Annotated in this window: 107 protein-coding genes, 1 tRNA gene and 1 riboswitch (2 of these 109 cut by a window edge); of the genes, 45 read left to right on the top strand and 63 right to left on the bottom strand. The window is 50.7% G+C overall.

Annotated features, from left to right (window positions below; all coding sequences use genetic code 11):
- Positions 1 to 436: the 5' portion of a PKD domain-containing protein gene (locus tag PP769_RS11005; protein ID WP_312640104.1), read on the bottom strand. Its footprint begins 251 nt before the window's first position; only the first 436 of its 687 coding nucleotides appear in the window; the start codon lies at positions 434 to 436; its stop codon lies off the left edge, out of view.
- 244 nt (positions 437 to 680) lie between these two features.
- Here PP769_RS11005 and PP769_RS11000 point away from each other — a divergent pair, with 244 nt between their 5' ends.
- Positions 681 to 2,174 carry a glutamate-cysteine ligase family protein gene (locus PP769_RS11000; protein WP_312640103.1) on the top strand — a complete coding sequence of 498 codons (1,494 nt, stop codon included), beginning with the start codon at positions 681 to 683 and terminating at the stop codon, positions 2,172 to 2,174.
- The gene (locus PP769_RS10995) at positions 2,171 to 3,187 is read left to right on the top strand and encodes a M14 family metallopeptidase (RefSeq protein ID WP_312640102.1); all 1,017 of its coding nucleotides are present in this window, start codon (positions 2,171 to 2,173) and stop codon (positions 3,185 to 3,187) included. Before PP769_RS11000 ends, PP769_RS10995 begins: the two co-directional genes overlap by 4 nt.
- A 214-nt stretch (positions 3,188 to 3,401) precedes the next feature.
- Here the strand turns inward: PP769_RS10995 and PP769_RS10990 are convergent, their stop codons facing one another.
- The 3 genes from PP769_RS10990 to ftsH all read right to left on the bottom strand — a co-directional run bounded on the left by PP769_RS10990 (position 3,402) and on the right by ftsH (position 7,700).
- Positions 3,402 to 3,956: a hypothetical protein gene (locus tag PP769_RS10990; RefSeq protein ID WP_312640101.1), complete on the bottom strand. Its 555-nt coding sequence runs from the start codon at positions 3,954 to 3,956 to the stop codon at positions 3,402 to 3,404.
- Between the two features lie 193 nt (positions 3,957 to 4,149).
- The gene (locus PP769_RS10985) at positions 4,150 to 5,529 is read right to left on the bottom strand and encodes a tryptophanase (protein WP_312640100.1); all 1,380 of its coding nucleotides are present in this window, start codon (positions 5,527 to 5,529) and stop codon (positions 4,150 to 4,152) included.
- A gap of 344 nt (positions 5,530 to 5,873) precedes the next feature.
- Complete coding sequence (gene ftsH, locus PP769_RS10980) at positions 5,874 to 7,700, bottom strand: ATP-dependent zinc metalloprotease FtsH (protein WP_312640099.1); 1,827 nt, start codon at positions 7,698 to 7,700, stop codon at positions 5,874 to 5,876.
- 258 nt (positions 7,701 to 7,958) lie between these two features.
- Between ftsH and PP769_RS10975 the strand changes: the two genes are divergently transcribed.
- Positions 7,959 to 9,383 carry a DNA recombination protein RmuC gene (locus tag PP769_RS10975; RefSeq protein WP_312640098.1) on the top strand — a complete coding sequence of 475 codons (1,425 nt, stop codon included), beginning with the start codon at positions 7,959 to 7,961 and terminating at the stop codon, positions 9,381 to 9,383.
- Positions 9,384 to 9,621: 238 nt separating this feature from the next.
- On the top strand, positions 9,622 to 10,182 hold the full coding sequence (locus tag PP769_RS10970; RefSeq protein ID WP_312640097.1) for a carboxypeptidase-like regulatory domain-containing protein: 561 nt from the start codon (positions 9,622 to 9,624) through the stop codon (positions 10,180 to 10,182).
- 794 nt (positions 10,183 to 10,976) lie between these two features.
- On the opposite strand, the gene PP769_RS10965 is transcribed toward PP769_RS10970, so the two are convergent.
- Positions 10,977 to 11,183, bottom strand: a complete 207-nt coding sequence (locus PP769_RS10965; protein WP_312640096.1) for a hypothetical protein — start codon at positions 11,181 to 11,183, stop codon at positions 10,977 to 10,979.
- A 13-nt stretch (positions 11,184 to 11,196) separates the two neighbouring features.
- Here PP769_RS10965 and PP769_RS10960 point away from each other — a divergent pair, with 13 nt between their 5' ends.
- Together PP769_RS10960 and PP769_RS10955 are read left to right on the top strand one after the other, a co-directional pair.
- Positions 11,197 to 11,883 carry a DUF4197 domain-containing protein gene (locus tag PP769_RS10960; RefSeq protein WP_312640095.1) on the top strand — a complete coding sequence of 229 codons (687 nt, stop codon included), beginning with the start codon at positions 11,197 to 11,199 and terminating at the stop codon, positions 11,881 to 11,883.
- A gap of 46 nt (positions 11,884 to 11,929) precedes the next feature.
- A complete protein-coding gene (locus PP769_RS10955) occupies positions 11,930 to 12,121 on the top strand; it encodes a DUF3565 domain-containing protein (protein ID WP_312640094.1) in 192 nt (63 codons plus the stop codon).
- 69 nt (positions 12,122 to 12,190) lie between these two features.
- Here PP769_RS10955 and PP769_RS10950 read toward each other — a convergent pair whose 3' ends face one another.
- Genes PP769_RS10950 through PP769_RS10935 form a run of 4 tightly spaced genes read right to left on the bottom strand, consistent with a single transcriptional unit; the run spans position 12,191 to position 15,593 of the window.
- Complete coding sequence (locus PP769_RS10950) at positions 12,191 to 13,522, bottom strand: response regulator (protein WP_312640093.1); 1,332 nt, start codon at positions 13,520 to 13,522, stop codon at positions 12,191 to 12,193.
- 29 nt (positions 13,523 to 13,551) lie between these two features.
- On the bottom strand, positions 13,552 to 13,941 hold the full coding sequence (locus PP769_RS10945) for a response regulator (protein ID WP_312640092.1): 390 nt from the start codon (positions 13,939 to 13,941) through the stop codon (positions 13,552 to 13,554).
- Between the two features lie 31 nt (positions 13,942 to 13,972).
- The gene (locus PP769_RS10940) at positions 13,973 to 15,148 is read right to left on the bottom strand and encodes a hybrid sensor histidine kinase/response regulator (RefSeq protein WP_312640091.1); all 1,176 of its coding nucleotides are present in this window, start codon (positions 15,146 to 15,148) and stop codon (positions 13,973 to 13,975) included.
- Positions 15,135 to 15,593, bottom strand: coding sequence for a response regulator (locus PP769_RS10935; RefSeq protein WP_312640090.1), 459 nt, complete (start codon positions 15,591 to 15,593; stop codon positions 15,135 to 15,137). The genes PP769_RS10940 and PP769_RS10935 overlap by 14 nt, the downstream gene beginning before the upstream one ends.
- Before the next feature lie 192 nt (positions 15,594 to 15,785).
- Positions 15,786 to 15,877, bottom strand: a riboswitch (cyclic di-GMP riboswitch).
- Positions 15,878 to 16,221: 344 nt separating this feature from the next.
- Here PP769_RS10935 and PP769_RS10930 point away from each other — a divergent pair.
- The 4 genes from PP769_RS10930 to PP769_RS10915 are packed head-to-tail and all read left to right on the top strand — an operon-like array spanning position 16,222 to position 20,988.
- Complete coding sequence (locus PP769_RS10930; RefSeq protein WP_312640089.1) at positions 16,222 to 16,827, top strand: hypothetical protein; 606 nt, start codon at positions 16,222 to 16,224, stop codon at positions 16,825 to 16,827.
- A 45-nt stretch (positions 16,828 to 16,872) separates the two neighbouring features.
- Positions 16,873 to 19,416 (top strand): PAS domain S-box protein, encoded by a 2,544-nt coding sequence (locus PP769_RS10925; protein ID WP_312640088.1) that lies wholly within the window; start codon positions 16,873 to 16,875, stop codon positions 19,414 to 19,416.
- Positions 19,358 to 19,816 carry a response regulator gene (locus PP769_RS10920; protein WP_312640087.1) on the top strand — a complete coding sequence of 153 codons (459 nt, stop codon included), beginning with the start codon at positions 19,358 to 19,360 and terminating at the stop codon, positions 19,814 to 19,816. The genes PP769_RS10925 and PP769_RS10920 overlap by 59 nt, the downstream gene beginning before the upstream one ends.
- Positions 19,813 to 20,988 carry an ATP-binding protein gene (locus PP769_RS10915; protein ID WP_312640086.1) on the top strand — a complete coding sequence of 392 codons (1,176 nt, stop codon included), beginning with the start codon at positions 19,813 to 19,815 and terminating at the stop codon, positions 20,986 to 20,988. Before PP769_RS10920 ends, PP769_RS10915 begins: the two co-directional genes overlap by 4 nt.
- A 126-nt stretch (positions 20,989 to 21,114) precedes the next feature.
- Here PP769_RS10915 and PP769_RS10910 read toward each other — a convergent pair whose 3' ends face one another.
- The 8 genes from PP769_RS10910 to PP769_RS10875 all read right to left on the bottom strand — a co-directional run bounded on the left by PP769_RS10910 (position 21,115) and on the right by PP769_RS10875 (position 29,303).
- Complete coding sequence (locus PP769_RS10910) at positions 21,115 to 21,396, bottom strand: MoaD/ThiS family protein (protein ID WP_312640085.1); 282 nt, start codon at positions 21,394 to 21,396, stop codon at positions 21,115 to 21,117.
- A gap of 85 nt (positions 21,397 to 21,481) precedes the next feature.
- Entirely contained in the window at positions 21,482 to 24,289 is a 2,808-nt protein-coding gene (locus tag PP769_RS10905; protein WP_312640084.1) for an FAD-binding and (Fe-S)-binding domain-containing protein, read from the bottom strand.
- A 106-nt stretch (positions 24,290 to 24,395) separates the two neighbouring features.
- Positions 24,396 to 25,163 carry an SMC-Scp complex subunit ScpB gene (scpB, locus tag PP769_RS10900; protein WP_312640083.1) on the bottom strand — a complete coding sequence of 256 codons (768 nt, stop codon included), beginning with the start codon at positions 25,161 to 25,163 and terminating at the stop codon, positions 24,396 to 24,398.
- Between the two features lie 121 nt (positions 25,164 to 25,284).
- Positions 25,285 to 25,845, bottom strand: coding sequence for a segregation and condensation protein A (locus tag PP769_RS10895; protein ID WP_312640082.1), 561 nt, complete (start codon positions 25,843 to 25,845; stop codon positions 25,285 to 25,287).
- Positions 25,846 to 25,852: 7 nt separating this feature from the next.
- Positions 25,853 to 26,104: a segregation and condensation protein A gene (locus PP769_RS10890; protein WP_312640081.1), complete on the bottom strand. Its 252-nt coding sequence runs from the start codon at positions 26,102 to 26,104 to the stop codon at positions 25,853 to 25,855.
- A 103-nt stretch (positions 26,105 to 26,207) separates the two neighbouring features.
- Positions 26,208 to 27,296, bottom strand: coding sequence for a pentapeptide repeat-containing protein (locus PP769_RS10885; RefSeq protein ID WP_312640080.1), 1,089 nt, complete (start codon positions 27,294 to 27,296; stop codon positions 26,208 to 26,210).
- Positions 27,297 to 27,523: 227 nt separating this feature from the next.
- On the bottom strand, positions 27,524 to 28,288 hold the full coding sequence (locus PP769_RS10880) for a peroxiredoxin (RefSeq protein ID WP_312640079.1): 765 nt from the start codon (positions 28,286 to 28,288) through the stop codon (positions 27,524 to 27,526).
- A gap of 151 nt (positions 28,289 to 28,439) precedes the next feature.
- The gene (locus tag PP769_RS10875) at positions 28,440 to 29,303 is read right to left on the bottom strand and encodes a hypothetical protein (RefSeq protein WP_312640078.1); all 864 of its coding nucleotides are present in this window, start codon (positions 29,301 to 29,303) and stop codon (positions 28,440 to 28,442) included.
- Positions 29,304 to 29,482: 179 nt separating this feature from the next.
- Between PP769_RS10875 and PP769_RS10870 the strand changes: the two genes are divergently transcribed.
- From PP769_RS10870 to PP769_RS10840, 7 genes are all read left to right on the top strand, one after another.
- Positions 29,483 to 32,221, top strand: a complete 2,739-nt coding sequence (locus tag PP769_RS10870) for a CBS domain-containing protein (protein WP_312640077.1) — start codon at positions 29,483 to 29,485, stop codon at positions 32,219 to 32,221.
- Between the two features lie 42 nt (positions 32,222 to 32,263).
- A complete protein-coding gene (locus PP769_RS10865; protein ID WP_312640076.1) occupies positions 32,264 to 33,778 on the top strand; it encodes an MFS transporter in 1,515 nt (504 codons plus the stop codon).
- A 251-nt stretch (positions 33,779 to 34,029) separates the two neighbouring features.
- Positions 34,030 to 35,385, top strand: coding sequence for an SUMF1/EgtB/PvdO family nonheme iron enzyme (locus tag PP769_RS10860; RefSeq protein ID WP_312640075.1), 1,356 nt, complete (start codon positions 34,030 to 34,032; stop codon positions 35,383 to 35,385).
- Positions 35,386 to 35,905: 520 nt separating this feature from the next.
- Positions 35,906 to 36,364: a hypothetical protein gene (locus tag PP769_RS10855; RefSeq protein WP_312640074.1), complete on the top strand. Its 459-nt coding sequence runs from the start codon at positions 35,906 to 35,908 to the stop codon at positions 36,362 to 36,364.
- Positions 36,365 to 36,446: 82 nt separating this feature from the next.
- Entirely contained in the window at positions 36,447 to 37,301 is an 855-nt protein-coding gene (locus PP769_RS10850) for a transglutaminase family protein (protein WP_312640073.1), read from the top strand.
- Between the two features lie 118 nt (positions 37,302 to 37,419).
- Entirely contained in the window at positions 37,420 to 37,887 is a 468-nt protein-coding gene (locus tag PP769_RS10845; RefSeq protein ID WP_312640072.1) for a YaiI/YqxD family protein, read from the top strand.
- Between the two features lie 238 nt (positions 37,888 to 38,125).
- Positions 38,126 to 39,424: a carbohydrate porin gene (locus PP769_RS10840; protein ID WP_312640071.1), complete on the top strand. Its 1,299-nt coding sequence runs from the start codon at positions 38,126 to 38,128 to the stop codon at positions 39,422 to 39,424.
- A 216-nt stretch (positions 39,425 to 39,640) separates the two neighbouring features.
- Here PP769_RS10840 and PP769_RS10835 read toward each other — a convergent pair whose 3' ends face one another.
- Together PP769_RS10835 and PP769_RS10830 are read right to left on the bottom strand one after the other, a co-directional pair.
- Positions 39,641 to 40,117: a DUF4112 domain-containing protein gene (locus tag PP769_RS10835; protein ID WP_312640070.1), complete on the bottom strand. Its 477-nt coding sequence runs from the start codon at positions 40,115 to 40,117 to the stop codon at positions 39,641 to 39,643.
- Positions 40,118 to 40,570: 453 nt separating this feature from the next.
- Positions 40,571 to 42,748: an FG-GAP-like repeat-containing protein gene (locus tag PP769_RS10830; protein WP_312640069.1), complete on the bottom strand. Its 2,178-nt coding sequence runs from the start codon at positions 42,746 to 42,748 to the stop codon at positions 40,571 to 40,573.
- A gap of 827 nt (positions 42,749 to 43,575) precedes the next feature.
- Between PP769_RS10830 and PP769_RS10825 the strand changes: the two genes are divergently transcribed.
- On the top strand, positions 43,576 to 44,064 hold the full coding sequence (locus PP769_RS10825; RefSeq protein ID WP_312640068.1) for a YchJ family protein: 489 nt from the start codon (positions 43,576 to 43,578) through the stop codon (positions 44,062 to 44,064).
- Between the two features lie 133 nt (positions 44,065 to 44,197).
- Here PP769_RS10825 and PP769_RS10820 read toward each other — a convergent pair whose 3' ends face one another.
- A complete protein-coding gene (locus PP769_RS10820) occupies positions 44,198 to 44,590 on the bottom strand; it encodes a hypothetical protein (RefSeq protein WP_312640067.1) in 393 nt (130 codons plus the stop codon).
- Between the two features lie 321 nt (positions 44,591 to 44,911).
- Here PP769_RS10820 and PP769_RS10815 point away from each other — a divergent pair, with 321 nt between their 5' ends.
- The 9 genes from PP769_RS10815 to PP769_RS10775 all read left to right on the top strand — a co-directional run bounded on the left by PP769_RS10815 (position 44,912) and on the right by PP769_RS10775 (position 51,140).
- Positions 44,912 to 45,265, top strand: coding sequence for a YajD family HNH nuclease (locus tag PP769_RS10815; RefSeq protein WP_312640066.1), 354 nt, complete (start codon positions 44,912 to 44,914; stop codon positions 45,263 to 45,265).
- A gap of 80 nt (positions 45,266 to 45,345) precedes the next feature.
- Positions 45,346 to 45,762 carry a hypothetical protein gene (locus PP769_RS10810; protein WP_312640065.1) on the top strand — a complete coding sequence of 139 codons (417 nt, stop codon included), beginning with the start codon at positions 45,346 to 45,348 and terminating at the stop codon, positions 45,760 to 45,762.
- A 271-nt stretch (positions 45,763 to 46,033) separates the two neighbouring features.
- Positions 46,034 to 46,315, top strand: a complete 282-nt coding sequence (locus PP769_RS10805) for a peptidylprolyl isomerase (protein WP_312640064.1) — start codon at positions 46,034 to 46,036, stop codon at positions 46,313 to 46,315.
- 250 nt (positions 46,316 to 46,565) lie between these two features.
- Positions 46,566 to 48,200 carry a phosphoenolpyruvate mutase gene (aepX, locus tag PP769_RS10800; protein WP_312640063.1) on the top strand — a complete coding sequence of 545 codons (1,635 nt, stop codon included), beginning with the start codon at positions 46,566 to 46,568 and terminating at the stop codon, positions 48,198 to 48,200.
- A gap of 209 nt (positions 48,201 to 48,409) precedes the next feature.
- A complete protein-coding gene (locus PP769_RS10795; protein WP_312640062.1) occupies positions 48,410 to 48,613 on the top strand; it encodes a hypothetical protein in 204 nt (67 codons plus the stop codon).
- A 6-nt stretch (positions 48,614 to 48,619) separates the two neighbouring features.
- Positions 48,620 to 48,907 (top strand): type II toxin-antitoxin system RelE family toxin, encoded by a 288-nt coding sequence (locus PP769_RS10790; RefSeq protein ID WP_312640061.1) that lies wholly within the window; start codon positions 48,620 to 48,622, stop codon positions 48,905 to 48,907.
- A complete protein-coding gene (locus tag PP769_RS10785) occupies positions 48,904 to 49,233 on the top strand; it encodes a hypothetical protein (RefSeq protein ID WP_312640060.1) in 330 nt (109 codons plus the stop codon). Before PP769_RS10790 ends, PP769_RS10785 begins: the two co-directional genes overlap by 4 nt.
- Before the next feature lie 193 nt (positions 49,234 to 49,426).
- Positions 49,427 to 50,248, top strand: a complete 822-nt coding sequence (locus PP769_RS10780; RefSeq protein ID WP_312640059.1) for a peptidase MA family metallohydrolase — start codon at positions 49,427 to 49,429, stop codon at positions 50,246 to 50,248.
- A 139-nt stretch (positions 50,249 to 50,387) separates the two neighbouring features.
- Positions 50,388 to 51,140, top strand: coding sequence for an SDR family oxidoreductase (locus tag PP769_RS10775; RefSeq protein ID WP_312640058.1), 753 nt, complete (start codon positions 50,388 to 50,390; stop codon positions 51,138 to 51,140).
- Positions 51,141 to 51,234: 94 nt separating this feature from the next.
- Here the strand turns inward: PP769_RS10775 and PP769_RS10770 are convergent, their stop codons facing one another.
- The 9 genes from PP769_RS10770 to PP769_RS10730 all read right to left on the bottom strand — a co-directional run bounded on the left by PP769_RS10770 (position 51,235) and on the right by PP769_RS10730 (position 61,692).
- Positions 51,235 to 52,386 carry a JmjC domain-containing protein gene (locus PP769_RS10770; protein WP_312640057.1) on the bottom strand — a complete coding sequence of 384 codons (1,152 nt, stop codon included), beginning with the start codon at positions 52,384 to 52,386 and terminating at the stop codon, positions 51,235 to 51,237.
- A gap of 588 nt (positions 52,387 to 52,974) precedes the next feature.
- Positions 52,975 to 53,439 (bottom strand): GNAT family N-acetyltransferase, encoded by a 465-nt coding sequence (locus tag PP769_RS10765; protein ID WP_312640056.1) that lies wholly within the window; start codon positions 53,437 to 53,439, stop codon positions 52,975 to 52,977.
- A 93-nt stretch (positions 53,440 to 53,532) separates the two neighbouring features.
- On the bottom strand, positions 53,533 to 54,780 hold the full coding sequence (locus PP769_RS10760; RefSeq protein WP_312640055.1) for a DUF1015 domain-containing protein: 1,248 nt from the start codon (positions 54,778 to 54,780) through the stop codon (positions 53,533 to 53,535).
- A 181-nt stretch (positions 54,781 to 54,961) separates the two neighbouring features.
- The gene (locus PP769_RS10755) at positions 54,962 to 55,714 is read right to left on the bottom strand and encodes a cytochrome c biogenesis CcdA family protein (RefSeq protein WP_312640054.1); all 753 of its coding nucleotides are present in this window, start codon (positions 55,712 to 55,714) and stop codon (positions 54,962 to 54,964) included.
- Positions 55,715 to 55,760: 46 nt separating this feature from the next.
- Positions 55,761 to 56,354, bottom strand: a complete 594-nt coding sequence (locus PP769_RS10750) for a TlpA family protein disulfide reductase (RefSeq protein WP_312640053.1) — start codon at positions 56,352 to 56,354, stop codon at positions 55,761 to 55,763.
- A 9-nt stretch (positions 56,355 to 56,363) separates the two neighbouring features.
- The gene (locus PP769_RS10745) at positions 56,364 to 56,840 is read right to left on the bottom strand and encodes a DsrE family protein (RefSeq protein ID WP_312640052.1); all 477 of its coding nucleotides are present in this window, start codon (positions 56,838 to 56,840) and stop codon (positions 56,364 to 56,366) included.
- 387 nt (positions 56,841 to 57,227) lie between these two features.
- A complete protein-coding gene (locus tag PP769_RS10740; RefSeq protein ID WP_312640051.1) occupies positions 57,228 to 57,887 on the bottom strand; it encodes a response regulator transcription factor in 660 nt (219 codons plus the stop codon).
- A complete protein-coding gene (locus tag PP769_RS10735; protein ID WP_312640050.1) occupies positions 57,874 to 59,316 on the bottom strand; it encodes a sensor histidine kinase in 1,443 nt (480 codons plus the stop codon). Before PP769_RS10735 ends, PP769_RS10740 begins: the two co-directional genes overlap by 14 nt.
- A gap of 405 nt (positions 59,317 to 59,721) precedes the next feature.
- Positions 59,722 to 61,692: a sigma 54-interacting transcriptional regulator gene (locus PP769_RS10730; protein ID WP_312640049.1), complete on the bottom strand. Its 1,971-nt coding sequence runs from the start codon at positions 61,690 to 61,692 to the stop codon at positions 59,722 to 59,724.
- Between the two features lie 299 nt (positions 61,693 to 61,991).
- Between PP769_RS10730 and PP769_RS10725 the strand changes: the two genes are divergently transcribed.
- Positions 61,992 to 62,969 carry a multicopper oxidase domain-containing protein gene (locus PP769_RS10725; protein WP_312640048.1) on the top strand — a complete coding sequence of 326 codons (978 nt, stop codon included), beginning with the start codon at positions 61,992 to 61,994 and terminating at the stop codon, positions 62,967 to 62,969.
- Positions 62,970 to 63,193: 224 nt separating this feature from the next.
- Here the strand turns inward: PP769_RS10725 and PP769_RS10720 are convergent, their stop codons facing one another.
- Positions 63,194 to 63,553 (bottom strand): hypothetical protein, encoded by a 360-nt coding sequence (locus PP769_RS10720; RefSeq protein WP_312640047.1) that lies wholly within the window; start codon positions 63,551 to 63,553, stop codon positions 63,194 to 63,196.
- 225 nt (positions 63,554 to 63,778) lie between these two features.
- Between PP769_RS10720 and PP769_RS19760 the strand changes: the two genes are divergently transcribed.
- Positions 63,779 to 64,216, top strand: coding sequence for a YbaN family protein (locus PP769_RS19760; RefSeq protein WP_376753383.1), 438 nt, complete (start codon positions 63,779 to 63,781; stop codon positions 64,214 to 64,216).
- Here PP769_RS19760 and elbB read toward each other — a convergent pair.
- On the bottom strand, positions 64,148 to 64,804 hold the full coding sequence (gene elbB, locus PP769_RS10715) for an isoprenoid biosynthesis glyoxalase ElbB (RefSeq protein WP_312640046.1): 657 nt from the start codon (positions 64,802 to 64,804) through the stop codon (positions 64,148 to 64,150). The two genes, PP769_RS19760 and elbB, sit on opposite strands and share 69 nt — an antisense overlap.
- Before the next feature lie 495 nt (positions 64,805 to 65,299).
- Here elbB and PP769_RS10710 point away from each other — a divergent pair, with 495 nt between their 5' ends.
- The 3 genes from PP769_RS10710 (at position 65,300) to PP769_RS10700 (ending at position 67,562) form a co-directional block, all read left to right on the top strand.
- A complete protein-coding gene (locus PP769_RS10710; RefSeq protein WP_312640045.1) occupies positions 65,300 to 65,626 on the top strand; it encodes a DUF898 family protein in 327 nt (108 codons plus the stop codon).
- A gap of 16 nt (positions 65,627 to 65,642) precedes the next feature.
- On the top strand, positions 65,643 to 66,896 hold the full coding sequence (locus tag PP769_RS10705; protein ID WP_312640044.1) for a glycosyltransferase: 1,254 nt from the start codon (positions 65,643 to 65,645) through the stop codon (positions 66,894 to 66,896).
- Between the two features lie 132 nt (positions 66,897 to 67,028).
- Positions 67,029 to 67,562, top strand: a complete 534-nt coding sequence (locus PP769_RS10700) for a peptidylprolyl isomerase (protein ID WP_312640043.1) — start codon at positions 67,029 to 67,031, stop codon at positions 67,560 to 67,562.
- Between the two features lie 224 nt (positions 67,563 to 67,786).
- Here the strand turns inward: PP769_RS10700 and amrB are convergent, their stop codons facing one another.
- The 12 genes from amrB to PP769_RS10640 all read right to left on the bottom strand — a co-directional run bounded on the left by amrB (position 67,787) and on the right by PP769_RS10640 (position 82,429).
- The gene (gene amrB, locus PP769_RS10695; protein WP_312640042.1) at positions 67,787 to 69,055 is read right to left on the bottom strand and encodes an AmmeMemoRadiSam system protein B; all 1,269 of its coding nucleotides are present in this window, start codon (positions 69,053 to 69,055) and stop codon (positions 67,787 to 67,789) included.
- Between the two features lie 447 nt (positions 69,056 to 69,502).
- Positions 69,503 to 71,161 (bottom strand): alpha-keto acid decarboxylase family protein, encoded by a 1,659-nt coding sequence (locus PP769_RS10690; protein ID WP_312640041.1) that lies wholly within the window; start codon positions 71,159 to 71,161, stop codon positions 69,503 to 69,505.
- Positions 71,162 to 71,466: 305 nt separating this feature from the next.
- Positions 71,467 to 71,766, bottom strand: a complete 300-nt coding sequence (locus PP769_RS10685; protein ID WP_312640040.1) for a hypothetical protein — start codon at positions 71,764 to 71,766, stop codon at positions 71,467 to 71,469.
- An 801-nt stretch (positions 71,767 to 72,567) separates the two neighbouring features.
- A complete protein-coding gene (locus tag PP769_RS10680; protein ID WP_312640039.1) occupies positions 72,568 to 73,554 on the bottom strand; it encodes an ABC transporter ATP-binding protein in 987 nt (328 codons plus the stop codon).
- 72 nt (positions 73,555 to 73,626) lie between these two features.
- The gene (locus tag PP769_RS10675) at positions 73,627 to 74,613 is read right to left on the bottom strand and encodes an ABC transporter ATP-binding protein (protein ID WP_312640038.1); all 987 of its coding nucleotides are present in this window, start codon (positions 74,611 to 74,613) and stop codon (positions 73,627 to 73,629) included.
- Positions 74,614 to 75,606, bottom strand: a complete 993-nt coding sequence (locus PP769_RS10670) for an ABC transporter permease (protein ID WP_312640037.1) — start codon at positions 75,604 to 75,606, stop codon at positions 74,614 to 74,616. It lies immediately after the preceding gene.
- A 27-nt stretch (positions 75,607 to 75,633) separates the two neighbouring features.
- Complete coding sequence (locus PP769_RS10665; RefSeq protein ID WP_312640036.1) at positions 75,634 to 76,596, bottom strand: ABC transporter permease; 963 nt, start codon at positions 76,594 to 76,596, stop codon at positions 75,634 to 75,636.
- Positions 76,597 to 76,637: 41 nt separating this feature from the next.
- The gene (locus PP769_RS10660; protein WP_312640035.1) at positions 76,638 to 78,770 is read right to left on the bottom strand and encodes an ABC transporter substrate-binding protein; all 2,133 of its coding nucleotides are present in this window, start codon (positions 78,768 to 78,770) and stop codon (positions 76,638 to 76,640) included.
- 371 nt (positions 78,771 to 79,141) lie between these two features.
- A complete protein-coding gene (locus PP769_RS10655; protein WP_312640034.1) occupies positions 79,142 to 79,450 on the bottom strand; it encodes a Rieske (2Fe-2S) protein in 309 nt (102 codons plus the stop codon).
- 30 nt (positions 79,451 to 79,480) lie between these two features.
- Positions 79,481 to 80,377 (bottom strand): Mrp/NBP35 family ATP-binding protein, encoded by an 897-nt coding sequence (locus PP769_RS10650; RefSeq protein WP_312640033.1) that lies wholly within the window; start codon positions 80,375 to 80,377, stop codon positions 79,481 to 79,483.
- A gap of 204 nt (positions 80,378 to 80,581) precedes the next feature.
- Entirely contained in the window at positions 80,582 to 80,785 is a 204-nt protein-coding gene (locus tag PP769_RS10645; RefSeq protein WP_312640032.1) for a hypothetical protein, read from the bottom strand.
- Between the two features lie 264 nt (positions 80,786 to 81,049).
- A complete protein-coding gene (locus tag PP769_RS10640) occupies positions 81,050 to 82,429 on the bottom strand; it encodes a sigma-54 interaction domain-containing protein (protein ID WP_312640031.1) in 1,380 nt (459 codons plus the stop codon).
- Between the two features lie 340 nt (positions 82,430 to 82,769).
- Between PP769_RS10640 and lgt the strand changes: the two genes are divergently transcribed.
- Complete coding sequence (gene lgt, locus PP769_RS10635; protein WP_376753438.1) at positions 82,770 to 83,585, top strand: prolipoprotein diacylglyceryl transferase; 816 nt, start codon at positions 82,770 to 82,772, stop codon at positions 83,583 to 83,585.
- 55 nt (positions 83,586 to 83,640) lie between these two features.
- Here lgt and PP769_RS10630 read toward each other — a convergent pair whose 3' ends face one another.
- The 9 genes from PP769_RS10630 to rplI all read right to left on the bottom strand — a co-directional run bounded on the left by PP769_RS10630 (position 83,641) and on the right by rplI (position 95,763).
- The gene (locus tag PP769_RS10630) at positions 83,641 to 84,105 is read right to left on the bottom strand and encodes a tetratricopeptide repeat protein (protein WP_312640029.1); all 465 of its coding nucleotides are present in this window, start codon (positions 84,103 to 84,105) and stop codon (positions 83,641 to 83,643) included.
- 20 nt (positions 84,106 to 84,125) lie between these two features.
- Positions 84,126 to 87,569, bottom strand: a complete 3,444-nt coding sequence (locus PP769_RS10625; RefSeq protein WP_312640028.1) for a UvrD-helicase domain-containing protein — start codon at positions 87,567 to 87,569, stop codon at positions 84,126 to 84,128.
- A complete protein-coding gene (locus PP769_RS10620; protein ID WP_312640027.1) occupies positions 87,562 to 90,813 on the bottom strand; it encodes a PD-(D/E)XK nuclease family protein in 3,252 nt (1,083 codons plus the stop codon). The genes PP769_RS10625 and PP769_RS10620 overlap by 8 nt, the downstream gene beginning before the upstream one ends.
- A 309-nt stretch (positions 90,814 to 91,122) precedes the next feature.
- Positions 91,123 to 91,407, bottom strand: coding sequence for a glutaredoxin family protein (locus PP769_RS10615; RefSeq protein ID WP_312640026.1), 285 nt, complete (start codon positions 91,405 to 91,407; stop codon positions 91,123 to 91,125).
- A 146-nt stretch (positions 91,408 to 91,553) separates the two neighbouring features.
- Entirely contained in the window at positions 91,554 to 92,231 is a 678-nt protein-coding gene (locus PP769_RS10610; protein WP_312640025.1) for a response regulator transcription factor, read from the bottom strand.
- Positions 92,215 to 93,351 (bottom strand): histidine kinase, encoded by a 1,137-nt coding sequence (locus tag PP769_RS10605; protein WP_312640024.1) that lies wholly within the window; start codon positions 93,349 to 93,351, stop codon positions 92,215 to 92,217. The genes PP769_RS10610 and PP769_RS10605 overlap by 17 nt, the downstream gene beginning before the upstream one ends.
- A 126-nt stretch (positions 93,352 to 93,477) precedes the next feature.
- The gene (nrdR, locus tag PP769_RS10600; RefSeq protein ID WP_312640023.1) at positions 93,478 to 93,942 is read right to left on the bottom strand and encodes a transcriptional regulator NrdR; all 465 of its coding nucleotides are present in this window, start codon (positions 93,940 to 93,942) and stop codon (positions 93,478 to 93,480) included.
- A gap of 45 nt (positions 93,943 to 93,987) precedes the next feature.
- On the bottom strand, positions 93,988 to 95,250 hold the full coding sequence (glyA, locus tag PP769_RS10595; protein WP_312640022.1) for a serine hydroxymethyltransferase: 1,263 nt from the start codon (positions 95,248 to 95,250) through the stop codon (positions 93,988 to 93,990).
- A gap of 3 nt (positions 95,251 to 95,253) precedes the next feature.
- Positions 95,254 to 95,763 (bottom strand): 50S ribosomal protein L9, encoded by a 510-nt coding sequence (gene rplI, locus PP769_RS10590; protein WP_312640021.1) that lies wholly within the window; start codon positions 95,761 to 95,763, stop codon positions 95,254 to 95,256.
- 341 nt (positions 95,764 to 96,104) lie between these two features.
- On the opposite strand from rplI, the gene PP769_RS10585 reads away from it, so the two are divergent.
- The 5 genes from PP769_RS10585 to PP769_RS10565 all read left to right on the top strand — a co-directional run bounded on the left by PP769_RS10585 (position 96,105) and on the right by PP769_RS10565 (position 99,264).
- Entirely contained in the window at positions 96,105 to 96,614 is a 510-nt protein-coding gene (locus PP769_RS10585; protein ID WP_312640020.1) for a hypothetical protein, read from the top strand.
- Entirely contained in the window at positions 96,560 to 98,131 is a 1,572-nt protein-coding gene (locus PP769_RS10580; RefSeq protein ID WP_312640019.1) for a coiled-coil domain-containing protein, read from the top strand. Before PP769_RS10585 ends, PP769_RS10580 begins: the two co-directional genes overlap by 55 nt.
- 145 nt (positions 98,132 to 98,276) lie before the next feature.
- Positions 98,277 to 98,363: transfer RNA gene (locus PP769_RS10575), tRNA-Leu, on the top strand.
- 134 nt (positions 98,364 to 98,497) lie between these two features.
- On the top strand, positions 98,498 to 98,782 hold the full coding sequence (locus PP769_RS10570; RefSeq protein WP_312640018.1) for a hypothetical protein: 285 nt from the start codon (positions 98,498 to 98,500) through the stop codon (positions 98,780 to 98,782).
- Positions 98,783 to 99,084: 302 nt separating this feature from the next.
- Complete coding sequence (locus PP769_RS10565; RefSeq protein ID WP_312640017.1) at positions 99,085 to 99,264, top strand: hypothetical protein; 180 nt, start codon at positions 99,085 to 99,087, stop codon at positions 99,262 to 99,264.
- A gap of 194 nt (positions 99,265 to 99,458) precedes the next feature.
- Here PP769_RS10565 and PP769_RS10560 read toward each other — a convergent pair whose 3' ends face one another.
- The 5 genes from PP769_RS10560 to PP769_RS10540 form a co-directional block, all read right to left on the bottom strand.
- Positions 99,459 to 101,381: a sodium:solute symporter family protein gene (locus PP769_RS10560; RefSeq protein WP_312640016.1), complete on the bottom strand. Its 1,923-nt coding sequence runs from the start codon at positions 101,379 to 101,381 to the stop codon at positions 99,459 to 99,461.
- Between the two features lie 51 nt (positions 101,382 to 101,432).
- Positions 101,433 to 101,846: a hypothetical protein gene (locus PP769_RS10555; RefSeq protein WP_312640015.1), complete on the bottom strand. Its 414-nt coding sequence runs from the start codon at positions 101,844 to 101,846 to the stop codon at positions 101,433 to 101,435.
- Positions 101,843 to 102,337: a gamma-glutamylcyclotransferase family protein gene (locus PP769_RS10550; RefSeq protein ID WP_312640014.1), complete on the bottom strand. Its 495-nt coding sequence runs from the start codon at positions 102,335 to 102,337 to the stop codon at positions 101,843 to 101,845. Before PP769_RS10550 ends, PP769_RS10555 begins: the two co-directional genes overlap by 4 nt.
- 104 nt (positions 102,338 to 102,441) lie before the next feature.
- Entirely contained in the window at positions 102,442 to 103,746 is a 1,305-nt protein-coding gene (locus PP769_RS10545; protein ID WP_312640013.1) for an NTP/NDP exchange transporter, read from the bottom strand.
- A 300-nt stretch (positions 103,747 to 104,046) separates the two neighbouring features.
- Positions 104,047 to 104,652, bottom strand: a complete 606-nt coding sequence (locus PP769_RS10540; protein WP_312640012.1) for a hypothetical protein — start codon at positions 104,650 to 104,652, stop codon at positions 104,047 to 104,049.
- A gap of 603 nt (positions 104,653 to 105,255) precedes the next feature.
- Here PP769_RS10540 and PP769_RS10535 point away from each other — a divergent pair.
- From PP769_RS10535 to PP769_RS10525, 3 genes are all read left to right on the top strand, one after another.
- Positions 105,256 to 105,852 (top strand): hypothetical protein, encoded by a 597-nt coding sequence (locus PP769_RS10535; protein ID WP_312640011.1) that lies wholly within the window; start codon positions 105,256 to 105,258, stop codon positions 105,850 to 105,852.
- Positions 105,839 to 106,798, top strand: coding sequence for an HTTM domain-containing protein (locus PP769_RS10530; RefSeq protein WP_312640010.1), 960 nt, complete (start codon positions 105,839 to 105,841; stop codon positions 106,796 to 106,798). The genes PP769_RS10535 and PP769_RS10530 overlap by 14 nt, the downstream gene beginning before the upstream one ends.
- Positions 106,799 to 106,911: 113 nt before the next feature.
- The gene (locus tag PP769_RS10525; protein ID WP_312640009.1) at positions 106,912 to 107,346 is read left to right on the top strand and encodes a thiol-disulfide oxidoreductase DCC family protein; all 435 of its coding nucleotides are present in this window, start codon (positions 106,912 to 106,914) and stop codon (positions 107,344 to 107,346) included.
- 58 nt (positions 107,347 to 107,404) lie between these two features.
- Here PP769_RS10525 and PP769_RS10520 read toward each other — a convergent pair whose 3' ends face one another.
- Positions 107,405 to 108,238, bottom strand: a complete 834-nt coding sequence (locus tag PP769_RS10520; protein WP_312640008.1) for a metallophosphoesterase family protein — start codon at positions 108,236 to 108,238, stop codon at positions 107,405 to 107,407.
- 282 nt (positions 108,239 to 108,520) lie between these two features.
- Here PP769_RS10520 and PP769_RS10515 point away from each other — a divergent pair, with 282 nt between their 5' ends.
- Both PP769_RS10515 and msrA read left to right on the top strand, forming a co-directional pair.
- Positions 108,521 to 109,153, top strand: coding sequence for a transglutaminase-like domain-containing protein (locus tag PP769_RS10515; protein WP_312640007.1), 633 nt, complete (start codon positions 108,521 to 108,523; stop codon positions 109,151 to 109,153).
- Positions 109,146 to 109,712 carry a peptide-methionine (S)-S-oxide reductase MsrA gene (gene msrA / locus PP769_RS10510; protein ID WP_312640006.1) on the top strand — a complete coding sequence of 189 codons (567 nt, stop codon included), beginning with the start codon at positions 109,146 to 109,148 and terminating at the stop codon, positions 109,710 to 109,712. The genes PP769_RS10515 and msrA overlap by 8 nt, the downstream gene beginning before the upstream one ends.
- Before the next feature lie 35 nt (positions 109,713 to 109,747).
- Here msrA and PP769_RS10505 read toward each other — a convergent pair whose 3' ends face one another.
- The gene (locus PP769_RS10505) at positions 109,748 to 110,182 is read right to left on the bottom strand and encodes a hypothetical protein (protein WP_312640005.1); all 435 of its coding nucleotides are present in this window, start codon (positions 110,180 to 110,182) and stop codon (positions 109,748 to 109,750) included.
- A gap of 285 nt (positions 110,183 to 110,467) precedes the next feature.
- Between PP769_RS10505 and PP769_RS10500 the strand changes: the two genes are divergently transcribed.
- A complete protein-coding gene (locus PP769_RS10500; protein WP_312640004.1) occupies positions 110,468 to 110,671 on the top strand; it encodes a hypothetical protein in 204 nt (67 codons plus the stop codon).
- Between the two features lie 22 nt (positions 110,672 to 110,693).
- Here the strand turns inward: PP769_RS10500 and PP769_RS10495 are convergent, their stop codons facing one another.
- From PP769_RS10495 to PP769_RS10485, 3 genes are all read right to left on the bottom strand, one after another.
- The gene (locus tag PP769_RS10495) at positions 110,694 to 111,173 is read right to left on the bottom strand and encodes a CDP-archaeol synthase (protein WP_312640003.1); all 480 of its coding nucleotides are present in this window, start codon (positions 111,171 to 111,173) and stop codon (positions 110,694 to 110,696) included.
- Between the two features lie 110 nt (positions 111,174 to 111,283).
- Entirely contained in the window at positions 111,284 to 112,105 is an 822-nt protein-coding gene (ttcA, locus tag PP769_RS10490) for a tRNA 2-thiocytidine(32) synthetase TtcA (protein ID WP_312640002.1), read from the bottom strand.
- 237 nt (positions 112,106 to 112,342) lie between these two features.
- Entirely contained in the window at positions 112,343 to 112,900 is a 558-nt protein-coding gene (locus PP769_RS10485; RefSeq protein WP_312640001.1) for a hypothetical protein, read from the bottom strand.
- Between the two features lie 347 nt (positions 112,901 to 113,247).
- Here PP769_RS10485 and PP769_RS10480 point away from each other — a divergent pair, with 347 nt between their 5' ends.
- Complete coding sequence (locus PP769_RS10480) at positions 113,248 to 113,442, top strand: YgaP family membrane protein (protein ID WP_312640000.1); 195 nt, start codon at positions 113,248 to 113,250, stop codon at positions 113,440 to 113,442.
- Between the two features lie 145 nt (positions 113,443 to 113,587).
- Here PP769_RS10480 and PP769_RS10475 read toward each other — a convergent pair whose 3' ends face one another.
- A protein-coding gene (locus tag PP769_RS10475; RefSeq protein WP_312639999.1) for an OPT family oligopeptide transporter crosses the window boundary here: on the bottom strand, positions 113,588 to 115,343 show its 3' portion. The gene runs 62 nt beyond the window's last position; the window shows 1,756 of its 1,818 coding nt (coding positions 63-1,818); its start codon lies off the right edge, out of view; it ends in the stop codon at positions 113,588 to 113,590.

Here is a 115,343-nt window from a genome sequence, read left to right as displayed (position 1 = left end):
CCACAAACGCGACAGCCCCCTCAATATCCTGCTTCGCCAAGGCTCCCAGCATGCCCCGCCACCGGGCATTGAGGGCAGCCTGGAGATCTTCCGGATTCTCTAATACCACGTCGGTCGTCGCTTCAAAGGTTTGACCCTGTGTATTTGTCACAATCACGCGAGGGGAAAAGTGTCCGGCATGTGAGAAGGTGACGGTCTGAGAATGGAGATGAGGCCCTTCTGCGTCAAATCTTCCATCGCCTTCATAATCCCAGGCTATCAGTTCCACTTCAGGGACCGAATCCGTAGACACTCTCAAGCTCACAGTGCTCGGTGCGACATCCCGTGCCGGGGATGCCCGTATTTTCACCAGAGGCGTCCTGCTGTGATCCATGCCGTAGGAATGCCGATTCCACACATGAGGACGAAGATGGCACCTGCGGATTTCCTCAGCCATAATATCGGCTTCATTTTTCCGTTCTCCTTTTCATTGTTCTGCCGGCCGCTGTTTTCAATACGGACGACTGACAGGCCTCACCAAGCGACTTCACACAATCCTGTCCGCCTCTATTTCGGAACTATTTATTGATTTCATGAATGAAATATTCATGAAAGCCCGCAACCTTCACGTGAACAGGGAACACGGTTCGGGCAGGCGGGATTCTTTACCTTGTCGGGAAAATCAGGTATGAATCACAACTATGGGTTTATGTATTGATCGCGACCAGTTTGACGAAGAGGATTTTACCCGGTTCGGGCAACGGTTGATTCAAAGCTTGAAAGCTCTTAAGCATGTGGTGGAGCAGCCGGGGTTTGGTGTCGGTCCTCTCTCCATCGGGGCGGAACTTGAACTCTCGATTATCAATAGCGAAGGCCGGGCCTATCCCATTAATCGCACCCTTCTGAATTGCGCGCATGATGCACACCTCCAACTCGAGTTAGACCGGTTTAATTTAGAGTATAATTTGTCTCCCGTCGCCTTGGCGGGCCATCCCTTTTCCCATGTCCGGGCGCAGTTAGCGAACGCCATTCAATCATTGGAATATTGTGCGCATAGATTGGGAGGACGCATTGCGCCGATTGGCATCCTGCCGACTCTCTGCGCCGAAGAACTGGATTCGCCGGTGATGTCGGATCTCCCACGCTATCGTGCGCTCTCGGCCGGCCTTCGACGATTACGGGAAGGGCCATTTGCGATACACATCAATGGACCGGAGCCCTTAACGGTGACCTGTCCAGATGTCACGCTGGAAGGGGCCACGACTTCTTTTCAAATTCATCTTCGGGTGAACCCTCAGGATTTCGCTCACGTCTTTAATGCGGCGCAACTGGTCACGCCCGTTGCCTTGGCGCTCGGTGCGAATAGTCCCATTTTTTTGCACCATCGGCTGTGGGAAGAAACGCGCGTGGCCTTGTTCAAGCAAGCAATCGACAGTCGAAAAGCCCAGGAAAGTGATTGGCATCAACCGGCCAGAGTGTCGTTTGGCCATGGGTGGGTCCGCCGAGGGGCGTATGAGTTATTTGCCGAAGCCGTGGCGCTTCATTCCCCCTTGTTGCCGGTCATGAGTCCGGAAGATCCCATGGAATGCCTCAGTCGAGGGCAACTGCCGCAGCTCGAAGAATTACGCCTGCACCAGGGAACCGTCTGGCGGTGGAATCGGGCGATTTATGATGCCAATGCCGGTGGACATTTTCGCGTCGAATTTCGATCTCTACCCTCAGGACCTACGCCGATTGATATGGCGGCCAATGCGGCATTTGTGATAGGGCTGACGTTAGGCATGCGTCAGCAGATCGACCAGCTCCTTCACCAGTTTCCGTTTGAATATGCGCACCGGAATTTCTATCGGTCGGCCGAATATGGGATGGATGCCATGTTAGTATGCCCGGGTCAGCCAGGGCATGGGTTGCGCGAAATTTCCGTGTGTGACCTGGCCGGGGAATTGTTGCCGGTGGCCGAGAAGGGCTTGGAGGAGAGCGGGGTGGAGAAGGAAGAAATCCAAACCATGCTGAATGTGATCCGGGGTCGCTTGGAAACCCGTATGAATGGCGCCCGTTGGCAGATCCATCGGCTGGAACAGTATGAGAGCCGTGGGCATGACCGCCCTACGGCTCTAACGCACATGCTCGAAGATTATCTGCGAGCCTCACATACGGGCGCGCCCGTTTCACAATGGAGTCTGAACCTCGAATGAGCCTCGCACGACCTATACCCAGGTGGGAAGCACCCACACCACAAGACGTGGGACAGACGGTTGAGGATTTCCTGATGAAGCTTGGTGAGCCGACCTTTCTTTGGCTTCCTGGCCTGGATACCACGCGCACGCGGGCCATGTGTACCTTATTGCACGGTAATGAACCCTCAGGGGTGCGCGCCCTTCATCGATGGATCCGGGAAGGACGCCAACCCCAGGTCAATGTGCTCTGTTTTATCGGATCCATCGGAGCGGCCTTGACCAGACCAATGTTTTCTCATCGATACGCACCAGAAGGCACAGATCTCAATCGGTGTTTTCGGTCTCCATTTGAGGGGCCGGAAGGGAATATCGCCCAAGCCATGCTCCACGAACTGCATCAGGTCCAACCTGAAGCCTTGATTGACTTTCATAACACCTCGGGTCGAAGTCCGGCATATGGTGTGACCACCCTGAACCGGGAAACCCATGAAACATTGACGGGAGTCTTTTGTGATCATCTGATTGTGACCGATTTGCGGTTAGGCACATTAATGGAAGCGACGGAATACGACTGGCCGACCGTCACCATTGAAGCAGGCTGGGCACAAGATCCACAGGCCGATGAGCTGGCCTTTCGGGGATTTACACGGTATGCCATGGCCATGAATTTTTCAGATATCTCGTCACCGGTGACCGTGCTCCATCATCCCATTCGAGTGGAACTGCAGGAAGGGGCCACCGTGGCCTATAACGGTGGACCGGTTTCCGAAGTGGATCTCACCCTTCCTTCAGATGTGGATCGATTGAATTTTGGACTGTGGTCCCGGGAGGAAACGCTGGGGTGGGTGGGGAAACGGGGCTTGGATGTCCTGTGGGCCAAGAATGCGATGGGGCAAAACGTCAGCAAAGCGATTTTCTCCGTGCACAACGGCGAACTTCGATTGGCTCATCCCAGTCGGCTCATGATGGTCACGACAAACGCAGAAATCGCCCAAAGCGATTGCCTCTTCTACATCCTCCCTGATTCGTGAACATGGAAATTCAGCGTAATATTTCCACACAAAACTCAGGCGCCCGCCAACATTCCACCCACCCTAACTACCGCGTCTTTTCTCCTCTCTCCACATGCTGACACACTGAAACAATATCTGGAGAGTTATCCGAATTAAAGCACCGACTAGGGGTCGGAGGCGTTTTTATTCCACCGAACCACTGGCAAGCCCACCCTCCGCAAAACTATCCCCCCTAATTTTTGGTGCAGCGGGGGTCTGCTTGTTGAATGGCCGCGATCTTCTGATCATCGAACGGGATTGGGGCGCACCCATGCCCCTTTTCACATACGAAGTCGAACCTGGCCGCCGGCTGATGACAACTTAAGCACGTGACTCCTTGCGAAACATTGACGACGTTGTCTCCCCGATCCGCAATCTTGGTGCCTTCTTTGGAGACTTCCAAAAAGAAAAATTCCCAGCCGTTCGTTTTTGGAAACTTGTCATGCGAATGCTTCACCATGGCTTCATGAGGAACAAGTTGCAGAATGGTTCCAACCGGATACTCCGTCTCCGGCACGCTGTCCCGTAAGATTCGCTTGGCCTCCTTCAATTTTTCCGGATCGTCATGCTTGATGCGAGTATTCCTGACCTTCGGCCAATCGAGAATGCACCCGAACATGCCTTCGGACACCGTAATTTCTTGAGCCGACACGCTGTATACCAGGCAGCAAATCAGTCCCGCAGCAAGAACGCCCCGTTTACACACACACGCCGTAAATTGGGATAAGAGCGAGAGTAAATAACGCATGAGCATGCTCCTTTCTTCTTTCTTTCCGCCCAGCCGGGAGGCCCCTTCCAGTCATTGATCTCTCGGATTCGTCATTATAGGGCTTGGATCTACTTCATCCCTGATCTTGCAGAGCATCATACATCCATACAAAGGAGGAAGGTACAACTGGCACCATGCTTCAACCCCACTTATACAAAGTTCGTTCTCACGATCATTCTGCCATCCCATATCGAGCGGTGAAATGTCGGAGAAAGGGCGCTTGCTCCAGAAATCGAAACGCCTTCAAGCCCTCACGCCGCCGGAACGCTTCTTCCACCACTTCGATAATATAATCCACATGACTTTGGGTGTAGACCCGCCTGGGAATCGCCAACCGAACAAGTTCACGAGGGCCCGGCTCTTCTTTCCCGGTTTCGACATTGCGCTTGCCAAACATCGCGGTGCCGATTTCCACCGCCCGAATGCCTCCCAATACGTATAACTCCACACAGAGCGAAATACCCGGTAGATCGAGCGGTTGGAGATGCGGTGCGAAGCGGGCCGCATCCAGGTAGATGGCATGTCCACCGGGGGGCCGGAGGGTCGGCACACCGGCTTCATGCAAATGGTTCCCCAGATACCCCGTGGAGGTAATGCGATACTGGAGGTAATCTTCCTCCACGCCTTCATGTAATCCTACCGCCATCGCTTCCAAATCCCGACCGGCCAAGCCCCCATAGGTGGGGAACCCCTCGGTTAAGATCAACAGGTTTTGCTCTTGTTGGGCCAACTCGGCGTTGCGTGTGGCGAGAAATCCGCCAATGTTCACAATGGCATCCTTTTTTGCGGACATGGTACAGCCATCGGCCAGATCGCACATTTCACGAACAATGTCGCGGACCATTTTGCCCGCATATCCCGGTTCCCGCAGTTTAATGAAATAGGCATTTTCTGCAATCCGGCAGGCATCCAGGTACAACGGGCGGTCAAAGGCGCGGCAGACCTCGGCCACTTCTCTGATGTTGGCCATCGAGACCGGTTGGCCTCCACCGGAATTATTGGTGACGGTGACCATCACCAACGGAATACGGTCGCGCCCTTCTTTTTGGAAAACTGCGCGAAGACTTTCGACATCCATATTGCCTTTGAAGGGAAACTCACTGGAGAGGTCCGCTAGCTCGGGACAAGGCAAGTCCACCGCTTTGGCTCCGGTAAATTCCACGTTGGCCCTGGTCGTATCGAAGTGCGTATTATTGGGAACCACGTCACCAGCCTTGCAGATGGTGGAAAACAAGATGCGTTCCGCCGCCCTTCCCTGATGGGTGGGAATGACAAGCGGGAATCCCATGAGTTCCTGTACCGCAGCTTCAAACCGGTAAAACGAAGGACTTCCTGCATAACTTTCATCCCCCCGCATTATGGCCGCCCACTGTTTGGCACTCATGGCCCCGGTGCCACTATCGGTCAGGAGATCGATCAGGACATCATCGGAGTGCAGCCGAAATACGTTATACCCGACATTGGCAATTAATTCCCGGCGTTCGGTTTCTGTCGTCATACGGATATGTTCGACCATTTTGATTCGAAAGGGTTCGATGATCGCGTTAAACATATTCGGTCCTCCGGTTCTACTTGTCGCTTGATTTCATAATCCGGGAAAAGACCATGACTCCCGGTCACCGAAATCATAACATCTTCTGGAAACACATCGAAGGATTCATGACTCGACGATCCCCGCCTCTATTTTATGAAACCCTGAGGCTAACCGGCTTTCTTGAAAAATTGGGTGAGATGAATGCCTGATCTGCTCCCGAACAAGACGAGGAGACCGACACTGCGGGATGTTTTGGAATGGTGTTTGTCCAGCCGGGTCTGAATGTCAGACCCGGCAGGATATGATTGGAGATGGCAGGATTAAGGTATTCGGTACCGAAAATCTCATGTTGGCGGATGGAACTAGCCTGGAATAGGTTCTTCTTCCTTAGCGTGGAGAAGCGCCATTAACTCTTCCCCGGTCATGACTTCGGCCTTCAACAAGGCCTCAGCCCCGTTTAACAGCACCGGCCGGAGCCTTGTCAGCAATTCCCGGACGCGATTCCCTTGCTCTTCAATGAGGCGACGCACCTCTTGATCGACCTGCTGAGCGGTGTGCTCGGAATAGGTCGGGGTCGCATGCGACTCCATATTTTTTAAAAACGTCGGCTGCACGGATTCATCTAACGCCACCGTTCCCAATTTATCGCTCATCCCATAATCTTTGACCATCCGTTTGGCGATGGTGGTGGCTTTCTGCAAATCATCAGCCGCTCCTGTGGAGGCTTCTCCAAAGACCAACTCTTCCGCCATACGCCCCCCTAACAAGACGGCGATACGATTTTCTAATTCGGAACGGGTGAGCAAATAACGGTCTTCAACAGGGAGCTGTAGCGTGTAGCCCAAGGCGGCAATGCCACGGGGAATGATCGAGATTTTTTGGACAGGATCACACCCGGGCAAGGACATCGCCACTAACGCGTGACCGACCTCATGATGGGCCACTCGCTTCCGTTCTTCCACACTGAGGACGCGGTTTCTCTTTTCCAGTCCGGCAATCACCCGTTCCACGGCCTCCTCAAAATCCTGGTGTTCGGCCGTCTCCCGACTTCTTCGAATGGCCAATAGGGCAGCTTCATTCACCACATTGGCTAAGTCAGCCCCTACCATCCCCGGAGTCATGGCGGCAATTTTGTCTAAATCGACGTCAGGAGCCAGTTTGATGGACTTAGCATGTATGGCAAGGATAGCGGCTCTTCCAGGTCGATCGGGGCGATCAACCAGCACCTGTCGATCAAAACGGCCTGCACGGAGCAAGGCCTGATCCAGAATTTCAGGACGATTGGTTGCGGCCAGCATGATGACCCCCACACGAGGATCAAACCCATCCATTTCCACCAGCAATTGATTCAGGGTTTGCTCCCGTTCTTCGTGCATCATGGGCCCTGTTCCCCGGGCTTTTCCCAACGCATCCAACTCATCAATGAAAATGATACAGGGCGCTTTAGCCATGGCCTGTTCAAACAAATCTCGCACCCTGGCCGCTCCCACCCCCACAAACATTTCGACAAATTCCGAACCGCTGATGGAAAAAAATGGCACGCCGGCTTCTCCCGCAATAGCTTTCGCCAACATGGTTTTTCCTGTGCCCGGCGGACCCACTAAGAGCACCCCCTTGGGGATCCGGCCTCCAATCCTGGTGAATTTTTCCGGGGTCTTTAAGAACTCGACGACTTCCATGAGTTCCACTTTGGCTTCATCGACTCCGGCCACATCACTCATACGAGTCTTGATATCGCTTTCAATATAGACCTTCGCTTTGGATTTCCCAATTCGCATAAAACCGCCCCCCGCCCCTTGCCCCATTTTCCGCAAAATCCAAAACCAGATCCCGGCAAAGACCAGAATAGGGACGACCCAGGAGGCCACGTCTTTCCAGAGCGTACTGACGATCACTCCGGCATATTCCACATGCCTTTCTTCCAACAGTTTCACTAATTCCGGGTCATCTACGCGCACTGTCTGAAACCACTGGGGGCTTTCCCCGCCTTTTTCAGATTTTAATTTTCCGTGAATGACTTTGTCGGTAATGGAGATCTCCGCCACCTTATCTTCTTGAACCCAGGTTTTAAATTGACTATAAGGCACCTCATCCATATGTTGGGCCGCAAAATACATTTCCTGGAGGATAATGAGTCCCCAGAACGCAATAATGAAATACCAAATAGAGACACGATATTTTTTTTCCATATTTGCTATCCTAACCCCTGTTCCTGCCTGATCCTGAATCGCGCGACGTTAACATAATCTTACTGTACCCAAGAATCAGAAATACGTCTATCGAAATGAAACAAAATTCTTCCCTGACTCATCATTCCTGCCTGACGGCAGACCTGGCCCTCTCCTTCGTTCGAGCATGGGCCAGAAGTTGAAAAACCCCATGATCTCTTGCAAGTCAACATGATGTAAGGAACTTTTATCGTCCGGGTAGGTTCTCTCTTCTCAAGCATGATCGCCTCTTACGACCCTCAGCTATTATGGATTCTCGTGGCCGGCTTGCTGGTCGGAGGGACAATCGCGTGGGGCATCTGTTCCATTCTCTATCGAGGAAGGAGGATCCAGGCCTTACAAGAGACCGCTACCCGATTTGCTTCTGCCCAAGCCCAAACTGGAGAACTTCGGACCCAACTCGCCACCCTTCAGCAGGAACGTGACCGGATTCATCAAGAATTTCGTTTGATGGAAGTGGCCAAAGTATCAGCTGAAACAAACCTTGAAAATACACAACGACACTTAGCCGAACAGCGAGCCTTGCTGGAGGATGCAAAAATGACCTTATCGGATACCTTTCGATCTTTAGCCTCGGAAGCCCTGGCAGGAAACAATAGGGGATTTCTGACCCTGGCCGAGGAAAAGTTTAAAGCCCTGAAGGATGAAGCGACGGCTTCCTTCGACCAACGCCAGACCTCCATTGAATCCTTGTTGCAGCCGCTGACTGAATCCCTACGCACCTATCAAAAAGAATCTCAAGCCTTAGAAGATAAGCGGCTTCGTGAACTCAGTGTCGTGGGAGAACAGTTACGCCAATTGGCTTCCGCCCAGACCACTCTCCAAGCCGAAACAGCCAAATTGGTGAATGCCTTACGATCACCACAAGTTCGAGGACGCTGGGGAGAAATCGCGCTTCGAAGGACGGCTGAATTGGCCGGCATGTCAGAAAACTGCGATTTTTTTGAACAGGAAAGTGTCTCCACCGAAACCGGCCGCTTGCGTCCCGATATGATCGTCAAACTCCCGGCAGGAAGAGATGTGGTGGTCGATTCCAAAGTGCCGCTCAGTGCGTTTTTAGATAGCCTGGAAACGCACACGGACGAAGATCGGGAAGCCGCCCTTAATCGACATCTCGGCCAGGTAAAACGCCATATCAGCCAATTAGCCTCAAAAGAATATTGGGATCAATTTCCAGCCGCTCCTGAATTTGTGGTCTTATTTATCCCCAATGATTCGTTCTTAGCTGCCGCCGCCGAACGCGACCCTTCCCTCGTCGAGTCGGCCTTAACGAAAAAAGTCGTCATCGCCACACCCACCACCTTCATTGCCCTGTTGCGGGCCATTGCCTACGGCTGGCGCCAGGAACAGGTGGCGGAAGGGGCCCAACGCATAAGTATCCTCGGACAAGAACTCGCCGATCGACTGGGCACTCTGGCAGAACATTTTGGAAGAATTGGACAAGCTTTAGGTCGGACCGTCGAATCCTATAATGCGACGGTCACCTCATTGGAGAATCGGATCTGGCCCACGGCCAGGAAATTCAAAACACTTGGAATCAGCGCAAAAAAAGACCTCATGGACCTTAAATCCGTCGAGCACATGCCAAGACCGCCTGGGGAAATGGAACCACCTCCCGAAGACTTTCCACCCGCATCTTCATAAATTGAAAGCACATTTTCTCTCCCGCTTTTTTCGAATGACATCAGTAATCCCTTGCATAAGGATAGTGCTTGATTCGGGGCTGCCCCGTTCTTTCTGCCTGCCCGTATTCCCTGGGGACAAAGTTTGATCAATTCCTATTAGCGCTATTTTTAAGTACCCAAAAATTGTTATTATATATAGTCATTTGAGGGTTTGTTTAAAGAATTAACCTTTGTTTGGAAAGGATGAGGTGTGGCACGTGGGACCAGGAATTACCAGCAGATCGACAACAGATTGGGAAAAAGGCTTAAAAGCAGGAAACAAAGAGTTGTCTGTGACGTTGGGATTGGGTGCATGTATATTGATGATCCTAAGTTTGGCAGCCCTTTCAACCTCATCCTGGGCCGCCGCAGGTGAAGGCTCGAAACCTCTCGCCAAGTTTTTAGAAATTCCACTGAAAGACGGAAGCATCCCGGATAAACTCAGGTTTCCTCTCCATGAGCAGAATTCTGTTCAATATTTCAGCGCCGGATTAGGTAAGGAGGAACGGAGCCTGTCCTACCCACCCTATTCCCTTAAGTTGATCTTTGTGAAAGGCGACCGCTCTTTTTTAGCTGGTGTGGCGGTTGAGGTGATCAACTCAGATCAGACGACTTTGGTATCTATTCCAGGCGAAGAGGTACAAGGTCCTTGGTTATTCCTCAACCTTTCTCCAGGCAAATATGTTGTCAAAGCAACCGATTCAGGAGGGACCACTATTGAAAAAAGCATCACACTATCTGGAGAAAAGACCACTCCTGTTCACTTTCGTTGGCGGTAAGATGGTTTTTCTCCTCCGGAAATTGTCCTGATTTTCGGGTTTTTTGCCCCCAAACCATCAGGCTTTCAATCTGCAACTCTCCCTGTGCCCATCATTCATTAATTTTTTAATTTATTGTAGTTATACTTAAATTTAAAAACTTAGTCATAAGAACTATATTCATATTCAATCTATATGATTATTAAAGGTTTATTCACATTTATGGAAGTTATTGATGTTTCTTATTATACAATTATGAGGATTTTTTAATATTGGATTAATCTTGACTTAAGATCAAAGAGCTATATCTACCAACAAGACGTTTTAACACATATGTTACGATAAACAGTAAAAAGGAGATACATATGGGACATTTCGGAATACAGAAAAAGACCCCAACACTTGGGAAAAGTCCCATTAAGCGAGAAGAAGCTCACTCCGCTCCAAGCACTAAAACGGTGGATCCAAGGCACTCCGACACCTGTACACGATGTGGAGGATTTATGGTTTCCCATTGGTGCATGAATGTGAATTATGATGCCGGTGGAATGGAAATCCTGACCAAACGGTGCCTGCAATGCGGTGAAGTCATTGACCCCGTCATTCTGGAAAATCGCCTCAACCCCCAACGGGAAGCGATGAAAAAGAAAACCCGTCCGCTCCTCTCTAGGCCCCTAGCATCATCAAATAAGGGCAGGGGATCTGGGATGAGTTGTACTCCTATAGCCTAAGTTTGAGGCATCTCACACTCCAGGGTGCTTTTGAACCACCCACGAGGATGAGCTGGATTTTGCCTCCTGAGATTTGAAGACTGCTTATATTTTTAGTCTATCCTCCCCAGGATAATCCCAGGGCGCAAGCGTCCCCCTCTTCCTTGTGGGTCCCATCTCACAGGAAGAGTATGAAATGCATCGCATCTGATGTCCTTTACTCTCCGATTCCCGTTTTTCTCCATTTACCCTCCTAATCCATTCTTCCTTTTCAAAAGAGGAGTGATCAATGATCAAATCTCCCGTCATCATGAGTGTTCTCCTCTTGCTCCTTCCGCAGATCGCCTTCGCACAATTTGGTGACTTTATGAAAGAGATCGACAAATTTTCTCTGCCTGGGGCAAAAACCCTCGGAGATGACAAGATAATCTCTGGACTTAAAGAAGCACTGATCGTCGGAACGGAAAATACCGTGAAACTCACCGGCAACGCAGACGGTTTTTTAAAAAATGACGCTATTAAAATTTTACTACCTGAAAAACTTCAATCTATGGACAAAGCTCTTCGACTGGCCGGATTCGGGCCCCAGGTTGATGAATTGGTAGTTAGTATGAACCGGGCCGCCGAGCAGGCCGCTCCCTTGGCCAAACCCATATTCAAAGATGCGGTCACCAACATGAGTTTTGATGATGCCAAGAAAATTCTCGATGGAGGAAATACCGCCGCAACTGATTATTTCCAGGGTAAAACACGCGATCAACTTGCCACGGCGTTTAAACCTGAAGTGGAGAAGACGATGAGCCAAGTCGGGGTTACCACGCAATACAAGGAATTGGTGGGACAATATACGATGCTACCGTTTGTCACAGTCCCGGCATTTGATCTGGACGATTATGTGGTCGGAAAAAGTTTGGACGGGCTATTTCACACATTAGCCCAGGAAGAGCAAAAAATCAGGACTAACCCTGCAGCGCGCGTTACAGATTTACTCAAGGATGTCTTTGGCAAATAATTCACAAATCCATCATAGTCCCCCATCATAAAAACTTGGGAGAAAAATGAACCAACCCATTATCGGGTTTCATCAAGATGACCTGGATGATTGGGTGGCAGATCTGGCTTGCGGCCATGGGCAGCATGTTCGACATCAGCCTCCCCTTAGTTTTCGCCCATGGGTTCTGACACCAGAGGGACGTCGAGCCCACCTCAAAACCATCCTCAATTGCAAAAAATGTGACGAAAAGAATTAATCATCTATCCACCCATCAGGCGGAGGATATCAAATCTGCTGTTGTGATGGCATGGATTGGAGTTTCTCTTCAAACATGAAAAGGCTTTTTTGCCGGCTGTCCCGGGAGGGCTAGCGTAAAGGTTGATCCGTAACCCTCTCCTTTACTCCATACCGAGAGCGTCCCACCCAGGTTTTTGGCGAAAAGCGCACTACCATGAAGTCCCAATCCTGAACTGGTTTTCTTGTCAGTTTCCTCCTGAGAAAAAATGCGGGTGAAACTTTCGGGATTCAAGCCTTTCCCCGTATCTACCACCTGAATCTGGATCCATCCTTCCTCTAGAGGATGATGATTCAGTTTCAAGGTTAACCGGCGTGATCCGAAAGGGATGTGGCTCATGGAACCCATGGCATTGCGGATGAGAACCGTCAGAATTTGCAAGACCTGATATCTATCCACCACTATTTGCGGAAGTTCGCCAAATTCTCTTACGACCTCAATGTGATGTTTCTCAAATCCGGATTTATTGATCAAAAGGGCACACTCCAAAAGATCTTTCGGAAGGGCGGGCTGCAAAACATCAGTGGTTGCAGCCATCTCCTGCTGGGTGGCAATGATCTGTTTTAAGGCAGCGACGAGGGTTACCACCTTATTTATTTCCTTCTGGGCCGTTTCCAAGCCCTCATTCAAATGAGTTCCCAGCTGATGGAGAAATGCCGGTACACGTTGTCCCTTGGCATCCTGACGAATAAAGGTCTCCAGGTCATCAGAATGATTTTCCAGAAGGCGGGCCACGCGTTGGATATCCTGAAAGGGAAGATGATGCAGCTGATCGCCCACCAGCATTGCGGAAACATTGAGACTATTCAATAAATTTCCTACGTTATGCAGAACATTGGCCGCCACCTCACCCATCCCCGCCAGACGGGAGCGCTCGATCAATTGCTGTGTCAGATGCTCCCGTTCTTCTTCCGCCCGTTTCCGCTCTCTGGCATGTCGAATCACCCGTTCGAGAATTCCCGGATTAGTTTCGCCCTTGACCAGGTAATCCGCCGCACCCGATTGAATGGCTTTCAAATCGATTTGTCGATCAGTGGTGCCTGTCAACATCACAATGGGGATACGGCACCCGTATCGAAGAGCCTCCTGAAGCAAATCCAAGCCACTGCGTTGGCCTAAACAAAAGTCCAACAGACAAATGTCATGTTCGTTTTGCTTTAATCTATTCAGTCCTGCATCAAATGAATATGTCCAATCAACGGCAAAATTCATTCCCTGCAGGCTTGCCAACATCGCTTGCGCAATAACGGCATCATCTTCATTGTCATCGACAAGCAACACCCGCACCGATGCATCAACGTGATGGTCGTCAACGTCATATGCGCGAATTTGCTTATTCGTCACGCTCGGAAGTGCCATCATCGCAATCTATAGTCCCCGCCTTTAGAAGTCTATATTGCTAACCGCACGGTCGGATGTTGAATCACGGCGCGCAAGGCTGCTAGTAAATATTCAAAGTCATACGGCTTTTCAAAAAGTGCCGCACCTCCCACTGCAATCGCTGATCGTCGTAAGTCGGCCTGTTTACTCGCCGTTAAAAAAATGATGGGGATCTTCTGGGTTCGATCGGAGTTTTTTAACCGCTCAGCAAGAGATAACCCGTTTCCTCCCGGCAGGGTAATATCGAGCAGAATCGCCTGAGGCAGAAGTTCTGCCGCCTTCTGCATACCCATAATTGCATCGAAAGCGATGGTCACCCTGAAGCCTCTGGACTGTAAACGGACTTCCAGGGCTTTCGAAATACTTTCATCATCCTCAATAATTAACACCGTCTGTTCCACCTTTGCCTACCTCCCTCGGGTTGTTAATCGATCATTTCCGTTCACATTGGAGCGTAAAACTGAAGACACTCCCTCGACCCGGAATACTGCTTGCCACCATGGTACCTCCGTGTAACTTGATGATTTCCCGACAGATAAATAACCCAAGACCTAGTCCCGGGGAACAGGAGGCGATATCATCTTGTATTTGAAATAATCGATCAAAGATATTTTCGAGCTGATCTTTGGGAATACCGATTCCGTTGTCCTGGACAGCCACCCGGACTCTCTCAGGACAACGGCGATCCGCAGAAGCTGTCACAGTCACCTCTCCTCCCGTGGGAGTAAACTTCAGAGCATTGCCGACTAAATTGAGTAATACTTGTTTAATTCGCTGTGAATCTATCTTCACAGTGGAAAGAGAGGAATCGAAATGAGCGGACAACCGGATATTTTTAGATTTCGCCTTTGGACCGAGACAGGTTACGACATCGGTAATTATCGGCTCCAGGATGCACGGCTGAATATGTATCCGTAACTTTCCCGTCTCTAGACGCGTAATATCATAAAGATCATTAATATTGCGATCTAAATGGGCGCAACATTCCTGGATGACGGTGAGATATTCATTTTGAGATGTATTCAAGGATCCGGGAATCTGTTCTAGAAGAATATTGACGAATTCCCATGCAGCCGTGAGCGGTGTTTTCAACTCATGAGCTAATAGATGATAAAACCGCCGGATCTCGGCATTTCTCTTTTCGAGTTCCCTATTGGATAGTTCAAGCTGGCTCTGCCTTAATTTCAATTCATTGGTCAGTTTGGAATTTTCCAATCCGTGACAAATAGCCCGTTCTAGATTTTCGGTTGAAAGAATATGTTTAGGGATATAGTCTATGGCACCGGACTTAATTGCCTCGACCACCAGCGATTCATTCCCTTGGCCTGTCAGCATAATGATCGGCATATGGCAGCCTTTTGCCTGTATTTCTTTGACTAAATCAATCCCGTTTTTCAATCCGAGGTTGTAATCGATCAACCCGATATGATGCTGTTGCTGTTCGAGGGAGGCGCACCCGGCCTCATACGATGGAGCCCAATCCACTATGAGAGGAGGGCCGGAGCTAAATTGCAGAAGACTGCGCGTGATAATGGCATCATCCTCATCATCCTCCACCAGCAGAATTTTAAGAGGAACATCCCCCTGGACACCCTCAACAGCCCGCATAGACCAGTCTCCCGGGGTTTTTCAAAATAAATTGGCCTAAATGTTTTAGGATCTCCACATATTCGGAAAAACTTTCCGGTTTGGAAATATATTCAAGGGCTCCAATCGTTTCGGACTCGGCCATATCCTTCGGCATCTTGGAATCGGAAAACACGACGACGGGAATACTGCATAAGCGGTGATCTGCACGCAGTTCCAGAAGGACCTGTCGTCCATCCATCCGAGGCATATTCAAATCCAGGATGATCAAATCAGGATTCTGAGTGATCTGGAGATTCCGAAATTTTCGGCGACGGTACAGGAAATCCAACACCTCTCTACCATTGTGAACCAGTCGAATATCACACTTTATTCCACTTTCCTCCCACGCTCGACAGGCGATGACACAATCGTCGATGTTGTCTTCAGCGATCAAAATTACCCCAGGGACCGAATGTTTTACCATTGACAACTATCCTCCTTCGCGATGTTATCCATTCTGAGGGAACGGGCGCTTTTCTGATCATCCGTGAGCGGAACGCACCATCGTTTCCTGTACTCATACCCGGCTCCCGTCAGACTGTGACACAACCATGACAAAAAAAACGCCATCTTCCTGCAAAGATTGGCGCAAATCTACCCAAGCGGATTCGTGTAAAGTGGCAACCGGGCGAACCTTCCTAACTGTCAGAGAGAAAAGGTCCCTAGGCTTTGCGTCCCAACCTCACGGGTGGTTTGCGATTTTCACTTTATCATTCCTTATCGGCCCATGACCCCAAACCTTAACCTCAACATTGGCCTGCGACATAGGAGTTGTGGCGTCATGGAGAGGAGGAGACACGTTCTCAAGTCGCACATAAAGATCGAGGGTCCTTTTGAAAATGAGGCTGAGTTTTCAGCTCGGCAAATTGTGCCTTGTTTTTCACGAGGACATCACCGACGTATTGGAATCGCACTGCACTTACACGTCCGCACCTCCTCTGGCATTAACAATAATCCTGAATTATATTGAAAGAGAAACGGACTCCACAAAACACAACTTCGTTTTTGTCAATCCAATAGATCCACTGGAAAAAATCTGGAGGGCAGCCCGGATGTCGCCATTTCTTGAACCGTTGAACAATTTTATGCCGCATGGGATGTGTTTTCTTTGGGATTCCTCGCTGTTGTGGTTACATGTCATTTCAGACAGTCTCATTGCGCTTTCCTATTGTTCAATTCCCCTGGCACTCTGGTATTTCACAAAGATAGGAGGGAAATTGCCCTTCAAACCTATTATCTTTTTGTTTTGTGCGTTCATCTTAGCCTGTGGCATGACACATATGTTCAACATATGGACCATATGGAAACCCGATTATTATCCGGAAGGATTAGGCAAACTTTTTACTGCCGTCATTTCGGTAATTACGGCGATTGCTTTATGGCCACTGGTTTATAAGGCGAGCAAACTGCCAAATTCGTTTCTTTTACAAGAATCCAATCTTTTAATGAAAAAGGAAATCCAGACACATAAAACCATCGAAGCTGTCACCCGATCTCAAAGCGAACACCTTCAGAAAGCCAACAATCAATTGCGCCGACTTAACCTGCATTTGTGCGATCAAGAACTTCGTATGCTTGAACTGAAAAAGGAAATCAACAGGCTTTCACTCGCCACACACCAGCCGCAACCCTATCCCAACATTTCTTTATTGACCTAAAACTTTTCCTTGTATGACTAAGCTGGCAATACGGGGACCATTTGTATGAATGTCATTAAACATACGTCTCTTTTACTAAATCTCAATCTTCAAATAGTGTTTATCGCCCTAATGGCTTTCGCTTTCTTCTGTTTGGATTCAATGACGCATCTGGGAATTGCCGAGGGTGTGCTCTACGTTCTGGTCGTGCTGGCTACCTTACCGAGCCACCATAAGCTTTTTACTATGGGCTCCATATGGGTGTCGACCGTCTTAATTATTGCGGGGTTTTGGACATCTCCTCCCGGTCTTGAGGAGAATTACGCCCTGGTAAACCGGTTACTATCTATTTTGGGCGTGTGGGTTACCGGGTTCATGGTTTTAAGAAATCTCTCCTCAAGCCAAAAGCTTCGATCATTAAAGGATGATCTGGAAAAGCAATTTGAGACGCAGACAGTGGAGTTAAAACAACAGAATGATGCCATGCTGAACCTGCTCGATGACATGGAACGGGTCAAACTCCAATTGGAAGAAAAACAAGCTCGTTTGAATCTCTTTATTGATGCCTTTCCAAGTGGCATGGTTATGGTTGATGAGCAGGGGCAAATTATATTGATTAATGAGATTATCGTGAATCTTTTTGGCTATACAAAAGACGAAATCCTCGGAAATCACATTGAGCATTTACTTCCGGAACGCTTTCGAAACACCCATGTGGCCCATCGAGGGGAGTTTATGAAAAACCCCCATCCCCGGGCCATAGGAACCGGTCGGGACCTGTATGCCAGACGCAAAGACGGCTCCGAGTTTCCTGTGGAAATAGGTCTGAACCCTTTAAAAAGTGGAGATGTGACTTATATCCTGGCTTCACTGGTCGATATCACTGAACGCAAACTTTCCGAGGCCATGTTAGTCCAGCAGACACGCTTACTGGCCTTCGATGCTGCGCTCAGTCATATCATCATCCAGGGAGGAGACCTTCAGTCCATGCTTCAGGCATGTACTCAAGCAATTTGCGACCACCTAAACGCTGCATTTGCCCGCGTATGGTTATTCAGTCCGAATCAGCAGATCCTCGAGTTACAGGCAAGCGCAGGACACTTTCACCATCCTGAAAATCATCATTTGGGTATCCCCGACGGACCATTTCATGCCGCGGGAATTGCAAATCGCAAAAAACCCGAATTGACCATTGCGGTCATCGGTAATCCCCGTTTTCCCCATCAAGACTGGGCTACACAAGAGGGAATAGTGGCCTATGCGGGATATCCCCTGCTCCGTGGCCAGGACGTGTTGGGAGTCATGGATGTATTTTTCAAAGAGCCTGTGCCCGATTCGACGGCCAATACCCTTAAATTGGGAGGCGATCGAATTGCGATGGCCGTTGACCGTTATCAAATCGGGCGTGCGCATCACCAGCTCTCACAACAGAGTGAACGTATTTTGAATTCTGCCGGTGAGGGGATCTATGAAGTGGACAGGGAAGGGCGAAGCACGTTTATTAATCCTGCCGGCGCCAGAATGTTGGGATATCAGCCGGAAGAACTGATCGGCTTACCGATGCATCTGACGGTGCATCACAGCAAACCCGATGGATCTCCCTATCCCATTGAAGACTGTCTGATTCATGCTGCCTTACGCAACGGTTCTGTCCAGAGGGTCGAAGACGAAATAATGTGGCGCAAAGACGGTACAGCATTTCCCGTGGAATATATTAGTACTCCGATTCGGAATGAAAATAATCAACTTTCTGGTGCAGTCGTCATTTTTAATGATATCACCAACCGTAAACAGGCTGAACACATCATCGCGGCAAGAAACCAGGAATTGGTTCGAAGTAATGAAGAACTTGACCAATTCGCGTATATCGCCTCGCACGATCTGAAAGAGCCAATCCGTGGGATCCATAATTTCGCCAAAATCCTGATTGAAGATTACGGCAAAGATTTCAATCAGGATGCGATGAATAAATGTGAAACGTTGATACGTTTATCGATGAGAATGGAGAATTTAGTGGATTCCCTGTTGTATTTCTCCCGCGCCGGCCGGACGGAAATGGGCATGCGTGACACGGATCTTGACGCGACGATCAAAGACATAATGGATTCTTTGGTCGTGCTGTTAACAGAGGAGAATGCGGTCATCGATATACCCAGACCGTTGCCCACCATTAATTGTGATGCTGTTCGGACAGGAGAGATCCTCCTGAATCTCATCACAAATGCCATAAAATACAATGATAAACCGGAAAAACACGTGGAGATTGGGTACCTACAGAGTGAGGAACGCGTATGGGACTCAAGACAGATTCAGCCGGGAATCCCAGTCTTTTACATCAAGGACAACGGCATCGGGATACGAGCCAAACATTACAAAAGCGTATTTCGTATTTTCAAGCGTCTTCATAGTCAAGATAAATATGGAGGCGGAAGCGGCGTGGGATTAACCATTACGAAAAAGTTAATCGAGCGGCATGGAGGAGATATTTGGATTGAATCGACGGTCGGAGAAGGCACAACATTTTATTTTACTCTTGGAGGGGGGAGTCGCCATGATCAATACGCCCAATCAGCCCATTCTACTTGTGGAGGACAGTCCGGAGGATTATGAAGTAGCCACGCGGAGCTTGCGGGCCGCTGGACTGAAAAATCCTATTCAGCGTTGTTCTGACGGGGATGAAGCATTAGATTACCTATACCGGAGAGGCATTTATCAAGATCCACACACATCCTTACCTCCGGGCATCATTCTTCTGGACCTCAATATGCCCGGTACAGACGGACGTGAAGTTCTCCAGGAAATCAAACAAGACCCTCAGTTAAAACTCATACCGATCATTGTGTTATCGACCTCCGCGGATGAAAGGGACATACAGGATTGTTATGCCATGGGGGCAAATAGTTACGTTCCCAAACCCCTCAACTTCGAAGGATTTCTGCAAGCGATGACTCGTTTGAAAGATTTTTGGTTTGAGGTTGTGATCATTCCAAAGGTGACAGAGGAAGTATGAATTTCAATTCCCTCTCTTTGTTGATCGTCGACGATTGTTCCGAGGACCGTGAGTACCTGAGCCGGCTCCTCTCTCATCATCCTCAAACGGCATTCCATATCATGGAAGCCGATTCGGGCATAGAAGGATTGCAGCTCTGCACCCATCACACATTCCACTGCATTTTAGTTGACTATCAGCTCCCCGACGTTGATGGATTGGAATTTCTTGAATCTTTTGCCGAAAGTCACGATCCCAGATTTTTACCCGTTCTCATGCTGACCGGGCAGGGTAATGAGGAAATCGCTTCTGACGCATTGAAGAACGGAGCCAGCGACTATCTGGTGAAAAACAAAATAACGCCGGAAGGCTTGTACCGGGCCGTCACCCGCGCCACTGAAAAATCAAGCCTTCTGCGAACCAACGAGAAACAACGCGTAGAGATCGAACGGTCGCAGCGCGATCTGGAACAGTTTGCCTATACCGCCGCTCACGATCTCCAAGCGCCGGTCAGACGCATCATCAAATTTCTTGAACTGTTTCAACGTGAACTCTCCGACCCACTGCCAGCTCGCCCCAAGGACTACCTGAGTCGCGCTATGAAAAGCGCCATCTACATGAAACAATTGATACAAGATCTTCTCAATTATTCCTTGGTTGGAGGAGCACGGAATTCATTTACTTCCGTGGATTTAAATAAGGTCATCAAAGAGGTTCTCTCTCAATTAGAAATTAACATTCTTAAAATCGGTGCGTCCATCGAGCAACACCCTCTCCCGACAGTCGTCGGCCATAAATGTTTTCTCCAGGAGTTATTTCAAAATTTGATTGGGAATGCCCTCAAGTTTTACAGCGATCGCCCGCTTATGATCCGGGTATCCGCAGAGGCCAAAGAATCGGAATGGATATTTACCTTCAAGGACAATGGCATCGGCATTCCTCCTGAAGGTATTGAAAAAATATTCAACCTCTTCCAACGAATAGAAACCGGCACACCGGCCGAAGGGACGGGAATCGGATTGGCCTTATGTAAAAAAATCGTAGAGATCCATGGGGGTTCTATTTGGGTGGAATCCACACTCAACCAGGGCACGGCGTTTCATTTCAGCATTCCCTTTCCCACCAACAAATCCTCGATAGGTTCTCCAACCGGAACAGACGTAACAGAGGATCCCCAACCTACTCATCCTTAAGATGTTCGCTTCGGTTTACGAGCCACCAGGATGTGCACCATACCTGCCAATGGTGCAGGATCCGTCACGTGATCGAAAAACGTTGCCACAGGAATTCAATAAGCCATGAGCTGATGAGAAACTGAATCAGGGATTCTGCCACATCGCACCGTCCGCAAGGTTGTCACCTCCCTGGTGAGTTATTTTCAGGATATCCCCATTTTTCACTTTGGCTTCCAAGGTGGAGATTTTCTGATTAATGGTCAACATGAGTTCATTGGCCTGAAGAAAAGGCATTAACCCTTGAAAATGATCGGGGAAATCCTCTAGCAATTGCCTAATGGTGGTGGCGTTTTCTAAGCTAATTTCAACTTCCGGGTCTTCAACCGCTTCACGAAGCGAAAGGCCAAATATCAATACTTTTACCATCCGATGTTCCTCATGCAAAAATGAAAATCCATCCCGATTCCAACTATCACAATGATATCCCGCCAGAGCACCGCATCTTATACCTTTACTTCCTCCCTGGATGCTCCCGCATGACCTGCGCAATATGTTTGACCTCTGCTATCCCACGAAGTCCATTTTTTAACTGAATCATACATGCAGGGCAACTCGTTGCCACCACCTGTGCCCCGCTTTCTTGAATAGCCCGCTTCTTACGTTGGAAAATTTTCTGGGAGGTTTCATAATTTTTGACGATATACGTACCCGCTCCGCCCGCGCATCGATCGGCATCCTGCATTTCGACAAATTCAAGGTCAGCCACAGAGGCTAATAAGTCTCTGGGAGCCTGGGACACACCCGCGGCACGAAGATGGCACGAAGAATGGTACGTCACTTTCTCCAACTTCCCCTCGGCCGATATCCGGGTTGAGTGCGTATTGGCCGACGACATCCCCTGTTCAACAAGATATTCAGAGATATGCTTCACGCGTTTGGATAAATCAATGGCTGCGGCTTCCTCCGGCTCTCCATGAAACAGCGTGACATAATCTTTGAGACTTAACGTGCACGAAGCACAACTGGTGATCACGGTGGCATACGATGCCAAATGAGCCAGATTTTCTCGCGCGCCTTCTTTTACCAAATCCCGTAACCCGTAGGTTTCAATCGGCGTCCCCGAGCATCGTTGAGGAGGAAGAGCGACCTTGACACCGTAGTCAGCTAAAAGTCCGATCACAGCATCCCCCACTCCATCCTCAAAATAGTTGGCCGCACACCCGTGAAAATATGCGATTGAGGCCTGCCGGAGATGTTCAGAATGACATAGTTCAGGATACCGATCACGCAAATGCCGTTTAGCAAACGTCGGCAGAACCATATCTCGGGGAATCTTTGCGGTGGGAGCCAACTTGCGCAATACCGGGCGGGTCAGTTTTTCCAACATGCCTCGAAGAACCGGACGATCCCAAAAAGATTGGGTCCATGCCACGAGCTTCAGCAGGGGATGAAAAATCCATTGACGGGCATGGAGGGCAAAAACCCAACCGGCCAGTTCGTTGGGTTGCTCCGCCCGTCGTTGAAGAATCAGTTCGGACACATCGACCCCGGCCGGACAAATAGTCCGGCAGGATTTGCAATTCAAACAGGCTTCGACCACCCGTTCCGATTGAAGATACGAGTAATCCGAAGCCGTTACAATCTCGAACCATCCGCGCGCACTCATATCTTCAGACTGAAACACATCATATACCGGACACACGGAATTACATTTTGCACAAGTTGCACAGGGTTTGCCCATGCGCTCCACATCAATATGTTCCGTAAAAGAGGTATCACTGATTTTGACCCCAGGATTCATCATCCCCTGTGGATCAAACGCCTGCTTCACTCGAACAAAAATTTGATACACCTCTTCCCCATACATCAAGCGAACGGTCTCGGCGCGAATACGCCCGTCTCCATGCTCTCCACAAATTGAGCCGTCAAACCGGTCTAAGACCGTCTGGTGAATCTCCCGGTGAGCTTCAACCATGGCATCAACATCATGTTGATTGTGCAAATCGAGCAGCGGCACAATATGAGCATTGCCATTTCCCACATGTCCAAAGATGGCGACCGGCACCGATCGTCCTCCAAAGTACTCTTCCAAATACCGGATCAATTCTCCGGTGCGTGAGGCCGGCACGACCACATCATCGACAAAATTGATGGGCTTTTTTCGAGGATCAAAACGATAAAGCATCGGAAACAACGCCTTGCGGGCTTTCCACAACTCCCCCTGTTGGGCTGGATCCGATGCCAGCCTCACCTCTCCGGTGAGCGGAAAACTTTTACACATCTCCATCAAACGATGACGACGATCTGCGCCTCCGCCTTCATCAAATTCAATGAGCAGCGTCGCCGCCGCATCGGATGGAATGCCATAGCGATTTCGCCCGATCAAATCCAACGAATTTCCATCCATCACCTCCAAGGCATTGGGATTCAACTCCAATAAGTGGGGAACTGATTCGCCCATACCTTCCAGATGTCGAAAATGGATGAGACCCGTCACGGTGGCATCAGGGCGTTTAACCAACTTGACTGTTGCTTCACTCATAATGCCAAGCGTTCCCTCGCTCCCGATAAATAATTTTTGAACCTCAAATACGCCCCGTTCCAGTCCATCCACCAAATCAAAGACGTTATAGCCGGAACTGTTCTTACTCACCTTTGGACGCCTGGCGCGGATCAATGCTTGCTCCTCTTGAATCATAGTCCACACCGCCTTGAGGGATGGAAACCCTTTCAACAAGGAGGTATGAGCCGGGCCTCCAATATGAACGGACTGCGCGTCAAGCCAACCCTCCGTAAGCAGCCGAATCCGGAGAGTATGAACATTGTCCTTAACTGATCCATAGCGAAGCGTATGCGGACCAGCCGAATTGTTGCCGAACATGCCTCCTAATTTGCACATATCCCCGCTTGAAGGATCAGGCCCATACATCAATCCCATAGGGGCCAACTGCTTATTGAATTCGGATAACACCAGGCCTGGTTGCACCCGCGCCCACTGCTCGTCTCGATTCACTTCCAGCAAGCGATTCATTCGGGAGATATCCACGATAATGCCGGCTCCGATGGCTGATCCGGTCAGATTCGTTCCGGCAGCCCGTGGAGTCAGAGGCACTCCAACCTTGACGGCATACTCCATCACGGCATGAATGTCTTCTTCTGTTTCAGGAAGCACAACAACCTGGGGCGGAATTTTGTAGATACTGGCATCGACGGAATAGGCTTTCAGCGTGGCCCAATCCCACCGAACCTTATCCTGGCCCAATTTTTTGGCTAAATCGGGCCCCAAGGAAGATTTTTTTTCAGGTAGCAATAATGCCATAGGAATTTATTCTGCTCCCTATGAGGATGGCGCACAACCCTTGTCAGAGAGAAAACAGGAAGGAAAACAAACAGACCACAGCAGGACGCGTGGCCTCACGGTCGATTTAAGCAGAAAGATCGGAAACCCGGGCCTCTCCCTCCTGTTCCTCTGTGGCAAAAGGAAGCTCCATAGGGAATTGTTCCGGGCTACCCAACTCTTTGAGTTCTTTCAGCGGAGGTAAATCTCGTAAGTCCCGCAGACCAAAACGTTGAAGAAACTGTTTGCCGGTTCCATACAAAATCGGTCGGCCCGGGATATCCTGCCGTCCAACGATTCGAATTAACTTCTGATCCAGGAGGGTACGCAACACACCCGAGGTTTCGACGCCTCTAATTCTTTCAATATCTGCTCTGGTTATAGGCTGTTTATAACTCACAATTGCCAGGGCTTCCAGTGCCGACCGGGAAACCTTAGCTGCCGGTTTGGCCTTACTGGTCAATCGTTTGATATATAGACTGTGCTCAGGTCGCGTGACCATGACATATCCGCCGGCCACTTCCAAAATTTGCAAACCACGGCCTGACGTCTCATACTCGGCTTGAAGGTCCTGCATTGCGCTTTTAACGGAAGATTTAGGGACCCCTTCGAGAACCAGCGCCAGCTTCTCAAGACTCAGAGGGTCATGCGAAACAAAGAGCAGGGCCTCAAACGCCGCTTTGAGCTCACCAATGTCCAACGCCGGTTCCTGGTCTACAATCCCGGAATCCTTCACTTCTTCTGCGTCCCGGCTTTCATCTGAGAATTCTGAGGCCTCGCTTACCGTAAGGTCTTCCGTCACCTCGTCGGCATCGGAAGTGTCCGAAGGTTGGTGTCCATTGGAGAGTGCGTCCATGATTATTGAGTCCTCCTCTGCGGACTGAACCCGATCATCTCACCTTGCCCCATGCCTAATTCCCCCAGGCCATTCTTCCATCCCCCCATGCGTCCTCCGATCAATACCCGGCTCATACGTGTCACAATGAATCCACAGGAAAACTTTCACTAGAACCAGTCCCCCCGGCTGGAACAAAACGCCTGGTCACCTGGATGGGACCTAACCATTCTCCTTGAAACAATCGAACCAGGTTCATCCTGACCAGTTCCAACAAAGCCAGAAATGTAGCTATGACCAATGGCTTGGACCAATGGTGTTCAAATAACCTCTCAAAAGGAACGGTCGACTCCGCTTCCAACCGCTCCAAGATGACCTGAATACGGTCCTGAACCGTCCAGGTTTCCCTGGCCAATTCCACGATTTCATTAGTTGGGGCTCGATCCAGAACCTCCTGGAATGCACTCAGAAGATCAAATAATTGGAGATCTTCCGTAGCCATATCCTCCTCGACCGCTGACTCAGTTGGCAAGGGGAGAGGATCACGAGTAAAGGACTCCCGCCAAAGACGTTCGCGAATAACCAGGCTCCCTGCTGCCTCCTTGAACCGCTCATATTCGACCAATTGCCGGACCAATTCCGCACGAGGATCCAGACCTTCCTCATCTTCCGTCTCCGGTTTTTCCTCTTTGGGAAGAAGCATCCGGGATTTAATATATAGCAGGGGTGGCTGCCATGACCAGAAATTCCCCCGCCAGAGACAGGTTCAACGTCTTCATTATGGACAAATATTCCAGATATTGCTGAGCAATCAGCGCCACCGGAATGTCATAAATGTTGATTTGGTGTTTCCGAATCAAATGGAGAAGCAAATCCATGGGGCCGGTAAAGGCCTCAAGTTTGACCTGATACGCATCGTCATCTTCAAGGTCAGAAACAATCAGGGAGGGGACGGATTCCAATCAAGTGCCTTTCGACTGGGTTCCACAGTGCAGATATTTAAATTGGTATACCATCTTTTGTGTAAAGCCGCAATATCCTAACCAAATATAGTGGTTGAGCCCTCTAAACTGTCTTCTTCCTTTTGGAAAGCCAGAGGTAACAAAGCACCAGAATAACCAGCCCCAAAAATATCCCGATCTGGCCATATAGCCTCCGCCCATTTTGAATCGACACCACATCAAGCGGGAGGTTACTCCCGGTTAATTCCGGCATGGTGCGGAACTCGGTTCCGGAAAAATCTTTGGCTCCATCAAACCTGGCGTTTGAAAAATCGACCACGGTATGGAATTGTGATTGGGCAAACGTCACGGACTCTCGAAATTCGGTAAACCGAAAATAGATTTCATGAACGACCGAGATGGCTGAAAAATCGGCAGGGCCTTTAAACAAGGACCCTGAAAAGCCTGTCCCACTGGCAAAAGCCGTTCGGGAGAAATCTGCCGCCTGCTGAAACTCGACTTCCAAAAACTCAGCAACTCCGGTGAAATGAGCATCGGCAAAGGTGACCCGATCACGAAATTGAGCCTGGTGAAACCGGGAATGCGTTCCAAACGTGACGTGAGAAAAATCCACCCCTTGGGCAAATTGAGAACCAATAAAAAACCCCTCAAAATCAACTCGCGCGTCTGAAAACCTCACCGGGCCCACAAACACCGTCTTAGAAAGATCAATTGATTGTTGAAAAACGGTTCCCGTGAAATCTACCGTCCCCAAGATCAGGAGAACCCCTTCAACCAGATTGGTGGCAAGCACTTTTTCAAATCGAGAATGTCGGATGGAAATTGTCTCTGGAATGACGCGAACCGCAGTCATACCTTTCTCGTTCAGGGGTTTTCCCACTGACGGGGGAATGGCGGGATATTCCGAAATGGCCTGTTGGGGCAGAAGATCTAGCATCACCTGATCAACCACCAACACGTGGTCCAGATCAATCCGCTTGCCCTGCACAAGCGCTTCCAGCAGATCAGCACCCTTCACGGCCAAGGCTGCCTCTTCCTCAGGCAAACAGGGTCCCTCAACATGCACCCAGAAAACATTTTCGCTTCCGGGAGGAGACGGCAGGAGACGGCAAGCCTCGGCATTAATAGAAGACAGTCCCAGCAGGACAAACAAGCCGAGCTGCAGAGAATATTTTGCTCCCCAGGGTTTCATGTATGCCCACATCACATGAGCATGGTATGGCAAACAGGTAAACCCACTGCCTCCACTCGGGCGCATACGCAAAGAGACTGTTGAAGATAGGTGATCGTCACGAGGTTGTGTTGGACTGAGTCAAATTATTCGACCGTTCGGGGCGAGCGGAGTTATTGAACAAAAGGATCAGAGAATCTGGCCGAATCCTGCACAATCGTATACGTCCGTCTCATCTCGGACAGCCCCTAGGTGGAAGGGGTATTCTCAGCAGATTGAGCCGGCTCGGGTGGAACTGGCTTGGGAGCCTCGGCTTCCGCAGGTTGAGGCTCCTTCACTTCCGCAGGCTTTGGGGTCGCGACCGGGGACACATTTTTGAGCGCCAAATAGAAATCCCGATGTTCATATTCGGATTTAGCCAAGGCTTGATCAACTTCCTGAACGGTCTTAGGCGGTGGCACCACCACCTTGTCTCCTTCCCGCCAATTGGCAGGCGTCGCACAAGCAAAGCGGTCAGTGGTTTGCAGGGCAGTGACCAACCGTAGGATTTCATCCACATTGCGTCCGGCATTGAGAGGGTAATACAGCAAGGCCCGAATCACCCGCTTCGGGTCAATAACAAACACCGCACGCACCGTCGCGGTGGAACTCGCATTGGCATGGATCATGCCATACAGTTTCGCGACACGCATATCAACATCGGCAATCATAGGAAACGGAATTGTGGCACCCATTTTCTCGTGAATACTGCGAAGCCAGGCTAAATGAGCATGTATACTATCCACACTCAACCCTATGAGCTTCACTCCCCGCTGACGAAATTGCTCACTGGCTAGGGCAAAGGCCATCAATTCCGTCGTACACACCGGAGTAAAATCCGCCGGGTGAGAAAACAATACCACCCAATGCTGCTCCTGCCATACGCTAAAATTAAAATCGGTCTGTTGCGTCGTCACCGCGGAAAAGTCCGGTGCATGATCCCCTATGCGAGGCAACCCTCGTTCTTCCGACATGAAACCTCCTTCAGTTGGCAAAACTATCCCCCTCCACCGTAGGCGAAGGGAGCAATCCCGGCTTGTCTATTAAAACCGGGAATACGAATAAAACTAGTGAGATGGTGAAGTGAATAACCCTGGCACAACCTTGGCCCATAACCGGCCAGAATCACCAGGAGCGAGGAATTTCCTCTTCATCATCCTCATGATTAGATTCAGTATCACGAAAAAACTTATCCGTGCCCAATTCTTCTGATAAGTCTTCCGTCAAATCCAAATCCTCATCGGCATCATCGGTGGAGTCCTCGGAAAACTCATCATCATCAAAATCATCCGCAAGATCATCCACATCCAGGGGATCAGTGACATCATCGAGTTCAGTGGTCAATGAATCCAGAGTGATATCGGTATCGGTTTCCACTTCAATATCCAATTCGGTATCAATGTCGTCGGGCAGGGACGTATCCTCAATATCCGTATCGGGTTCCTGGCTAAGAATCTCCTCCGCATCCGCATCAACGGGGAAGGCGTTCTTTCTTTTTTTGGCATCAAGGCCTTTTTCCACAGGCGATTCTTTTTTTGGCCTTCCCGGTTTCTTTTTGGCCTCAGACGGCGCCGCCTTCTTCACCGATTTGGTGGTGGGAGCAGACTTGGTACGATTCGCCCCGGTTTTCGCCGCAGTTGTCGTTTTCGAAACATTGTCAGATGTAGTCAACTTCTTCTCTTTCCCTTTCACCGCCTTTTTCGGCGTCGCTTTGGATCGTGGTTGCGCTTGAGTCACGGTTTTGGATGTCCCCTTCACTCGAGCCTTCTTACTCCCTTTGGCTTGAGACTTAACGGGTCCCTTGGTCCGAGCCTTGGAGCCGACCTTCGTATTCTTGGACTTCGCTTTGGTAGACGGTGATCGTTGAGGCTTCACAGACTTCTTAGGTTTGGCTTTTGTCTTCGGTTGAGCTTTCGCATGAGTTGTTCGCTTCCCCGCAGGCTTCTGTTTGGGCTTGGCCTTTGACTTGGGCTTAGCCATGGCAGCCATGTGTCACCCTCCTGATTATGTGATCGACAAATGATCCATCTGCGATGGATCGTCTCCTGAGTTGCCCCCATCTAACATGGAGAGACCCTCTCAAGCAACAGAATATTTTTACGAAGGAAATTCTTTGCCTTTTCAAGAAACTTCCGGTCATTCAACATCCCTGTTAGAATCGGGTCTCCATGGAAATTATTACCACGCATCTCGAGGCGGATTTCGATGGCCTCGCCTCAATGGTGGCCGCTCAAAAGCTCTACCCGCAGGCACGCCTCGTCCTCCCGGCTGGAGCCCAATCCAGCGAGCGGGCCTTTCTCGCGGAACACCCCCTTTCCTTCACGGCACTCACGAGTCTGAATTTTCCGGAAGTCACCCGCCTGATCTTAGTGGATGCCCAGCATCAGGACCGGTTAGGTCCGCTCGAAAAAGTTCTTGAAAATCAGCACCTTTCGGTTCACATTTATGATCATCACCCCATGGAGACAACCAATCCCCTGCTTCCGCGGGCAGACTACTGCAAAGTGGAGTCGGTGGGGGCTACCATCACACTCCTCTGCGAAGAACTTCAGGCCAGAGCACTCTCATGGACACCCGAAGAAGCCACTCTCTTTGCCATAGCCCTCTATGAGGAAACCGGTCAATTTAGCTACCGGAATACCACGCCCCGTGATTTCCAGATCGGCGGGGTTCTTGTGCAAACCGGTGCAGATTTAAACCAGGTCACGAAGTACATCGCCCGGCACTGGACACCGCCGCAACTCGAATTATTCCATGCACTGTTGCAATCGGCGCAAACACTGAACCTTGGACATCGAAGGGTTCTGCTCACCGCCCTCACCTGGCCGGATTATGTGCAAGACATGGCCCCGGTGGTTCAACAACTGGCGCAATTACATGGAGCCGATGCCATCATCGCCGCTGTCGCCATGGAAGGCAAGGTACAAATCATCGGACGCAGCCGCCATCCCGACATGGACATGAATTCGATCACCAAGGCCTTTGGCGGAGGAGGGCACACCATGGCTGCCGCCGCCAGCATAAAGGGACTCACTATCGTCGAGGTCGAACAGAAAATCCACGCCCTTTTGCAGGAACAAGCCAAAGCCTGGCTTCCCATCCAACGGCTCATGACCACACCTGTCAGAACGGTGGAAACCAACACCACGATCAAACAGACCGAACGCCTCATGACACAATACGAAGTCAACGCCCTACCCGTTGTGAGTGCTAAAGGCGGTTTCATGGGATTAGCCACCCGGGAAGCCGTACAAAAAGCCCTCTATCACAAACTGGCCACCCACCCCATCGAGCACATCATGCTCAGGGATATCTTTCTGGCCACACCCGACACACCGTTTGACGAGGTCCAACAGCATATGGTCGAACGGAATCAGCGGATCGTCCCGGTGTTGGATCACGACCAAATTGTTGGTATTTTCAGCCGGACCGATTTACTTCGGGCAATGCACCAGGCACTCCCGTTTCAGGAAGGGGACTTCGAGCGCTCTGACAAGCCAGTTTCACTCGCCGCGACGGCCCCTTCGACAACGTTGCGGACTTCCAATCTCCACAAACAATTGGAAACCCGTTTACCTCCGCCACTTCTCACCCTCCTCCAGATCATCGAGAAGCTCGCCGACACCCAGGAGGTCGCCGCCTTCCTCGTTGGCGGATTCGTACGGGATTTTCTGATGAACATCCCCAATTTCGATTTGGACGTGGTGATCGAAGGAGACGGCATTCGTTTTGGCAAAGCGTTAGCACAGGAACTGAAGGCCGAATGGACCATTCATGAACGATTTGGAACAGTCTCGATCGCCATCCCCAAGGCTCTTAACATTCCACAGATGCATCACCTGGACATTGCCACGGCTCGAACGGAATATTATGAATATCCCACCGCGCTACCGACCGTGGAACGCAGTTCAATAAAAAAAGACCTCTACCGGCGGGATTTCACCATCAATGCCCTGGCCATTCGACTAAACAGGACGCCCGGTGAACTCCTGGACTTTTTCGGGGGCCGGCGGGACATTAAGGATAAAATCGTGCGGGTCCTTCATAGCCTCAGCTTCGTGGAAGATCCCACCCGGGTCTTTCGAGCCATTCGCTTCGAACAACGTTTTGGTTTCCAGATCAGTAAGGAAACTCAGCATTTCATTCAACAAGCCCAAACCATGGAACTGTTTCACCGGCTTTCCGGCGTACGATTAGGGAATGAATTGATCCACATATTAGAGGAACCCGAGCCGGCCAAAGGCATTTTGCGATTGAGTCAATTTAAACTCTTTCCCTTTATTCATCCCAAGCTGCAGTGGAAGGAACCGGCTCCGACGCTCTTTGCATCCGGAGAAAAAATACTCGCCTGGCATGAGGTGGAGAGTGCCCGATCAGGAACCGAGCGATGGCTGCTCTATGCCCTGGCCTGGTTCGAATCGTTGGGCAAAACCGAATTGGTCAAAACCTGGAAACGATTGGGATTCCCGCAACGAACCACAGCAACCGTCGGAGAGTTCTTACAGGCCCAGTCCACGTTGATAAGAACCCTCAACAGAAAGCACCTGGCTCCTTCAGAAATCTACGATCTCCTCACGCCATGGCCGAAGGAACTGGTGTTATTCCTCATGGCCAAGGCGCAAAGCAAGCCAACGATTCATGCGGCCATGGAACGGATCCGGGATTATCTCACCACGTTTCAACATGTCGCGATCACCTTAACCGGCCACGACCTGGAGGACATGGGCCTTCCCAAAGGGCCGGCGTATCGCCGGGTGCTCGATCGCATCTTCAAAGCCAAACTGGATAGCCTGGTGACCACACAGGAGGATGAATATCGCCTTGCCAAAACCTTTATTGCACAAGAAACCGCTTCAGGAAGACACGCAAAATCCCCTTCATTGGCAAGGAAAGGCAGCGGAGGATAGCCTTCCGGTTCGTTCTCCCGGCAAGTTTTCTATTCATTCCCCATGCACCAGCTTTCATCCTCCCCCCCACCGACTCGAATTCGCTGGCGAATTCTTCTTCTGCTCCTCCTTATCAGCATCATCACTTATATCGACCGGGTGAATATTTCCGTCACCGCCCGCCAAATGATGCCGGCACTCGGTCTCACCGATCTGCAAATGGGTCAAATCTTTTCGGCCTTTGTCTTTGGTTACGCCCTCTTTCAAATTCCCGGTGGCTGGTTGGGCGATCGCTGGGGACCACGTCGCATATTGACCTTCGCCCTCATCTGGTGGTCGATCTTTACAGCTCTCACGGCCGTCGCTCCCACGCTCCCACTGGCCAACCTGATCGGAATAATGGGCTCACTCATGGTTGTGCGATTCCTCATCGGCATCGGCGAAGCCGCTGCGCTGCCCAATTTCAATCGAGCCGTCGCAAACTGGCATCCCCCGAATGAACGGGGGTTAGGCATTGGCATCACCATCGGAGGGATCGGCCTGGGCTCAGCCCTCACACCACCTCTCACCGCCTGGATCATGGTCAATTATGGCTGGCAAACGGCGTTTTATGTCGCAGGCGGGTTAGGTATTGGCATCGCCCTCTTGTGGTACTGGTACGCAACCGATCATCCCAGGCAACATGCACATGTCAACACCGCGGAGGCCGAACTGATCGAGGGTTCGGAATCTCTTCCCGCCCCTCCTGCTCCCTTGGAAGGACGATCCGGCAAGGCCTGGGGAACGGTCCATGATGTCTCCACCGAATTCGAAACACGTGAAGGACGGCCTCCAGCCTCACAGGCAAAAGGCAACGGGACCGGGGGGAAGAAGGACAACCCCAACTCCACCTCCCCACTACAAACCGGAAAGAAAAACGAACCAGCGCCTGATCAGAAGTCAAAGACGACCACCGTCCCCTGGAAAGCCATCCTCACCACACCCACCGTCTGGTGGCTCACGCTCAGCTACACCTGTCTCGGCTATGTCGCCTATGTTTATATGTCCTGGTTCTATCTCTACCTCGTCAATGTAAGGGGTTTTGCCATCCTTCAAGGTGCTTTCTTCGCCTCGGCGCCGTTTATCGCGATGGCCATCTTCTGCCCATTGGGAGGATGGGTGACCGATCGTCTCACCGAACAATACGGGATCAACCGTGGCCGCGCGAGCGTGGGAGGAGCAGGAATGATTCTGGCCGCGTTTTCTATCATTATCGGCGCCAACATCGAAGCGCCCTATGTCGCAATCGGCTTCCTCTCGCTCGGCGCTGGGTGGCTCTACTTCACGGTTGGCCCATTCTGGTCCTCGACCACGGACTTATCCAAACCCTACGCCGGCACCCTCTCAGGCCTCATGAACACCGGCGCCAACCTGGGTGGAACCCTCTCCCCCACACTGACGCCCTGGCTGGCTGACACCTTCGGCTGGTCGGTCTCTCTCGGCATCGGCGCCGGGATTGCCCTACTCGGCGGACTCTGTTGGATCTTCATTCGACCAGAACATGGGCTCAACATCCCCCGGTCGGGAGACCGAGCGTGAGCGAGTCTAAACGGTTCACAATACAGACGGGCACCGAAATGATTCTATTATTTTTGGATCATGGTAAAGTGAGTTGCGGCCAAAGAAAAAAAAAGCGCAGGTAGCCTAGGCACTCCCGACTAAAGAGAAAATTTTCGGTGAACCCAACGGTTGTCCCAACCATCAGAACAAACAAGAACCAACGAACATCGACAGCCTCCAATAGGGTGCGGGGCCATTCATGGATACGGGTACCTTTTATCGGCCGCATCATGTCTCTCTCTTTCTTTCTGCTCTTTCCCGGTGTTGTTTGTGTCGCGGAGGCCGCGGAGATTGAAGAGTTCAAGAAGGGCGTCGTCAAAATTACTGCGATCGTAAATGGGCAACCCAATGTCGGAACGGGATTTATCGTGAAGCTCGACAGGAACGCCGCCTACATCGTGACTGCCGCACATGTGATTTCCGGAGATAGCAAGCCACAGGTGTGGTTCTTTCCTCTTCCCCATCAATCGTTTGCTTCACAGGTATTAGGCATCGATGGCACCAATGAGAACGGGTTGGCCACGTTGCGTGTTTCCGATACCCTTCCAGATGGACTCGTGGCGCTTCCGCTCGATCAGACAACACAAGCTTCGGGGGGAGAACCCATTACCTTTATCGGATTTCCACCTAATCTCGCTCCCTGGACTGTCTCAACCGGAAATATCAGCGGGAGTAAAGGGCCATACCTGATGTTTCAGGCATTAGTGGAGGAAGGCCATTCGGGTGGCCCCCTTCTGCTAAATGGCAAAGTGATCGGAGTCGTGACAGATGCTCAGGGACGTCTGGGATATGCAGTTTCCACACCGGTTTTGTCGATCGCACTGAAAGGATGGCATGTGGAACCATCGGGGAGCGACTCGTTATCACGAGAAATTTCAGGCGCAGACGGTGCGCCGATGGTTCGGATCCCTGCAGGGCAGTTTGAAACGAATCTAGAATCACGCTCAGGAACCGGGGACATTACCGAAGGGAGTCGATATACCGTCTATGTGGAAGAATTCTTCATCGACAAAAATGAAGTCACCATTGAACGGTATGGGAAATTTCTACAGGTCACCGGTCGAACATCCCCGGAATATTGGGATCATATCAATATGTCCCGGGATGCCAATCGCCCAGTCGTCGGCGTGACATGGCCGGAGGCCAAAGCCTACTGCCATTGGGCCACGAAGCGATTACCGACCGAAGATGAATGGGAGAAAAGCGCACGAGGAACCGACGGACGCATGTATCCATGGGGCAATGAGCCACCGACGAGCCAATACACAAATTTCGCCACATTTGGAGACTTTGACGTGTCAAAACTTTCTCCGGTCGGAACATTCGAAAAGGATAGAAGTCCCTATGGAGTGTATGACTTGGCCGGAAATGTGAGTGAGTGGACGGCAGATACCTGGGATGAATTGCGGAATCCAGACCGGGATGCGAATGAGACCGTCGCGGGTTCCCAAAAAGTTATACGAGGTGGAGCATGGAACGCCAAGGACGAATATCTGAGAGCAGCATTGCGCTCTTCTGCTTTACCAACCCACACGGATGGAGGTCTTGGTTTCCGCTGTGCTCAAAATCCTGGTACACCCCCATGAAAAAAGAAGAGGGGCATGACGAAAGAAAGGATGGTCTAAAAATTGGAAAGCCCGTCGATGGATTGAAAGGGCGTCTAAACGGATCTCTTACCCCAGTATCATGGTAAGCTTAATCGTTGATCCTAAGGATTAGGGAAATAGCCAATCACAGGATCCAAATAAATAGTTCGGAGCACCCTTCACGGAAAGACGGTCAATCTTAGAAAGAAAGGAGGAACACCATGGGAGACAAAGGCGGAAAAAAAGACAAAGACAAAGCGCAAAAGCAAAAAGCCGATCAACAGAAAAAAAAGGACAAAAAGAAATAGGCGAGACACATTCTTCGATCGAAATGGTGGGCTTCGCCTAAGCGAAGCCCACAATTCCTGAGGCACTCCAACTCTGCGAATGGCGGAAAATCTTGAGAAGAAGGCCTAGGCAAGAGCCCCGTGACCTGTCATACGGACAAAAAATCTGCACTCCATATCTTATTCGTTATTCAAACCGGTCTAATTATGGATTACTTGTAAGTGAACCGCGAATGAATCGTGAAGCTATCGACAATAATCTGGTCAACAAGGCTATCAACCTACTCATAGAGAACGAGCCGCAACATCTAGACTTGAATGTCACAGAGCGCGCACTTTCGCATCATCTCGCCCGGTACCTCGGTAAAATGGTAACTGAAGGCTTCAATGTCGACTATGAATACAATCGGCACTTTGATGATCCCAAACGTCTAAACCTAAAACGCCGTCAAACCGAAAATTGTGAGATCCGTGCGACAACGGTGTTTCCAGACTTCATTGTTCATAAACGAGGCTCGGACACGGACAATTTACTTGCACTTGAGATGAAGAAGCCCGGGGAGAGTTGGATTTATGACCATGCCAAACTTCCGGCTATTCGAAATCAGCTAGAATATATCCAGACAGCTCATGTCATCCTCGGTCGACGAAACGACGAACTGGGCAAAGAGGTTCTCTGGGTTGATGGCTAATTTATTACTCAAAAAGACGTGCCTACCGGTAGTCACTTAAACCAGGCCTGGTTGCCGTTGAAAGTAGGGTTTAGGCTAATAGATGCAGCGTTATAAGATTCTTCATCGGACCTATTATAATTTTTCCGGAGCGGTGACGCTCGGACCGCATTACTTGCGTCTGCGTCCGAGGGAAGACTATGACCTGCACATTGAGTCGTTAAACCTGAAGCTCACACCGCCGGCTACCCTGCTGTGGCATCGGGACGTGGAAGGCAATTCGGTGGCCACGGCCACCTTCGAGGTGCCTGCCAACCAGCTCGTGATTGAGAGCGAAGTCTTGATCCAGCAATTCAATGAGGCTCCACTGGACTTTCTCGTCGCCGACTACGCGGTTAATTATCCGTTTGCCTATCAACCCGATGACCGGATCATGCTATTACCCTACATGGCTTTTCCTGAGCCGAACACCAAAACTCAACTGACTGAATGGATAGCCGGGTTCTGGCACTCCACTGAACCGATTCAAACCTACACACTCTTGCAGCGGCTAGGTACCCACATCAACCAAACCCTGTCCTATCGCGTGCGGGAAGAACCTGGCGTTCAAACGGTGGGGCAAACACTGGAATACGGCACCGGCTCATGCCGTGATTTTGCCTTGCTGTTTATGGAAGCCGCACGGTGCTTGGGTCTCGCCGCGCGCTTTGTCAGCGGGTATCTTCACGCCCCACCATCAGCAACCGATTATGGCGCCACCCATGCCTGGGCCGAAGTCTACCTGCCAGGGGCCGGGTGGAAGGGATTTGATCCCACTGGTGGAACCATGGCCGGAACCGATCATATTGCCGTGGCCGTCGCAAGATTGCCCGAATCCGTACCGCCCATCGAGGGATCCTTCGTTGGGCCCCCAGGCTCAAGCCTTCATGTCGGGGTCTGGGTCACAAAGTGTGAGTGAACGTGCACTTCCCGTTCTTATGAAACAACATCGTCCTCATCTTCTTTTAATCCGGATGGACTTTTACAACATCCAAAAAACACGGTTCCTGTTTACTCCTCAACTATAAAGGGCGACCATGCCAATCTGGGTTGATGCCGATGCCTGCCCCAAGGTGATAAAGGAAATTTTATTTCGCGCCGCAGACCGGACGGCGGTCCAGGTGACGCTTGTCGCCAATCGCCTCTTGTATACCCCGACGTCACCCTATATTTCGGCCATCCAAGTCGCCGATGGATTTGATGTGGCGGATTCCGAAATCGTGAAAAGGCTCGAGGCCGGCGACCTGGTGATCACCGCTGACATTCCGCTTGCCGCCGAGGTGATTGCGAAGGGTGGGCATGCGCTTGATCCGCGCGGGGAGATGCATTCACCCGACACGATTCAAGCCCGCCTCATGATGCGGGACTTCATGGAGACCCTCCGGGCCAGCGGTGTCGAAACCGGTGGGCCGTCGGCCCTGAGTCAACGGGACCGGCAATTATTCGCCAAACATCTCGACTACTATTTAACGACCCTGGCCAACCAGAAAGATGAAAAAGCCTAGGGACCGGGAAACGCACATGGGGAATGGTAGCAGGCCACAAACCAGTGCTGCCCCTGCCTGCCTTCACGGGCTGATTTACGGCATCAATAGAATATTTGATTTCACACGCATTAGCCTCATCCACAAAATCTGAAGGTCCAAGCCGGTACGAACCTGATTCACCAGCATGAGACTCTCCCCAACAAGAATGATTCTTACAACCGTGTATGGACTATTCCTTTTGGTATTGTTGATTCCGATGCCAGCCTATTCTGAAGAAAGTCAGGCGGTTGAACAATTGGAAAAGATCATCGAAAAACCAAAGGCTGCCCAAAAAAGTTTAAAGGATCAGGGACTCCTCCTGGAAGTCACCAATACGATGGATATCCTCTCCAATATATCCGGCGGCGTGCATCGAAAAACCACTCTCACCGGCGATCTGGATCTTTTGCTCACCGTCGATATAAAAAAATTAGTTCCTAGCTGGAGGGGTACGGTTTTTCTGTATGGCTTGGGCTTGTATGGGGGCGATCCAAGCAACAATGTCGGTGACATCCAAGGGGTGAGCAACATTGCGGCACCAGATACATGGAAACTGTTCGAAGCCTGGTACCAGCACAATCTTTTTAAACGCGTTTCTCTGCTTGCCGGCCTGTATGATATCACCTCAGAGTTTGATGTCATCGTATCCGCGTCGACACTTTTTCTGAATAGCTCCTTCGGGACTGGAGCGGAACTTGGAGCGGGTGGCAGAAACAACCTGTCCACCTTTCCTGCAACCTCTCTGGGAATCAGGGCGCAAGCCATCCTCACCGATTCTCTCATGGTTCGCGCCGTGGTCGCCGATGGCATTCCGGGGGATCCCAATAATGCTCGGGGTACTCATGTTCGTTTAAAAAAAGATGATGGCCTGTTCGGTTCCATGGAATTGGCATATTACAAATACAACACGGCTGATTTAACACAAACAAAGGAAAAAACGGTCCAAGAGCTCCCTCGTCGTCTGATCTTCCGCCGGATTGGAAGATCCGCTCCTCTCGTGTATGAAGCCAAAGTTGCCCTCGGATTCTGGGGGTACACCACTTCCCTGGATCAACTCAACAAGGTCAATAGTTCGGGAGAACCGGTAAAACAAAATGGCACTTTCGGGATATATGGGTTAGCGGAATATGATGTGTATTATGAAAAGGACGACAAAGATCAAGGATTGACTCTCTTTGGCCGAGCCGGAATGGCTGACCCCAATGTGAACCGCATTTCCCAGTATTATGGCGGCGGGTTCATCTATAAGGGATTAATTCCGGGGCGAAACATTGACCGAACCGCGTTCGGGGTGGCAGCCGCAGTGAATAGCCATGAGTATAAACAGTCTCAACGGCGGGCAGGACAACGGGTTGAAAATACGGAGATCACGCTGGAATGCACGTATTCCATCTTTGTGAATCAAAACCTCGTCATTCAACCGGATTTTCAATACGTCATTAATCCCGGGACGGTTCCCGGCAGGAATAACGCCGTCGTGGTAGGCGCGCGACTTGAAGTCAATCTCAACAATTAATGTATTCCTTCCAATCATCTCGGGAGGGAGTCAACAGGATTGGTTTTTCAAAAATACAGGAATAGTTTAAATGGATGTGGATAGGGACATCGTAAAGGGTAGTCCCATTCTCTATAGCCGTTCGCTCAAGTTTTGCGAGCAGATTTCCCACGATCCCCCATGAACCGTCGCTCCCCCATCATCGCCTTCGCTCTGACGGGGTCATAAATGTAAGTTTTATTGCATGCCTTGCAGGATTTCCCAGATTCGCATAAGAAGCCAGAGGATTCCTACCACCGTTCCGGCAATCACCAAAGCCACGACTAACAATAACCCTATTACGAAAACCCAATCCCCTGTAGTGGAGCTTGGACGATCTCCAACAGCATATCGCTCCAACAACTCTACATTTTTCACATTACTTTTAAACCAGACAGAGAACAAATCACCGAGAATGGGAATGGCCCCGACCACGCTATTAATGGCAATATTGAGACTCATACGGATAAGGACGATTCTAGGAAGTTGGGATTGAGCCGCCACGACTAGAATAACTGATCCAGCCAGACCTGCGAGGGCATCGCCCACACCTGGAATCAGCCCAAGGATCGGATCTAACCCGATACGAATTGAGGTTCCGGGAATCGTAAAACGCCGGTCTAATATTTCCGCCAGGTGTTTGGCCAGTTCAAATTTTCGGGAGTTTCTCACCATAGGGGTTTCGTTCCTTTTAATCCTGCAAGATATGAAATCCGATAATCCTATCAGTAATATTCCAATTAGTTTTCATTTCAACAGATCTGATGCAGAAATGTTATAGACGGATGAGTTCCCAAAATGAAGTAAATATCTAGTCATTGAGCGGTTTCTGCAGAAAACAGGTGGTGTTGCCGCCTCTGGAAAAATGAGTCATTTTGTATTTCCCCATACCAATCCCCACCATTTTGCGATGAACAGTCTGTTTCCTCGGATAGGAGGGTCTTTCATTGTTCGACGAAGGGAGTTGACCTTTGACAAAACCAGTCCCCTGTGATCTTCCACCCCTTTTTACCATTCAGGTAGAGATTCCTTTCCCCTGACCCAGTCAGTTAAGAAAACTTTTCTCCCCAGTCCTTGGCCAGACCTGTAACTCTGTTTTAAATTGAGGGAAAGAGGCCAAAGGCATTGCTATTGTATCTCCCAGCTCGGAGAGGTGGTCCCTGGTGAACCTGTTGAGCCGACCGTGACCCCATTCATCAACCACACCTCGACCTCACCGGTATCGGTATTGAACCAGGTCAAATCTACTTTTCCGCTACCGTCCCGATCACTGACCTGGGCAATGTCCCATTCCAAGGCCTTGCCCGCCAAGGCACCCGTGCTGCCAAGAGTGAGCCCATTCATCAGCCAGAATGCCACCCCACCGGTTCCGGTATTGCGCCAGATCACATCAGCGGTCCCATTCCCATCAACATCCCCCACCCCAGCCACCTCAAAAACCAAGCTGGCACTCCCTGGGACTCCGATCGACAGGACCGAGAGACCGTTCATTAACCATACGGCTACTGCCCCACTGTTGCTATTCCGCCAAATGATATCGGCTTTGCGATCGGCATTGACATCGCCCATTCCGACAATCTTCCACTCACCCGGAACACCACCGAGCGATTTGGATTGGGCAATGGTCGCTCCATTCATCAGCCACACGACAACCACCTTGCTATTAATGTTTCGCCAAACCAGGTCTGCCGTGCCATTTCCGTCCACATCTCCAAGTTGCTCAAGCACCCAACCAGTAGGAACCGTGCCCGGGAATCCTACCGAAGCGATGGTATTCCCGTTCATTAACCACACCGCCACCGTACCACTGGTGCTATTGCGCCAAACCACATCAGCCTTACCATCCGCATTCACATCGCCGATACCGGTAATCTCCCAAGCCGGAGGGACGCCGCCAGGAAAACTCGGGAAAGCAATTGCCGTCCCATTCATAAACCAAATGGCCGTGCTGCCATTATTGATATTGCGCCACACGATGTCAGCCTTGCCATCTCCATCCAAATCAAAATTCACCGTGCGATTATGAATAAAAATATCCCGGATTGCATTCGTATCTCCCGGAACAAGGTTGGTTGAATCCGAGAAAAAACCAACGATCCGACCATCCTGACTGATTGCAGGATTACAACTAAAATCATTGCCTTGCACGCCTCCAGTCGTCACACTCATTCTGGTGGTCGTGTTGGTCTGACGATCATGCACAAACACATCACCCTCTCCATTCGTGTCGCCCGGAACGAGATTGGTAGCAAAAGAAAGAAAAGCCACGAATCGTCCATCCCCGCTGATGGTCCCCTCTGAGCTCTCTCCTCCTCCTTGGAGACCACCACTTGCCACACTCACGCGGGTGGTGGTGTTCGTTTGACGGTCATGGACAAACACATCACCCACTCCATTGGTATCGCCAGCAACGAGATTCGTCGCATCCGATTGAAAGGTGACATAGCGACCATCCGCACTCAATTCGGCATCCACACTCTCACCATTGACCTGCCCTCCGCCTGTGGCCACACTCACACGCGCCGTCACTCTTGTTTGCCGATCATGAATGAACAGATCTCGCACACCATTGGTATCACCCGGGACCAGGTTAGTCGCATCCGATTCAAACGCAACCAAACCACCATTTGCACTGAGAAACCCCGCTCGACTGGTATTATTCCCCTGGATTGCGCCTGTGGCCACACTCACGCGCGTCGTCGTCCCCGTTTGCCGATCATGAACGAACACATCTAACACTCCATTGGTGTCGCCCGGCACCAGGTTGTTCGCAAAGGAGTGGAACGCCACAAATCTGCCGTCAGCACTCAGGACTGGTGAAAAACTATTGTTATTGGACTGTCCCCCACCCGTCGCAACACTGACCCGGCTCGTGATGCCTGTCTGTCGATCATGGACGAACACATCAATGGTGCCATTGGTATCCCCCGGAACCAGGTTCGTGGCAGCCGACCGAAATGCCACATAACGCCCATTGGCGCTTATGGCCGGCTCAAGGCTCTCGCCATTGGCCTGCCCTCCGTTTGTCGCCACGCTCACGCGCGTAGTTTGCTGGGTTTGCCGATCGTACACGAATATATCTCGTACCCCGTTGGTATCACCGGGCACCAGATTGGTCGACAAGGAATAGTAGGTAACAAACCGGCCATTTTCATTAAGGTCCGGAAGAAAACTATTGTTATTGCCCTGCAAATTTCCAGTGCTGACACTGACTCGGGCCGTCTCCGCCCCATAGGTCATGGGTGCAAGCAATACGAGCATGAGGACGATTGTGCCCGTCGTGACCATTTGGTTGATATGTTTCATGTGTGTTCCTCCAGAACCCTGAATGAGTTTTAGGAATAAAGCCATGTATGAAATCATTGCTACTGCGCCTTACCAAATGGAGAACACGTCATGCGTAGACTACTCCCGGTGATGCGAACCCGGGTTCGCATAAAAAGAACGTCTACGGCCTGCTCAAATTCCTGCGCCATTTCATCATTTTGACGCAAAGCTTCTTTCTATCAGAGCGACGCCCGGTCAGATTCGCAAAAAAGCCTAACTCAACTGACGAATAACTTCCACACATTCTTCAATGACCCCATTCGCTCATCAGCCTTCACCCCCAACAACATCCCGGAATCTAGTAAAAATTAGAAATGACTTTTCTGCAGCATAAACCCCATTCCCGATGAAATCATGCATGGGAGTGTTGAATAAAACTGATTTCCAAGGGCATCTTGACCTACAGGCACGTGGTATTTTTGAGGCTTCGGGGCGGTTCAAAAAAGTTCGTTCAGCAAGGCCGCAGTCATTTTTGCGCGCAGAGCGTACTTCCAGTACGTGAGCACGGGAAAATGACGAGAACGGCGCTGGCGGCTTTTTTCAACAGCCCCATGCATGATGCGCAATAGGGGTGCCAAAATCTGAGTACGCGGCATAAAAAAATGTTCTCCGCGCATGGCTTTAGCGACAGAAACGGACCAGCTATTTAAGAGAGGGACGAGCAGAGACAAATGACGGGAAAACTGCCACCGGGACTCACCAATATTTTTCCAGAAAAATGAGATGCCGGACCTTTTGACTTTTCCGTCACTCGCGACGTACAAGAGTCAATCATCATTTGCCTTCACTTAGAAAAGGAGTCGCATATGCAGTGTCCGTGTCAGAGCGGAAAGACCTTCAAGCAATGCTGTGAGCCCCTCATCACCGGAGTGAAACAGGCAGAAACTGCCGAACAACTTATGCGGGCCAGATATTCGGCCTATACGCAAGTCCAGATGGATTTCATCGAAAAGACCCATGACCCGAAAACCAAACACGACATTGACCTTGAGGCCAATCGCAAGTGGGCAGAAACCACCAAATGGACGGGGTTAGAAATTCTGGCGACGAAACGGGGTGGAATAGAAGACGAAGCGGGCCTCGTCGAATTCAAAGCCACATTTGAGACCGAAGAAGGCCCTCAAATCCATCATGAACTAAGCGAGTTTCGGAAACATAAGGGGACCTGGTATTTCACCGACGGAAAAAGTCCTGGAGTTCAGACCGTCGTGCGTAGCGAGGCCAAGATTGGACGGAACGATCCGTGCCCTTGCGGCAGCGGGAAAAAGTATAAAAAATGCTGTGGAAGCGCCTGAATCAGCATGGGATTTCAGATCGCGTCCGTCTCACGCACTCTCGTCCCGGCATGACGTCATCCTCTGTACGCACGCGCCAAACTGACCGACGCCTGGCCAGATGGGTGACGGAGATCTTTCTATTTCGAAAAGCTTACGCAGTCTTCGCTGCCCCCTGCCATAGCATATCGTAGCCGAGTTCTTTCGTCTCAGAACACATGGAAGCCAAAGCCGCGAATGTCTTATTGAACAGTTCATCGGCATGAGATTTTTCGTGATCCTCAAATGAACTCCAATAGGTCACAATCGCGAAATGGTCATCTGCGGTTTTTGATGCACTTAAGGACCCTTCGTCAGATACGAAACCGGAAAACTTGAACACCTGTCCGGCGATGAAGCCCCCTTTGTCTCCCCCATACGTTTCTTTGACGACCATGCACATCTCTCCAACGGCCAGCTCCACCTGATCGAAGGAAACCCCGGGCTTTAATTTGACGGTGTTAAACAACATTTTTGCCCCAAAGGGAAGCGTAATAGGACCGAACATGGCACCCTCCTGGTGAGAGCACCCGTCTCGAAGCGGGTGCCTGTAAAAGGAATCATCAGACTAACCCTATCCGCAGCACTTATTCTCATACTAACACTTACCTCATAGCGCTCGCAGGCCTCACTCCATACGATTCCTCCCCAACCATCGAGAGGCCTCATCCCGCGGTTGCCCCCACATCAGGCATGCTCAACGCGATATCCGTTCAAATCGCATTGACAAAGCCCAGGAAAACTTTGAGAATCCTGGCATTGACATCACGCGGCTATTCATCGCTGGCGCCAAACCACCACGACGCCATCACTTGAAAGGACGCACATCATGGGGAATGCATACCGGGGTCGTCACAAACTGCGACGGCTCCAAAAACCTGCCGTCGACAAACCCATTGACGAAATCCTCAAAGGACTGCGACCCAAGCCTTCGGCCTCGAGCAACAGCTCCTATCGGGAACAGTCACTGAACATTCACGGGCTCATTTGTGCCAAATGCGCCAGAGAATTCGACCTCAAGAACAGACATCTGCTCACGGTACACCATAAGGACGGCAATCACCACAACAATCCACCGGACGGATCGAACTGGGAGAACCTCTGCGTCTACTGCCACGATGATGAACACAGCCGGGGAATCCTAGGTGATTATTTGCGCAAGGCGAAAGAGGACAAGGCATAGGGGATCAGTCTACAATCCCTGAGGGAACGCAGAACACTTGTTATGGGCTTGAACGAATTGACGGAGAGGTCGATCATCCTATGCTGAGGAAAGAATCACTAAGGGGGATACATGGCATCTATGTAGTTGTTGAGGATTTAGGTCCGGAGCTGAGGGGAGTTTTAAACCGAAGTGAGGTGCGCAAACGAGTGGAAGCACAATTGCAAAGGGCGGGGATTCGCCTGGTCAAAGAACTCGAAGCTGCCAAATTACCCGGAGAGCCGTATTTATATGTCAATATGGCGGCTCTTCCCTTGGGCCCAAAGCGTTACGCCTGTCGGATCGACCTCGAAGTCCACCAACTGGTCGCCCTGGTTCATAACTCCTCCACAGGACACGCCATCACCTGGGAACAGGGCGTCGTGACGGCGGGCGGGGTCAAAACCATTTTCAATAATTTTGACGAATTGGTTTTGGATTTTATTTGTGATTACCTGGCGATGAATCCCGACAACTAATCTATCACCTCCATTACCGCCTCTCGTTCTTGCGAATTTCGCGCTCTTCTACCAGGACTCTTTCCCCTTTCACCGGCCTTCAGTCCCACCGGCACAGGACCTCGTCCACCTGACCCGTTCCTGATCACCAAAACATTCGCCCTTTCACAATCATTATGAACAAGAGAATTTCCCTCGCTGCGCTGGCTGATTCTCATGAAATTTGACCTTGACTGGTCAATCATGAGAAAAGGACCATTGTCCAATTTTCTAGCCTAGAAGGAGAATGCTCATGGCGAAAGCGCGCGCCCGTCACATTTTGGTTTCAACAGAAGAAGCATGCAAAAACTTAAAAACACAAATTGAGGGTGGTGGAGATTTTGCTGCCGCCGCGAAGGAACATTCCACCTGTCCATCGGGCAAACAAGGTGGCGATCTGGGCGAGTTCGGCCCGGGTCAAATGGTTAAAGAATTTGATGAGGTTGTGTTCAGCGGGGAACTCGGCAAGGTCCACGGCCCGGTCAAAACCCAGTTTGGTTATCATCTTCTTGAGATTACCAGCCGCACTTCATAAATTGTTCACGGTTCATATGGACAAGGGCATGGTTTCGTGGCCATGCCCTTTTCCTGACCCCATCATTTTCAAAACCTGTCACAAGCCTTGGGGTCAATCATTCTTCCCACTTCTTCATCCGACAGATTCCAGGACCACACGTCTTCCCGGCTCCCCAATCAGATACGGAAAGGTTTGGCAGCAGGATTCCCCTTGATGTAGACTTTAATACTTCATTGAACGATCTGAAACACTGTCACAGTTATTGATTATGCCAAGCGAACCCCAGCCGCCAAAATCCACGCAATTCAAAAAGCTCCTCTTGTCCCCCCAGCTTGAATTTATCTGCGAGGCTCACAATGGGCTTAGCGCCAAGATCGTGGAAGAAGCAGGATTCCATGGCATCTGGGCCAGCGGACTCTCAATTTCGGCTCAATTCGGCGTGCGAGATAACAACGAGGCCAGTTGGACCCAGGTCCTGGACAATCTGGAATTTATGTCTGACGCGGCCCGCATTCCGATTCTCCTCGATGGAGATACGGGATACGGCAACTTCAATAATATGCAACGTCTCATTCGCAAACTCGAACAACGGCATATTGCGGCCGTGTGCATTGAAGACAAGTTGTTTCCGAAGACGAATAGCTTTCTCAAGGGTGACACACAGCCCATGGCCGACATGGAAGAATTTTGTGGAAAAATCAAAGCCGGTAAAGATGCGCAATCCGATCCGGATTTCTGCATCATCGCCCGGGTGGAAGCGTTCATCTGTGGATGGGGACTGGCGGAAGCCTTGCGACGGGCAGAGGCGTATCGCCAGGCCGGGGCGGATGGCATTCTGATTCACAGTGCGCTGGCGGTGCCGGATGAGATTTTGTCGTTTAAGCGGGAATGGAGCAATCGTTCACCCGTGGTGATTGTGCCGACAAAATATTATTCCACTCCCACTGATGTGTTCCGGCAGCATGGCTTTTCCATGGTGATTTGGGCCAATCACATGCTCCGCGCCGCAGTCGCCACCATGCAAACGACCGCCCGAGTTCTGAAGGAACACGAAAATCTTTTATTCATTGAGGATAACATTGTGCCGGTCTCTGAGGTTTTTCGTCTGCAAGGTGCAGATGAACTTATGGAAGCCGAGCAACGGTACCTTCCTAAAAGTGCCGACCGCGCATCGGCTATTGTCCTCGCCGCTTCCCGTGGGGATGAGTTAGGGGACCTCACCGAAGACAAACCAAAAACCATGGTGAATATTCGTGGTGTTCCCCTCCTTGCTCATATCGTTGACGCCTACAACAGTGTGGGCATCAAGGACATTCTTGTGGTCCGGGGGTATAAAAAAGAAGCCGTCAATCTTCCCAATTTGACTTATGTCGATAACGATGCCTTCGCGGAAACGGGAGAATTAAATTCCTTATTGAAAGCGCTTCAATCAAAAGAAGCCCGATTCCACGACACCATCGTGTCCTATGGCGATGTTTTGTTTAACACGTACATTCCTCAGGCATTGCTGCAAACCAAAGATGACTTTGTCATTTTTGTGGATAGCCACTGGCAGGAAAAAACGAGTTACACGAGGCTTGGTGGATTTGCTGAATGTACCGCTCCAAATTCCCGAAAGGCCTTTAACGCCCAGATTCATCTCAAGCAATTAGGCAGGTCAGTGCCTTCGGACATGATTCATGGCGTATGGATGGGGTTTTTTAAAGTCTCGGCTCAAGGTGTCACACAATTGCATGAGATCCTTACCGAACTGCTTGCCGACCCGGATCACAGGAAAGCAGGAATGGCCGTCCTGTTCCAGGAGTTATTACGAAGAAACTATCCGATTCGGGTGCTCTACACCGTCGGACATTGGCTGGACATTAACAGCCTCGATGATGTTGTCGAAGCTGGAAGTTTCTAAACTTCGTTCTCTAAATTTTTCTTGATGGACGAGTTCCCAGGCTCCGATCCGGAAATTGAGAATTTGCCTGATGCGTCTCGAAGAGGACGACTTTTTTGTGGAGGCAAAAGGACCAACATCCAATTACATTTCGTTCAGCCCCATCAAATGAGGTAGAAGAACTATCAAACATGACAGGATCAGGTATTTATCCGAATGGAGGATTTACAATGAAAATCTCCGACCTTTCTCAGAAAGAATTTAAAGAACTGGTTAATAGCATGGTGGATGACCGGTTGTGTGAACTGCTGGGCGACCCCGATCTTGGCCTGGCTCTGGATGACAAGGTGCGCGCGCAATTAAAGCAAGTATTGAATTCCCCGGAGCGGGTGACGGGAGAAACCGTCGCGGAACGACTGGGTCTTAAGTGGTGAGATGACATGGCCTGGTATCGCGTCACCTATCAACCTTCAATCCTGGACGACCTTCAATCAACCGACCAGGGTATGGCCCAGCGCCTGTTGGATAAGACCAAGTGGTTGGCCTCGAATGTCGCCAACCTTCGACATGAACCCCTGCATGAGGATCTTCCCGGTCTCGTCCAATACGCCGTGGGAGACTGGCGCATTCTCTACTCCATCGACCCGGACGAGCATGTCGTCCACATCCATCGAATTGCGACCAGGCGAAAACTGTACGCCAATCGCACCGTACCTCAGGACTCATGAGTCGGTCGGAACAGATCGAACAGGAACTCACCAAAGCCGCCAGGGGACTCCAGAATGGGAACGATGGTTTGGCCAGAGTGTGCGCACGACGGGCCGTCGCACTGGCCTCCCAGCAATGGGCCGAGCAACAAAATCTGGCAACCTGGAAGGGAGATGCCATGCATCACCTTCGGCAGATCCAAGCAGAAACCACGTTTCCACCACCGGTGAGAGCGGCCGCGCAACGACTGCTGACCAAAGTGACGGAACAGACACAATTGCCCATGACCACGGATCCCGTCACCGACGCCCGCATCATCCTTGATCACCTGCATGCAGAGATCTGAAGCCGGGCATTTGGAAATCCATCCAGCCCTTCACGCTTTCCTCAAAAAAACTTCAGTCCTCGACTAGCCAATGCGTTTTTGCAGAATCCAACAAAAATTTCGCAAATCCAAGGGTCATTTTGCAAAGCTTGCAAAAATTAAAATACAACTCCTGTTTCTGACGCTCATTTTGATAATGGCTGGCCCCGGACTAATGATGGGAGCCGCCTCCCCCCAATTCATCATTGAAGCCCCAGAATCCTTGGAACCCTTAGCCGCCCACTTGACGGACAGCAACCCACAAGCTCTTCAGCATATGATGGACTTTATGGGACTTGAACATCCCGGACTTCCCATTCGAGTCATCCTGGCCCCAAAGGAATCGCCCCTTGCACAGGAAGCGCCGGAATGGATATCAGGTTACGCAGTCAGTCAGACTTCCACAATTGTGCTTCTCACTGACCGGAGTTTGACCTATCCGAATGATTCACTCAACGAAGTCTTCCTGCATGAAATCAGCCATATCCTGGCCCATCGGGCGGCAGGAGAACAGCCTTTGCCCCGATGGTTTGATGAGGGATTAGCGATGATGGCCGCCCGAAGGTGGGATTTGGAAGACCGAGCCCGATTAGTCTGGGCAATGGTCTCAGACACGCAAGTCTCCCTGAATGAACTCAATACGCTCTTCAGCAAGGACGAGACCTCTGTCCGACGGGCTTATGTGCTAGCTTACGCCTTTACGCGAGACCTCCTGGAACACACAGGCCAGGATACCCCCAAACGTATTCTGGCAAGAATCCAACAGGGCATGTCCTTTCCTGAAGCCTTTGCACAAACCACCTTCATGACACTCACAGAAGCAGAAGAGCAGTTCTGGGGTCGGCAAACCCTTTGGAATCGCTGGATCCCTGTGGCCACCAGTTCCGGAATGGTTTGGCTCGCGATCACCCTCCTGGCCTTTTGGGCATTTACCAGACAGCGGAAGCGAGCCGCAGCCATCAAGAGAGAATGGGAAGAAGATGACAATGATCTCTGATGGGTTGTCTCATGACAAACACCTCAGAACCATTCAGCAATGTGTTGTTGGAAGAGAGATGAAAATTTCATTCTAAAATGTTTTACTTGAGTGACACACGATCGGAATGCTCTCTATCTACCTTGAAAGGAAAATTTCTATGTCTCAAAGACTCAAAGACAAAGTGGCCGTCATTACGGGTGGCAATAGCGGGATTGGTTTGGCCGCAGCTAAATTATTTCAGGCTGAAGGGGCCAGAGTGATCATTACGGGAAGAAGGAAGGAGGCGGTGGAAGGGGCAGTGAAAGAAATCGGAGGAGCAAGTGCCGGTTTCGTATCAGATACCGGGAATCTCAATGACATCGCGGATTTGTATCAACAAATACACAGGACTGCGGGAAGGATCGATGTTCTCTTCCTCAATGCCGGCATTGCGATCTTTGGCCCATTTGACACCGTAGATGAAGCCACATTCGATAAGATGGTCAATGTCAATTTTAAAGGCCTGTTCTTCAATATTCAAAAAGCCTCGCCGCTTCTGAATGAAGGAGCGTCGATCATTATCAATTCGTCCATCGCGGACCAGAAAGGATTTCCCAATTCCAGTGTCTATGGCGCAACCAAAGCGGCCGTTCGGAATCTGGCCAGAACCCTGTCGACTGAATTTCTTGAGAGAAAAATCCGGGTGAACGCCCTGGCCCCTGGACCAATTGATACACCAATTTTTGAGAAAGTGGGTGTTCCTGCAGAAGAAGTTCCAGGCATGAAAGCAAGCTTTGGTGATCAAAATCCCATGAAACGAATGGGAACCTCACATGAAGTTGCCACAGCCGCGCTCTTTCTCGCATCAGATGATTCATCGTACATTACAGGGATTGACCTCACCGTCGATGGAGGCGCCACACAACTCTAATTTTTCACAGATGATGGCAGCCAACCAGGGGGCCGATTAGTTGCTTTGGCCTGAAAGGGAGCCTCTCTTTCCAGGAAAGGCGGAAAAGTATTTTTCAGGCCGAAAAATAGAGACTGCCATGGCTCAACAAATCGAGAAGTAAGGAATCATGCCCTTCCGACGGGACGTAATGCTCCGAACCGATTTGGCGTTTGGCGCACAAGGTTTTCACCAGATCTGTCATGAGCCCACTGCAGGTATACTGACGTCCATCAACAAATAGCCAGATATTCTGTCCATGTTCATGAAACGCAAAACGTGAGCCTTCATTTCTGACAAGTTTTCCTCCCTCCGAAAGATGGGTACGAACATCTTCCAAACGGTGTTCCTCCGGCGTCGTCTCCTCTTCCTGATATTTCGGAGAGGTCATATAACAACCAAACCATTGAGCCAGTTTCGCATCATCCTCGACATACCGGGTAAAGATCCTCTGAACTTTTCTAACCGCCTCGGATGTAATCTGGCCGGGATTGGCTTGCGGAACCAGATCCGAATCCGCATAGCGAAACTCTTCGCTCAGCGCTTCTCCAACAGACTCGGAATGGTCGAGCAAGATATCCCGATGAGACGGAGCGCGAAATCCCACCGAACAGGTCATGCAATCCTCACCCACGGCTATCCCGTTATGTCCGACACGCGGGGGGATATAAAGCAGATCGCCCGGCTCCAATATCCACCGTTGTTCCGGATTCCATTCGGACAAAATCTTGACCGGAACATCGGTACGACGAGGAGAGGTTTCATCATAGATTCCCCCGACTTCCCATTGGCGGCAGCCACTGACCTGCACCAGAAACACATCATAGTTATCATAATGCGGTCCGACACCACCCTTGTCGCCGGAATAGCTGATCATCAAATCATCAACCCGCCAACTGGGGATAAAATAAAATTGCGCAAGAAAGTCAGCGGCGGCCGGCACCCAATGATCGACAGCCTGAACCAACAAAGTCCAATGGGCGGATGGCAGGGCGGAAAAGGTCGCATCAGTAAACGGACCATGAGAAAGCTCCCATTGGTCGCTTACGGGATCTTGTATGATCAGCCTCGATTCGACTTGTTCTTCGCACGCGAGACCGGCCAATTCATCAGCCGCAATCGGCGGCTTGATCCCGGGCAAGGCCTGCCGAATCAACAACGGCTTCTTCTGCCAATATTCAGCTAAAAATGTTTCAAGCGAGACATCGCCTAGGGGGTTTGTTTTCATTAGCCGGCGCGAGCCATCAGTTTAAACAGCAACCATAAAACTCATCTGTAGTCATCCTCAATATTTTCATCCGAATGCTATCTGGGTCTTGAGGCTCTTCTAACGTTTGTATGGTCACCACATTTAGTAGCGAGTTGGACCACTCAAAGAAAAATCTCCGTCTTTCAGTAGCTTCACCTGGCCTGGTGGTGTGGCCGAGCAGTGCAGCCGACATCGGGAGAAAGGCGCGCATTGTTTGATCCCTTCGGCATGACTCAGGGTAGACTCCGCAGGTATCCGCGACGCCTGCCGTTCGGCCCTATGGGAGGATGCTCTTATTCTTGGCGGGCCTTGTCTGAGCCTGGCGAGTCGGCCCGCGCTCTTCCCTGCATTCGCCCAATCCAATTAGGCCGAACGGGGCGTGAATGGTTTTGGGTCCTTTTGCCGAAACAAAAAACCTCGTCTGCCGGGGCGAAACCCGGCAATATCCCTCATCGGTTGGACATGACCGATAGTAGTTTAGTTGAAATGGACGTCCTGGAAAGTGCCCAAGAACTTTCTGATGCCACACTGAAATGCCTTATAAACCATGACAAACAGTCAGAACATTCAACAAGATTCTTTCACCATATCAACATGAGGGATTCCATCTTCGAGATAGCCATCTGATACCTGAATAAACCCATACTGCGCATAAAATCGGTGTAGGTACGTTTGTGCCGACATTTTTATAGGCGTCTCAGGCCACCAACCGGCTATTTCCTGCAAGGCTGTCTGTAACAGTTGATGCCCGATCCCCTGCTTACGGAAATCAGCCTTCACCACAAACCGCCCCAGATTCACCTCAGGATGACAGAGTCCAGGGGGGAGAATCCGTGCATAAGCAATCAGTTCTCCACCCTCATTGCGGCCAGAAAGATGTTTCGCCTCCGGATGTCGATCATACTCATCCAATTCCCGATAGGCACATTGTTGCTCGACCACAAACACATCCACCCTCAACTGCAATACGTCATACAACCGTTGGACAGTCAAATGCTGAAACGTTGTTACTTCCCACTGGCTATTGGACATGACATGAAGAACGGCAACACGTAAAGTTTCTCGATCCTTACCTCTCCATATTGCTCTGAGACAAATTGGTTTTGGCTTGGGGAAATATGTGCCTTATTTGTCGTGCAGCATGTGGACGAAGAGGCCATCACGGAGCTTGGGTTCAAACCATGTGCTTTTGGGAGGCATGACGCGATCCGCATCCGCCACCGCCATCAATTCCTCAACCGTTGTCGGATACAACCAGAAGGCGACAGCCCAGTCCCCACTGTCCACCAACGCTGCAAGTTGTTGGGTGCCGCGAATACCGCCTACGAAATCTATGCGTGGATCTGACCGTTGGTCTTTGATGCCTAACAACGGATCCAAGACCCGTTCTGTCAATTCTGAAACGGCTAGCGCACGCACCGGATCCTGCTGACTGTTCAACGACGGATCCTTTTTGGGTTTCGCGCGATGCCATTGCCCTTCCAGATACATATCGAAACCGGCAGCAGGTGGATCCCCTGGTCCGGCGGTCACCTGCAAATCAAAGTGCGGAGCTAATTTCTCGAGCAATTCCTTGGGCGTGAATCCATTTAAATCCCGCACAACCCGATTGTAGGGAAGGATTTGTAATTGATCATGTGGAAAGATAACTGCCAAAAAGCCATCTTCATGATTTCCAGCAGGCTGTGCGCCGGCCTGGCCACGAGACGCACGAACCCGACTTGCCGCAGCCGATCGATGATGCCCGTCGGCTATATATAAGGCCGGGAGATCTTGAAAGTTCTTCATGATCTCCTGGATGGCCAGTGAATCTCGCACGCTCCACACGGTGTGCTCGATCTTATCATGAGCGACAAAATGGACATCCGGCTTCGTACTTGTCACCTCTTTCAACCACTGATCAATTTTGGCCGTCTGGCGAAAAAAGAGTAAAACCGGCCCCGATTGCGATTCATGGGTTTCGATAATCCGCACCCGGTCAGCTTCCTTGACCGGTCGGGTATATTCATGTTTTTTGATGATGCCCCGGTCATATTCGTCGACGGATGCCAGTGCCACGATGCCGGTCTGCTCATGCTGGCCCCACTTTTGTCGGTAGACTCCGAAGAGTGGTTGTGGCTCTTGGGCCAAAACCCCGTCATTGATGAGCTTCCGGAGATTATCGGCCCCTCTTTGATAGACCTCAGCGGAATACGGGTCGACTCCATCCCCAAGCTCAAGCTCCGCACGACCAATGCGAAGAAAGCAATAGGGATTTCCATCCGCTAAATCACGTGCCTCTTGCAAAGAGACCACATCATAGGGAGGGGCCGCCACTTGACTGGCTAATTCAGATTTGGGCCTCACAGCTCGAAAGGGCGCAATTGTCGCCATACGGTCATACTCCTTTTTAATTGGATCCTCAAACCTATTAATACACCACTGCGCTGGCCCGCAAAGCGGGACCTTGCGTTCATCTGTCGCAAGGGTAAACGATATTATTGTGGCCGGGCAACGTATTTACGTAAATTGGCAGGAAAGGAATTGAAAACGAGAGACAGCAGCCAAGTAGAATCTATTGGCCGATGTACCATCCAATACCCGAGCGTTCAAAATAGCTCGTCAGGAGAAAGAATGAATTGGTATAGAGGAGACCGCCGACTGCCACCAGTAACAATCCACTCAGGATGGAGAGGGGTCTGATATAGTTCCGGATCTGCCGGAAATGGGTTAAGAACCGATCGAGCCATACAGCAGTGACAAGCAGGGGAAGTCCAAGCCCAATTGAGTAGAACACGAGGAGGGCCAGTCCATCAGCAGCGGTATCCGTGGTGCCGGCATACAAAAAGATAGACGCGAGTATCGGACCCACGCAGGGTGTCCAGCCTGCGGCAAAGGTGCCCCCGATGAGAAACGAGCCCAGATAGCCTACCGGGCGATTCTGGAAATGGAGCCGCCGTTCTTGAGGCACAAATTTAAAGTTGAACAGGCCCAGCACATACAGACCAAACAGGATAAGCAGCCCTCCTCCGAACTCTCTCAGATAGTTCTGGTAGTTGAACAGCCATTGGCCGAACAAACTGGCTGAGAAGCCAAACGCGATGAAGACGACGGAAAAGCCCCCGATCAACCATAACGAATTGAACATAATCGTTTTGCGAATCCTGTGGGGTGCCGATGAATCGCGAAGTTGGTCAATGGAAAGTCCCGTGATATAGGAGAGGTAGGACGGCACCAGAGGAAGCACACAAGGGGAAACCACTGACAAGAGCCCGGCTCCAAACGCCCCCGACAAGGTCACCTGAGAAATGTATATGCCGGACTCCATCGTAAGTGTTCTATACCTGGCGAATCGATTCCTCCCGGCTGAACAGTTATGGGTTCAAACTCTCAAGAAACTTCTGGTACTGAGGATTCTGGTTGATCCCTGCACCACGGTGGGCAAGGATCATTTCCCCTTGTGCGTTCATCACCACGAATGTCGGGGTGACATTGACACCGAAAGCCTGCGCCACCTCATTTTCCTGATCATAGGCGGTGGGAAAGATAAAGGTGTCCGGGTTGGCTGAGACATATTCCTCCACATGGGCCAGACTGTCCGAGAAGGCCACCGTCAAAACCTGGAGTTGGTCCGGTTTGTTTCCCTGATAAAATTTCGCGAGAATCGGCAATTCCATTTGGCAATACCGACACCATGGCGCCCAAAAGACGAGAAGCGTCGGGCGACCTTGCAAGGAAGCTTTACTGTACGGCTCACCAGATAACGTCTGGAGTTGAAATTTCGGAGCCGGAACGGAGGAGGCCGCAGGAGCCGGAAAGGCTCCGAAAAAAAGACTGAGATTGACCATCATGAACCCCGCTACTCCGCATCTGATTGCCGTGAGCCATTGGCCCCGGTGGGAGCCCAGGAGGCTCCCACTGGATGCGGTTCTTTTGTGGGTCGTGGATATATAAAGCTTATTCCGCATATTTTCTCCTTACGGTTTGATATAAACATATCCCGCGCGTTGAAGATCGGCAATCCGCTTGACGGCTACCGGATGCTCGGTGGGTATGAACCCCGCTACTAATTTCTCCAGTGGTGTCCCATACAGTTTCATTGAGACCTGACACATTTCAGCCTTGATCCCTTTGTCAATCACCGCCTTCAATTTATCTTTCAACTCCTGATCGACCGTATCGCTTTCAAACAATTTCAGGGCCGGCCCATGCACAACCAGCACCAGGTCAATCTTGTCCGGTCCGCCTTCGGCCTCGATATGTTTGTTAATCAAGGCCATTGTGTATTTGGCGAGAGCTGGATCGTTACTATTTAGGTGATACAACACTTTCACTGTGTCCTGGCCCGCTATCTTATCTGCCTGAACCGAACCGGGACTTAAAATAAGTCCATACACACAAGTAAACACCAGTGTCGAGAGCATCAGGAATGACTTAGAAATGAAATTCGGCATGACGGCCTCCTTGGATTAAACAGTGGATGAAAACAGGCTCCGTGTCGGAGTCTTCATCGTCTGAGGGTATTGTGTATCAAATAGAGCCCGGGATGGTAGGTGAGAACACCTGGAGGCTAGCGACTATTCTTCCCCTATGCGACTAGGGGTAAATGCCCCTAATGGGGAGTGTTGAAAAATTGCCGCCAGCGGCGTTTTCGCCGCCTGGCCGTGCTCACGTACTCCTCCGTACGCTCCGCCCGCCCAATCGGCTGCAGCCTTCCCTTCGAGAAGCCTCAGGACAAGACTGGACGAGCATTTTTGAACACTCCCTCAATTTCCCCGGTGAAAGTTTCAATCATCCATTTGCTGATGAACAGGCAAAACATTTGAAATATCCAACAGCCCCTAGGGGGAGAACCGGCGGACGAACTCTGCCGCAGCTTGAGAACGGCGGGTCACTTGTAATTTCTGGAAAATATTTTCGAGATAATGACCAACGGTTTTATCGCTCAGGTCGAGTGCGACGGCAATTTCCTTATTGGTTTGACCTTCGGCCACCAGTGTCAGCACCTTCAATTCCTGTGGAGCTAAGGATTCTTTCTTGCCATCGGCGGAAGAGATGGAGAGATGCTGCATTTTGGTGAGGACGCGTTGTGTGATCGCAGGATCGAGAATAGACTGACCGGCAGCCACCGTTTGTACCGCACGGACTAACTCCTCCCCGCTGATTTCTTTCAGCAAAAAGCCTTTGGCTCCTGCCATGATGGTCGCCATGACCGCCTCGTCGTCGGCAAAGGACGTCAAAAATAACACCCGGATATGGGGAGATGCATTCCGAATCTCACGGCAGGCCTCGACACCGCTCCCGTCCGGCAGACGGACATCCATGAGCACCACATCGGGATGAAGCCGGTCGGCTTCGGACACCGCCGCAGCTCTGGTCCCTGCTTCACCCACGACCTGAATGCTCGCTGTTTCAGTAAAGAGCGTTTTCAGGCCCAGGCGAAGCACCTCATGATCATCGACCAATAAGAGACGGATGGTGTTTGTGTTACGCCTGGGCATGGCTCCCTTTCTTGGCAATCTCAAAAAAAACTCGAGTCCCACGATGAGGTTTCGACCACACCTGAAAATGCGCTCCCAGGCGCTTCGCGCGTGCGGCTATATTTTTTAATCCGTGAACTCCCTCATCCGAATTCTCAGGATCAAAGCCCAGACCATCGTCCATAACTTCCAAGCACACGGCCCCCTCACGCACTTGAAGCGACACCGTGCCTGACGTGGCATGTGAATGTCGCACACTGTTGCTAATGGATTCTTTCACCACATACAGCAGATGGGTGGCTTCCTCGGGCGTGAGCAGGTCAGCCGCCTCCTGATCGATCTGCAGATGAAAGGGCAGGTTCTGGGATTTTTCCACGGTCTGCACAAGCGTGCGCATCTCTTCTACCCATTGCTGTCCATTCAGGCATTCTGGTTCAAGACCGCTAATATGACGGCGCAAGTCTTGAATCACGAATTTGAGTTCCATCAAGACATCGCTGATGCCGGTGAGAGCTTCTTGAGGATGCCGTGGAATGAGTTGCTGACACCGTTCCAAATTCAGCTTTAAGGCAAACGTCGATTGAATGACGCCGTCATGAAGGTCCTGGGCCATACGTTCCCGGGCTTCCAAAACTGCCCGGAGCTGTTGTTCACTGCGACGACTGGCCTGGTCAGCCTGTTTGGTCTGAATCAATGATGTCCGTAGATCAGAGACGGTGGCCAGATACCCTCGCCCGACATACCCCAGGACTAAAAAATACGCCATCAACCGCAGGAAATGCCAAAACCACCATCGACTGTCCCAAATCACGGAATAGGTAAACATCAATTCCGCAAATCCGAACATAAGTGCCAATGAGGCAAACAGGATATCTTCCGATCGACCCGAGGTTCGATAATCCAAAAAGAACCGGAGCGATCCGGCAAAGAACAACATGCTCGCAAAACTTTTGGGAGCCACGGCGGTTGGCGTGAATGCCCCTTCCCGAACCATTGCCGGTAAATATTGCGGAAATCCAATCGTCCATAAGCCAAGGGCAAGGGCTCCACCGGCCATCACCCACGGCATCCATTTAATCGTTGTATGATATTTTCCCGTTGCAGAGAGCCACATCAGCCCGAATCCCAAGCCTCCCAACAAGCTTGCAAGGCTCCGCAATAACACGAATCCATTCCCTGGTACCGATATCGCATGAAAAATTTCAAGAATCCCCATCCCGAAAAAGCCACCCGCGAGGGGAAAGAATTTCTGCATGGTAGGGTCAGGGGTTCTTTGAAGTAGGACAATTCCCATGGAAATGGCGGCCAATCCACCGACAGTTTCCAATGTAGAATGGAGGGGCTCATGGGTCCAACCCCACCCCGGCAACACCTCCGGAAGGACGACGCCCATCATCAACGCGGCCATACCGCATCCACCAATGAACAGATAAATCGAGTAGGGTTTCATATGTCCGGTTTCCGCATGTATCTTCCCAGCCACCATTAAGCTTTGTCTAGCCGGGACAGCACAGGCAAATCAGCATTTGTTCGATCTGCGATCAGAGATCAGACACGCGACTCCACATCTCAAATGTGAAGATTGCGCATTGATGTGAGGTAGAGAAATTTGACGATTTTGATGCGGAGGGATCCGACGAAGACTGGGGTGTATTCCTGAGAATAACAGCGCCTGGAGAAGAACAGGCCGTTCCCGCCGAATTCCTTATAGAGCCTGTTGAAAAAAGCTCCCAGCGGCGTTCTCGCCATTTTCCCGTGCTCACGTACTCCGTGTACGCTCCGCGCGCAAAAATGGCTGTGGCCTTGCTGGACGACTTTTTTTGAACCGGCCCGAAGCCTCTGCCATTCCAGATGATCATAGGCGTATTTGCCTATGGGTGACCTTATTATTCAACACTGTCTTAAACTCTCTGTGGGTCCAGTGAAAACGACTCAGAGATGTGAGGGGTAAGGCGTGGCTATCCGCTCCAACGACATTCCGACCTTCACCTTGCGTGTTCATTCTTCCCTTCATAATTCCCATTTTTTTGATGCGGGCAACCAACGTTGTGGGTTTAATACCAAGTCGTTCTGCCGCACCGCCTTTTCCATAAATTCTCCAGTCCGCCTGTTCAAGTGCCGCCAAGGTATTTTCCCGTTCCTGAAGACGCATTTCTCGTTCCGTCATTACACTCCGTGCCATGAGTGAAGCATGGGACTCCTGAGAGTGCAAAGAAGCTCGTCCTCCTCCCGGCTGAGGGATATCGAAGGCTAATCCCTGCCGTTCGGAAAGAATCAGACCCCGCTCTATGACGTTTTGCAACTCCCGAACATTTCCCGGCCAGTTATAACGTTGCAATTGCCCCACAAGGGCTTTCGTCAGTTTCGGTTGCGCACAGTGGAGCTTCTTTGATGTGACCCCGAGAAGATACTCGGCTAAGAGCGGAATATCTTCTTTCCGTTCACGAAGCGGAGCCATTTCAAGTGGAAAAACATTAAGGCGATAATACAGATCCTGCCGGAAACGACCGTTTTCCACTTCCTGTTTTAAATCCTTGTTGGTCGCGGCAATCACTCTGACGTCCACATGACGAGTGCGTTCCTCGCCCACGCGTTCAAATTGCTGCTCCTGCAGCACCCGCAGGAATTTGCTTTGGAGGTCCAGGGGAATTTCGCCGACCTCATCCAAAAACAAGGTTCCCCCATCCGCCGCGCCAAATCGTCCGGCCCGATCTTTGACCGCGCCGGTAAATGCCCCTTTCACGTGGCCGAAAAACTCACTTTCAAACAGGTCCCGCGGAATGGAGGCGCAATTCACGCGGATTAACGGCCGGTCTTTCCGTTGACTGCGTTTATGAATTTCCCTGGCAACCAATTCTTTCCCGGTTCCGGATTCACCGAGAATCAGGACAGTGGCCTCCGTGGGTGCCACGAGAGCGATTTGACGGATCACGTTGTGCAGGGCCGGACTCTGCCCTACGAGATCCCCGAAGGCCCCGGCTTCGAGGACTTCTTCCTGTAGGTACCGGTTTTCCGCTTGCAAGCGGTTTTGCCGTTCCAGGAGGGCTTCCGCCTGTTTACGCCCGCTAATATCGACCAGAAATCCTTGATACCACTGCACTGCTCCTTCCGCGTTGCGGATCACACGGGCATTTTCTGAAATCCAAATTGGTGTTCCGTCCGCCTGATAGACCTGCGACTCAAAATCCGTGATGACGTCCTGGTGCTCGAGCAACCGGCAAAACTCCTCCCGCTTCGTTGGCTCGACATAGAGTTGGGAACCGATATCCTGGACGGTGTCCATCAGCGCTTGAGGGGAGTCGTACCCCAACAAATGACTCAGAGCCGTGTTGGCATTGAGGAAGGCACCGGCAGGTGTCGCCTGGTAGATCCCTTCCACAGCCTGATTAAAGATGGCGCGATACTTTTCTTCCGATCGCTGAAGGGCTTCTTCGGCTTCTTTTCGTTGAGAAATATCCCGAATGATTCCGCTGAAAAAGAGCCGCTCTTCTTCTTTCCAGGCCGAAAGCGTGAGTTCGAGGGGGAATTCTTCTCCAGTTCTTCGCAAACCACTCAGTTCCACGGTCTCTCCGAGAATTCGCGTTTCTCCCCTGGTGCTGTATCGCTCAAGCCCGGCTTGATGCGCCTGTCGGTAGCGATCCGGCATAAGCATGATGAGGGGCTGGCCGACGGTCTCCTCGCTTTCATAGCCGAAGATGTCTTTGGCCCCCTTATTCCAAAACAGGATGGTCCCTGATTGATCCGCGATGATGATGGCATCGTGCGATGACTGGGCTACGGCCCGAAACCGCATCTCTGCCAGATAACTGCCATTGGTATTGCTCATCGGTCTATTGACCCTTTAGGGGTGTTGAAAAATGGAAAAACATGAAGAATTTGATGTTCCTCTCATATTAAACAATATATTGCTGTCATACAGCAAAATATTGGTGTTGAACAAAATATTGCTGTAAACTTCTTTAAATTAATGTAATTTATTACTTAAAAATCAATATCTTACACATTTCAGGCGTCTGGCATGACATCTGCTAAGAACATTAGCAGGATATGTTGCATCCGTTGGCAAATATAGTCAGACATCTCTCGCATTAATCACATTTATATTCGTTTGGAAAGGATGGAAGAATGAAGAATCAACATTCAGGGCGGATAGGGTTGGGAATTGCGCTAGTAGCACTGACCGGAAGTCTTTTCACATTTGCCTCACAAGTCGAGGCTAAAAAGGTGAAGGTGGAACTCACCGCCGTGGAAACGGAAGTCATTATTGACGGTAAAGGCACCACTTATAAAGCATGGACCTTTAATGGTCAGGTTCCTGGTCCCGTCGTCCGCGTGACCGAGGGTGACCAGGTGCATTTCATCCTTAAAAACCATGAAAACAATAGTCGCCCACATTCCATGGACTTTCATGCAGCGGAAACGGATTTTCTCGCGAATTATCGTGACGTCAACCCTGGAGAATCTCTGGAATATGTTTGGGAAGCGAAACGGCCTGGAGTCTTTGCCTATCACTGCGGCGCGTTCCCCATGATTCAACATATTGCCCGCGGCATGTTCGGGGCTGTCATTGTGGATCCCAAAGATGCCAGCGCGATGCCAAAGGCTGACCGGGAATATGTGTTGGTGCAATCGGAGTTATTCACCAAAGATCCTGATGACGTCGCGGCGATGATGGACGCGAAAAATGACCATGTTGTCTTCAACGGCGGGATATTTAAGTATGATCCCGTCCATGCAGCAAAGGGAGGAGAGTTCCTCACCGCCAAGCCGGGGGAGCGAGTACGGTTTTACTTCGTCAACATCGGGCCGAATAATTTTTCCTCACTTCATCCGATTGCAGAAATTTGGGACGATGTCTGGCCCAGCGGAAACCCCGCCAACCGCATGCAAGGGATCCAAACCCAGGTGATCGGCGCGGCGGATGGAGCGATTCTGGATGTCGTCGTGGAACAAAAAGGGGTCTATCCGATCGTAACCCACTCGCTGAAAGATGCGCTCACGGGAGCCATTGCTCTTCTTGAAGTAAGCGATGAAGCCAAGGATCTGGCTCTGATGCCTTCGGTGGCTCCCCAAGCCACGGAAAAAATTGCCCAAAATAAGTAAAAGGCATCTTTCTTGACCCGCCTATCGCTTCGTGGGAGGCATGCTTATCGCCTCCCACGAAGAACCGTGTTCTCCCCCACCCTCCATTCACGATCCTCGAGTATTTCCGCCAGAATGCCCGTGACCTTTTAAGCGATCCTCAAGAACGCTACTCCAAAATAACCCGTACGTTTTCTTTCCAGCTGCCTTTTGGCTCTAGACCCGGAGAGAACTTCTTGCATTTTTCAGTTCTCCATCATCTCGAGCCTGGTATCGAACTCATGCCCGCATTGGACACATCGGATACAATCGGATTCCACCAACGGTTCGTCATCCCGGATACCCATTCCCCCACAATCAGGGCATCGGGCTAAATGGACCTTTTGATCGTCGACGGTTTCGAATTGCGTGCCGTGGAGACAATACACCGGTTGCCCATCAAGAGCCCATGGCTTCCCCGCCTTATCAATAACCGGCAGGACCAGATAATGTTGCGCCACATAGGCCTCCTGCTCGGTTCGTGTCGGAAGACCGTCTTGAACAAGTTTGCCGGTCTTGACCTCGTAAAGTGCACCGTCTTTGGGAATGACTTTTGTAGGTCCCATCTTCACCTCCTTTACATGTGAACACACCGTTTTGAAATCAGGTTGCCACTTGCGACGACAACTCGTGTTGTAGTCGTACAAGCGCAGCAAAGTCATCGTTGACAGACCATCACGTTCATCCCAAATGCATCTGTCAATTTTTCGCGTAATGAGGCCGATAACATTCACAATGAATCACCAAAAAATTTCGCCAGTCATGACTCATTCCCATTAGGATTCATAAGCATGCCAGCCTGGCCCGTACGACTTATTCTGCTGGTTATAGGGTGGGTCAGTCTTGCTCTCGGGATTTTGGGGTTATTTTTTCCACTCCTGCCCACCATGCCATTTGTCCTGCTTGCCGCCTCGTGCTTCTCCAAAAGTTCTCCTCGCATCAATTCATGGCTGCTCAGTCAACCCCTGTTGGGCCCGATGATACAAAATTGGCACCATGAAGGCAGTATCAATCAGAACACGAAAGTCACGGCAACGGTTTTCATGCTTGGACTTTTCGGATGCTCCCTCCTGATTTTTCATTTTTCGGCTTTCTTGACAATTTTTCTGGTCTGCATTGGGAGCGGAGTTTTACTGTTTATCTGGACTCGACCCCTGCCGTCAGGCCATCTTAATCAATTCCGCAATCGCCCCACTGACACCGGCGAAAATCTGGTGGGGCCTGGCTGATCCATACATATAGGCAGGCGTGGTGATGACTTTATTACTGTGATCCACGACATATTGTTCCACCGCGCAATTCTGATGTTTGGCACCGGTTTTTTCTAACTCAGACGCGGTTCCGGCGTCTTCTCCAATGGTCACATTGACGCCTTTTTTTCCCAAAGCCAATGCCATGATAGCCGGCGCGATACAAATGGCCGCGATAGGTTTATGGCTCTCACTAAATTCTTTCACGATTCTGGCCACCTGTGGATCTATGTTCCCACCGCTCCCCTTTTCTCCAAAATCACAAAGATGCAACGCGGCTCCAAAACCACCTGGAAAGGCCAAAGCGTCGAAATCCTTCGCCTTGAGTTGTTCTAATGGCTGAATCTCGCCGCGAGCAATACGTGCGGCCTCCTGCAAGACATTTCGTTTCTGTCCGGTGGGTTTTTGAGTGAGGTGATTCGTTTCCGCAACCTCTTTATTCGGGGCAAACACCTCATAGGCCGCTCCGTTTTGGCCGATGGCAATGAGCGTGCTAATGGCTTCGGTAATTTCCGCTCCATCTAAAAACCCACAACCTGAAAGAATCACAGCTACTTTTTTCATCATTTCCTCCTTTTCCCTGAAGACCAAAAAAAGGACAGTCTTCCCAAACCGGTCTGTCCCAGTATTTCGTCATAGGTGTTACGCTAGTATGACTCCGGGATGAAGGTCAATCTCTTGATTTTTTGAAATTTTATCTGGTTCTGTGGTCTCCCTTCTAGAAATGCTCTCACAACCAATTACGCTTTCTCTCAGCTCTCAGCCCGCCGGAAGAAAAATCTTATGTGGGAGTGTTGAAAATTGCCGCCACCGGCGTTTTCGCCGCTTGGCCGTGCTCACGTACTCCTCCATACGCTCCGCTCGCCCAAGCGGCTGCGGCCTTGCGGGACGCGCCTTTTTGAACACTCCACTATTTTTCTCTGGTGAGCCTCGTTGACTCCTTAGTTGATGAAGCGGCGAAATCTTTACAATATTCCAAAGTCCCAAGGTATATTTTTTTTCACCAACAAACCTTCCCATGGTAGGCTGTGGGGAATTCTCCACACTTTCATGAGGGAGCCCATGAATCATCAGCGCTTTGATTTTCGCGGAACAGGATTCAGTTGTTTATGGTTATTTATCTGGACGTGGGTGTTGACCGTGATCACCTTTGGCTTATTTTTTCCGTGGGCCTATTCCGCTCAGCAGCGGTGGATTTCAGAACACACCTTCATCGGGAATCGCCAACTCGCCTTTCACGGAACGGGATTAGGATTTTTTGGGACCTGGCTCCTGATCATGGTGCTCACGATCATCACCTTCGGACTCTATATGCCTTGGGGCTTTTGCCGGTTGAAACGATGGCAGACGAATAACCTCGCATTCGCAAACGAGGAATTCCAAGGGTAACGTCAGGTCAAACTCAATGACGATTCTTATTCTGGCCGTGGGGAGTTACGGGGATGTCCTGCCCCTGGTGGGGATGTCTAGAGAACTCCAGCAACGCGGGCATAAAGTCACAATCTTCACCAGTGCCCATTTCCAAGAACTGGTTCACAAAGCGGGAGTCGCGTTTATCGCCTTGGGAACGGCCGATGACTATGAGGCGATAGCCAACAATCCTGATTTGTGGCATCCCCACAAAGGCTGGCGGCTCCTCATGAAACAGATCGTCTCGAGCGCCTTGGAAGAAACCTATTCGCTCCTTCAGTCAAAGATCATCCCGGGAAATACCCTGCTGATCAGTTCCACCCTGGGGTTTGCCGCTCGCCTTCTTCAAGAAACCCACCACATCCCCCATGCCACCGTCCATTTTTCACCAGGTGTCTTCCACTCAGCCCACCAAGCTCCAAAAATTCCCGGTCTGACTCTTCCGGATTGGTTGCCCGTTGCATTCAAAAACGGCGTGTGGAAATTTCTTGATCACACGTTCATCGATCCTATAGTAAAACCCGAACTCAATGATTTTCGCCGTCAGCTCGGCCTGCCACCAGTTTCACGGATCTTCCACAACTGGCTGCATTCACCCGATCTGGTCCTGGGTCTGTTTCCTGAGTGGTTTGCTTTCCCTCAACCTGACTGGCCTCCGAAAACCCATGTCACCGGCTTTCCTCTCTATGATGAAGCTCCGGACAGTGTCGTTCCCGCAACCGTACAGAATTTTTTTGAAACACACCCGGAGCCCCTCATCTATACCGTTGGCTCGGCCAATAAACATGGCCGATCTTTTTTCAAGGAGGCGACTGAAGCCAGCCAGCAACTGGGACGCCCGGCGATTTTTCTGACGCGATACCCGGAACAACTTCCTGCATTTCTCCCGAAGGGGATCACGCACTTTTCCTATGTGCCCCTCAGCCAACTCCTCCCACATGCGGCGGCCCTCATCCACCATGGAGGCATCGGCACCTGTTCCCAGGCCTTACGAGCAGGCACCCCGCAAGTGATTCAACCCCTGGCGTTTGATCAATTTGACAATGCCGCTCGGGTTGAAAAATTAGGGGTGGGCAGAATCATTCCGAAACGAAGGTTTAAAGCTTCCAATATTGCCACGGGGCTTCAGGCCCTGTTCAGTTCTTCTGATGTGAAAAGGCAGTGCCAGAGCTTACAGCACTCTTTTCTGGGAGAAGACCACCTTGGTAAAAGTTGTGATCTGCTCGAAACGACATTCCAAATGATGTGACGTTTTCAGAGCCATACCATACCTGAAGTGCGGACATTGTCTCTTGTCAACACATATTTCTGTGTGTCCCCTCTACGCAAATGTCCGTGATGCTTGATGAACTTTGCGATCCCTTGGTAGAGTGCCAGAACTGTGACGACACCATCTCCCTTACAATTCAAAAAGAAAAATCCCAAGGCCATTATCTCCACAAAATTCGGGGATATAGAAATCCGCTTTTTTACGGACGACGCGCCCCGCCATGTGGAAAGTTTCCTCAATCTCGTCAGGCTGAAATTCTACGATGACACGACATTTCACCGGGTCGTGCCTAAATTTCTGATCCAGGGTGGAGACCCATTGAGCAAACATCCTAACCGGGAACTCCATGGTACCGGGGGACCGGGGTTTAGCCTCCCGTCAGAACCGAGTGATCGACCTCACCGTCGCGGGACGGTTGCCATGGCCAAAGTTCCACGAAATCCAGATGCCACCCGGGATATTTCCGATAGCGGATCCCAGTTCTATATCATCGTGGAAGACACCAGCAGTCTTGATCGCATGTATACGGTGTTCGGCAGGGTGGTGAAAGGTATGGAGGTGGTGGATCAGATTGCCGCCTTGCCATGCGATAGCCGGGACAACCCGCTGGAACCGGTACCAATGAAGATCAGAGCAGAAGAATAGCCCTTAAGCGGAGTGTTGAATAATACTAATCTCCGAGGGCAAAACGTCGCACAGTCATACGGCCCCTTGGAAGATTCTGGTCTGTTCCAAAAAGCATGCCCTGAGTTTTCCCGAAGGGTGCGTCCAGCAAGGCCACAGCCATTTTTTCGCACGGAGCGTATGTGCAATACGTGAGCACGGAAAAATGGGGAGAACGCCGCTGACGGCTTTTTTCAACAGACCCGTTAGACAAACACGATACTGGCGTAAGTCACCGTCGAATTAAACTGATCGGTAATACCCCGATCATAGCGTAGCACCTGCCCTTTGAAGTCCTCACCATCACGCTTGAGGAGTTTCATCAAGGAAAAAATGACCCCAAATCCTAAAATGCGCCGCTGATTTCCCTCTTTCAAGATAAATTCTGCAAACCCTTCCGGGTCCGCTTCTTCCACCTTCTTCAACATTTCCAGATCAATCTGCATACATCGGTGAAAGGAAAAATCAGTGGGAGGCGTTTTGTCTCCATACCGAATCCCGATATGCGCCAGATTGGCGCTGCCAATGACACACACCTGTTGCCCGCTGGCCTGGATCGCACGTTTTGTAATCGTGAGAAATTGATCAATGCGGTGAAAGAGCTGTTGATACTCTCCACCTGTCAATGTCTCCGGAGGAAAATCAACGAGAATCGGTAGAATGGAAATCTCCCGCCCTTCACCAAGCGCATGCTTAAGAAACGGCAGTTGCAACTCCAGGCTATGCTCTCGAAGATGGGCAATATCTTCCACAAAAAAAGTTTCACCGGTTTCTTTGCGAATTAAATCGATAATTGCTCGATTAACCGGCACAGTCCCAAACGGCGTTTCGAAATCTTTATCCGTAAAGGCAATTCCCCCTTCGAGGCCGGCATGGCATGTGCCGATCAACACCAACACATCCGGGACCTGGCCTTCCCGTAATTCCTGATAGCCCCACGCGTAGATTGGCCCGGCACCTTTCAATTCAAAATTCGGGGCGACAAGCCCTTTAATCGTCTGACCGGCACATTCCGCTTTCCCTTTTTCCGGACCTTCTTTGGAGGAATAAAACCCATCGATCTGCGCCCGCAGTTTGGCGGGATCGGATTCATATTGCTGCCCGGCGAACGCCATCGGTCTCGAGTCAAGCTTTCGATAGGCCTCAAAGGCTTGCGCCTGCACCTGCTTCAGTCGCTCTCCTTCCAAAAACAATTTCTCGTCCAGATCGCTCACCAATTTTGTGAGGCGATCCGGCATCATAAATTCGCCATACTTCTTGAGATACTCGGCACCAACCTGTTCCAGGGAATGTTCTCCATCAAAAAACTGAAACAGATAGAAAAAATTCAGCGGCAATACGAGCTTTTCAGAAGACAGGCCGGAAGGGTCCCACAACACAATGTATTGCTCCTCTCCCTGCTTCAGCGGGGAATATTGCAAATTCCGGAGAATCGGGTAGTTTTTGGAATCTTTTTCGACGGTCTCGGTACTCATAAGAAGGGTCCTATCCTGGCTGAAAGGAAAAATTTGTCTCAAACCAGACCATTATACGGGCGCATGAATCAAGCCCGCAACCAATCTGGACAAGGGGTTTTGATGCATATCGTGAAGAGTGAAATTGCGGAGTTAAAAGGACTTTTGAAATGAGAGAAGGTCTATAGTCCTTTCAAATAATTTCTGAAATCTTATTGGGGTGGGTGAGATTTCAGCATCCGTTGCTGGCCAACAGGTGGGCGCTGACGGGTGCCTACCGGCTAGGCCCAAAGGCGAACACTCCAATAAAGTGGGGGGACCTGCGGGACGCGACAAGGAATAACTTGGGCTGCCATATTGAAATCCGGCATCTATCGTATATTCACAACATTCTCAGAAAGTAAGAGTGGAGGGAAAAATAGCGGGAGAACAACCAGCTCTCTTCAAAGAACCATTAAAAAAGGAATCTCAGGTCTTTTGTCCCCCCATTCGTTTGGCCAATCGCTGGGCAACACGTTTCATGGCGGTGGATCGGTCACGAGGATCAAGCAGCACATTCAGTACATGGACTTGCTTCGGATCACCAACGGCAAGGCTCAAAGCTTGGACTAAGTCTCCGAACGTGCCCACTCGATGGCCCACGCCTCCGCCCAACACATCACAAATCTTTTCGTATTGCCATTCATGGATGTCGTTGAACGGACCTTCGAGAATTTCCCGCTCCGTCCCATAGCCGCGGTTATTCAGCACCACCACAATGGGGGCCTGCCCATAGCGAATGCAGGTGGACAATTCGGTGCCGGTCATTTGGAATGCGCCGTCACCTACTAACACAAGGGGCCTCAGTCCGGGATCGGCAAACCCCGCACCGAGAGCGGCCGGGACACTAAATCCCATGGAGGTGTAATAGGCCGGAGACAGGAAATCCGCACTTTTTCGTACACGCAGATCTGCAGCGGCAAACAGCGACTCCCCGACATCGGCAATCACCACAGTCTTCTCGTTGAGCAAACCATCCAAATATCCGAACACTTTGCGAAGGGTCACTGCCGCGTCCGGACCAGGTGGGTCAAAACGGACACTATCGCGTGGCGGGAGCGCTCGTGCAGGGAACGACGGCAATGGGGACGCCACCAGGGCTTGAATAAAATCTTCAAAACGGACGTCTTCATATTTATGATGCTTGATAGCAATGGAGTCCGCCGTCGCATGAACGGTCCGGCCTGCCGCCAGGAGCGTGGCATGTGCTTTGACGTCTTCCACATCAGTGAGCAATGTTCCTAAGGTCAGCAGACAGTCGGCATTTTCCACGAACTCCAAAATTTCTTCACGCCCCACCAGTCCGCCATACACCCCGATATTCAATGGATGGTCTTCGCGAAGGACGGACTTCCCCAGCAAGGTCGTGGCGATGGGCACATTCATATGCTCGACCAGTTCGGTCAATTGGTCCTGAAGACCGAATCGATGGATTTCGGCACCGGCCAGAATAACCGGACGTTCGGCACCGGACAGAATACCGCGAACTTCTGCAACGGCTTCTTTGAGTGCCGCCGGATCACTCTGGCAGGCCGTGACTGTCGGTGGTTTGATTGAGGCCACCTGCACGGGAGTCATCACGAGGTCTCGTGGAATCTCCAAATAGATCGGCCGCTTGAATTGCATTAAGGCCTTCAAGGCCCGGTCGATCTCCCTTTCCGCAGTATGAGGGTCATCTAACACGACGGAAGCTACCGTAATCTTTTCAAAGACATCACGCTGGGTCGAGAAATCACGGACCATGTGATGAAGGAAGGGATTATTGACTCGTTCATTCAACCCTGGTGAGCCGGAGATCAACACTACCGGCGACCGCTCGGCATACGCACAGGCAACGGCATTGACCATATTCAAACCACCCACGCAATAGGTCACACAGGCGCCGCCGATCCCATGTATACGCGCATAGGCATCCGCCGCAAAGCCCGCGCAATCTTCCCGCGTCGTTCCGATGTGCCGGATAGGCGATTCTTCAATAAGCTTAAAGAGCGTCAGCACATAATCGCCGGGAATACCAAAAATATGGTGTAGCCCCAGCTTATACAAACGATCCAGCAGAAGAGTGCCAATGGTGTAGGAGTCACTCATTATGTAACCATCCTCCTAGTCATTATATCGGAATAAATCCTAATAAAAAGAAGTGACCCACCAAATGGAATCTAGAGCAAATTTTTGAAAGCTGAGATTTAACACAGTAATTCAACCTTGGAACAGAAAAGTGAAGACTTGGTGGAAAACAAAGATGTCGCCCTGAGCTGGCGGCGAAGGATATGTGCCGAGGTGGAACCAAAGCCTAGCCAGACTCTTCGTTTCACTCAGGGCTTTGGGTCGGCTGAAAGTTCGGCATGGGGAACAGAGACCAGTTTTCAGTGGCAGTGCGTCCAATAGAATGATTAGGGTTCACCCGCCTTCCCGAGCCGTCCGAGGTGGGACTGAAGACGTTCGCTGTTTCGAAAATCGATCGGTTTTACATCATAGACTGATCGATAGGTAACTGGGCACAAGAAGGTTGCAAAAAAATCTGTGTATGCGACGTAGCCCTGATCGGTGGATTTGCCGAGGTCTTTGATTGCCATCTGTGGATTATGTCCTACCAATTGGGCCCAACCGAAGCGAAATACAAAGCTGCGGATTTTTGAAACCTTCATCATCACTTGGTTGAGCGCGCATGTCGCCTGCAGACAGTCTTCCATTGTCACCTCGCCCGATCTGGACAATCGATCGTGCTTGAGTCCGTTATAGGCTCGCCACCAAGGAAGTACACAATCTTCTGAGTCTGCCCATGGTGCGAATGGACTAAGAGGTGATGGCGTTCCCAACAGTAGCAACGATTGAGAACGTGATAGCCCTAGGACCGATTCTAGTTTATTCCTGTAGTCAGTAATATTTGCATCGTCTTTCTAAGTCGTCTTGCCATTTGCGCGTACGAAGCTTTCAGGAAGTTGGTCCCTGAGGAGAGTGTCAACTAGAGAGGCTGCTTCCAGGAGGATAGATGCCAGCCTAGGAGAGTGAACGTCCTTCAGTTGCGCGGCTTCAACAAACGGCAGAACTCGCACAACCTCGCCGAGTCGGCGCTCGATGTCCATATACCACTCGTAGGTTTGATGGACTGAAGATTCAGTGAGGTGGCTCATAAAATCTAACCATTGAGTATACAGACCGCCAAAGCATGCTAACTCGGCCTACCAACTTCTCTCTGATTTTCGTCTTGATTCATAAACTTGTCAACGCTATCCACCGCGCAATGAGGACGTGAGATAGGGTTCCATCCAAAAGAAACTAAGATAGATTCCCGATTACCAATGTCGGGAATGACGAAGAAGATAACTCCGGCCGCTTTACCTGGGCACAGATCCTTCGCTGTGAGCTCAGGATGACAACTTGGGGAGGGCTTCACCAAGTCATTATGTGTTCGTTCAATGTCTGAATAGTAAAGTCAAAAGCTTCACGCATCAGGAGGTTGAAGAGGCCGGAGACGGTTGAGAAGGAGTTTACTAAGAATACAAGTGGCACCAGACTTGGTGGCCTTTTTCGGGAGGACCGATCTGCGTCAACTTTGGTTCTACTGTTTTGCAGACATCCATCACTTCTGGACAGCGGGGATGGAATCGGCAGCCGGCGGGAGGATTTAAGGGCGACGGGACATCGCCGGGAAGGATAATGCGTTTGGGTGGGGCTGTTGGATCGGGAACCGGATTGGCGGAGAGCAGGGCCTGTGTGTAGGGATGTTTGGGTGTGGCAAAGAGATCCTCAGCAGGAGCGACTTCCGCGAACTTGCCCACATACATGACCGCAATCCGGTCTGCGAGATATTGCACCACATTGAGATCATGGGTGATGAACAAATAGGAGAGGTGAAACTCCTGCTGGAGATCGCGAAGCAGGTTCAGGATTTGCGCTTGAATGGACACGTCCAGGGCCGACACGGCTTCATCACAGACAATGAATTTTGGATTGAGCGCGAGAGCACGCGCAATGCCCACACGCTGGCGTTGGCCGCCTGAGAATTCATGCGGGTACCGTGACTGATGCTCCGGCCGCAAACCCACACGAATAAACAACTGATTCACTTGATCCTGCAGGTCCTGGCCTTTGGCGATCTGATGGATCTTGAGCGGCTCCGCTACAATGGCCCCGATGGTCATACGTGGATTGAGTGAGCTATACGGGTCCTGAAAGATGATTTGCATCCGGCGACGCGTCTGCCGTAATTCCTTCGAAGAGAGTGCCAACACATCTTTTCCCTCGAAGGTTACCGTTCCCGCAGTCGGCTCCATAAGCCGGAGAATGCTTCGTCCCACCGTTGTTTTGCCACAACCCGACTCCCCGACCAGGCCCAACGTCTCTCCCTGTTTCAGATGGAAAGTGACATCGTCGACCGCCTGGACCCATGCCGACACACGGGAAAAAAGCCCGCTCCGAACAGGAAAATATTTCTTCAATCCTGTGACTTGGAGTAAGGATGTCGTGGATTCGGTCATCAGTAACAACGAAATCTTAAAGTGGGATAAAGGATTCTTTCACAACAGAATTGGACATGAAGATCTGTCCTATCATGGCTCTTTTTTGTCATACAGCCAGCACACGGTTTCATGGGACTCTCCTACTTGCACCGTGGGCGGAGGCTGTAGAGGACAATGATCCATCACCTCCGGACAGCGTGAGGAAAAATGACAACCTACCGGATACTGTAAAGGGGACGGCACCGTTCCGGGAATCGCTTCCAGCCTGGCCTGACGTTCCCCCGGTCGAGGCAGCGATTTCAAAAGGGCGCTCGTGTAGGGATGACTGGGATTCCGGAATAATTCCTTCACCGTTGCCCGTTCGGCAATTTTACTCGCATACATGACGATGACATCCTGGGCAAATTGTGCAACCACCCCCAAATTATGAGTAATCAGGAGAATCGCCATACCCATATCCTTTTGGAGAGCCGACAGCAAGTCCAGGATTTGCGCTTGTATGGTCACATCCAGGGCTGTAGTTGGTTCGTCGGCGATCAGGAGATCAGGTTGACAGGCCAGGGCCATGGCGATCATCACACGCTGTTTCATCCCGCCCGACATTTCATGAGGGTATTGATCGAGCCGGCGCTCGGGAGCGGAAATGCGGACCTTTTCCAACAAGCTGATCACTTCTTTCCGAATGTCGCGATCCGAAAGGGTCGTATGAATTTTCAACACCTCGCCGATCTGATCGCCGATCGACATCACGGGATTCAGCGATGTCATAGGTTCCTGAAAGACCATGCCGATGGACTTTCCCCGAATCCGGCGCATGTCCTTTTCCGAAAGATCCAACAAATTTTGACCTTTAAACTGAATCGTGCCGCCAATCACACGTCCCGGAGAAGAGATCAGTCGCATAATCGAGAGAGCCGCCACGGACTTTCCACAGCCCGACTCTCCCACTAAGGCCAGCGTCTGCCCGCCTCGAATGGAAAAGCTCACATCATCGACGGCTTTGATTTCTCCTTTGTCGGTGAAGAAGGAGGTCCGGAGGTTGGACACCTGTAAGAGTGGGTGTACGCGAGATTCCATTTACCGGCTTCGCAATTTTGGATTTAAGGCCTCACGCAGGCCTTCTCCAACAAGGTTAAAGGCCAGCACGACGATAAAAATCGCCATACCCGGAATAAAGAACAACCACGGCGCATCAAAAATGAATCCTTTGCCATCCGATAGGATATTGCCCCAAGTGGCATCCGGCGGAGGAACCCCGAAGCCCAAAAAACTTAATCCGGACTCCGTCAAAATCGCGGAGGCCACGCCAATTGTAGCGGATACGAACACCGGTGCCAGGGCATTGGGCACCATATGACGAAAAATAATCCGGCCCTCCGGGATCCCTAAGGCTTTGGCTGCGGTCACATAGTCCTGTTCCCGAATGGACAAAAATTCAGCCCGGACAAACCTGGCCGTCCCCATCCAGCTAAATAATCCGATAATGATCATGATGGTGTAAATGCTGGGCGGGAGAAGGGCTACTGCTGTAAGAATGAGAAAAAATGTGGGAAAACACATCCATGCATCAGTGAATCGCATAATCAGCGTGTCCACTGTGATAAACCACAATTTGACATGCCCGTAAAAACCGGACAGGCCTCCTAACAGGATACCAATTCCCAGGGAAATTCCCACGGCCACAAATCCAATGGACAGGGACACGAAGGAACCTTGAAACATTCGGGCAAATACATCCCGCCCCAATTCGTCTGTGCCCATGAGATAGATTCCACCAAGGGGCCTATCCGTCGGAATACTGTCAGGAGAAGGTGAGGACAGCGGAGGAAGAAATTTGTCGGTGAGCCGGACAACCTCAGGATCGAAGAGTACCCACCACTCGGTAAAGGCTTTCCCGGCCAATGCCGTGAGCAACAGAAGGACGAGTATCCAAAAACCGAAGAGAGCCTGGTAATCTTTTGTGAAAATCCGAAGAAATTCCTCCCACGGCGTCTCCTGCGGGGCCAGTCCCTCTGCATCAAGCGAGACCAAATCAACATTGCGTCGATCACCGACCTTCGGATTATTCATGATTGACCCGGACCTCAACTCTCATAATTAATGTAGACGAATTCTCGGATCTACCACCGCGTAGAGAATATCGGAGATTAAGGTGCCCAATAAGGTCAGGACTGCGGCGATAAAGTTGAGCGTCATGATGATGGGAAAGTCCCGAGAAAGAATGGCTTCATAGGCTAACCGTCCCAACCCCGGCCAGGCAAAAATCTGCTCAAAAATCACCGACCCGCCAATCAACCCCGGGAGCAGAAGACCGAACATGGTCACAAACGGCAGCAGAGCATTCCCCAACGCATGCCCATAAATCACGGTATCTTCCTGAAGACCTTTCGCCCTGGCCGTCCGGACATAATCCTGGCCCAACACTTCCAGCATTTGGGATCGGACATACCGGGACAGAATGGCAATCCCGCCGATCGCCGTCATGATGGACGGAATGACCAAATGCCATACCCGATCCATCCACTGATAGGCGGGTTGGGCATGCTCCATTCCGAATGTTTTGATACTGATAACCGGCACTCCCAACCACCCCACCACCCACATTATGGCTATAAACGACAGAAAAAACCCTGGAACCGAGATAAGCGCATAGGACAAAAACACGGTGGACCGGTCATAGATTCCACCTCGATGCACCGCCCCGTAAATCCCGGTAGGAAACGCCCATGTCCACACCAGAATCGTAGCCAGGATAAATAAAGGCAAGGAATTGAGAAACCGATTCCAAATTTTCGGGAGAACCGGTTGGCTGTCCTTGAAAGATTTCAATTCGCCCGTGGCTAAATCACGAATCCAATACACATATTGCACATACAGCGGATCATCCAGGTGAAAGGCCGCCCGAATCTTGGCGATATCTTCCGGTTTCATACGGGGATTCATCGGATCCACTTCACTGGGTTCCCCGGGAGCCAAATGAATTACCGAATGGGCCAGAAAGGACACGATAATCAGCAGAACCAACCGTTGGGCGATGTTACGAATAATAAAATTCCACATGATCGATCTGCTATACAGTGAAGACCCGTGTTACCGCATTATTAAAAGTCCGGCGTCAACTCCAACTTTCGCCATTTATGGAAATAAAACGTGATGTCCCCGCTTTTGGTGGGATAAATCTTTTTAAACTGCTCTTTCCCATCCGGCCCTTTTTCGACCAGCACGATTTTCTTATCCAAGACACGTGTACTCAACGGCGCGTAGAGAAAGGTATAGGGTTGGTCCTCATGAATCAACCGATGAAGCTCATGCGTCAGTTGTCGTTGTCGATCTCTATTGTATTCCTGGCGAATCCGGACAATAAGTGCGTCGGCCCGCGGGTTATTGTACCCCACAAAATTTAATTGTTGTGGACCCGACTGACTGGAATGCCAAATCTGATAGAGATCGGGGTCAATGCCCATACTCCAGCCCAACACGACCGCATCAAAGTCTCCGGTATTCACAAAATCGTTCAGAAACACGGCCCATTCGAAGACCTGAGTATTCACTTTAACGCCGACTTTTTTCCAGGCATTCTGCGCGATGGTCATCAAGTTTTTTCTGATAGGATTCCCGTTATTTGTAATGAGATTAAACTCAAATATCTTCCCATCTTTTTCGAGCCATCCCTCCCTATTCATTTTCCATCCGGCCTTCTCAAAGATCGCGAGGGCTCCTTGAGGGTCGTAGGGAAGAGGTTGGATTGCCTGATCATACCATTCGGTATTCCGGGGATAGGGTCCGGTCGTCCGTTCACCTTCGCCATACATCAGATAGGTGATGATCTCGTCGACATTAATCGCCATCCCCAGGGCTGTCCTGATCTCCGGATCGGCAAATAACGGTTTTCGGTTGTTATAGCCAATATAGGTATAGGCAAATCCCAGGCTGCTAAACCATTGGTAGGTGGGATCGTTTTTATACCGGTCAACCTGATGAGGTTGCGCGCCATAAAAATCTATCGCGCCGGTCCGAAATTCTACTTCTTGTGTGAACAGTTCGGGAATGATGCGCATATAATACTCATGATATTCAGCCGGACCTTCCCAATAGTCCTCATACCGTCGAAGATGAATAAATTCATCTCCCTGCCATTCGATAAACTCAAAGCGCCCGCTGCCGATCGGGTGTCGATTGAATTGACTCTCTCGCATCCCGAATGTCTTTTGAGCCTCCTCCGATAATCCTCGCCCCTGTTTCTCGCGGGTTAACGCCTCGTCATTGAGAAGATGCTCGGGAAGAATCCCCATCGTCCACGCATTGATGGCCGGGGAATAGAGGCGCTTATAGATAATTTTTATTGTCGACGAATCCACAATCTCCACGGTTTTAATCGGCTCGAAGTCCGGAGTCCGTGGAGACAAATTTTTTGGATTCATAATGGCTTCATAAGTAAACTTCACATCTCCCGCATCGAACACATGCCCGTCCTGAAACTTCACCCCTTGGCGAAGATGGAACAGGATGGTGGGGTTATGCTCGCCCACGGGAAGAATATCGGGGAATTTGGCCCGCAGGGGTTTCTCCAAATCCTTGGGAACCGGTTCTTGAGGATGAATCAGTTCGTCATAAGGAAAGTGCTCAAAATACCGCTCACCAAGAACCGGCTTTAAGCGATCAAATAAATCCTGGTCCACCTCCGAAAGCGTAAATGCCACTCGTTCCGGTACGTCAATGGTCACGGAGAGTTCTTTGAGCTGAGGTTTGCCTTCCGCGTTGGGCAGCAAGAGTGAGATGGGTTCCGATCGTTGGCCGGAAGGTAATAACTCAATGGATTGCACCCTCTCCTGCAACCCCTCAATGGTTCCAGCCTTCCATGCCTGATGAATCTTCTGAAAAAGCTTGCTCCCTGTCACTTCCGTCCCATCCGGAAAACGGTGATGCGGGTTGACCAGGAGGTAGGCTCGTTCCGTAATCTGCCAATCGGTGGCTAATCGGCTCCGAAGCTTCAAGTCTTCGTCTAAATCCAGCAGCCCCTCAAACACGTGGCTCACAATATTGGAGCTGGCCGAATCCGCGTTCAAGATAGGATTGAGAATTTTGGCGTCCCCGCTGGACGCTTCAATATAGGTGACTAAGCGATCCGGGTTACCGGCAGCCTGGTGCTCATAGGTAGGAACCCAAAAATAGGATTGAACCAGAAAAAGGACTAGAGTCAACGGGATGAACAGCAAAAGACGTTTGACAAACATAGAAGTCTAAATCAACCCAACGGTGTAATGACTCAATGTTATCAAGAACCCAAAGGGGATGCTATGCCTGATTGATTGGTATCCAAAAATCATGACACCGGAGGTGAAATAAGCTCTCTGTCATTTAATATGGGGAAGGGGAAGAAACACGAGACGGCGGCCATGACCAGACATGCGGGTTAACTGTCTGATTGGATCTGACTGAGCCAAGAAAACATGATAAAAGATCGTATTGACTCATGCGGGGAATGCCACACAAGACGGAGATGTGGTCGTATGGGCCTTGTTACAACCCGCAAATCTCCCGCCATTTGTGATGTGGGATGGCCGCTCATGGCCACCGTGCCACTACAAGATGGCCTTTTCTATGTTTAGGACAGATCGACTTTCACTTCTCCATCTTCAACAACGGTCGGGTAGGATCTCACATGACTGGAGGGATTAGTCAGACAATGTCCGGTTTTCACATTGTATTCCCACCCATGCCAGGGGCAGGTCACGGTCTCCCCCTCGACATCGCCCTCACCTAAAGGACCGCCTCTATGGAGACAGGTATTATCGATGACATGGAAGGCTCCATCCACGTTAAACACGGCCAGACATTTCTCACCGGCTTCCACCACCATTCCTTTTCCCTCTTCCACTTCATCTATTTTCGCGATACGCACTAACTCCGCCATAGGTTCTCCTCGACATTAATAGGCTTTCATTTAAGATTTCTTCAAAGGATCGGTAATTTTTTTGAGTAAACTGGAAATGGAGGGGGCAGCGTCCCCATTGCCTCTTTCCGCTTGGTCGATATTGGCCGTCAGCGTTTTGGCAATCTGAAGAAAGGCCTGGGCTTGGGGCGACGAGGGATCATTGCTGACAATTGGAGTACCTCTATCTCCCCCCTCCCGGATGGCCGGATCAATCGGAATTCGTCCCAAAAATGGGATCTCAAATTTCTGAGCGGCACGTTCCCCACCGCCTGTGGAAAAAATTTCTGTCCGTTCATGGCAATGGCCACAGACAAAATAACTCATATTTTCAATCACCCCGAGCAACGGGACATTCACTTTTTTGAACATCGTCATGCCTTTTCTCACATCCTGTAGAGCCACTTCCTGCGGAGTGGTCACGGTAATCGCTCCAGTCAACGGCACTAATTGCGACAACGTTAAAGGCACATCTCCCGTCCCGGGCGGTAAATCGATCAGTAAATAATCGAGTTCCCCCCAGACCACATCACGAAAAAATTGCTGGATCGCCGAATGGACCATGGGTCCCCGCCATACCACCGGAGTGTCTTCCGGCACAAAAAATCCCATGGAAATGACTTTCACTCCCTGTCCCTCAGCAGGCAGAATTTTGTCCCCATCCTTTCCCGGCTCTTTTGACACCCCGATCATCAGAGGAATATTCGGTCCATATACATCCGCATCCATTAATCCTACCGCATAGCCTTGCTGCTTTAGCGCGACGGCCAAATTGACGGTGACCGTGGATTTGCCGACTCCGCCTTTACCACTGCTCACCGCGATAATGTGTTTCACGCCCGGCAATGGGTTGCCTTCAGGTTGATTGGGTGGGGTCGCGGGACCGGCGGGGTTTTGTTCAGCAGCCATTCAATAATCTCCTTATGTCACAGACACTCATAATAATTTTCAGATAAGCAACGCGGTCTACCATTGCCTCTTCTCACCATACCATTAGACCATGAATCAAAGAGAACCCGAAACCCTCATGGACTCAAAAGGATTTCGGGTCTCCCACCACACATGCACAATTGACTTTAGGGTTACGAAAAGAAGAACGACGGGCAGCAACACCTACCCTAGTTGCGTGGCAAACTTTTTACGCGATCGACCGATGAGGGGTTCATGATGGTGCCGACGATTTTCAGAAATCACCGGATCCAAAATTTCCCCACAGGTAATACACCGCCAACCCGAAAAATATATGGCCCCGGATTCATCAGCCACATCACCAAACTTATCTTGAATCATTATTCCCTGACAACGCGGACAATCCATATCAAGCACTCCTTCTCACAGGAAAAAAATAATAAAATCAATGCGTATCTGATTGTTTATGAAAAGCAATCCATATGCCGTAAAAAATCACGCACAAGCAACTGATAACTAAAGAATTTATATAAAGCACCCCTCTACAAACGTTTCAGAATGAAACTGACACAAATATATATCATGAATTAAATCTGTATAAGATATTGAAAATATATCATTTTAATGCAAATAGTACAATTAGGTAACAATGTAGCCCAAAATGAAACGTTTTTAAGTTGTTTGAGATATTCCAAATTGTTTGACCTTCCGCCATAAGGTCGATCGACCAATCCCTAACTGTTGAGAAGCTTCCTTCAGCCGCCAACCAGACTTTTCCAACGCCCGGCAAATGGCTTGTCGTTCCAGGGCCTCCAGTGATTCAGAGTCGGTCCATTCCCGATGTTCCCAACAATACCGATGGAGGTCGGCTGGAAGATGCTCAAATTGGATCGTATCCACTTCACAGCACACAAAGGCATGCTCAATCATATTCTGAAGTTCCCTGATATTGCCGGGAAACGGGTACCGACTGAGTGCCGCTAAACATTGCGGAGACAGGCTGACAATATGCTTGCCCATTTCGCGATTAAATTTCTCAAGAAAGTGATTCACGAGCAGGGGAATATCTCCCGGTCGCTCCCGTAGGGGGGGCAGCACAACCGGAATTACTCGTATACGAAAATACAAATCTTCTCGAAACCGTCCCTGCTGAACGGCTTCTTCCAAATTCCGATTCGTGGCCGCAACCACCCTCACATCCACCGAAACCGTATCATTGGACCCAACCCGCTCAAACTGTCCCCGCTCAAGCACTCCCAATAATTTCACTTGGGTGGCGACACTCATCTCCCCGATTTCATCAAGAAAGATCGTCCCACCATTTGCAATTTCAAACCGGCCCGGTTTATCAAAATACGCGTTGGTAAATGCCCCTTTGACATGACCGAATATTTCACTCTCCAGAATTCCCTCAGATAGACTTGAGCAATTCACCACAACGAAAGGGGCATCCTTTCTCGGGCTGTGGGCGTGTAACGCACAAGCAATTAATTCCTTGCCGGTTCCACTTTCTCCGGTGATGAGCACGGAGGATTTGGAAGCGGCGATGATCGGCAATTTCGCCATAATGTCCTGCATGCGTGGACATCGACCCACCATATTATCCAGCTTGGTCTGCTCTCCCAGCCGATGCTTAAGCTCCGACACCTCTTCCACCCTGGCACTCAACTCGCGAACCAGTGAGATATCACGGATAACTTCGATTAACCCGATCAGCTTTCCTTCCTTGTCCAATAAAAAATCAGTATTGATGCTCACCGGAATATGTACGCCATCACGTCGACGAACCATCGCTTCAAAATTCGACACCCGCTCTCCCTGAAGCGCCCGTTCCAGGACACATTCCTTAGTCGAGCAGATGTTGCTTTGGATCAGGACATCACAGGCTAAAAGTGTCCCCGCCGCATCGACGTTGTACCCGAGCATCTTCTGCATCGCCCGATTCAAAAAGGTCACACGTTTCTGCAGGTCGATCGTAATCACTCCGTCACTAATGCAATCCAGAATGATTTCCGCACCATTCGAACGAGACGATGATACCAGTTCACCCATGATGTCCATGCCTCTCGTCAAGATACCGACTTCTGATTACCACCCACACGCCTTTTCTTTCATCCGCATTTATGGTAGGAAGATAATGTGATATCTTCCGAACAATGTGACCGGACCCGTTCCTGTTAGTGTAAGGCAACCCTATTCTGCTCCACAAACCCTTGCCGATAGACATTTTGCCACATTCCAAAAAGAACGAGGTTCTCCCAACAGGCTCGCCCCTGGTGAAGCATGCGGTACGCCATCTTTCCATCTGGCTCCCAACTGAGGGTTCTCCTTTAGAAGAAGCGCAAACGTCTTCCGGGCACCTCGGTCGTAAAGTAAAGCACGTTACCGGATGATGGCCCTCGACCCTGTCTCCATTTTGGCGGACCTTGCGCGGCTCCCCTATCCGGATATCGATCCGGTCTTTTTTCGTATCGGGCCCCTGGCACTTCGATGGTATGGTCTCATGTACCTCCTGGGATTGGCAGGAGCCTATTGGCTGATCAAGTCCAGAGCCGCCACGAGGAATATCTCTCTCCCACCACAACAATTATCCGATCTTATTGTCTATGCCGCCTTTGGCGTCTTTCTCGGAGGGCGCTTGGGATATGTGTTGTTTTATAACCTCCCCTTTTATCTGGACCATCCCCTCAAAATTTTTGCGGTATGGGAAGGGGGAATGTCATTTCACGGCGGGCTGATCGGAACATGTATCGCGATCTGGATCTTTTGCAAAACCCGCGGGTTTCCTGTTTGGCCCATCGCCGACTTAGCCGCAGGAGCGGCTCCAATCGGGTTGGGCTTTGGACGGATGGGGAATTTTATCAACGGAGAATTATTCGGGCGGCCGACCGACGTCGAATGGTGCATGGTGTTCCCTCATGGCGGCCCGGAGTGCCGACACCCCTCGCAACTCTATGAGGCAGGCTTGGAAGGCCTTGCACTCTTTGCTCTTTTATGGGTTATCAACCGCCGGTCAACCCCACCGGGAACCATATTTTGGACCTTCATCTGCGGATATGGAGTCGCTCGATTTTTTGTAGAATTTTTCCGTGAACCGGATAGTCATTTAGGGTTTATCTTCCAGTGGATCACGATGGGTCAGTTACTCTGTATCCCGATGGTTGCCGTTGGCGTCTTCATGATTGTTCGGGGATACAAACAGGCATAACCCTCCCCCACTTCATGCATTCTTATCAGATTCCGAGAAATCCCCCAAAAACAGCTTAAAAACCCCTACCCCCGCCGCCTGGAGTCGCTCCCCCACCGAATCCCGGCATGACCGGAGCCGAAGTAGCTTGCGCAGGGGCATCGGGAACATTGCCATACCGTCGAAGCGGTGGGGAATTCCAAATCACCTTATCACCGGGAGCAAGGTTGGCAGCCTCAATGAAATGTTTCTTTGCTCCGGCTTGATCGCCCATTTTGTCCATGCACAACGCAAGATTATAGTGGGCTTCCGCCAGATCAGCTTGTTGTTGGACAGCAACCTGGAATTGTTGCCGTGCCGCTTCCCACCGGCCTTCGTCAAATAAGCGCTTGCCTTCGGTCATAACCTGCAACACTTGGGTTTCCACATTTGGAGGAGGGGCCAAGGCTGTCAACGGCGCTGGTTTGTCAGATGCGCACCCTCCTGCCGCCATCATAATGAAATAGACCCCAACGCATACCTTCATCCTCCAATTCTTCATCGCTCCCTCCTTCTTGTCATCTATTGTTCATGTTGAAACATATTTCCCTCGGTTCCTACATTCACCGTGACCACTTCACCGAGACGAATAAAAAAGAGTTTACACCCTTTAACCGCAGGACCCAAGCATTGGCGTGCGGCCCGCGCATAGGCCTGCGCTTGTTCCCGGTAAGTCTCCACGCGCTCCGCCACTGTGCGAGAGGATACGTGATCCGTTTTATAATCGCCAACCCACACGTCGCCATCAATTTCATAGACCACATCCATCACTCCCTCCATCACGCAGGTCCGTGGCAAAGAAGACTCATGTTGCCCGACAGGCCATGGCACCGCAAATGGAACCTCCCGACCAAGAATAGTTGCCCTCTGCAATTCCCGATACCCCGGTGAACCGAGAAAGTGATCAAAGAGCATTTCAAGTTCTCTGACTACCTCACTTTTATCCAACCCTGACTGGTCTGGTAACTGGCGTTCACAAAAATCAACGAGCGCACTCTGAACCATTTCATGCTCACGCTGAAAATTCCACCGTTGAAGCACTCGATGCATCAAAATTCCGAGACGCTGACCGGTGCCACGTGAACTTTGCCCCCTCTTTCCCCTCTCCTGGGCTGATTTCGCCTGATGCAGCATGGAGGGATTGACATAAGCCTCCGCCTGATTGGTCTTTTGCCATCTCATTTCACGTGTGTCCCACTGTGGCATCGATATCACCACCTCACCGCTACCTTCAGGATCAGAATGATGCTGTGCGGGCTTCCATGATTTCAACACCGCGGGCGTCACGACGGTGTGAGAGATGGAGAATCCTCCCACCCGCACAATATCCAGGTCTGGATTCCCTAATTCTCCTTCAACAATCCCCTGGATAAGACTCAAAAGGCTCTCCCCACCCACTTTCGGGAGTATGCCCCCTGATAAGATTAAGCGCTCCCTGGCCCTGGTCATTCCCACATATAGCAGACGTCGCTGTTCGGCGGCTTCCCGAATCCGTTGTTTTTCCCACAGAGGCACCTGGCCTGTATTCCAGATAGGAGGCAATGTACAACCGTACAAGCCGCTAATCCAGTCAAATGTAATCTGTGCCCCGCGATCCAGTCCTGTAACTTTCTGATGCAACCCGGGTAACATCACCACGGGGAACTCGAGTCCTTTGGCCTTATGAATCGTTAGGACACGCACCGCGTCTAACGTCTCTTCGGCCAATGGAGCCTCAGGCTCTGCAGGATGGGTCATGAGGGAATGAACCAATCGCTCCACCCAGGCAGAAAACGATAGAGAAGGAATGGCCGCCTGTTCACTCATCAGGTCACGAAGCTTCCAGACATTCACCACCGCCTGCTCACCATGGCTCGAGGCGGCGGCCAATTCCACGAGAGGAAGTTGTTGAAACAGGTGATCAAGCAATTCCGGAAGAGGGAGTCGATTTGCCTGGGCATGAAGCCAGGCCAGCCGCTGGAAAAGGCCCTGAATGACTGCCTGCTGTGAATTTGCCCATGCATCAAGTCTTTGAGCCTGCCGGATATCCAACGGGCCAAGTTTCATCACATCCATAATCTCCCGATCCGTCAGCCCGCCTAACGAAGAACGGAGAATGCCCACAAGGGCCAGAGCATCGGTGGGGTCATCCAGGACGCGAAGCACATTCACCACATCAATCACTTCCTGACGCCGGTAAAAATGCCGCTCACCATCGGCCATGCAAGGAATGTTGTGGCGCTGCAACGCTTCAAGATACACCTGCGCATTGGTAAACTTTCTTAACAACACCGCGACGTGCCCGGGACGTAAGGAGGTTCTCACTCCCTTCTCCATGACCCACTGGCTTCCCGGCAGCAATTGTTCCTCAATCCACCCCGCTAACCATTCGGCTTCCACCCGTGTGGCCCGCTCAGCATCCCATTCGTCCTCCCCTTGAGGATTGGCCATCACACAGACTTCCATTCCTGTCGAGCCGGAGCCCGGCTCTCGCATCCGTCCAACCGCCAGGGGGACATTGGGGGGTTGGACATTGGCTTGTGGAATGAATAACCGGTCAAACACCGCATTGACGGCTTCAAGAATGGCCCCATCACTACGAAAATTGGTCAGAAGAGTACACACGATCCCTCCATCATGCGTCACTTTGTTCACGACCTGATCAAACGCCTCGATATCAGCTCGCCGAAAGGCATAGATCGATTGTTTGGGATCACCAACAATAAACAGCTTCCCCGGCATAAGCCGGATATCCCGCCAAATCCTCCCGCACTCATTTGGGCCTTCACCCAGATAAAGTAAAATTTCATATTGAACCGGATCAGTATCCTGAAACTCATCAACCATTATGGCCGCATAGGTCTTCTTCAATTGCTCTCTGACCATGGGATGATCCCGTAGGAGATCTCTGACCCGGATCAAGAGCCCATCAAATCGAATCCATCCCTTCGCCGAAAAACTTTGGCGAACTCGTTCGGCAAAGGGCCCAAGCACATCAAGGACCTTTCCCAACAGGGCTTCATTGACCTGCAACAGCTGTTGCGCAGCTTGAATCGCCAGCCTGGCATTTTGAAAATCCGACGCATCCCACTCTCCCGGGGCCTTACCAATGGTGGAATCAACCAGGGCTTTCTCTTCACCAGACAAATTGAAGTTCATTGGTGACTCCCCATACCCCACTCGATCAAACACACGTTCAGCAAGAGATAAGAGCTTCTCAATTTTTCGAGGTTTGGCGCGATCGTATTTCGTCAGCAATAATCGGACCTGATGCTGTTTACTCTGTAGCCACTTCCGAAAGGCCGGCGAGAAACCTTCGGCACACACTTGCTGATCCAATTCAGGAATAGAAATCTGATCCTGACAGAGCGAAAAGGCAAAGGATCGAATTTCATGCAAACCCATGTGATTGAGCAAGTCCTGCCACTGGGCATGCGCCGAACCTTGCCCACCTAATTCCTGTTCAAGCCAGGCATCCCACGCATTTTGAAATGTCTCAAGAAATTGAATCCCTTCATCCTCATGGAAATGCGGATCGACCCTGGCTTCTAAGGGATACAGACGAAGGACATGAGCCGCAAAACTATGGAGCGTGGCAATTTGCGATTTCTCCAGATCACGCAAGGCGACTTGAAGTCTCCCTTTCACATGCGCCGTGGACACATGATAGCGTTGTTTGAACTCCTCCAGGTCTGTGCTCTCGGAACCCACACTTCCGGCTTCCGCCTCACAATCAGCCAGCAGCGCATGCAACCGGTCCCGAAGCCGCGCTTTCATTTCATTCGCAGCTTTATTCGTGAAGGTCAGAGCCAACATGTCGGTCAGGCGTAACGGGTGAGGCTCCCTCAGAAGCGCATGAATTAGTCGATTCACCAACAGCGTTGTTTTACCCGTCCCGGCCCCGGCCAGCACAACCACATTACGATCAAACGTGGTTTCCGCCATCAGTCGCGCATCGGCATCGGGAAGACGCTCGAGATTACTCATGGGTGGCCCGTTGCTTTCGCCCTTGCCGAAATTCCTTCGCCAAGGGAATTCCATACGCCCTCACCCACGATGGATGATGCTGAAACCGACAGGCCACCGACCACGAGCAGTCACGACAATAGGAACCAGGTAGAACAAAGAACTGCCCGGTGCGTATGCCTTCGATCCAACGACGAATAGTCCGCAATAATTGATCACCCGTTGGCGTTGCCCAGATCGAACTGTGAAACGATGAGAACGTGAGAGGCGCAGATTGCAATGGACGGATAAACCGGAATTCCACGGAATGCATCGCAGGATGTGGCGACATTATTTCTTTGGAATGCTCTCCGGGATGGCCGGCCAGGCTCAAGGTAGACATCAGTGAATATAAAGGAGGTTGTAACCGTCGACCACGCAAGGCTTCATTGACGAGATCGGGGTGTTCTGTTCGAGTCGCCAAACCACCCGCAAATTTATAATCCACAATACGAGTCCTTGGGCCATCGGACTGCCGGTCCACGCGATCCACTCGTCCATGAATTTTCAGCAAGGTCGAGCCTCCCGGCACCCCGTCGACAATCTCTCCCTCGGCCCCTATCTCACAATCCACCGGCACCATGGCCTGATCGACGTACTCCTCTTGGTCATGCTCGATCATCGCAAATACCACAGCACCTAATTGCGTTTTCATTCTTTCCCACAGGACCACATACCCTTTTCCGTAGTGTGTCGCATATTTATCGCATACCTGATTAATGGTCGAGGCGATCAAGGAAGAGAGATGATCGGACTCTATCGAAGAGACCGGCCATTTATGATCGATGAGATAGCGATAGACGTGTCGAAGAATGGCATGCCCCAACTCTCCCCAAACCCGACTAGGCATTTCCCGCGAAATGGCCTCTCGAACATTCCGTGTATGCAGAGCATGATCCATCCAATACCGGAAAGGACATTGAGCATAGTGTTCCAACGCTGACGGTGACAATCCTCGGGACAAGAGCTCCTGCCAATGAGTCCCTTCGACGGCCATGATCCCATCATACGATCCCGCGCCTGTGGACGTTCTTTCAAGAGCAGCCACCGCTTTGAGTCCATGGCGTAGCAATTTCCACCAGAACGATGGCCCCAAAGAATCTGTTTGGATCGCCCGCCCCTGAAGCAGATACCGCAGGCGCGCTTCCTGTCCGGTCTCTTCACCAGGAGAAAAGTATGGAATTCTCACCCGTTCAGCCACACGCAATGGCACACTGATCTCCGACTCAGAACAGCCCGGGACATTTTTCACGCATTCGTTTAGGAGAGGAGACGGCAACAGCGGACGCCCCTTGTGGTCGGAACGTTGATAGACGAGATACACCCGGTCACGGGCTGAGTGCCGAAGCAACGCAAACAACAAAGACTCTTCATCAAATCCATGCAATTTTTCATCAATTTTATATCCAAGGCTTTCCGCCAACACCCTTCGATCCCCGTCACGCAAAAATGCATCCTCCCGAACCACACGTGGAAAGACCTGATCATTCATTCCGAGAATAAACACAGTTCTAAAGGCATGGCCTCGCGCCGCCATAGCATCGAATACCTGCACGCCTAAGGGGCTTTGTCCCGGGACAGGCATTCTTGTCCCTTCCAAGGCTCCTCGAAACACCTCCACCCATGCCCCCCAGGTCACCTGAGTACCGACCCGATCCAGTTGCTTTAACTGCGTCATGACCTGTTCGAATGCTTGTGCAAGGCCTGCCTGATGGGCCTGATCACGCTCTTCCTTTCGAGATGATGTCTTTTCTTGAAGCAAGGAGAGATGCGTATTCACGAGTGCTTCAAACGCGAGGGTCAGTTCACTAATCGGGCCTGATTCCGGAAGAGCCTGGCAATCGGCGATCAGGCGGCCCACGACGTCCGCGCACTGTTGTATAGCCACAGACGCCTCTTCCAGAGGCAATCCGACCTTCCGCTGCCAGTCACCAATTGCTTCCGGGTCATTCGCGACAGCTGCAAGACGTTCCCAATCGTCCCGACCTTGCATAAGACGCCAATGACGAATGGCCTGGCTCCAGATTGGCTTTTGTTCATGGGTGGAACATCCGTTGACCGACGGGCTTCGATAATAGGGAGAAGTCACGACATTCAGCAGGGCCTGCCAGGGATACCCCTCTTCCCTCAAGCCGGCAAGCTGCCACCAAATCTTAGCGACCGGTTCTTCCAACAGAGGCAAAGTCGCTGTGGTGGAAAAGGGAATTCGATGCTCCTCAAATACCCGCCGCAGAAATAGCCCATATGGATCGAGAGTTCTGGCCACCACCCCAATCTCATGAAAGGTGTGCCCTGTCGTTTCCACCGCATGCAGAATGGCTTTGCAGGTAAAAACCAGTTCCCCTTGGCTCCCAATCACATTTACCACCTGCACGGACGGGGATGATTCCGTCCGATTCGCTGATTCCAACGGTTCGTGCCTAACCTGAAGAGGCTGGTACACCACTCCGGCTTTTAATAAATGTCGATCGAGAAATCGTTGGGCAAATTGATAGGCAGGTTGATCGGTAAGGGGAAAGAACACCTTCACGGAATTCGTACGAGCCACTTCTTCTAACAGCGAAAGCTGAACTTGCGTGATGTCGTAAAAGCCGTAATAGATGACCGTCGAGAGTCTGGCAACAAACGGTGACGCCGCTACCCAGGGAATCACCGAATTGGCCAAATCTTCCGGCAATCCCACCCCTAATTGTCGGCTCACATTCACGATGGCCTCCTGAAGTTTCAGTAAGCCAGCGAGGCGAGTGACCGCAATCTCGTCGAACAGCCCCTCTTCCACCGCACGGAGAGCCAGGCGTGGCTCAACTTGCGCTTCAAGCAAATCCCGAATGCTCCGCCACACGGCCTGTCTGAGACCTGATGAACCTTGCAGATCGGCAAAGGGTCCGACAGTTTGCCCACTCTTTTCCAAAAGTACGGCTAGAAGGTATTCATAGAAAAAGTCGCCGACAAGTTCGAACGAAGACACCTCCGCTTCCAGCGAACCCAATGCCGCTTGCTCGGCATGAAGATGGAGAGCGAACTGATGGAACGTCAGAACATGGAGATTGAAGAGCGCACAGGAATGTTCGGCGCACAATAACCACTGAAGCCTTCTTCGCAATGAATCCGAAGGCACAAGAATGGCCAGCGGCGCGCGGGAATCGGCCGATTTGATCTGCAGGACCGTTTCGACAAGAGCTGATTCGAGGTGAGGAGAGAATGGGCCGCTGACAAGCGTGAACATCCGGACTTTTACATTCGATCGGAGGCAGGCGACAAGACCAATCCGGCCGATTTCTAGCCGGTTTCCGGTCCTATGAGCTCGCCATTACAATCAGGGCAACTCCAATCCCCGTCAATCAGGGACATGGGATCACCACAGAAGGAACATTCCGGTGGAGGTCCGGAAGGAACCCTGGGAAGGACGGGCAACTCAATATCTAATTCTATTTCGTCTTCATCTTCATTGGGCATGTGAGAACCTCGTGTATCCTTCGCGGCGGATATCTCCGCAGAAAATGTATAAGAGAAGCTATGCGAAAAAGTCCTGAGATTATTCCTCAGTTTCCTCTTTTTTAGGTTTTGGCTTCGCCTTCGCTTGCAGCGCCTTCTCCGCACTCTCCCGCGGTGGAACCCCGATAAAGGTCAACCGTCCATTGATCAGGGTTGCGGGAACGGCACGAATAGCATGTCGTTCCGCAAGTTCTTGACCGGCCTCCGATGTAATATCAATCTCTCGGTAACTGAAACTATATTTAACCCGCATGCCCTTCCAGAGCGTTTTCGCATTTGGGCAGGCCGAACAGGATTTGGACACCAACAAGGTCACATTCGCCATTGCATTCACTCCTCCTTGATAAACTTCTTTATGTCATGTTAGCACTGACGAAAATAGGCGGGCAAGGTAAAACGAAGAAACGGCGGATTCACGCGCCACAAAAGGACGACGTAAAAGAAGCCAACAGGATGGACGTGCGGCGCGGTTTACATCTTGCGAGGTTCGAGTTCGATGATGCCTTTACGAATGGCCAGGATGGCCGCCTGGGTTCGATCAAACACATGCAATTTATGAAAGATATTGCGGACGTGATTTTTGACCGTCTTTTCACTGAGATCCAGGACGTTCGCAATTTCCTTATTTGTTTTTCCATCCGCCACTAATTGCAACACGGTGATTTCACGGTCGGTAAGATCGTGTTCCAAAATTCCCCGTTTTTTGCCTTTGCCTTCAGACAACAACGAAAACTCGACCAGAATTTTACTGGCAACCGATGGATGAATAAGAGACTCGCCACGGGCAATAGTCCGAATAGCAGCCACAATTTGCGCCGAATCACTATCTTTAAGTAAATACCCTGTGGCTCCGGCTCGCACCAGATCGAAAATGTATTGCTGTTCTTCGTACATCGTCAGGGCCACCACCCCGATGTGAGGAAATTCCCGCTTAATAATTCGCGTGGCTTCCACCCCCGTCATGCCCGGCATACTGACATCCATGAGAATCACATCCGGCATAAGCAGTCGGGTTTGTTCGACAGCCTCTCCGCCATCTTTCGCTTCCCCCACGACCTGGATATCGTCCTTAGTTTCCAGAATCGCACATAACCCTTCACGGACCACCCGATGATCATCAACAATGAGGACTTTAGTCGTTTTGGGCATAAGGCACCTTTTCCTTTAATACCAGAGGAATGAAAATTTCAACCTTCGTGCCGGTGCCGGGTTTCGACACCCACTGCACGTTTCCGCCTAACATTCTCGCCCGTTCCGTCATACTTCTAACTCCGAAATGATCCCATTTTTCAGGATTCTGCCCCTCTGCCTTGACGTCAAAGCCCTGGCCATTATCAGTAACGGTGGCTTTCAAGACATCTTTCTTAAGCGCGACTTTTACAATCACCTTGGTAGCTCCGGCATGTTTGGCCACATTGCTTAATGCTTCCTGGACCATGCGAAAAACAAAGACTTTCGCCTTCGGATCAAGGTGGGATTCATCCCCACTCCCTTCAAACTCAGTCCGTATCCGGTGCTCCCTTTCATAGGCCTTCAGATAATTTGACAATGCGGGAATAAAGGCTAAATGATCATATTGCCCCGGGCGAAGGTTATAGACCACCTCCCTGGCCTCCTGAATGGCATGCTTCAATTGCACGGTCGTCTGGTTGAGCATCGTCAAACACTTGGGGGGATCCTCTGCCACCAATTCACGGACACGCTCCATCTTCAGGCTCACTCCCACCAGGGTTTGCACTAACCCATCATGGATCTCACAGGCAATGCGCGTCCGCTCCTCATCCACCGCCCCTTCGGCTTCCTCTTTGACATACAAACGAAACAGCGATTGATACCGGGTGAGGGTATTTTCGATTTCGGCAGACGCCCGGATTCGGGCTTCAATCAATTGCCACATAAACTTGGCGCTCGCGCCCCCCACCAACGCCAAGTGTGGGGCATGCGACTCAAGCAGGGTTTTCTCCACATCGGGATCGCCCGTTACGTCAATTACCAGATCCACATCTTTGATCTTGAGCAAATCTTGATAGCGGCGAAGAACAGGAATCCCGATTTTTTTTGCGAGTCGAACGCCCATGGTGTGCGGACGGATTTCACTCAACCCTACCACGGTCACCAAGGGATCCTCCGCAAAAATTTCCATAAGTGCGGTACCACCATGCCCCCCACCAATAATCGCCACCCGGCTGGAGGTCACTTTTGCTTTTGATCGCCGGGGACTACGCTTGGTGAGGCGTGGGGAACGGGCGGAGGGTTTGGGGGATGGCATAGATACCCACTTTCATGATCGGAATAGGTGGAAGATCTTTTCGAAGAGAAAATTCCTACCCTTGTCACGTTATGGTGCGGACAAAACAGGGGGACTCGCTCACCGCCACAGACAAATGAACATGGCTCAGGACACCCTGGTGTCTTGGGTTAAAGCCCGTATGGTATCCATAAATTGATCGATGTCTTTAAATTCACGATACACCGAGGCAAATCGAACATACGCGACGGGATCCAATTCTTTTAAGGCCCGCATGACTTCTTCTCCGACGGTTCGGCTTGGAACTTCTGTTTCTCCAAGGTCCTGAATACGTTTTTCAATCCGATCAACCGCCGCACCTAACGCTCCAATACTGACCGGCCGTTTTTCGCAAGCCTTTTTAAGGCCGGCTAAAATTTTGGCCCGATCAAACGGCTCTCGCCGATTGTCCTTTTTGACCACCATCGGTAAATTTTCTTCGATTCGTTCGTAGGTGGTGAACCGCCGCTTACAGCCTAAACATTCACGACGGCGCCTGATCACTTCTCCTTCACGGGCCGTCCGTGAATCAATGACCTTATCTTCTAATTGGTCGCAAAAAGGACATTTCACGAAAGAGCGGCCCTTACCTTAAGGATGGAAGGCGGTGGAGGAAGGTTAGTATGGATGAAAGATCGGAAATCGTGAGCACAGGTCTTTGACATCACGCAGAATCCGTTTATGAAGGGACGCTTCCTGCGAATGTTGGATGACCTCATCCATCCAGGAGAGAATCTGCTCCATCTCGGGTTTCTGCATGCCACGAGTTGAAACGGTCGGCGTGCCAATACGAATGCCGCTTGCGACAGCCGGTGGTTTTTCATCAAACGGTACCGCATTTTTATTGACCACAATGCCGGAGGCATTTAGAGCGGCTTCGGCTTCTTTTCCTGTCACGCCTTTGGATGTCAGATTTAAGAGGAACAAATGATTCTCGGTCCCACCAGACACCACCCGATATCCGCGCTTCAAAAAGCCCTCAGCCAACTCCTTGGCGTTCGCCAGCACTTGTTGTTGATAGGTTTTAAATCCAGGAGACAGGGCTTCTTTAAAAGCCACCGCTTTGGCTGCAATGACATGCATGAGCGGCCCACCCTGGGTTCCAGGAAACACCATTTTGTCAACAGCTTTGGCATGCTCTTCTTTGCACATAATCATGCCGGAGCGTGGGCCACGCAATGTTTTATGGGTCGTGGTGGTGACAAAGTCAGCATAGGGAACCGGGCTTGGATGCAACCCGACCGCAATCAAACCTGCAATGTGGGCAATATCAACAAGAAGGTACGCACCAACCGATTTCGCTATAGCCTGAAAACGAGGGAAGTCAATAATTTTGGAATACGCGCTGGCACCGACAACAATCATACGAGGGCGGACTTCCTGAGCCTGCCGCTCTACCACATCATAATTGATCTCCTCAGTTTCCCGATCGACTCCATAGGAAAACGCCTGAAACAGTTTTCCTGAAAAACTTACACGGCTGCCGTGGGTAAGATGCCCACCATGGGCCAGATCCATCCCTAAGATGGTATCTCCTGTTTTTAGGACCGAAAGATACGCCGCCATATTGGCTTGGGAACCCGAGTGGGGCTGAACATTGACATGCTCACACCCGAAAATTTCTTTGGCTCTCGCAATGGCTAAATCCTCGACCGTATCCACATGTTGGCATCCGCCGTAATATCGCCGGCCGGAATACCCCTCTGCGTATTTGTTGGTCATCAAACAACCTTGGGCACCGAGGACTGCGGGACTGGCGTAATTTTCTGATGCGATAAGAACTAAGTTTTCCCGCTGTCTTTTTTCTTCAGCCCGGATAGCCGCATACACCTCATAATCAGTGTCACGGATCGCTTTGAGTGTTCCGACGGAATGTCTCATCGCTTACTCGTCGACCGCTTCATCGGCCTGATCTTTATCTGATCCCCCTTCAGGAGCAGCTTCTTCTGCCGCTTTCTTCACAAGGGTCACATTAATCTTGGGAACCACATCCCGATGAAGCTTGATGGCAACCGAAAAGGTCCCCAACTCCTTGAGAGGCTGTGGCAAGTGAATTTTCCTTCGGTCCACCTCCACGCCTTGAGCAGCCAATCGTTCGGCCACATCTTTGGATGTCACAGATCCGAACAGCTTATCGTCCTTTCCGGTCTGCACTTCAAACGTCAGGGAGATTTTTGACAGATTCTTCCCAGACTCGCCTAAGGACTCCAATTCTTTTTTGGCCTTTTGGTCGATCTGCCGCTTGATATGCTGCAACAGTTTGACCTGTCGCTCTTCAGCTACGACCGCTTTTTTCCTCGGGAGTAAATAGTTCCGTGCATACCCTTTTGCCACCGTCAACACATCTCCCAAATACCCTAAACCTTCTACATTTTCCTGCAAAATAACCTTCATAAAACACGTCTCCTTAGCCTAGCGAATAAGGGAAACATCTTAAGACTGGGTGTAGAAAAAGTCAATGTAATTGCCGAATATATCATAGAATATGCTTCTCCTTCATATTCGAAGGTTAACCCACAGACGTGCTTACGATAACCAGACAATTCCATAGAGAATTTTGAAACAACCCTTTCGAATATATGCTATGCTCCTCCATACTTACTACACATTAACACTTAAGCATTACCCAGATTGCCCAGGCTCAAAACTGAGAGACCATCGACACATCACAGCCAAGGTACACGATCAGGTTGCTTTTTCATTTGCCATACTCTCTGGGTCGGAATAGTGAGATTATGAACCACCTCAACCCCTGTCAGTTTCAAACCAACACACTTTTCAATCTTCTCCTTCTCACCCTATTTGCCCTTGGTCTTTTAGTTTTTCCTCAATTAACCATTGCCGAGGAAGGAATGAAGGACGAAGAAGGACTCGCACTCCAACCCTTCTCGGACCTCAACCTTCGCTTTTCCAATCGCCCGCTCACCCCACCGGACTCACTCATTGTCCAAACCATTCCACTCACCGGACTCTCTGTTGCCCGCCCCTTTGTCGCTCCAAACCCACAAGCGGTAATTTTTGAGGATGATCACCGACAACGGGTCGCCGTCCTCTCAACCGAGAACTCCGGGGCACTCATACTCTATTTACTTGAGCCTCTCCCTCTTGATCCCAAGCTACCCGCCCTGTTTGAATGTGCACACAATCGAGGGTGTGAGGCTGATCGAACTCCACTCACCGGAGGATTGGGATGTCTCGCCCTCTGTATCAAGGAACTATTGGAACTGTCAGCACTGAATCAATAATTTTCATGAAACTCTACGATCTTCTCAATTTAGCCACAATCCAACTCAATAGCGAACGGGAAGTCGCCATGAGCCGTGGATTAGACGCACCTTTGGAGATTGCCCAAGCCCGACACCTCCGCACGATCGGCTCCCTTCACCTCTATAGTTGTGATGTTCCTCCGGGAAGTACATTCCTACCCGACATCCCGATGACATTGTTGCCGGGCAACGATATGGAACCGACCGAAGGCTATCTTCTGGGGTGGCAAAATGGATCGCTCATACTCCAAACATTTGATCACGTCGGCCAAACCCTCAGTCGGTGCACCCTCATTCCCGACACATCGGGTTTCCTCGAAACCGGGGCCACACGGTTGGCCGACATGGCCAGCAAACCTGATTCCTTTACACTTGGGCCTGCCGAACGATTAGTGCCCTGGCTGGACCCTGAACCGCACTCCAATCAAACAATAGCAAGAGACAGCATTCCGACTACAGTGCTGACGACTATCTGGGGAGACACCCGGCAAACACGCTGGACAAAGCTAACAAGTTTAATCGTTGATCAGGTTCGGAAAAATAAACGAATTCTCCTGGTGGCTCCCGATCATCACACAGTTGATGGATTAACTGGTGCGGTCGCACACGCCTTAAAAATGGCGGCCTTGCCCTACCGAAGCTTGCTCTGTCGGTATGAACTACCCTTAGCAAAAGATGCGGGAGGGATGCTTCTCCAGGACTTTGGCTTTGAAGCACAAATGTCTCATTTTTTTGCCAAGGCCAACGCCAAAAAAGTCTCACTACGAAAAAAATATGACCGGTTCAGGGAACTGACTCCAATTCTGGCCCACAAACGCGACAAGCAAAAAGATCTGAACGAAGTGAAATTGTTGGAATGGCGATTACTCACACAGCTCAGTGACTGGCAAGGGAAAGTCAAAAATATCGATAAAACTCTCCGGGACTATGAGGCCCTTCCCATTTGGACACGGATGAGTATGCAGGTGGCGGGCAAGAACATCGAGACCCTGGCCGAATACCGGGAAATTTACCAAGGCAAAATCCTTGGACTCATGAAAGAAGTCGAAGTAGCACAAACGCGAATTAAAGAATTAATCCCCGAAGCAACCGTTCCTAAAAACCTGCGGCCGGAATACGACGAATTAAAAGAAGAAATCAAACGATTGGGCGGCACAAAAAAAATTCGGGAAATGCTGTCCGCTGGAGAAGGCACCAACCGCCAAGCTTTCGCACAAAACAAACGTATCATGACCTGCACCCCGGGCCGCATCCTTACCGACCCGCTCTTCCGAAAAGTCCCGTTTGATTTACTGGTTATTGATGATGCCCCACGCATCCCTGCACCACTTTTGCTTGCTGCCACTGGTACCATTCGTGAGCGAATCATTCTCAGTGGTGACACCTCCGACCTGTTACCTGGAGAACCTGGGACGACATCTTCTCCTGGCCGCTGGCCACAAGCCTTTTTGGAAACTCTTCTGGGCCCTTCTCCTCAGCCTACCAGCGTAGGATAACTTTACGAAAAGTTCCCTCATTCTTGTAACGCCGATATCTCATCCAGGAAGAATGGCTCGAATGGGATGCGTACAAGAGAACCTCAACAACAGAATAACGACAACTTGACCGCATTTCTATAAAAGATGATAATCGCACTCACGTGCCGAAGTGGCGGAACTGGCAGACGCACTAGATTCAGGGTCTAGCGCCCTCCGGGGTGTGCGGGTTCAAATCCCGCCTTCGGCACCATCTCTTATATCGTTGGTTTTTTTGGATGTCTTCTAAAAGTAATCCTTCATTAATACGTTGCTTGATATGTGCAAACTCAGGGAGATATGAGAGTTGCGGGAGAAAAGAATTCCTTTATACATAGGAGGAAAAGTATGAAATCAGGAATCCTTTCAACATTTTTTGGGCTAATTCTTTTCCCTGTATGTGCTCTTGCCCAGGGTGGTGAAAACATGGAGCCGAAGTGCCAAAAATTAGCGCATGAATTTGCAGAAAATCCAGAATCTCTCAATGAAATGCAACTCAGGCAGCTACAATTCTGCGTGACTCACACCATCGACCAGCGCTATAAAACCGATCCTCCGGATCTACTCAGGGGGACAATCATTGAGCCTCCCGTTTCTACAGAAAACCCGGACATTAAACCTCCTACGCCATAAAAACATCCAAATGACCAATAATTAAAAAGGCACTTCCTCCCCTTTTAAAGAGACCACCAGAAAGCCCCACGTTGCAAAAAACAAAAGTCCGATTTCGCTCCTAAATAGGACATCCCTCCCTTTCCTGCCGTCCGTTGCATGAAATCCTTTAACGTCGCTGGACATCCTTTCCAAGTAGATGCCGTTATTCACCAGGTTAGACTAAGCCATCTAGAATTATTTGACACGACTTTTGAGGAATGGAACGCATCCCTCCGCCTTAGTAATCTGGCAGATAACAAAAATTAAACCGGGAGGAAGTGATGTGGATAGATGAAATGGACACGTTTCAAACCTGGGTGAATGGCGAAGAAATTATCCTCAAAAAAATTGGCAGAGAATATTCGTACCGTCCAGCAAATGAAACCGGAGATTGGTTGAAGGGACTTCCAGAAGGGATGGTGTGGGCAGATGCTCAAACTCTCTTTGAAGACTCCCTATAACCATTTTTTTCTTCGCTTCGTCCGGCCAGAGATCCCCTTTTCTCTGGTACAATCAACCCCTTCTCCATCTTAACCGGCATAGCTGATCCCTCAGAACACGAGTTGTCCTCCATCTGCAACTCACCGGAATACGGACTACCCTCTTTATGTCATGGCGTTCGAAGCCACAACCTTGGATTGATCCTCTGCATTCTCTATTGGGGCTGCCTCACAGAATCAGATTGACGAAAACCAACGGTGATCCAAATGGGAATTAAGAGGATTCCCACCAGCAAGAGTCCAGCAATCCACGCCTCACGCCAGGGCATCCATCCAGGGGCAGGACTTCCCACCAGCCAGGTTCCGATACCGGTGAGCAAACAGAAGATGGACAATGCCGTAAGCCCCATGGCCATAATCGCCCGCCAAAATCGCCGCACTCCATTCCGCTGCTCAGATTGAACCCGCAGTTCGATGGGCCCCCAAAATCCCGGAGGACGTGCACGCCGGTAAAAAGTCTCCAAACGATTGAGATCTTCCGGTCCGGTGAACCAGGACACGGCGACACCAATCGCACCGGCTCCTAGGCCCATGATCAACAACCGCATTTCCTCTTGCTGGCCTGGAAGTGCCCACAGTAACAGGGGCGCCATCAGCACAGAAGCCGCAATACAGGCCAATTCGCCCCATGCCGTAATTCGCCACCAAATCCACCGGAGCACCAACACCACGCCCATTCCCGCTCCCAGCAACAAACTGATCTGCCAGGCAGTTTGAATCGATGACAACCACGGAAGAATGCAAAGGGCAATCAAGAGAATCAGCAGGTTACTCGCACGTGCGACCCAAACCAGTGCACGTTGCGATGGTTCGCGCTTGAGCCAACCCTCACAAATAAACCGGCGATAAATATCATTAGTCCAATAAGACGCACCCCAATTCAAATGCGTATCGACCGTGGAGGCCAAGGCCGCCAACATTCCGACGACCATCAACCCTTTAATTCCTGGCGGTAACAGTTCATGAATGCCTTGCACGAAGGTAAATTCGCGATCCGCAATGAACTGAGGGCCCATCATTTCCGGTGGGGGTGGAAAGATCACAAGTAACCCCAGGGCCAAGGGCAACCAGATCAAACTCCGAAGCACAATTTGGGCCACGGTAAACACCACCGCAGCGACTCGCGCATCGTGATCGCTACGGCATGCCATGGACCGTTGAGCCAAATATCCTGTCCCATCCGAATTCATTTGTAAGAGCCATTGAAATCCATAGACCAACAACACCATCATGGTCGCATCCCTGGCACCGAAGGGAGTAAAAGCCAGAATCTCATTCCCGGTCAGTGGATACCCATCCGCCACCGAAAACTGTTTCTGAATGTGTTGAGTCAAGGACGCCAGGCCTCCCACCTGGTCCACCACCACCCAGGCAAATGCTCCGCTGGCAACGATCCCGATTCCAAATTGCACCAGATCCGTGGCAACGACGCTTCGTAGCCCCCCGGTGGTGGAATACAACACCGTCACAGACACAATGGCCCCTATCGACAAAAGATTATTGGCCGAACGCACCCACACATTGTCCGCCTCCAATCCGCCAACGGTAAAAGGGACCCCTCCCCATTTCACCATGTGAACGAACACATCAAAAAAGCCGGCAGGAAGCCATTGATCCCAAAGAAGAAAGGGTTCAGCGAGGCGAGTGGCTGCCAACAGCACCATCGCGAGCACCGTGCAATTGACGATGGTACCGAAATAAATGGCTTTGATGCCCCGGAGCGCCGACGCCGCACCGTGGCCATATCGTACCTCCGTCAGCTCGGCATCGGTGAGCACCCCTACCCTCCGCCAGCTCGGAGCCAGGAGAAACCCCATTAGGAGAAAGGCCAGGGCAAAAATCCACAAGCGCCACAACGCGAAAATGCCAGCCGTAGCCACCAACCCAGTGACAAGGAGTGGAGTGTCAGCCGCAAACTGCGTGGCCGCCATGCTTAACCCGGCCTTCCATCCCGAAAGACTGCGTCCTGCAAGAAAATATTCTTCCAGATTTTGGGATGCCACCGCTCGCTCTCGAAACCCCGCTTGCAGGGCATAGAGTATAAAAACGGCAAGAATCGCCCAATCCCATCCAGTCATAATTTTTGGCTCATCATGATTGGGTGTACTGTCAGATAAGATGTATTCAGTCTATTGAACAATGTTCCCGAATTTCCAACCAACCACCGGCAACAGTAATCCACATACCACAAGAACAAATCCAAGCCCCGTCACACCCCATCCGACCAGCGTGGCCCGATCCCCTAACATGACGGGCAACTCTGCCCCAAATCCCATTCCCGGTGGAGGCCACTGCTGAGTGAGACGAATTCGAGCCCCAAGGTACATGACATAGGCGCCCATTCCCACTGCAGGCATTCCTGCCAATATGGTCACGACCAATAGCAACATCCTGATTTGGTGACCCGTGGATTCCGTCAGTGGAATACCAGGCTGGGTAACCTGTGAGAGATATTCCATGGTGAAATAGACCAAGGCACCGCCAAAAACAAGCAACGTCACTAGCAGCACCAGCAGGAACGGTCGATTGGAAGACTTCATCATGCCTGAGAGATCTGCGGAGAATCCGTTAACTTCCACAACGTTTGCTTGTAGCTTTCCGGTAAGCCATGGGAAGTCATCGCTTCATAAAATACGCGACACCGACTCACATATCCATCCAAATGCACATGGCTGAACCAATCCATCTGCCACCGATCTGAAGAAAGCAGATGTTGCTGTGCGACGGGTAAGACATAAGCATGGGCCGTTATGGTTGAGCCATCCGGCCGGTAGACCTCAAGTAATTCCCTGCGATAGACCGGATCTTCAAACCGGTCCAGGAGCTCCCAAGTTTGATGACTCATTAAGGTATACACACGACCCTGCGTCAGAGCGCCTTCCCGTTTCACCATTCCCGGATAAATGCGGTCCCTAAACCGAAACTGCGCGAACCCCGGCGCTTCTGCTTCCACCCATGGCAACGCCAGGCCGGTCACCGCTTCGATCACTTCGGGAAATTGCAACGTCCCATAAGTAAACAAGGCATCACTCATTTCATAACTCCAATCGAATGATCCCTACTGCTCAAGCTCATGAAAGGCTTTCTCTTGCAGGGAACATACTAAGCTCCATGATGGACTTCACTCGGTAACAAAGCTCATCGTCGCCGGATCGTTTCGTGTCGTCGCCCAAGCCACAGACCCGTGGCGAGCCATAGACCCGCAATGGGCAGTGCCGCAAATGCCATGTGAGACAAGGTCATTCCCCAGGTATGAAAGACGGAGACAATCCCGGTCCCCGTCATATCGGCACCTCGATGAACGACCGTATCAATCACATTTTTCGCCTGATATTTTTCTTCACGGGAAACGACCGTAAACAGGGTTTCCCGCGTCGGCTTGGTGATGGAAAATTCTCCCGCACGCCGTAGGACACCAAATCCGATCAAGACCGGCAGAACGGTCACCAAACCAAACACCCCAAATCCAATCAATGATACCAGGGGCATGACAGCCAACATGATCACGACGCCAAAACGGGTCAACAGCCAGCCTGTTGCGAAAAACTGGAGCGTGAACGCGAACACATTGATCCCAAGATCCACCGATGCGAACAATTGCATGCGATCTTCCGAACTCGGCATGACTTGCGGAATTAATATGGTTTGCTGCGAATACAGGAAGGTTGACAGAATTGAATAACACATAAGATAGAGGGCAATGCCTTTCAAATACGGCGAGCGAACAATGCACACCACTCCTACCCATAAGCTGGGAGGAGTGGCTTCAGAATTCCTGAGTGAAGAAAGGTGTCGGTTTCCCAGATCAACCCCGTGATGGCCGTGATACCATTTCAACAACGCCATAATGCATCCCACCGCGATCAATAAGAAGATCGCTGACACTAAGAGTAACCCGGAAACCCCGACCCCTTTTACCGCCATTGCGGTGATAAACGGCCCTGTCATGGCGCCAAGACTGCCTCCTGCGGAAATACAACCAAAGAGTCGCCGAGCCGCATCAGTGCGAAACACATCGGCCATAAAACTCCAAAACACCGACACGACGAATAAATTAAACACACTCAACCAAACAAAAAAGATGGGCCCAAAGACTTGCAACCCGACTCCACTTTGCAAAGCCACAAAAAATGCCAAAAGATTCAGAATGAAAAACACATAGACCGTTGGCAATAATCGACGAATCGGAAAATGCCCCGCGACCGAGCCAAACACCGGGATCACGGCTAGCATCGTGATGAACACAACTGAGAACAACCACGGGAGATTATGAGCCCCCGAGAGCACTCCCATTTCATCGCGAACCGGTCGCAGGATGTAGTAGGCCGCCAGCACACAAAAAAAATAGACAAACGACCAGATGAGGGCAGGAAGTTCATCACGGTCAACCGGCACCACCCGGCTGATCGACCAATGAAGAAATTGTTTAGAAGATTTCGCCATCTATAGAAATTCGTCTTGGACACTATAACTGAGGCACATTGATGGGTACATTATGACCGATGCGGACCTTAGTGTCTTCAGGCATCGCACCTCATATCGCCAACCATACGTTTTGATACCTTTCAATAGATTTCAAGGAAAAGAAAAATGGGACTTAACATGGAGAGGAACCGCAGGGATCGCCATCAATGGGAAAAGCTCCAAAAGGACCTTTCACAATACTCTTCAGGATTTTCTGAAACCAGCACACAATGCTCGGGAGGTGGAAGACCAGGGCTTGAAAGAAACCGAAGATTACAGTTAGTGGGAAGGGGAGAAGGAAAGGAGGTGGGTGACTTTAGGATGATCCAGGATGGCTTGCACATGGGCCAAAAGCTCCTCCTGGTCTTGGGATTGATCAACTCGTTGCTGAATGACGCTTGCCACCGTATTCAACGCGGCGTGCAGCGTTTGGGAAGATGCGGCAGATGGAAAAGAGCCGAGGTGGCCCAACGAGCCGAAGGAAGGCTGAGAGTTGGTACCCGAATTATCCGGCCATTCCTTCTGTGCGCCAAGAAGAGACTGACGAGGCCGTTTTTGTAGCTCAGCCAACATGTGCTCAAGATCACTCAGAATAAGGTCAAGATGCTCTGCCTGACATTCTTCAGAAAACGCACGAACATAAATATCCTCTCGACCCCTGGAATCTAAATGAATACGGTAGCGACCCCTGCTAAAAGCCCCTACAGACTCATCTATGAAATGAAACTGCCGGCAAAGGGTATCCCGTAAGGCATTTGACTGTGATGAGTCCAACCCAACCGGGCCGTTGCGGGTCAGCCCCTGATCCGGCCCGGATATCTCCCTATACCGGAGAACTCCCTTTCGAAATTCTTCGAGACGATCAATGAGCACACCTACCGTCATTAAGTCTCACTCCTTACCTATTTGTGAATTTTGACCGCACATGTGGACGCTCTGAGGGCACAGCCCCATGTCAATCCACAAGTTGGGTCAATGGCCAACCTAAGGTGAAGCACCACTTAAACTAGAGAAAACATTGCGACAGGAACAACTAGAGCAGATCACCGAGGACGCACCATCTTCCTGCGATACAAAGTCTTTACCATAGAAATCGCCAACCGCACAAGTCAACCAGGATACGGGCCCAAAGCTTTTAATTCCGAATCCCCATCTTAGAGACCACACTAAAATGAGCCAATCGACTCCAGCACTATAGAAACCCGGACAGGAGGTTCGCAAAAATTCCTACTGCACAACCGTTCTATCCCAGGATAATATGAGAATTAGTCCGCGCTTCTTTCTTTCTATTCTCATAGAAAATCGACAATAATCCCCTTCCCTCTCCGTTCGCTAATCACACGAACAATAATTTTTTTCGTAACCTTCTCACTATTGAGTTCTCTCACCTTTCTTAAGATAATGGGCTTTCCCGTCACTTAAACCTTCACCTTAAGGGGAAGACACCCACATGACTACCCCGCTCAATACCTCACAAGGAAGGTTTGTGTGAGCAAGCGGACCATTACCCTGATTCTTGTTGTCTACTTGGCCATCATTTGGGCGGCAGTCATATTTCGAATCGATTACTTTCCCTTAACCTGGGTTCCCATGTATAGCGTGTATGAGCCACGCGAAACCATATCAGTCAAAGTATGGGACAAAGACAAATATCAAAAAGGCCTCAAAGTTACTCACCGGGACGGATCAACCGGTTACGTATCCTATAAGGATCTCAATATTCCCAAACCGAATTTTCGACGTTTATATTATTCGAGAATGTTTGGCACCGCCCCTCCTAAACATAAACAGGGAAATATTGAATTGGGGGCGCTCAACCAATGGGTCCGCGGATTAGAGGAAGATGAACCTCGGTTTGAAGTTGATTGGGAATGGCGAATGTTTTGGACTCTCAACAAAACACTAGGACATGAACCTTCTGACCCTAAATTTATCATTCGTATAGAGGCCGGCCATCAGAAACGTGTGTATCGGAAGAAAGATTTACTGCGGAAAGACCTTAGCACTGTTCAGATTGACACGCGAGAGGCCTTGATCGAATGGCAGGACGAATGGCTGCCAAGGTGGGAACATGGCATTCTGTAACCTCATTAGTCGTGGCTGGAATCAATTTTTCTTTAAAGGATTTTCGGGAGAGAGCCTTGGTCTTTTGCGGATGTATATTGGATGCGGACTTTTGTTTTTCCACACCTATCAATTTGCCACAGTCCTGACTCTCAACCCGATCGGCTCCAGAAATTATTTCCTGGACCCCATTTGGTATTTTCATCTGCTTGGGATTCAGTACCATATCCCTGCCCTGTCGTTTATCATCTATGCACTCCTGATGACCGCCACGGTCGGTATGATCATGGGGAAATGGACCCGGACATCAATTCTTATCGTTATCCTCTGTATTTTTTATTTAAAGGGGGTGAGAGACAGCTTTAGCGGCGACGTCCACCATCGCTATATCATCCCCATGCAAATGCTTTTCCTTTTTCTGCTCTCCAGGTGCGGGGAAGTCCATTCTCGTGACTCACGCCACGACACACACCCTCCCCTCCAGGAATGGGAGGCCAGTTGGCCCATTAAAATGATGCAACTCTATGTCGCTCTGTTTTATTTTTGGAGTGTCATCGCCAAAGTGCGGGTTAGCGGATGGGAATGGTTTTCCGGCGAAGGCCGAATCCAGGAGGTGCTGATCAAACGCTCTGTCCGATGGGGCATGACAGGCGAAGGGGAACTGGTCAAAAATAGCTTAAGCTTCGAGCTAGCCCAACGCCCGGACCTTATTCAGATTTTCTCCCATCTGGTGCTCGCGTTCGAACTGGGTTTTCCATTGATCCTCTTCATTAAATCGGTCAAGCTGCGGGCCTTCTTTTTGACCGGCGTCATTATTTTCCACATTTCCTCCTTTATCCTCATGGATGTCAATTTTTTGTTAATCCCGTTTGTCTACTTCATTTTTTTCGATCTTGTTCCCATCCATCAATGGCTCCAAGTCCATGCATGGCGACTCTTCAAACGTCGACCTTCCATGGCTGGTTAGGCGCTACCGCCTTAGAAAACCTGTAGGGGTCTCATGTATTATAATGAAAGGGAAGTTTTTCATTGCGACTGACCGACACACAGTAAAGCGCGATCAGAGAAAAGGGCACCTACGTGAAACAGGGATCTTCCTTACCATCCCATGATTGGGGCAAGCACGAAAAGGTGATTGTCTTTGATGGGGTGTGTAATTTTTGCAATGCGTTTGTCAATTTTGTCCTCGAGAGGGATTCCCGAGGATTATTTAAATTCGGAACGCTTCAATCCCAACCGGCACAGGACATTCTCACCCACCTTCATCTTTCGACCCAGGATTATGAAACCTTTTTACTGCTGGAACACGGGAAGGTCTTTACAAAATCCACTGCAGCTCTCAAAATTTTTCGCAGCCTTCCTGGAGCTTGGCCTTGGCTGTATGCCTTCCTCATCATTCCCCGGCCACTTCGCGATATGGTGTACAGTTTTATCGCCCGGCATCGCTATCAGTGGATGGGCAAATCCGACTCGTGCCGCGTACCTACTCCACACGAACGGACCAGATTTATTTAGCGGGGACCTGATGGCCTTCCGGAGGCATCAGTTTCTACCGGCTGCGCCTTCTTCACCCTCACCGCCTTCTACCAACATTAAATGGGGGAAACAGTTTCTCAAGGTCAAAACTCTCTTGAATACACGGGGCACCATATTCGGCAGAACCCGTAAGAACCTGCAGATTTGGTCGCAGGTGAACGGTCCCTGCATGATGGGTATGGCCACACAAGACGGTAATTTGAGAATCCGGTCGTTCCCGTGATGCGTGAAGTAACACCTCGCCAACGGCCTGGCAGGCAAAATATGGAAGCCAATCATCGTTTCCCAATTTCCCCTGATACCAGCAGGCTTCTTTAAATGGCGGGACATGCGTCAGGCAAATGACACGCTGATATGATGACAAGGCCTCATCCAAACTATCTCGCAAATAGCAAGCCGCCTCATCTCCCAACGCACGGAGTTTGCGTAACACCGCCTCCCGATCTAAATCCTGAAAATCCACGATCAACTCCTGATCACTGAGCCTAACCGGGGACAGATGATAGTTTCCATAGCGCCCGTCTCCCCACCCGTCATGCCCGACCAACGCCGTCGTCGGAGTCAATTCGACCACCCCGGATGTCGAAAGATAGGTGAGTCCTGGCTGACTCTGACACCAGCCTTTCAAATCATTTCGAATGTGGGAAATCGAACCATAGTAAAAATCATGATTCCCCAGAACGAAATACAACGGCACGTGAATCGCTTGACGCATTTCATGGAGCAGATGGCCCAACGATGGAGCCTCAGCAATGTCTCCGGTCACAAACACGACGTCAGGTTGTTGAGCACGAATGGACGAAAAAAATACGTCCCGTCCCTCGATACCCAGAAAATTCAAGTGGATGTCGGTAGCCCACACTATCCGCATATGACTTGCTCCTCTACCCACCACTCAACAGTCTAATAGAAAATCGTCCAAGCCTATAAAGGGGCCGAACAAAATGTAAAGCGAGGAATTTAAGGGGAGAAAATTCACTCTCGCCTATTCACCACTTCAACCACCAGTGGCCCAAAAAAGCAGGGCATGGTATAAACTCTGTGACCGGACAGACCGATCGCACGGCCTTTCCTTTTCTTCTTAAGTGCATGCGGGCAATTCCTGTGAGTCTTCATGATGAGTTCTGGCATTAAACCTTCCAAGATAGAAACCATGCAGAAATACCTTGAATCAACCTATTATATCGATTGGCGCACGGCAAATATTCTCAGTCTTGCGCGGGAATTGTCGGAGACCTGCCAAGATTCCCTTCAATTTGCCAGGGTCTGCTTTCAGTTTGTGCGTGACAACATACAACATAGCTTTGACTATGCTCTCAACCCCGTGACATGCAAAGCCTCCGATGTTCTCAAACATGGAACAGGCTATTGTTATGCAAAAAGCCATTTACTCGCCGCGTTACTTCGAGCCCGGGGCATTCCAACAGGTCTGTGTTATCAACGATTAACCATTGCGCACAATACACCACCATTTTGTTTACATGGGCTCAATGCCTTGTATTTAAAAGAGTTCGGATGGCATCGGGTGGATGCCCGCGGCAACAAGGCCGGAGTCCATGCGTCTTTTTGTCCACTAGTGGAGCAACTCGCATTTCCAATCAGGACTGAGGGAGAAGCTGATGTACCCGGAATATGGGCTGAACCGCTCCCTGAAGTCATTTCCGTACTTGAAAATAGTACAAACTATCAAGCTGTCGCGGAAAATCTACCGGATTTGGAAATTGTGGGAGAAAAATTCTCTTCTTACTTAAATGACGACTCATTTAAAGGAGTAACGCATGTCTGACTCGGCCATAGCCACATCAACAGGAAAAGAACTCGCCACATTGGGTGGCGGCTGCTTCTGGTGCCTCGAAGCCGTATTCGATCAGGTGAAGGGTGTCGAGTCCGTAGAATCCGGCTATATGGGCGGTAGTCGCCCCAATCCAACTTATGAGGCCGTCTGCAGTGGAAACACGGGACATGCCGAGGTGATACAGATTACCTTTAATCCCGGCATCATCACCTACCGGGAGCTCCTGGAAATCTTTTTTGGCATCCATGACCCCACCACCCTCAACCGACAAGGGAATGATGCTGGGACCCAATATCGCTCCGCCATTTTCACCCATTCCTCAACACAAAATGCGATCGCACACGAGGTCATTCACGCGCTGACGGAAGCCAGGTTGTTCAACGATCCCATTGTGACCCAGGTGGAACCCGCGTCACCCTTTTACATGGCTGAAGATTACCACCAGGAATATTTTGTGCAAAACCCGTCACAACCTTACTGCGCCTACCTCATTAATCCCAAAGTGGCGAAGTTCCGGCAACGCTTTTCAGACAAGCTCAAACCCTCCTAAGCGCCTGGAGAGAAACAGCGTCGGGATCGTCCTTCTCAGCGACCAGAGGACAACTGCAAAAGCGTGTCCCGCAGGCCACCCCACAGGTCCGGTTGTAAGGTCACCTGATGGGGATACACCATAACCGGTTTCCCCTGAACGCAGAAGGGTGGACCAGTCCTTTCAAGGCCAACCGGTTCCGCAATCATACCCCCCTCCGAGGGAGAGCCCATTTGCTGCACCACTAATTGTACCCGTGGCTCAAGAACACACATCCCGGAATACGTTCCTATCTCCTCATCATTGGAAACCATTATCCGCACACGATGTCGATCCGTGACAAACACCACGTCACCAACTTTAGCAGGCCCATCCGGACCCATAGAATATAGAAATACCGGCACGATGAGAACGGCGAAAACCGCGAATCCTATCGAAATGAGGGGTGCGCGGGAATTGCCTGAAGATGCTTCTTCAGATGAGGGATCCACATTCAACTCCACGCTAGAATTTCAGTACGGTGCACTCGCTGTCCCTGATACATCAAGGCATCATTCCATGGACCATGACAAGAAGCACAGACCGGAAGCATCCTCTTTTCCACTAAGCTTGCCAAACACATCCATGTCGGAGTTTAATGGGCACGTCAAAAAAGTGCATCTATGACCTTTGAGGAATTACGAACCCGTTGGCCCTGGCGGCCCATTCAAAATTGTCCGGGGCGGCTTGTTCTCCCCAGGTTGGAGCCTCCCGTTTCCTTCGAAATGCTACTCGGCATGCCATGTGCCCCTCAAGCCTTTTCCAGCCATCGGGCCAAAGATCGAGTACTCGTCTGGCCGCTACAAGATGGTGGCCTTATTTCCTACGAACAGCCTGATGGGCGCTTGATCCATACTCTCAATACGCCTGCCGGGTTTAGCCGGAAACTTGGCCAATTGGGGATTACCTTCCCCAAGACCAAAAATCTTTCCAAGGAATAAGGTCTACAGGGGCAACACCGGATTAATGGGGATTTTTACGAATCCGGAATCTGTATAAAATCGGAGAAATAAACAGCTCGAACACCAAAAACGCACCCGCAGTGGCCATAATGCCACTAGCCGATAACGACAGGGGTCCCCATAGCCCTAACAGGGGAAAAAGGCTCTCCGGAATTTGGTCCAAGCCCAAGGCCATCCCGCCTGAGGCATAACCCAAACGTCGCTTGAGAAAACTAGAGAGGCAGTCGCCGGTCATGGCTAACCCTCCAGTCAACAGCCCTATGTCCCAGGGTATACCTAGGACATCCGCCGCCAGAACCGTGCCCACCAATGAGAAAGCCACACCTCGATAGGTTTTCGAGGGTCCCAACACCGGCTGCCCATCGAAGAAAGTCGCTCCCCCATCAAGAGGAGCACTCCAACGCCCTTGTATAAGCAGTCGCCCGAAAATCGGGGCGGCATTGGCCGCCATAATCAACAAAAAAGCCTGGAGATAAACCATTATGATGCCCGGCAAAAACCGCACATACAGGAGAGGCTAGGGAAGACACACCATGGAATGGGATCTGGCAGGTCGGTCATCATTCGCACGGAAACCACCGTCAGGCCCATCTACGATTCGGGCTCGCCAAAAGTCTCAAAATCAAATAATCGCCGATCGAGGAGATGACTGGGTATGACCTTGGACAAAGCCGCAAACACACTGTCACCCGAGCCAGGATACCGGTCATCCCATTCCTGAAGCAGGGCCTTCACTTCTTTGCGTTTCAAATTTTCCTGTGAACCGCATAGGTCGCAGGGAATGATGGGAAAGTTTCTCATTTCCGCATAGCGGGCCAGTTCGGATTCCTTCACATATGCCAATGGGCGGATCACCACATGTTGTCCGTCATCAGATTTCAGTTTTGGCGGCATGCTTTTGAGAGTACCGTTGAATAACATGTTCAACAACAAGGTCTCCATCATATCGTTGCGATGATGGCCAAGAGCAATCTTGGTCGCGCCCAACCGTTCCGCCAACCCGTAGAGGATGCCGCGACGCAACCGTGAACAGAGCGAGCAGGTCGTCTCGCCTTCGGGAATCAGCCTTTTCACCACCGAATAAGTATCGCGCTCTTCAATATGAAACGGCACGCCAAGCTTCGTGAGATAATCCGGCAGCACATGTTCAGGAAATCCCGGTTGTTTCTGATCCAAATTCACCGCAATCAGTTCATAAGACACCGGAGCACGAGACTGCATGGACATCAACACGTCCAACATCGCATAACTATCCTTCCCCCCGGAAAGGCACACCATGACCTTATCGCCTCCTTCAATCATGTTGAAATCGGCAACCGCCTGCCCTACCATCCGGCACAAACGGGTATGAAGCTTCTCGCTAGATCCGGTCAGATGGGACATGGGTTGGATGGGTTGAATATCCTGCAACATAGCTTCGTTTCTACTCCTCATTTCTGAAAAAGATTGATGCGTTATAATTCATAGGGACATGCAACACCCCTGCAATCGGCACGATTACGCATTCTACCCTCCGAAACCGTAAAAGAGATAGACAGTCAGAGGCGAGACCAACCCATCGGAATGGCAGGGAAAAATGAAGCCCTTGTCAGGCACCAGACGGGGGTCAAGAAAAGGAAGTGGGACCGGCTGAAGAGGGACCAGGTATCATCAGATCTTTCGTTTCGTTTTCCTCATCTTGGACTGGTGGCCTGTTCCCCAAGCGGCAGTATCGACCAACGATAAGACTTGAGAGGCTAAACTAGCTTCACGACCATAAAAGCCCTTGGTATGAAAAGAGTCTTTCAGACCTAAACAATCGTAATCCAAATGATGACACAGTTCATGTAGCAACGTGCGCAGAAACGTGCGAAAAGCGACGACCTGATGCCGCTTGGCCGTGCGCATCCACACTTGAATACGCGGGATCCGCCGTCCTTCCATGGGATAATACAGGCCATACAGTTCCATCCGGGGATTGGAAGGTCGGATATCCAGCAGTTCAAATCGAATGGGCCGAATATGCAGTTGGCTCGTTAAACTATTCAGAAGACGTTGAGTCCATTTTTGCGTGCGCAAATGACTCTCGGCCTGTAAAGCTTCAAATATTTTTCGTACGACCGGTCGAACAACAGAGACATTGGGCAATTGAAAATCCGACACCTTGTCGCTTGCCCGATAGATCCGCTTCGCCTTGGCGTTAAGCTGGTGGTAATAGCCGAAAGGCATGTCTTGGTCTCCATTCTGCTTAGTGAAGGTCTAAAAGCACCCCAAAGAGTAGCACCCCTTGAACCTACCGGAAAAGACGGGAGATCTACTGAGGTAAATGATGAAATTATTGTTTATTAACAATGTATTGCCTATAATTTAATCAACATTAAACTCACGAAAAAAAGTAAATTAAAATACGTATTTTTCATAAAAGTCCACGGAGTTAGACTCCCCCCAGGCGCTCCTCATTTCAAGAAACATCACGACTGAAAAGTGACGAATTGATAACCACCCAGAAAAAATCCTCTTTGGTAAAAAGGAAACCCGGAAGGCCATAGACAAACGTTTCAACAGGAGGAGTGAAGATGAAGCGAAAACGCCAACTCCATGACGGAATCGCCGGCGCGCTCATTACGGCAGGCGTCGCACTCGGGTACTACGTGAATCCTTTATGGTTGTTACTTCCGGGAATCCTTGGAGTCACACTGCTGCTGCAAAGCGGGTTCACCGGATTTTGCCCGGTGTATTTTATTCTGGACAGAACCTGTCCTGAAGAATAGAAGAAGGGCAGATATCGGCAAGGGATGGTCGGACATGACCAGCTGTGGATTTGGAGAAACGTGAGAAACCGGCAGGAAAGTTTTAAAAACACCGCAAGGACACAGCGTCTTTCAGAAACCTCCACCTGCCTTAACTTGGATCTGGTCAAAATAGTATTTTAACAAGAACACTCGCGACACCTGCGAGGCTTTCACCTGCCACGAGCCCGGCGGCCAGCGCCATCACAAATCGTTCCGCCCAAGTCTTCGCATACCTCATTAAAAAGGCTCCAAGAAGGGCACCCAGAAAGAGAGACAGAGAATTCCAGGCAGGAATGACAAATGCCAGTCCCATCGTCGAGGCGCTGGGGATCCATCGGCTAACGGATAGTGGGACAGATTGATCGAGAACCACCATCCCCACGCCTAGTACACACGCAATGCTCATGGCCAACAGACTCCCAGGAGGAATTGCCTCTGTACCGAGTTGAAAGACTTCCGCGACAGCCTTCCAGGTTGCCACGGCAGGCGCCGGCCATTCGATGGTTAACAACATGGATTGAGGATCAGGGATGAGCACCAGATACACCGCACTACCCACAAGAGAGCCGGTTAACACTCCGAAAATTTGAGCCAGGGCTTGAAAGCGCGGCGAGGCGCCCAGAAGTAGACCGGTCTTCAGGTCGTGGAGGAGGTCTGCGCATTGGCCGGCCGCTCCTCCTGTGACGTTGGCCGCCATTAGATTGGTCGTGACATTACCCGGAATGAGGAAACCAAACGTGAGTTGTGTGACTTTCCCCATGGCACCAATTGGCGTAATCCCGGTTTCCCCAGAGACTCGTCCCGCCACGATGGCCAACACAAAGGAGAGAAGGACCGCGAGAATCGCAATACCCATTGAAATGTTGAATAACGTTATCTGGGTCATCACCGCAAAGACCAAAGAAATACACAGTCCAATCACAAACCATTGACGTGGAATAACAAAGGGATCATTCGGGGTTAAAAGGGAAACCGGGGTTTTTCGAGAAAGTATGGTGCCGGTGACCATTGTCCCCCAGGAGCAGGCAAACGACGTGAGCGAGGCCATGACCATCAGGGTCACCCCCGGCCAGAGCAACCATTCCACCAGAGGTCCAAACCAATATCCGTCCGGCGTCAGATGTTCCGCAGGAATCCAGCCTTGCGTGAGGACCCAAGGACCAATGATGCCCCAGGCAAGGATCGCTCCAAGGAGCAGAGAGAGTCCGGCGCGAAGCCCGATAATGGCCCCAAAGCCCACCATCAGAAGCGAGGGATCGAGAACGAACCCAAGATTGGAAAGGGAGACAGTGGATAACCCGGCCTTGTTGAGCGCTCCCTTCAATGGAATGGCCAGGCCCGTTGCCACTTTGGGGATGGTCAGAATAGCTTCGTTGAAAATTTTCATGATCCCGGCGATCCCACCAGCCGTGAGGAGAACTTTCACGCGAGCCAGGGCTTCCCCCCCTTTCCCATAGATTTCCCTCACGGTTTCCGCTGTGGCAACACCGGCGGGAAACGGCAATCGGTCACGAATAAGCATCTGGTGCCGAAGACCGACCGCGACCACGATACCCATCAGGCTGACGGAAAAAACCCATACGGAGAGCAGAGACCAAGGCAATTGCTCGCCCGTCAACATGGCCAGGGCGGGAATCGGGGCCACCAGCCCTGACGAGATAATGGATGCAGCCGAGGAGGCCGTGGTTTGATTGATATTATTTTCAAGAAGCCCCCAGCGCTCGGTTTGGGCGGTCGTTTCAAATATTTTCCAAAACGCATAACTGAGCAAGGCTGCCGTAATGGACATATTAAATGTCCAACCAATCTTCAGCCCGCTATAGATATTGCAGGGGGTGAGGAGAGCTCCTAAGACCATCCCCGTGGCAATGGCACGAAGC

It is taken from the genome of Candidatus Nitrospira allomarina (assembly GCF_032050975.1).
In the GTDB taxonomy this organism is placed as follows: domain Bacteria; phylum Nitrospirota; class Nitrospiria; order Nitrospirales; family UBA8639; genus Nitrospira_E; species Nitrospira_E allomarina.
Note: the sequence above shows the minus strand (reverse complement) of the source record. Positions and strands in the feature narration are given on the sequence as shown.

Bases quoted from the DNA above. Each gene is read 5' to 3' on its own strand.
- PP769_RS11000 (WP_312640103.1), top strand. From the start codon at position 681: ATGGGTTTATGTATTGATCGCGACCAGTTTGACGAAGAGGATTTTACC.
- PP769_RS10995 (WP_312640102.1), top strand. From the start codon at position 2,171: ATGAGCCTCGCACGACCTATACCCAGGTGGGAAGCACCCACACCACAA.
- PP769_RS10990 (WP_312640101.1), bottom strand. From the start codon at position 3,956: ATGCGTTATTTACTCTCGCTCTTATCCCAATTTACGGCGTGTGTGTGT.
- PP769_RS10985 (WP_312640100.1), bottom strand. From the start codon at position 5,529: ATGTTTAACGCGATCATCGAACCCTTTCGAATCAAAATGGTCGAACAT.
- ftsH (WP_312640099.1), bottom strand. From the start codon at position 7,700: ATGGAAAAAAAATATCGTGTCTCTATTTGGTATTTCATTATTGCGTTC.
- PP769_RS10975 (WP_312640098.1), top strand. From the start codon at position 7,959: ATGATCGCCTCTTACGACCCTCAGCTATTATGGATTCTCGTGGCCGGC.
- PP769_RS10965 (WP_312640096.1), bottom strand. From the start codon at position 11,183: ATGATGACGGGAGATTTGATCATTGATCACTCCTCTTTTGAAAAGGAA.
- PP769_RS10955 (WP_312640094.1), top strand. From the start codon at position 11,930: ATGAACCAACCCATTATCGGGTTTCATCAAGATGACCTGGATGATTGG.
- PP769_RS10950 (WP_312640093.1), bottom strand. From the start codon at position 13,522: ATGATGGCACTTCCGAGCGTGACGAATAAGCAAATTCGCGCATATGAC.
- PP769_RS10940 (WP_312640091.1), bottom strand. From the start codon at position 15,148: ATGCGGGCTGTTGAGGGTGTCCAGGGGGATGTTCCTCTTAAAATTCTG.
- PP769_RS10935 (WP_312640090.1), bottom strand. From the start codon at position 15,593: ATGGTAAAACATTCGGTCCCTGGGGTAATTTTGATCGCTGAAGACAAC.
- PP769_RS10930 (WP_312640089.1), top strand. From the start codon at position 16,222: ATGTCGCCATTTCTTGAACCGTTGAACAATTTTATGCCGCATGGGATG.
- PP769_RS10925 (WP_312640088.1), top strand. From the start codon at position 16,873: ATGAATGTCATTAAACATACGTCTCTTTTACTAAATCTCAATCTTCAA.
- PP769_RS10920 (WP_312640087.1), top strand. From the start codon at position 19,358: ATGATCAATACGCCCAATCAGCCCATTCTACTTGTGGAGGACAGTCCG.
- PP769_RS10915 (WP_312640086.1), top strand. From the start codon at position 19,813: ATGAATTTCAATTCCCTCTCTTTGTTGATCGTCGACGATTGTTCCGAG.
- PP769_RS10910 (WP_312640085.1), bottom strand. From the start codon at position 21,396: ATGGTAAAAGTATTGATATTTGGCCTTTCGCTTCGTGAAGCGGTTGAA.
- PP769_RS10905 (WP_312640084.1), bottom strand. From the start codon at position 24,289: ATGGCATTATTGCTACCTGAAAAAAAATCTTCCTTGGGGCCCGATTTA.
- scpB (WP_312640083.1), bottom strand. From the start codon at position 25,163: ATGGACGCACTCTCCAATGGACACCAACCTTCGGACACTTCCGATGCC.
- PP769_RS10895 (WP_312640082.1), bottom strand. From the start codon at position 25,845: ATGCTTCTTCCCAAAGAGGAAAAACCGGAGACGGAAGATGAGGAAGGT.
- PP769_RS10885 (WP_312640080.1), bottom strand. From the start codon at position 27,296: ATGAAACCCTGGGGAGCAAAATATTCTCTGCAGCTCGGCTTGTTTGTC.
- PP769_RS10880 (WP_312640079.1), bottom strand. From the start codon at position 28,288: ATGTCGGAAGAACGAGGGTTGCCTCGCATAGGGGATCATGCACCGGAC.
- PP769_RS10875 (WP_312640078.1), bottom strand. From the start codon at position 29,303: ATGGCTGCCATGGCTAAGCCCAAGTCAAAGGCCAAGCCCAAACAGAAG.
- PP769_RS10870 (WP_312640077.1), top strand. From the start codon at position 29,483: ATGGAAATTATTACCACGCATCTCGAGGCGGATTTCGATGGCCTCGCC.
- PP769_RS10865 (WP_312640076.1), top strand. From the start codon at position 32,264: ATGCACCAGCTTTCATCCTCCCCCCCACCGACTCGAATTCGCTGGCGA.
- PP769_RS10860 (WP_312640075.1), top strand. From the start codon at position 34,030: ATGTCTCTCTCTTTCTTTCTGCTCTTTCCCGGTGTTGTTTGTGTCGCG.
- PP769_RS10855 (WP_312640074.1), top strand. From the start codon at position 35,906: ATGAATCGTGAAGCTATCGACAATAATCTGGTCAACAAGGCTATCAAC.
- PP769_RS10850 (WP_312640073.1), top strand. From the start codon at position 36,447: ATGCAGCGTTATAAGATTCTTCATCGGACCTATTATAATTTTTCCGGA.
- PP769_RS10845 (WP_312640072.1), top strand. From the start codon at position 37,420: ATGCCAATCTGGGTTGATGCCGATGCCTGCCCCAAGGTGATAAAGGAA.
- PP769_RS10840 (WP_312640071.1), top strand. From the start codon at position 38,126: ATGCCAGCCTATTCTGAAGAAAGTCAGGCGGTTGAACAATTGGAAAAG.
- PP769_RS10835 (WP_312640070.1), bottom strand. From the start codon at position 40,117: ATGGTGAGAAACTCCCGAAAATTTGAACTGGCCAAACACCTGGCGGAA.
- PP769_RS10830 (WP_312640069.1), bottom strand. From the start codon at position 42,748: ATGAAACATATCAACCAAATGGTCACGACGGGCACAATCGTCCTCATG.
- PP769_RS10825 (WP_312640068.1), top strand. From the start codon at position 43,576: ATGCAGTGTCCGTGTCAGAGCGGAAAGACCTTCAAGCAATGCTGTGAG.
- PP769_RS10820 (WP_312640067.1), bottom strand. From the start codon at position 44,590: ATGTTCGGTCCTATTACGCTTCCCTTTGGGGCAAAAATGTTGTTTAAC.
- PP769_RS10815 (WP_312640066.1), top strand. From the start codon at position 44,912: ATGGGGAATGCATACCGGGGTCGTCACAAACTGCGACGGCTCCAAAAA.
- PP769_RS10810 (WP_312640065.1), top strand. From the start codon at position 45,346: ATGCTGAGGAAAGAATCACTAAGGGGGATACATGGCATCTATGTAGTT.
- PP769_RS10805 (WP_312640064.1), top strand. From the start codon at position 46,034: ATGGCGAAAGCGCGCGCCCGTCACATTTTGGTTTCAACAGAAGAAGCA.
- aepX (WP_312640063.1), top strand. From the start codon at position 46,566: ATGCCAAGCGAACCCCAGCCGCCAAAATCCACGCAATTCAAAAAGCTC.
- PP769_RS10795 (WP_312640062.1), top strand. From the start codon at position 48,410: ATGAAAATCTCCGACCTTTCTCAGAAAGAATTTAAAGAACTGGTTAAT.
- PP769_RS10790 (WP_312640061.1), top strand. From the start codon at position 48,620: ATGGCCTGGTATCGCGTCACCTATCAACCTTCAATCCTGGACGACCTT.
- PP769_RS10785 (WP_312640060.1), top strand. From the start codon at position 48,904: ATGAGTCGGTCGGAACAGATCGAACAGGAACTCACCAAAGCCGCCAGG.
- PP769_RS10780 (WP_312640059.1), top strand. From the start codon at position 49,427: ATGATGGGAGCCGCCTCCCCCCAATTCATCATTGAAGCCCCAGAATCC.
- PP769_RS10775 (WP_312640058.1), top strand. From the start codon at position 50,388: ATGTCTCAAAGACTCAAAGACAAAGTGGCCGTCATTACGGGTGGCAAT.
- PP769_RS10770 (WP_312640057.1), bottom strand. From the start codon at position 52,386: ATGAAAACAAACCCCCTAGGCGATGTCTCGCTTGAAACATTTTTAGCT.
- PP769_RS10765 (WP_312640056.1), bottom strand. From the start codon at position 53,439: ATGTCCAATAGCCAGTGGGAAGTAACAACGTTTCAGCATTTGACTGTC.
- PP769_RS10760 (WP_312640055.1), bottom strand. From the start codon at position 54,780: ATGGCGACAATTGCGCCCTTTCGAGCTGTGAGGCCCAAATCTGAATTA.
- PP769_RS10755 (WP_312640054.1), bottom strand. From the start codon at position 55,714: ATGGAGTCCGGCATATACATTTCTCAGGTGACCTTGTCGGGGGCGTTT.
- PP769_RS10750 (WP_312640053.1), bottom strand. From the start codon at position 56,354: ATGCGGAATAAGCTTTATATATCCACGACCCACAAAAGAACCGCATCC.
- PP769_RS10745 (WP_312640052.1), bottom strand. From the start codon at position 56,840: ATGCCGAATTTCATTTCTAAGTCATTCCTGATGCTCTCGACACTGGTG.
- PP769_RS10740 (WP_312640051.1), bottom strand. From the start codon at position 57,887: ATGCCCAGGCGTAACACAAACACCATCCGTCTCTTATTGGTCGATGAT.
- PP769_RS10735 (WP_312640050.1), bottom strand. From the start codon at position 59,316: ATGAAACCCTACTCGATTTATCTGTTCATTGGTGGATGCGGTATGGCC.
- PP769_RS10730 (WP_312640049.1), bottom strand. From the start codon at position 61,692: ATGAGCAATACCAATGGCAGTTATCTGGCAGAGATGCGGTTTCGGGCC.
- PP769_RS10725 (WP_312640048.1), top strand. From the start codon at position 61,992: ATGAAGAATCAACATTCAGGGCGGATAGGGTTGGGAATTGCGCTAGTA.
- PP769_RS10720 (WP_312640047.1), bottom strand. From the start codon at position 63,553: ATGGGACCTACAAAAGTCATTCCCAAAGACGGTGCACTTTACGAGGTC.
- PP769_RS19760 (WP_376753383.1), top strand. From the start codon at position 63,779: ATGCCAGCCTGGCCCGTACGACTTATTCTGCTGGTTATAGGGTGGGTC.
- elbB (WP_312640046.1), bottom strand. From the start codon at position 64,804: ATGATGAAAAAAGTAGCTGTGATTCTTTCAGGTTGTGGGTTTTTAGAT.
- PP769_RS10710 (WP_312640045.1), top strand. From the start codon at position 65,300: ATGAATCATCAGCGCTTTGATTTTCGCGGAACAGGATTCAGTTGTTTA.
- PP769_RS10705 (WP_312640044.1), top strand. From the start codon at position 65,643: ATGACGATTCTTATTCTGGCCGTGGGGAGTTACGGGGATGTCCTGCCC.
- amrB (WP_312640042.1), bottom strand. From the start codon at position 69,055: ATGAGTACCGAGACCGTCGAAAAAGATTCCAAAAACTACCCGATTCTC.
- PP769_RS10690 (WP_312640041.1), bottom strand. From the start codon at position 71,161: ATGAGTGACTCCTACACCATTGGCACTCTTCTGCTGGATCGTTTGTAT.
- PP769_RS10685 (WP_312640040.1), bottom strand. From the start codon at position 71,766: ATGGAAGACTGTCTGCAGGCGACATGCGCGCTCAACCAAGTGATGATG.
- PP769_RS10680 (WP_312640039.1), bottom strand. From the start codon at position 73,554: ATGACCGAATCCACGACATCCTTACTCCAAGTCACAGGATTGAAGAAA.
- PP769_RS10675 (WP_312640038.1), bottom strand. From the start codon at position 74,613: ATGGAATCTCGCGTACACCCACTCTTACAGGTGTCCAACCTCCGGACC.
- PP769_RS10670 (WP_312640037.1), bottom strand. From the start codon at position 75,606: ATGAATAATCCGAAGGTCGGTGATCGACGCAATGTTGATTTGGTCTCG.
- PP769_RS10665 (WP_312640036.1), bottom strand. From the start codon at position 76,596: ATGTGGAATTTTATTATTCGTAACATCGCCCAACGGTTGGTTCTGCTG.
- PP769_RS10660 (WP_312640035.1), bottom strand. From the start codon at position 78,770: ATGTTTGTCAAACGTCTTTTGCTGTTCATCCCGTTGACTCTAGTCCTT.
- PP769_RS10655 (WP_312640034.1), bottom strand. From the start codon at position 79,450: ATGGCGGAGTTAGTGCGTATCGCGAAAATAGATGAAGTGGAAGAGGGA.
- PP769_RS10650 (WP_312640033.1), bottom strand. From the start codon at position 80,377: ATGGCTGCTGAACAAAACCCCGCCGGTCCCGCGACCCCACCCAATCAA.
- PP769_RS10645 (WP_312640032.1), bottom strand. From the start codon at position 80,785: ATGGATTGTCCGCGTTGTCAGGGAATAATGATTCAAGATAAGTTTGGT.
- PP769_RS10640 (WP_312640031.1), bottom strand. From the start codon at position 82,429: ATGGGTGAACTGGTATCATCGTCTCGTTCGAATGGTGCGGAAATCATT.
- lgt (WP_376753438.1), top strand. From the start codon at position 82,770: ATGGCCCTCGACCCTGTCTCCATTTTGGCGGACCTTGCGCGGCTCCCC.
- PP769_RS10630 (WP_312640029.1), bottom strand. From the start codon at position 84,105: ATGAAGAATTGGAGGATGAAGGTATGCGTTGGGGTCTATTTCATTATG.
- PP769_RS10625 (WP_312640028.1), bottom strand. From the start codon at position 87,569: ATGAGTAATCTCGAGCGTCTTCCCGATGCCGATGCGCGACTGATGGCG.
- PP769_RS10620 (WP_312640027.1), bottom strand. From the start codon at position 90,813: ATGTTCACGCTTGTCAGCGGCCCATTCTCTCCTCACCTCGAATCAGCT.
- PP769_RS10615 (WP_312640026.1), bottom strand. From the start codon at position 91,407: ATGGCGAATGTGACCTTGTTGGTGTCCAAATCCTGTTCGGCCTGCCCA.
- PP769_RS10610 (WP_312640025.1), bottom strand. From the start codon at position 92,231: ATGCCCAAAACGACTAAAGTCCTCATTGTTGATGATCATCGGGTGGTC.
- PP769_RS10605 (WP_312640024.1), bottom strand. From the start codon at position 93,351: ATGCCATCCCCCAAACCCTCCGCCCGTTCCCCACGCCTCACCAAGCGT.
- glyA (WP_312640022.1), bottom strand. From the start codon at position 95,250: ATGAGACATTCCGTCGGAACACTCAAAGCGATCCGTGACACTGATTAT.
- rplI (WP_312640021.1), bottom strand. From the start codon at position 95,763: ATGAAGGTTATTTTGCAGGAAAATGTAGAAGGTTTAGGGTATTTGGGA.
- PP769_RS10585 (WP_312640020.1), top strand. From the start codon at position 96,105: ATGAACCACCTCAACCCCTGTCAGTTTCAAACCAACACACTTTTCAAT.
- PP769_RS10580 (WP_312640019.1), top strand. From the start codon at position 96,560: ATGTCTCGCCCTCTGTATCAAGGAACTATTGGAACTGTCAGCACTGAA.
- PP769_RS10570 (WP_312640018.1), top strand. From the start codon at position 98,498: ATGAAATCAGGAATCCTTTCAACATTTTTTGGGCTAATTCTTTTCCCT.
- PP769_RS10565 (WP_312640017.1), top strand. From the start codon at position 99,085: ATGTGGATAGATGAAATGGACACGTTTCAAACCTGGGTGAATGGCGAA.
- PP769_RS10560 (WP_312640016.1), bottom strand. From the start codon at position 101,381: ATGACTGGATGGGATTGGGCGATTCTTGCCGTTTTTATACTCTATGCC.
- PP769_RS10555 (WP_312640015.1), bottom strand. From the start codon at position 101,846: ATGATGAAGTCTTCCAATCGACCGTTCCTGCTGGTGCTGCTAGTGACG.
- PP769_RS10550 (WP_312640014.1), bottom strand. From the start codon at position 102,337: ATGAGTGATGCCTTGTTTACTTATGGGACGTTGCAATTTCCCGAAGTG.
- PP769_RS10545 (WP_312640013.1), bottom strand. From the start codon at position 103,746: ATGGCGAAATCTTCTAAACAATTTCTTCATTGGTCGATCAGCCGGGTG.
- PP769_RS10540 (WP_312640012.1), bottom strand. From the start codon at position 104,652: ATGACGGTAGGTGTGCTCATTGATCGTCTCGAAGAATTTCGAAAGGGA.
- PP769_RS10530 (WP_312640010.1), top strand. From the start codon at position 105,839: ATGGCATTCTGTAACCTCATTAGTCGTGGCTGGAATCAATTTTTCTTT.
- PP769_RS10520 (WP_312640008.1), bottom strand. From the start codon at position 108,238: ATGCGGATAGTGTGGGCTACCGACATCCACTTGAATTTTCTGGGTATC.
- PP769_RS10515 (WP_312640007.1), top strand. From the start codon at position 108,521: ATGCAGAAATACCTTGAATCAACCTATTATATCGATTGGCGCACGGCA.
- msrA (WP_312640006.1), top strand. From the start codon at position 109,146: ATGTCTGACTCGGCCATAGCCACATCAACAGGAAAAGAACTCGCCACA.
- PP769_RS10500 (WP_312640004.1), top strand. From the start codon at position 110,468: ATGCCATGTGCCCCTCAAGCCTTTTCCAGCCATCGGGCCAAAGATCGA.
- PP769_RS10495 (WP_312640003.1), bottom strand. From the start codon at position 111,173: ATGGTTTATCTCCAGGCTTTTTTGTTGATTATGGCGGCCAATGCCGCC.
- ttcA (WP_312640002.1), bottom strand. From the start codon at position 112,105: ATGTTGCAGGATATTCAACCCATCCAACCCATGTCCCATCTGACCGGA.
- PP769_RS10485 (WP_312640001.1), bottom strand. From the start codon at position 112,900: ATGCCTTTCGGCTATTACCACCAGCTTAACGCCAAGGCGAAGCGGATC.
- PP769_RS10480 (WP_312640000.1), top strand. From the start codon at position 113,248: ATGAAGCGAAAACGCCAACTCCATGACGGAATCGCCGGCGCGCTCATT.